The organism is Pseudomonas sp. NIBRBAC000502773 (assembly GCF_006517195.1).
In the GTDB taxonomy this organism is placed as follows: domain Bacteria; phylum Pseudomonadota; class Gammaproteobacteria; order Pseudomonadales; family Pseudomonadaceae; genus Aquipseudomonas; species Aquipseudomonas marginalis.
This window is the reverse complement of sequence record NZ_CP041189.1, coordinates 2104763-2220105: the sequence shown is the minus strand read 5'-3', so window position 1 is coordinate 2220105 and position 115343 is coordinate 2104763. Positions and strand designations below refer to the sequence as shown.

At 60.7% G+C, this 115343-nt stretch carries 95 protein-coding genes, 3 tRNA genes, 3 rRNA genes and 1 pseudogene (2 of these 102 running past the window's edge); 60 read left to right on the top strand and 42 right to left on the bottom strand.

Features of this window, described 5'->3' with window-relative positions; all coding sequences use genetic code 11:
* Nucleotides 1–246 carry the start of a queuosine precursor transporter gene (locus NIBR502773_RS10210; RefSeq protein ID WP_141155972.1) on the bottom strand. 633 nt of this gene lie to the left of the window's left edge, so the window shows 246 of its 879 coding nt (coding positions 1–246); the start codon lies at nucleotides 244–246; its stop codon lies beyond the left edge, outside the window.
* Nucleotides 233–838 carry a helix-turn-helix transcriptional regulator gene (locus NIBR502773_RS10205; RefSeq protein WP_083236361.1) on the bottom strand — a complete coding sequence of 202 codons (606 nt, stop codon included), beginning with the start codon at nucleotides 836–838 and terminating at the stop codon, nucleotides 233–235. Before NIBR502773_RS10205 ends, NIBR502773_RS10210 begins: the two co-directional genes overlap by 14 nt.
* Before the next feature lie 304 nt (nucleotides 839–1142).
* Between NIBR502773_RS10205 and glyA the strand changes: the two genes are divergently transcribed.
* A complete protein-coding gene (glyA, locus tag NIBR502773_RS10200; protein WP_141155971.1) occupies nucleotides 1143–2498 on the top strand; it encodes a serine hydroxymethyltransferase in 1356 nt (451 codons plus the stop codon).
* A 146-nt stretch (nucleotides 2499–2644) separates the two neighbouring features.
* Complete coding sequence (locus NIBR502773_RS10195) at nucleotides 2645–3727, top strand: pyridoxal phosphate-dependent aminotransferase (protein WP_141155970.1); 1083 nt, start codon at nucleotides 2645–2647, stop codon at nucleotides 3725–3727.
* Between the two features lie 49 nt (nucleotides 3728–3776).
* Here the strand turns inward: NIBR502773_RS10195 and NIBR502773_RS10190 are convergent, their stop codons facing one another.
* Both NIBR502773_RS10190 and NIBR502773_RS10185 read right to left on the bottom strand, forming a co-directional pair.
* A complete protein-coding gene (locus tag NIBR502773_RS10190; protein ID WP_115488660.1) occupies nucleotides 3777–4493 on the bottom strand; it encodes a hypothetical protein in 717 nt (238 codons plus the stop codon).
* 101 nt (nucleotides 4494–4594) lie between these two features.
* Nucleotides 4595–5845: an aspartate aminotransferase family protein gene (locus NIBR502773_RS10185; protein WP_141155969.1), complete on the bottom strand. Its 1251-nt coding sequence runs from the start codon at nucleotides 5843–5845 to the stop codon at nucleotides 4595–4597.
* A 223-nt stretch (nucleotides 5846–6068) separates the two neighbouring features.
* Between NIBR502773_RS10185 and NIBR502773_RS10180 the strand changes: the two genes are divergently transcribed.
* Entirely contained in the window at nucleotides 6069–7097 is a 1029-nt protein-coding gene (locus NIBR502773_RS10180) for an amino acid ABC transporter substrate-binding protein (RefSeq protein WP_141155968.1), read from the top strand.
* A gap of 10 nt (nucleotides 7098–7107) precedes the next feature.
* Here NIBR502773_RS10180 and NIBR502773_RS10175 read toward each other — a convergent pair whose 3' ends face one another.
* From NIBR502773_RS10175 to NIBR502773_RS10160, 4 genes are all read right to left on the bottom strand, one after another.
* The gene (locus tag NIBR502773_RS10175; protein ID WP_141155967.1) at nucleotides 7108–8109 is read right to left on the bottom strand and encodes a diguanylate cyclase; all 1002 of its coding nucleotides are present in this window, start codon (nucleotides 8107–8109) and stop codon (nucleotides 7108–7110) included.
* A 136-nt stretch (nucleotides 8110–8245) separates the two neighbouring features.
* Nucleotides 8246–10144 (bottom strand): alkaline phosphatase D family protein, encoded by a 1899-nt coding sequence (locus NIBR502773_RS10170; protein ID WP_141155966.1) that lies wholly within the window; start codon nucleotides 10142–10144, stop codon nucleotides 8246–8248.
* A 122-nt stretch (nucleotides 10145–10266) separates the two neighbouring features.
* Nucleotides 10267–10464 (bottom strand): hypothetical protein, encoded by a 198-nt coding sequence (locus NIBR502773_RS10165; protein ID WP_141155965.1) that lies wholly within the window; start codon nucleotides 10462–10464, stop codon nucleotides 10267–10269.
* A 134-nt stretch (nucleotides 10465–10598) separates the two neighbouring features.
* Entirely contained in the window at nucleotides 10599–11387 is a 789-nt protein-coding gene (locus NIBR502773_RS10160; RefSeq protein WP_141155964.1) for a VacJ family lipoprotein, read from the bottom strand.
* Nucleotides 11388–11551: 164 nt separating this feature from the next.
* Here NIBR502773_RS10160 and NIBR502773_RS10155 point away from each other — a divergent pair, with 164 nt between their 5' ends.
* Both NIBR502773_RS10155 and NIBR502773_RS10150 read left to right on the top strand, forming a co-directional pair.
* A complete protein-coding gene (locus tag NIBR502773_RS10155; protein ID WP_065926005.1) occupies nucleotides 11552–12262 on the top strand; it encodes a response regulator in 711 nt (236 codons plus the stop codon).
* The gene (locus NIBR502773_RS10150) at nucleotides 12259–13578 is read left to right on the top strand and encodes an ATP-binding protein (protein WP_141155963.1); all 1320 of its coding nucleotides are present in this window, start codon (nucleotides 12259–12261) and stop codon (nucleotides 13576–13578) included. Before NIBR502773_RS10155 ends, NIBR502773_RS10150 begins: the two co-directional genes overlap by 4 nt.
* A 22-nt stretch (nucleotides 13579–13600) precedes the next feature.
* Here NIBR502773_RS10150 and NIBR502773_RS10145 read toward each other — a convergent pair whose 3' ends face one another.
* From NIBR502773_RS10145 to NIBR502773_RS10135, 3 genes are all read right to left on the bottom strand, one after another.
* Nucleotides 13601–15844: an ATP-binding protein gene (locus NIBR502773_RS10145; protein ID WP_092359272.1), complete on the bottom strand. Its 2244-nt coding sequence runs from the start codon at nucleotides 15842–15844 to the stop codon at nucleotides 13601–13603.
* Nucleotides 15841–16455: a biliverdin-producing heme oxygenase gene (locus tag NIBR502773_RS10140; RefSeq protein ID WP_115488669.1), complete on the bottom strand. Its 615-nt coding sequence runs from the start codon at nucleotides 16453–16455 to the stop codon at nucleotides 15841–15843. Before NIBR502773_RS10140 ends, NIBR502773_RS10145 begins: the two co-directional genes overlap by 4 nt.
* Nucleotides 16456–16651: 196 nt before the next feature.
* Nucleotides 16652–17032 (bottom strand): response regulator, encoded by a 381-nt coding sequence (locus NIBR502773_RS10135; RefSeq protein ID WP_027607604.1) that lies wholly within the window; start codon nucleotides 17030–17032, stop codon nucleotides 16652–16654.
* A 198-nt stretch (nucleotides 17033–17230) separates the two neighbouring features.
* Between NIBR502773_RS10135 and NIBR502773_RS10130 the strand changes: the two genes are divergently transcribed.
* Both NIBR502773_RS10130 and NIBR502773_RS10125 read left to right on the top strand, forming a co-directional pair.
* The gene (locus NIBR502773_RS10130) at nucleotides 17231–17773 is read left to right on the top strand and encodes a demethoxyubiquinone hydroxylase family protein (RefSeq protein ID WP_257228243.1); all 543 of its coding nucleotides are present in this window, start codon (nucleotides 17231–17233) and stop codon (nucleotides 17771–17773) included.
* A gap of 42 nt (nucleotides 17774–17815) precedes the next feature.
* Nucleotides 17816–18190: a cytochrome c family protein gene (locus NIBR502773_RS10125; protein ID WP_141155962.1), complete on the top strand. Its 375-nt coding sequence runs from the start codon at nucleotides 17816–17818 to the stop codon at nucleotides 18188–18190.
* On the opposite strand, the gene NIBR502773_RS10120 is transcribed toward NIBR502773_RS10125, so the two are convergent.
* Genes NIBR502773_RS10120 through NIBR502773_RS10100 form a run of 5 tightly spaced genes read right to left on the bottom strand, consistent with a single transcriptional unit; the run spans nucleotide 18191 to nucleotide 22913 of the window.
* Nucleotides 18191–20212, bottom strand: a complete 2022-nt coding sequence (locus NIBR502773_RS10120) for an LTA synthase family protein (protein WP_141155961.1) — start codon at nucleotides 20210–20212, stop codon at nucleotides 18191–18193. It abuts the gene before it with no gap.
* Nucleotides 20212–20811 carry a hypothetical protein gene (locus tag NIBR502773_RS10115; RefSeq protein WP_141155960.1) on the bottom strand — a complete coding sequence of 200 codons (600 nt, stop codon included), beginning with the start codon at nucleotides 20809–20811 and terminating at the stop codon, nucleotides 20212–20214. The genes NIBR502773_RS10120 and NIBR502773_RS10115 overlap by 1 nt, the downstream gene beginning before the upstream one ends.
* Nucleotides 20811–22079, bottom strand: a complete 1269-nt coding sequence (locus NIBR502773_RS10110; protein ID WP_141155959.1) for an exo-alpha-sialidase — start codon at nucleotides 22077–22079, stop codon at nucleotides 20811–20813. The genes NIBR502773_RS10115 and NIBR502773_RS10110 overlap by 1 nt, the downstream gene beginning before the upstream one ends.
* A gap of 22 nt (nucleotides 22080–22101) precedes the next feature.
* On the bottom strand, nucleotides 22102–22647 hold the full coding sequence (locus NIBR502773_RS10105) for a cytochrome b/b6 domain-containing protein (RefSeq protein WP_141155958.1): 546 nt from the start codon (nucleotides 22645–22647) through the stop codon (nucleotides 22102–22104).
* Nucleotides 22647–22913, bottom strand: a complete 267-nt coding sequence (locus NIBR502773_RS10100) for a PepSY domain-containing protein (RefSeq protein WP_048722823.1) — start codon at nucleotides 22911–22913, stop codon at nucleotides 22647–22649. The genes NIBR502773_RS10105 and NIBR502773_RS10100 overlap by 1 nt, the downstream gene beginning before the upstream one ends.
* A 147-nt stretch (nucleotides 22914–23060) precedes the next feature.
* Here NIBR502773_RS10100 and NIBR502773_RS10095 point away from each other — a divergent pair, with 147 nt between their 5' ends.
* The 3 genes from NIBR502773_RS10095 (at nucleotide 23061) to NIBR502773_RS10085 (ending at nucleotide 25689) form a co-directional block, all read left to right on the top strand.
* Nucleotides 23061–23723, top strand: coding sequence for a response regulator (locus NIBR502773_RS10095; RefSeq protein WP_141155957.1), 663 nt, complete (start codon nucleotides 23061–23063; stop codon nucleotides 23721–23723).
* Nucleotides 23720–25072: a sensor histidine kinase gene (locus NIBR502773_RS10090; RefSeq protein WP_141155956.1), complete on the top strand. Its 1353-nt coding sequence runs from the start codon at nucleotides 23720–23722 to the stop codon at nucleotides 25070–25072. Before NIBR502773_RS10095 ends, NIBR502773_RS10090 begins: the two co-directional genes overlap by 4 nt.
* Nucleotides 25073–25146: 74 nt before the next feature.
* On the top strand, nucleotides 25147–25689 hold the full coding sequence (locus tag NIBR502773_RS10085) for a hypothetical protein (RefSeq protein ID WP_141155955.1): 543 nt from the start codon (nucleotides 25147–25149) through the stop codon (nucleotides 25687–25689).
* Nucleotides 25690–25934: 245 nt separating this feature from the next.
* On the opposite strand, the gene NIBR502773_RS10075 is transcribed toward NIBR502773_RS10085, so the two are convergent.
* The 4 genes from NIBR502773_RS10075 to NIBR502773_RS10060 form a co-directional block, all read right to left on the bottom strand.
* Nucleotides 25935–26180 (bottom strand): colicin E3-like toxin immunity protein, encoded by a 246-nt coding sequence (locus NIBR502773_RS10075; RefSeq protein WP_371856066.1) that lies wholly within the window; start codon nucleotides 26178–26180, stop codon nucleotides 25935–25937.
* 19 nt (nucleotides 26181–26199) lie between these two features.
* On the bottom strand, nucleotides 26200–27354 hold the full coding sequence (locus NIBR502773_RS10070; RefSeq protein WP_141155954.1) for an S-type pyocin domain-containing protein: 1155 nt from the start codon (nucleotides 27352–27354) through the stop codon (nucleotides 26200–26202).
* Between the two features lie 528 nt (nucleotides 27355–27882).
* Nucleotides 27883–28254, bottom strand: a complete 372-nt coding sequence (locus NIBR502773_RS10065; protein ID WP_027607590.1) for a PH domain-containing protein — start codon at nucleotides 28252–28254, stop codon at nucleotides 27883–27885.
* 24 nt (nucleotides 28255–28278) lie between these two features.
* Nucleotides 28279–28608, bottom strand: a complete 330-nt coding sequence (locus tag NIBR502773_RS10060) for a hypothetical protein (protein ID WP_141155953.1) — start codon at nucleotides 28606–28608, stop codon at nucleotides 28279–28281.
* 602 nt (nucleotides 28609–29210) lie between these two features.
* On the opposite strand from NIBR502773_RS10060, the gene NIBR502773_RS10055 reads away from it, so the two are divergent.
* The 5 genes from NIBR502773_RS10055 (at nucleotide 29211) to rrf (ending at nucleotide 34422) form a co-directional block, all read left to right on the top strand.
* Nucleotides 29211–30747: ribosomal RNA gene (locus NIBR502773_RS10055) — 16S ribosomal RNA — on the top strand.
* A gap of 83 nt (nucleotides 30748–30830) precedes the next feature.
* Nucleotides 30831–30907, top strand: a tRNA-Ile gene (locus NIBR502773_RS10050).
* A gap of 30 nt (nucleotides 30908–30937) precedes the next feature.
* Nucleotides 30938–31013, top strand: a tRNA-Ala gene (locus NIBR502773_RS10045).
* Nucleotides 31014–31262: 249 nt separating this feature from the next.
* A 23S ribosomal RNA gene (locus NIBR502773_RS10040) occupies nucleotides 31263–34154 on the top strand.
* Nucleotides 34155–34306: 152 nt separating this feature from the next.
* Nucleotides 34307–34422 (top strand): 5S ribosomal RNA (gene rrf, locus NIBR502773_RS10035).
* The 16S, 23S and 5S rRNA genes sit together here with 2 tRNA genes alongside, the layout of an rRNA operon.
* Nucleotides 34423–34759: 337 nt before the next feature.
* Here the strand turns inward: rrf and NIBR502773_RS10030 are convergent.
* A tRNA-Leu gene (locus tag NIBR502773_RS10030) sits at nucleotides 34760–34844 on the bottom strand.
* Between the two features lie 108 nt (nucleotides 34845–34952).
* On the opposite strand from NIBR502773_RS10030, the gene queA reads away from it, so the two are divergent.
* From queA to NIBR502773_RS10000, 6 genes are all read left to right on the top strand, one after another.
* Nucleotides 34953–36002: a tRNA preQ1(34) S-adenosylmethionine ribosyltransferase-isomerase QueA gene (gene queA / locus NIBR502773_RS10025; protein WP_141155952.1), complete on the top strand. Its 1050-nt coding sequence runs from the start codon at nucleotides 34953–34955 to the stop codon at nucleotides 36000–36002.
* A 5-nt stretch (nucleotides 36003–36007) separates the two neighbouring features.
* On the top strand, nucleotides 36008–37123 hold the full coding sequence (gene tgt / locus NIBR502773_RS10020; RefSeq protein ID WP_003175976.1) for a tRNA guanosine(34) transglycosylase Tgt: 1116 nt from the start codon (nucleotides 36008–36010) through the stop codon (nucleotides 37121–37123).
* Nucleotides 37124–37166: 43 nt separating this feature from the next.
* Complete coding sequence (gene yajC / locus NIBR502773_RS10015) at nucleotides 37167–37505, top strand: preprotein translocase subunit YajC (RefSeq protein ID WP_003175975.1); 339 nt, start codon at nucleotides 37167–37169, stop codon at nucleotides 37503–37505.
* Nucleotides 37506–37567: 62 nt separating this feature from the next.
* Nucleotides 37568–39436 carry a protein translocase subunit SecD gene (secD, locus tag NIBR502773_RS10010; protein WP_027605408.1) on the top strand — a complete coding sequence of 623 codons (1869 nt, stop codon included), beginning with the start codon at nucleotides 37568–37570 and terminating at the stop codon, nucleotides 39434–39436.
* Between the two features lie 9 nt (nucleotides 39437–39445).
* Nucleotides 39446–40360 (top strand): protein translocase subunit SecF, encoded by a 915-nt coding sequence (gene secF, locus NIBR502773_RS10005; protein ID WP_027605409.1) that lies wholly within the window; start codon nucleotides 39446–39448, stop codon nucleotides 40358–40360.
* 124 nt (nucleotides 40361–40484) lie between these two features.
* Nucleotides 40485–41027: a glycine zipper 2TM domain-containing protein gene (locus NIBR502773_RS10000; protein WP_015885750.1), complete on the top strand. Its 543-nt coding sequence runs from the start codon at nucleotides 40485–40487 to the stop codon at nucleotides 41025–41027.
* A gap of 108 nt (nucleotides 41028–41135) precedes the next feature.
* On the opposite strand, the gene suhB is transcribed toward NIBR502773_RS10000, so the two are convergent.
* Complete coding sequence (suhB, locus tag NIBR502773_RS09995; protein WP_003175971.1) at nucleotides 41136–41951, bottom strand: inositol-phosphate phosphatase; 816 nt, start codon at nucleotides 41949–41951, stop codon at nucleotides 41136–41138.
* A 145-nt stretch (nucleotides 41952–42096) separates the two neighbouring features.
* On the opposite strand from suhB, the gene trmJ reads away from it, so the two are divergent.
* From trmJ to NIBR502773_RS09890, 21 genes are all read left to right on the top strand, one after another.
* Nucleotides 42097–42867, top strand: coding sequence for a tRNA (cytosine(32)/uridine(32)-2'-O)-methyltransferase TrmJ (gene trmJ / locus NIBR502773_RS09990; protein WP_027605410.1), 771 nt, complete (start codon nucleotides 42097–42099; stop codon nucleotides 42865–42867).
* Nucleotides 42868–42869: 2 nt separating this feature from the next.
* On the top strand, nucleotides 42870–43652 hold the full coding sequence (cysE, locus tag NIBR502773_RS09985) for a serine O-acetyltransferase (RefSeq protein ID WP_065924871.1): 783 nt from the start codon (nucleotides 42870–42872) through the stop codon (nucleotides 43650–43652).
* Between the two features lie 304 nt (nucleotides 43653–43956).
* On the top strand, nucleotides 43957–44448 hold the full coding sequence (gene iscR, locus NIBR502773_RS09980; RefSeq protein WP_003194020.1) for a Fe-S cluster assembly transcriptional regulator IscR: 492 nt from the start codon (nucleotides 43957–43959) through the stop codon (nucleotides 44446–44448).
* 50 nt (nucleotides 44449–44498) lie between these two features.
* Nucleotides 44499–45713 (top strand): IscS subfamily cysteine desulfurase, encoded by a 1215-nt coding sequence (locus tag NIBR502773_RS09975; RefSeq protein ID WP_017530022.1) that lies wholly within the window; start codon nucleotides 44499–44501, stop codon nucleotides 45711–45713.
* A 99-nt stretch (nucleotides 45714–45812) separates the two neighbouring features.
* A complete protein-coding gene (iscU, locus tag NIBR502773_RS09970; protein ID WP_003175965.1) occupies nucleotides 45813–46199 on the top strand; it encodes a Fe-S cluster assembly scaffold IscU in 387 nt (128 codons plus the stop codon).
* A 28-nt stretch (nucleotides 46200–46227) separates the two neighbouring features.
* A complete protein-coding gene (iscA, locus tag NIBR502773_RS09965; RefSeq protein WP_024077295.1) occupies nucleotides 46228–46551 on the top strand; it encodes an iron-sulfur cluster assembly protein IscA in 324 nt (107 codons plus the stop codon).
* Between the two features lie 8 nt (nucleotides 46552–46559).
* Nucleotides 46560–47081 (top strand): co-chaperone HscB, encoded by a 522-nt coding sequence (gene hscB / locus NIBR502773_RS09960; protein ID WP_027605413.1) that lies wholly within the window; start codon nucleotides 46560–46562, stop codon nucleotides 47079–47081.
* A 53-nt stretch (nucleotides 47082–47134) separates the two neighbouring features.
* Entirely contained in the window at nucleotides 47135–48997 is a 1863-nt protein-coding gene (hscA, locus tag NIBR502773_RS09955; RefSeq protein ID WP_108574640.1) for a Fe-S protein assembly chaperone HscA, read from the top strand.
* 3 nt (nucleotides 48998–49000) lie between these two features.
* A complete protein-coding gene (gene fdx, locus NIBR502773_RS09950) occupies nucleotides 49001–49342 on the top strand; it encodes an ISC system 2Fe-2S type ferredoxin (RefSeq protein WP_027605415.1) in 342 nt (113 codons plus the stop codon).
* A gap of 14 nt (nucleotides 49343–49356) precedes the next feature.
* Nucleotides 49357–49557 carry a Fe-S cluster assembly protein IscX gene (gene iscX / locus NIBR502773_RS09945; protein ID WP_017846180.1) on the top strand — a complete coding sequence of 67 codons (201 nt, stop codon included), beginning with the start codon at nucleotides 49357–49359 and terminating at the stop codon, nucleotides 49555–49557.
* A 91-nt stretch (nucleotides 49558–49648) separates the two neighbouring features.
* Entirely contained in the window at nucleotides 49649–50074 is a 426-nt protein-coding gene (gene ndk / locus NIBR502773_RS09940; RefSeq protein ID WP_017846179.1) for a nucleoside-diphosphate kinase, read from the top strand.
* Nucleotides 50075–50103: 29 nt separating this feature from the next.
* A complete protein-coding gene (gene rlmN / locus NIBR502773_RS09935; protein WP_027605416.1) occupies nucleotides 50104–51252 on the top strand; it encodes a 23S rRNA (adenine(2503)-C(2))-methyltransferase RlmN in 1149 nt (382 codons plus the stop codon).
* Nucleotides 51253–51264: 12 nt separating this feature from the next.
* Nucleotides 51265–52023: a type IV pilus biogenesis/stability protein PilW gene (pilW, locus tag NIBR502773_RS09930; RefSeq protein ID WP_115487246.1), complete on the top strand. Its 759-nt coding sequence runs from the start codon at nucleotides 51265–51267 to the stop codon at nucleotides 52021–52023.
* Nucleotides 52023–53027 (top strand): RodZ family helix-turn-helix domain-containing protein, encoded by a 1005-nt coding sequence (locus NIBR502773_RS09925; protein WP_141155951.1) that lies wholly within the window; start codon nucleotides 52023–52025, stop codon nucleotides 53025–53027. The genes pilW and NIBR502773_RS09925 overlap by 1 nt, the downstream gene beginning before the upstream one ends.
* Nucleotides 53028–53029: 2 nt before the next feature.
* Nucleotides 53030–54139 (top strand): flavodoxin-dependent (E)-4-hydroxy-3-methylbut-2-enyl-diphosphate synthase, encoded by a 1110-nt coding sequence (ispG, locus tag NIBR502773_RS09920; protein WP_003175952.1) that lies wholly within the window; start codon nucleotides 53030–53032, stop codon nucleotides 54137–54139.
* A gap of 23 nt (nucleotides 54140–54162) precedes the next feature.
* Nucleotides 54163–55452 (top strand): histidine--tRNA ligase, encoded by a 1290-nt coding sequence (gene hisS / locus NIBR502773_RS09915; RefSeq protein ID WP_092489908.1) that lies wholly within the window; start codon nucleotides 54163–54165, stop codon nucleotides 55450–55452.
* Between the two features lie 41 nt (nucleotides 55453–55493).
* Nucleotides 55494–56135, top strand: coding sequence for a YfgM family protein (locus NIBR502773_RS09910; protein WP_027605420.1), 642 nt, complete (start codon nucleotides 55494–55496; stop codon nucleotides 56133–56135).
* Nucleotides 56128–57279: an outer membrane protein assembly factor BamB gene (bamB, locus tag NIBR502773_RS09905; RefSeq protein WP_027605421.1), complete on the top strand. Its 1152-nt coding sequence runs from the start codon at nucleotides 56128–56130 to the stop codon at nucleotides 57277–57279. The genes NIBR502773_RS09910 and bamB overlap by 8 nt, the downstream gene beginning before the upstream one ends.
* Before the next feature lie 139 nt (nucleotides 57280–57418).
* Nucleotides 57419–58888, top strand: coding sequence for a ribosome biogenesis GTPase Der (gene der, locus NIBR502773_RS09900; RefSeq protein ID WP_053135513.1), 1470 nt, complete (start codon nucleotides 57419–57421; stop codon nucleotides 58886–58888).
* Between the two features lie 135 nt (nucleotides 58889–59023).
* Nucleotides 59024–60172 carry a pyridoxal phosphate-dependent aminotransferase gene (locus NIBR502773_RS09895; RefSeq protein ID WP_141155950.1) on the top strand — a complete coding sequence of 383 codons (1149 nt, stop codon included), beginning with the start codon at nucleotides 59024–59026 and terminating at the stop codon, nucleotides 60170–60172.
* Nucleotides 60160–60951: an amidohydrolase gene (locus NIBR502773_RS09890; RefSeq protein ID WP_092358464.1), complete on the top strand. Its 792-nt coding sequence runs from the start codon at nucleotides 60160–60162 to the stop codon at nucleotides 60949–60951. The genes NIBR502773_RS09895 and NIBR502773_RS09890 overlap by 13 nt, the downstream gene beginning before the upstream one ends.
* Nucleotides 60952–61041: 90 nt before the next feature.
* Here NIBR502773_RS09890 and leuA read toward each other — a convergent pair whose 3' ends face one another.
* The 4 genes from leuA to NIBR502773_RS09865 all read right to left on the bottom strand — a co-directional run bounded on the left by leuA (nucleotide 61042) and on the right by NIBR502773_RS09865 (nucleotide 66151).
* On the bottom strand, nucleotides 61042–62721 hold the full coding sequence (leuA, locus tag NIBR502773_RS09885) for a 2-isopropylmalate synthase (RefSeq protein WP_027605424.1): 1680 nt from the start codon (nucleotides 62719–62721) through the stop codon (nucleotides 61042–61044).
* A gap of 324 nt (nucleotides 62722–63045) precedes the next feature.
* Nucleotides 63046–63867, bottom strand: a complete 822-nt coding sequence (locus NIBR502773_RS09875) for a M23 family metallopeptidase (protein ID WP_141155949.1) — start codon at nucleotides 63865–63867, stop codon at nucleotides 63046–63048.
* A gap of 3 nt (nucleotides 63868–63870) precedes the next feature.
* Nucleotides 63871–65250, bottom strand: coding sequence for an exodeoxyribonuclease VII large subunit (gene xseA / locus NIBR502773_RS09870; protein WP_141155948.1), 1380 nt, complete (start codon nucleotides 65248–65250; stop codon nucleotides 63871–63873).
* 10 nt (nucleotides 65251–65260) lie between these two features.
* A complete protein-coding gene (locus NIBR502773_RS09865; RefSeq protein WP_141155947.1) occupies nucleotides 65261–66151 on the bottom strand; it encodes a LysR family transcriptional regulator in 891 nt (296 codons plus the stop codon).
* Between the two features lie 99 nt (nucleotides 66152–66250).
* Here NIBR502773_RS09865 and NIBR502773_RS09860 point away from each other — a divergent pair, with 99 nt between their 5' ends.
* The 4 genes from NIBR502773_RS09860 (at nucleotide 66251) to guaA (ending at nucleotide 70891) form a co-directional block, all read left to right on the top strand.
* Entirely contained in the window at nucleotides 66251–67018 is a 768-nt protein-coding gene (locus tag NIBR502773_RS09860) for a sulfite exporter TauE/SafE family protein (RefSeq protein WP_141155946.1), read from the top strand.
* A gap of 91 nt (nucleotides 67019–67109) precedes the next feature.
* Nucleotides 67110–67658 carry a sugar ABC transporter ATPase gene (locus tag NIBR502773_RS09855; RefSeq protein ID WP_141155945.1) on the top strand — a complete coding sequence of 183 codons (549 nt, stop codon included), beginning with the start codon at nucleotides 67110–67112 and terminating at the stop codon, nucleotides 67656–67658.
* Nucleotides 67659–67762: 104 nt separating this feature from the next.
* On the top strand, nucleotides 67763–69232 hold the full coding sequence (gene guaB / locus NIBR502773_RS09850) for an IMP dehydrogenase (protein WP_010207937.1): 1470 nt from the start codon (nucleotides 67763–67765) through the stop codon (nucleotides 69230–69232).
* A gap of 81 nt (nucleotides 69233–69313) precedes the next feature.
* Complete coding sequence (gene guaA, locus NIBR502773_RS09845; protein ID WP_027605430.1) at nucleotides 69314–70891, top strand: glutamine-hydrolyzing GMP synthase; 1578 nt, start codon at nucleotides 69314–69316, stop codon at nucleotides 70889–70891.
* 156 nt (nucleotides 70892–71047) lie between these two features.
* Here the strand turns inward: guaA and NIBR502773_RS09840 are convergent, their stop codons facing one another.
* The 4 genes from NIBR502773_RS09840 to treR form a co-directional block, all read right to left on the bottom strand.
* Entirely contained in the window at nucleotides 71048–73345 is a 2298-nt protein-coding gene (locus NIBR502773_RS09840) for an autotransporter outer membrane beta-barrel domain-containing protein (protein ID WP_141155944.1), read from the bottom strand.
* A 269-nt stretch (nucleotides 73346–73614) separates the two neighbouring features.
* On the bottom strand, nucleotides 73615–74454 hold the full coding sequence (locus NIBR502773_RS09835; RefSeq protein WP_141157835.1) for an alpha/beta hydrolase: 840 nt from the start codon (nucleotides 74452–74454) through the stop codon (nucleotides 73615–73617).
* 155 nt (nucleotides 74455–74609) lie between these two features.
* The gene (locus NIBR502773_RS09830; protein ID WP_141155943.1) at nucleotides 74610–77669 is read right to left on the bottom strand and encodes a membrane-targeted effector domain-containing toxin; all 3060 of its coding nucleotides are present in this window, start codon (nucleotides 77667–77669) and stop codon (nucleotides 74610–74612) included.
* Nucleotides 77670–77734: 65 nt separating this feature from the next.
* Nucleotides 77735–78439: a trehalose operon repressor gene (gene treR / locus NIBR502773_RS09825; RefSeq protein WP_027605432.1), complete on the bottom strand. Its 705-nt coding sequence runs from the start codon at nucleotides 78437–78439 to the stop codon at nucleotides 77735–77737.
* A gap of 239 nt (nucleotides 78440–78678) precedes the next feature.
* On the opposite strand from treR, the gene treP reads away from it, so the two are divergent.
* The 5 genes from treP (at nucleotide 78679) to NIBR502773_RS09800 (ending at nucleotide 86001) form a co-directional block, all read left to right on the top strand.
* Complete coding sequence (treP, locus tag NIBR502773_RS09820; RefSeq protein WP_141155942.1) at nucleotides 78679–80121, top strand: PTS system trehalose-specific EIIBC component; 1443 nt, start codon at nucleotides 78679–78681, stop codon at nucleotides 80119–80121.
* Between the two features lie 70 nt (nucleotides 80122–80191).
* Nucleotides 80192–81838, top strand: a complete 1647-nt coding sequence (gene treC, locus NIBR502773_RS09815; RefSeq protein ID WP_141155941.1) for an alpha,alpha-phosphotrehalase — start codon at nucleotides 80192–80194, stop codon at nucleotides 81836–81838.
* A 74-nt stretch (nucleotides 81839–81912) separates the two neighbouring features.
* A complete protein-coding gene (locus NIBR502773_RS09810; protein ID WP_141155940.1) occupies nucleotides 81913–83133 on the top strand; it encodes a carbohydrate porin in 1221 nt (406 codons plus the stop codon).
* 61 nt (nucleotides 83134–83194) lie between these two features.
* Complete coding sequence (gene ptsP, locus NIBR502773_RS09805) at nucleotides 83195–85720, top strand: phosphoenolpyruvate--protein phosphotransferase (RefSeq protein WP_141155939.1); 2526 nt, start codon at nucleotides 83195–83197, stop codon at nucleotides 85718–85720.
* Between the two features lie 2 nt (nucleotides 85721–85722).
* Entirely contained in the window at nucleotides 85723–86001 is a 279-nt protein-coding gene (locus NIBR502773_RS09800; protein ID WP_027605437.1) for a PTS transporter subunit EIIB, read from the top strand.
* Between the two features lie 40 nt (nucleotides 86002–86041).
* Here the strand turns inward: NIBR502773_RS09800 and mltF are convergent, their stop codons facing one another.
* Nucleotides 86042–87502 carry a membrane-bound lytic murein transglycosylase MltF gene (mltF, locus tag NIBR502773_RS09795; RefSeq protein ID WP_027605438.1) on the bottom strand — a complete coding sequence of 487 codons (1461 nt, stop codon included), beginning with the start codon at nucleotides 87500–87502 and terminating at the stop codon, nucleotides 86042–86044.
* Nucleotides 87503–87788: 286 nt separating this feature from the next.
* Here mltF and purL point away from each other — a divergent pair.
* Nucleotides 87789–91684, top strand: a pseudogene (gene purL, locus NIBR502773_RS09790) (phosphoribosylformylglycinamidine synthase).
* A 4-nt stretch (nucleotides 91685–91688) separates the two neighbouring features.
* Entirely contained in the window at nucleotides 91689–92000 is a 312-nt protein-coding gene (locus NIBR502773_RS09785) for an NGG1p interacting factor NIF3 (RefSeq protein WP_141155938.1), read from the top strand.
* Between the two features lie 94 nt (nucleotides 92001–92094).
* On the opposite strand, the gene NIBR502773_RS09780 is transcribed toward NIBR502773_RS09785, so the two are convergent.
* On the bottom strand, nucleotides 92095–97812 hold the full coding sequence (locus NIBR502773_RS09780) for a membrane-targeted effector domain-containing toxin (protein WP_141155937.1): 5718 nt from the start codon (nucleotides 97810–97812) through the stop codon (nucleotides 92095–92097).
* Nucleotides 97813–98501: 689 nt separating this feature from the next.
* On the opposite strand from NIBR502773_RS09780, the gene NIBR502773_RS09775 reads away from it, so the two are divergent.
* The gene (locus tag NIBR502773_RS09775) at nucleotides 98502–98765 is read left to right on the top strand and encodes a DUF6124 family protein (protein WP_065939230.1); all 264 of its coding nucleotides are present in this window, start codon (nucleotides 98502–98504) and stop codon (nucleotides 98763–98765) included.
* Nucleotides 98766–98890: 125 nt separating this feature from the next.
* Here NIBR502773_RS09775 and nagE read toward each other — a convergent pair whose 3' ends face one another.
* From nagE to NIBR502773_RS09740, 7 genes are all read right to left on the bottom strand, one after another.
* Nucleotides 98891–100597: an N-acetylglucosamine-specific PTS transporter subunit IIBC gene (gene nagE / locus NIBR502773_RS09770; RefSeq protein WP_141155936.1), complete on the bottom strand. Its 1707-nt coding sequence runs from the start codon at nucleotides 100595–100597 to the stop codon at nucleotides 98891–98893.
* Between the two features lie 26 nt (nucleotides 100598–100623).
* Nucleotides 100624–103134, bottom strand: a complete 2511-nt coding sequence (gene ptsP, locus NIBR502773_RS09765; protein ID WP_141155935.1) for a phosphoenolpyruvate--protein phosphotransferase — start codon at nucleotides 103132–103134, stop codon at nucleotides 100624–100626.
* 29 nt (nucleotides 103135–103163) lie between these two features.
* Complete coding sequence (locus NIBR502773_RS09760; protein WP_065939227.1) at nucleotides 103164–104174, bottom strand: SIS domain-containing protein; 1011 nt, start codon at nucleotides 104172–104174, stop codon at nucleotides 103164–103166.
* A complete protein-coding gene (gene nagA, locus NIBR502773_RS09755; protein WP_027605446.1) occupies nucleotides 104167–105273 on the bottom strand; it encodes an N-acetylglucosamine-6-phosphate deacetylase in 1107 nt (368 codons plus the stop codon). Before nagA ends, NIBR502773_RS09760 begins: the two co-directional genes overlap by 8 nt.
* An 11-nt stretch (nucleotides 105274–105284) precedes the next feature.
* On the bottom strand, nucleotides 105285–106043 hold the full coding sequence (locus tag NIBR502773_RS09750; protein ID WP_027605447.1) for a GntR family transcriptional regulator: 759 nt from the start codon (nucleotides 106041–106043) through the stop codon (nucleotides 105285–105287).
* A gap of 262 nt (nucleotides 106044–106305) precedes the next feature.
* Nucleotides 106306–106809 (bottom strand): murein L,D-transpeptidase family protein, encoded by a 504-nt coding sequence (locus tag NIBR502773_RS09745; RefSeq protein ID WP_141155934.1) that lies wholly within the window; start codon nucleotides 106807–106809, stop codon nucleotides 106306–106308.
* 37 nt (nucleotides 106810–106846) lie between these two features.
* The gene (locus NIBR502773_RS09740) at nucleotides 106847–107398 is read right to left on the bottom strand and encodes an NUDIX hydrolase (protein WP_141155933.1); all 552 of its coding nucleotides are present in this window, start codon (nucleotides 107396–107398) and stop codon (nucleotides 106847–106849) included.
* Nucleotides 107399–107544: 146 nt separating this feature from the next.
* Here NIBR502773_RS09740 and NIBR502773_RS09735 point away from each other — a divergent pair, with 146 nt between their 5' ends.
* The 5 genes from NIBR502773_RS09735 to purT all read left to right on the top strand — a co-directional run bounded on the left by NIBR502773_RS09735 (nucleotide 107545) and on the right by purT (nucleotide 110802).
* Nucleotides 107545–108147 carry a CoA pyrophosphatase gene (locus NIBR502773_RS09735; RefSeq protein WP_015885706.1) on the top strand — a complete coding sequence of 201 codons (603 nt, stop codon included), beginning with the start codon at nucleotides 107545–107547 and terminating at the stop codon, nucleotides 108145–108147.
* Nucleotides 108148–108182: 35 nt separating this feature from the next.
* A complete protein-coding gene (locus NIBR502773_RS09730) occupies nucleotides 108183–108707 on the top strand; it encodes a gamma carbonic anhydrase family protein (protein WP_027605450.1) in 525 nt (174 codons plus the stop codon).
* The gene (locus NIBR502773_RS09725) at nucleotides 108704–108919 is read left to right on the top strand and encodes a DUF1289 domain-containing protein (protein WP_034115014.1); all 216 of its coding nucleotides are present in this window, start codon (nucleotides 108704–108706) and stop codon (nucleotides 108917–108919) included. Before NIBR502773_RS09730 ends, NIBR502773_RS09725 begins: the two co-directional genes overlap by 4 nt.
* Before the next feature lie 164 nt (nucleotides 108920–109083).
* Nucleotides 109084–109551 carry a VUT family protein gene (locus tag NIBR502773_RS09720; protein ID WP_065924836.1) on the top strand — a complete coding sequence of 156 codons (468 nt, stop codon included), beginning with the start codon at nucleotides 109084–109086 and terminating at the stop codon, nucleotides 109549–109551.
* 69 nt (nucleotides 109552–109620) lie between these two features.
* Entirely contained in the window at nucleotides 109621–110802 is a 1182-nt protein-coding gene (purT, locus tag NIBR502773_RS09715; protein WP_141155932.1) for a formate-dependent phosphoribosylglycinamide formyltransferase, read from the top strand.
* 66 nt (nucleotides 110803–110868) lie between these two features.
* On the opposite strand, the gene NIBR502773_RS09710 is transcribed toward purT, so the two are convergent.
* The 3 genes from NIBR502773_RS09710 to NIBR502773_RS09700 form a co-directional block, all read right to left on the bottom strand.
* Entirely contained in the window at nucleotides 110869–112179 is a 1311-nt protein-coding gene (locus tag NIBR502773_RS09710) for an MFS transporter (protein ID WP_141155931.1), read from the bottom strand.
* Nucleotides 112180–112466: 287 nt separating this feature from the next.
* Nucleotides 112467–113705: a transporter associated domain-containing protein gene (locus NIBR502773_RS09705; protein WP_141155930.1), complete on the bottom strand. Its 1239-nt coding sequence runs from the start codon at nucleotides 113703–113705 to the stop codon at nucleotides 112467–112469.
* 12 nt (nucleotides 113706–113717) lie between these two features.
* A complete protein-coding gene (locus NIBR502773_RS09700) occupies nucleotides 113718–114530 on the bottom strand; it encodes an inner membrane protein YpjD (RefSeq protein WP_065939219.1) in 813 nt (270 codons plus the stop codon).
* A gap of 234 nt (nucleotides 114531–114764) precedes the next feature.
* On the opposite strand from NIBR502773_RS09700, the gene ffh reads away from it, so the two are divergent.
* A protein-coding gene (gene ffh, locus NIBR502773_RS09695; RefSeq protein ID WP_003175900.1) for a signal recognition particle protein crosses the window boundary here: on the top strand, nucleotides 114765–115343 show its start. The gene runs 798 nt beyond the window's last position; only the first 579 of its 1377 coding nucleotides appear in the window; its start codon is at nucleotides 114765–114767; the stop codon falls past the right edge of the window.

Here is a 115343-nt window from a genome sequence, read left to right as displayed (position 1 = left end):
GTTTTCATTACGGTCATTGAGGTCGTACGCGGTCACCGAGCCGCCTTGGGAATAGAACTTCTTGTACAGGTTTTTAACTTCCATTTTATTTAAGTTGTCCATGATTTCGCTGTTGATGACTTCGCTCAACTTGACCCGGATGATCTTGCCCGTGGCGATGATCATGATCACGGCCAGGCTCTTGTCATTTTCGAAGCCAAGCAGTTTGTACTTGCTGTTTTCTATCTCGCTTTCATGCGTGGTCATTGAAGCGCTCCTCAATGATATCGCCCAGTACACACAGGCGTTCTGAGTTGGCGCAGGCCTCACGGCTGATCAACAGCGCCTGAGTGACCTTGTCGAACACCAGCTTTTCCTTGGTATCGCTCGATGAACCCTTCTGGATGATCAGCAGATCACCTGGCTCGTTCACTCCCGCGATGGGATGCTCCAGCTGCACGCCGATCAGGTTATGGGACGCGCCGAAGTAGTACGTGAGCGGGAAGAGGGTGGCCAGTTCGCCGATGCGCTTGTCCAGGTGCTGCATGACCTGGCTTTGCTTGAGCACAGGCACGGCTGCCGGGTTCATATTGCCCTGGGGCGAAACACTGCTCTCGATGATTTCCTTGGCTTCAAAATCGATGGTCTCGATTTCTTCGTAAGACACGCCGAAAAAATCGGAAATCTTGCGCAGGGTCGACTGTTGAACGTTGACGACCTTGCCTTCGAGGATGTTGTAGATCGTGGTGCGGGTCAGGCCGGCCGCGCTGCACAACGACAGTTGGGTCTCGCCGCGGCTCTTGATCAAGTACTTGATGTTGCTCTTCAAGTGCTCGGTTTTTTCTCGTCTGTGCATCACGTGCTCACCACTTCCCTTTAGTAAAAACCGTTGATCCTTGAAGACGCCACGCAGGCTGTTTCAGCACTGAAGTACCCATCCAGGGCGTTCAGGCTTTGCGGCGGGCGCAAGTGTTGCACGCGCGTGGCTTAACAATAAAGCCCAAGATGCTCGACCCTGTCAGGCGGAAAGGCAAATGGCCAGTTACTCGGCAAAGGGGGACAAAAGCGAACATTTAATTTGGAAAATGTTTAATTTCCTGTTTAATTGGGCGCCACGGTTCAGGACGAACCGCTACGCAGCGACCAAGGAAAGGACACTCCCCATGGCAGTCAATACCGTACACCTGCAGGATCAGGCTGACCTGTTGCGCCGAGGCATGGCGGATCTGCACGCCGAGGACATGGAGTTGGCGATGCTGCTGGACGCGGAAGTGGCGCGCCAGCACCGCACACTGTCACTGGTCGCGTCCTCCTGTGCGGTCGAACCCCGCACCCTGGTGGCCTCCGCGTCTGCATTGGTGAACATCACTGCCGAGGGCGCGCCTGGCCGACGCCATCGGGCGGGCTGCGAGAATGTCGATCTGGTCGAGTCCCTGGCTATCCGCAGGGCGCGTGAATTGTTCGATGCCCACTACGCCGGCGTGCAGTCGCACTCGGCTTCCAACGCCAATGCCCAAGTGCTGTCCGCCCTGCTTGAACCGGGGGATACCCTGCTGGGCATGGCCCACGATCACGGTGGGCACCTTACCCATGGCAGCCCCGCCGTATTTACCGGTGCCTACTACAAGGCCATTCGCTACGGCACCACCGCCGACGGACTGATCGATTACGCGCACGTGCGTAGTCTGGCGCTTGCCCATCGCCCACGCATCATCATCTGCGGTGCATCGGCTTATTCGCGGGTTGTGGATTTCGAGCGGTTTCGCGCCATAGCCGATGAAGCGGGTGCGATCCTGCTCGCCGACATTTCTCATATTGCCGGGCTGGTCGTGACGGGGCGGCACCCGAGTCCGATCAACGCCGCGCATGTCACCACCACCTGTACCCACAAGCAGCTGGGTGGGCCGCGCGGAGGCTTGATCCTGTCCGGCCGCGATGCCCATACCAAGGTGCCCGGCTTGAGAGCGACCTTCAGCCGTGTACTTGATCAAGCCGTGTTCCCACGCATGCAGGGCGCGCCGGCGGTCAATATGATCGCCGCCAAAGCCGCTGCGCTGGGCTACGCGATGACACCGGAGTTCGACGCATGCATGGGGCGGATTCGCGCCCTGGCCGATGAAGTGGCCAGCGCGTTTCAGGCCCATGACTATGAAGTGGTCGGCGGGCGCAGTGAAAACCATACCGTGCTGATTCGCTTGCGCGGCGGCGTTACCGGCGCTATCGCCGAGTCGGCGCTGGAAAGCTGCGGTGTCGTGGTGGATAAAAACCGCATACCGGGTGAGACGCGTTCGTCTGCCGTCGCCAGTGGCTTGTGTATCGGCACGGGCTCCATGGCGCAACGCGGTGTCGATGCCGAGGGCTGTCGGCACATCATCGATCTGGTGTGCCGGGTATTGGACAATGTCACCCCGCTGGGGGAGCACGCGTACCGCCTCGAACCGATTCTGCAGCAACAACTGCGTGCAGAACTCGAAGCTTTGTGTGCGAAATATCCCATCGCCGGCTACTGGGAACGCTGAAGCGCCCTGCTCGAAAAAAGCCCCGTCTTCGCACGTTGTACGGGGCTTTTTCATGGCGGCTCGGTTAAATCCTTCGTTCCTTGTCTCGTCATACCCTTCTATACGAGCTGTGCGAATTCCTCACCCGTCTACAAGGAGTAGTCACCATGGTCAGCGTTAGTCGTCGATCCCTTCTCGCTCTTGGCGCCGCCCTGCCTTTGCTCGGACGCCTGGATTGGGCGCTCGCCGCACCCGCGCCGATCAAGGCTGACAAGGTACTGCTCAACTACAACGAAAGCCCCTACGGGCCTTCGACGGCGGCCCGCGAAGCGATGCAGCGCGGCATCGCGACAGCCGGGCGGTATCCGTACAAACACATGTACGCCTTGGCCGGCCTGTTTGCCCAGCAGCACGGGATTGCCGAAGAGCAGGTGGCGGTATTCGCCGGCTCCATGGCCGCGCTGCGCTACGCGGTGTTGGCGTTCACCAGCGAAACCCGCGGCCTGGTGATGGCCACGCCGTCCTACGAAGTACCGCGCCAGGCCGCCGAGTCCCGTAAGGCGCCGGTGCGCGAAGTGGACCTTGGCGCCGACCACGGCCACGACGTTCCCGCCATGCTCGCCGCCGATCCCCAGGCGGGGATGCTCTATGTCTGCAATCCCAACAATCCGACGGGCACCCTCACCTCTACCGAGGCTATTCGCCAGGCGCTGGCGAACAAGCCCAAAGGCAGCGTATTGGTGGTGGACGAGGCCTACATCGACTTCGCCGACACCCCAAGCGTGGTGAGCTGGGTCAAAGACCATGACGACCTGTTGGTGTTGCGCACCTTCTCGAAAATCTATGGCATGGCCGGCGCCCGCCTGGGCCTGGCGATCGGCCACCCGGCGCTGCTGGAACGGCTGGCGGTATTCGGCGGTGACAATGTCCCGGCGGGTTCTTCCCTGCTCGGCGGCCTCGCCAGCCTGGAAGACGTAAAGCTGCTGCCACAACGCAAGGCGCTCAATGCCCAGCTGCGCGATGAAACAATCACCTGGCTCAAGGGCCGTGGCTTCACCTGCACGGCGTCCCAGGCCAACTGTTTCATGATCGACGTGAAGCAACCGGCCGAGCAGGTCATCGAGAAACTTGCCACGCACGGCGTACTGATCGGGCGGGTGTGGAAAAACTGGCCGCAGTGGGTGCGCGTGACGGTGGGGAACAAGCGGGAGATGGAGCGGTTTCGCGAGGTGTTTGCGGCGACGGTCTAGCGCCGATGTGGGAGGGGGCTTTCTTCCTCCCACATTCAGTTCAGGGATGTCACTGCTGCGCGATGCTGTAGCCCTCAAACGCCGTCTGCTGTTGCAGCGCAGTAATCACGCTCTTGCGGCTCAGCGGCTGCTCGACGCCGGCGTTATCCACAAAGCTTTCAACCTCCAACTCGGCTTCGTCGCCTTCGCCTACAAAGCTGAAGCCCAGGAACTCAAACGCCTCACGGTCGACGTTCAACCGCGAGCGTGGCGTGCGCAGCGGCAGGGTGACGCTGATGCCGTCCTTGCTGATCACAAACACTTCGGCTTCTTTCTTGGGGCGAGCGGCCTTGCCTTTGCCGGCGCTTGGGTTGCTGATGGCCTGGTGAGACTGGTTCAGCACTTTGAGGGCCAGCCCGTAGACCAGCTCCTGAAACTCAGGATCATCCTTGAAGCTCGACAGGATGCGGCTGATGGAGAACTTGCTGCTCAGGTCTTCAAGGGCGAGGTTGTCAGCGGCTTCGGCGTCCTTGAGCTGCTTGAGCTGGCCCATCAGGTCGTAGGCCTTGTCGTCGTCGAAGGCGTCGTGGGCCTGGCGGATGGCCACGCGCAGTTCGCGGATCTGGTCGCTTTCCTTGGAGGTGTGAAAGGCGTCCAGCACCATCTCGCTGATGATCTTGGCGGCTGGCACATGCTGTGAAAGATTGATGGCGTTTTCGTATTCAGCCTTGGCGTGCAAGGCGACTACGGATTCTTCGGCGGAGTGTTCGGTGTAAGAATCGGACATTGAAATTTCACTACTTCAGTAAACGGAAGACAAAAAAGCGTCGCGCATTTTCAGCGGGGAGGGGGATCAGGTCAAGGCTGCCGACCGGCGAATGCAGGGCGTCAAACCAACTGCTTCAGGCACGCCTGGAGAATATCCAGCCCTTCTTCCAACACCGCAGGCTCGATGGTCAGCGGTGCCAGCAAGCGCACGATGTGCCGCGACTTGCCGCTGGGCATCAACAACAGCCCGGCGTCTCGCGCCAGGCTCAGCAATTGGGTCAGTTGCCGGGGCGCGGGCGTGCCGTCGGCGTTGGCCAGTTCGATGCCACGCATGGCACCGACGCCGGTCAGGCGACCCAGGTACGGCGACAGGTGCTGCGAACGCCAGGCGGCATAGCGGCCAACGATCGCTGCTTCCTGTTGCGAGCCCCAGACCTGCAAGTGTTCGTCCGTCATCGCATCGAGGGTGGCCAATGCCGCCGCGCAAGCGATGGGGTTACCCGAGTAAGTACCACCGAGGCCGCCTTTGGGCAGGTTGTCCATCAAGGCCTTGCGCCCGACTACCGCACCCAGCGGCACGCCGCCGGCGATGCTTTTGCCCAGCAGGATCAGATCCGGTTCGATGCCCAGGCGTGAGAAGGCGAAACGCTGGCCGGTGCGCCCGAAGCCCGATTGGATCTCATCGGCAATCAGCAGGATATTGTGTTCATCGCAAAAGCGCCGCAGGGCGTGGGCAAACTCGATATCCAGCGCCAGGAAACCGCCTTCGCCCTGCACCGGCTCGATGATGAAACAGGCGACGTCACCGACGTCGATTTCCACGCTGAACAAGCGGTCCATGGCTTTCAGCGCTTCAGCGCAGCTCACGCCGTTATCGGCGCTGGGGTAGGGCAGGTGATACACCGGGCCGGGCAGGACGCCGACCTTTTGTTTGTAGGGCGCCACCTTGCCATTGAGGTTGAGGGTGGCCAGGGTGCGGCCGTGGAAGGCGCCGTCAAAGGCGATCACCGCCGTGCGGCCGGTGGCGCCGCGCACGATTTTCAAGGCGTTTTCTGCCGCTTCCGCACCGCTGTTGGTGAGCATGCCGCTGACGGGGTAGTCCACCGGGATAAACCCGGTCAGGCGATCCATCAGTTCGATGTAGGGCGTGTGCGGTGCAGCGTTGAACGCATAGTGGGTCAACTTCGTCGCCTGTTCACGAATCGCCGCCACCACGCCCGGGTGGCAATGGCCAAGGTTGAGCACGCCGATCCCGCCGACAAAGTCGATATAGCGTTTGCCCGTGGTGTCCCAGACCTCGGCGTTGCTGCCATGGCTGAGGCTGATGGGATGAACGATGGAAATCGACTGGCTGATGGTTTCGCGGCTCATGAATCTCGGACTCGGCAGTGGCGGGTGTATTTTTATCTAAGCCGTGGGCCACGCCCTGCCGCAAACGAAATAAAGTCGCCGGGTCATTCCAAATCGGAAGGAGCTGTTGCCAAAAGGTCGTTTGTGGCCACGCGGTAAACCCGTCGATACTCCCCCGGCAGCATCAGAAGCCGGCGCGGGCGGTGTGGCGCCGAATAACAAGAAACGACAGGGAGAGCCTCGCATGAACCGATTCAACATTACCTTGGCCATGATCAGTGCCGCCGCCGTGTTTGGCCTGGCCGGCACCGCGCACGCCGGTTCGACCCTGGACGCGATCCAGAAAAAAGGGTTTATCCAGTGCGGGGTCAGCGACGGGTTGCCAGGTTTTGGCGTGCCTGACAGCCAGGGCAAGATGACCGGCATCGATGTGGACGTGTGCCACGCCGTTGCGGCCGCCGTATTCGGTGACGCGTCCAAAGTGAAGTTCACCCAACTGACCGCCAAGGAGCGTTTCACTGCCCTGCAGTCCGGCGAAATTGACGTGATTTCGCGCAACACCACCTGGACCAGCTCCCGCGACTCGGGCATGGGCCTGGTGTTCACGGGGGTGACCTACTATGACGGCATCGGCTTTCTGGTGAACAACAAACTGGGGGTCACCGCCGCCAGACAACTGGACGGCGCAACCGTGTGCATCCAGGCCGGCACCACCACCGAACTCAACGTTTCCGACTATTTTCGTACCCATGGCATGAAGTTCACGCCGATCACCTTCGACACCGCCGACGAAAGCGCCAAGGGCCTTGAAGCCGGGCGTTGCGATGTGCTCACCACCGACCAGTCGGGGCTGTATGCCCAACGGATCAAGATGGCCCACCCGGATGAGTTCGTGGTGTTACCGGAGGTGATTTCCAAGGAGCCGCTGGGGCCACTGGTGCGCAAGGGCGATGACGAGTGGTTCAGCATCGTCAAGTGGACCCTGTTTGCGATGATCAACGCCGAGGAGATGGGCATCACCTCGCAGAACGTCGAAGAGCAGGCCAAGACCACGAAAAATCCGGATGTAGCGCGACTGCTGGGCGCCGACGGCGAGTACGGCAAGGACCTCAAGCTGCGCAAGGATTGGGTGGTGCAGATCGTCAAGCAGGTGGGTAACTACGGTGAAGTGTTCGAGCGCAACATCGGCCAAGGCAGTGTGTTGAAGATCAGGCGCGGGCTCAATGCCCTGTGGAGCAACGGCGGCATCCAGTACGCGCCACCGGTGCGCTGACAGGCTCGGCTTACGCCGACACGCCATCTTTCCCCGCCGCCTTGGCGCGATACAACGCCTGATCGGCACGCGCCATCAGGGCGGCGGGGGATTCATCCATATGGCGCTCGGCCACACCCAGGCTCAGGGTCACGGGCAGGTCGCCGCGCATCGGCCGCTTGCGCATCGTCTGGCAGATGGCCTCGGCCAACTGCGTGGCGGTTTCCAGCGAACTCTTGGGCAGGACCACCATGAACTCGTCGCCCCCCCAGCGGGCCAGCAGGTCGCCTTGGCGCAGGCAGCTTTCCAGGCATTCCACGACCTGCACCAGGGTCTGGTCGCCGACGCCGTGCCCGTGCCGGTCGTTGATGGGCTTGAAGTCATCGATATCCATCGCGATCAATGCCAGCGGCAGGCGAAAACGCTGGGCGCGGTCGCATTCTTCCAGCAGGACTTTTTCCAGGCGATAGCGGTTGGCAACAAGGGGCAGGGCATCCCGTTCGGCCAGGGAGCGGTTTTCGTCCAGCTGTAATTGCAACTGCTGGTTGACCCGTGACAACTCGCGCGTGCGCTCGGCCACCAGTGCCTCAAGGGATTGGTTACGTCGCTCCAGCTGTTCGACGGAGCACTTGCGTATATGAATATCGCGATGGGCGCCGACCATCCGCGCCACCGAGCCATCGGGGTTACGGGCAATCACGTAGCCCCGGTCTTCGATCCACAGGTAGCTGCCATCTTTTTTGCGGCAACGGTATTCGATTTGATAGTAGGGGGCGCGACGGTGGATGTAGTCATCGAACAGCGTCATCACGTGGGGGTAGTCTTCCGGGTGGATGACGGTCTCCCAGGTGAACACGCTGTTTTCCAGGGAATGGCGGGGGTAGCCCAGCATTTCGTACCAACCCGGGTTGCGGTAGACGAACCCGGTATTGGCGTTCCAGTCCCAGATCCCGTCGCTGACCAGCTCCAGCACGGTATGCAGCATGTCGGCATTGAGGTGGGAGAAATTGCCGTTGTCGGAGGTATCGTCCATCTGTGCGCTCCTTGCATGGGCTGGCGTCCAAGGCCAGTCATATTGATGCCGATACTCCGTGGCTGGAGCTACTGTACAACGGAGCTTGTGCGCTTTGAATAGGGCGGATGGACGGCTACAGGAGGGTGGCCATGGGCTATTGCTTCGGCGCGATCATCCTCGTACGCGCCTTCCCGTCGGCGTTGTGCTGGTAGATCGTGTCAGGCTGCCCCCGCTTGTTGAAAAACACTTGGCCGATGCCTGCCGAATTCCATAACCGTTCACCGGCCTCGGCATGCTCCGGGATATGCGGCACCACCTGCATGGTGCGGCGGCGAGTGAACCAGTTGAGGGGGGAACGTGGCGAGTACAGCCAGCGATTGAGGCGGTCGAACCATTCCAGCAAGCGCGGCGGGAATTCATTCTTGATGCCGCTGCTGGTGATCTGCCAGATCCTGGGGCCGGCGTTGCGATGGCGGATCAGCACTTCATAGACGAACGAATAGTGCACATCCCCCGAGAGGATCACGTAGTTACCCGGTGTGCGCGAGTGGCGAAAGATATTGAGGATCACCTGGGCCGCACCGCGATGGGCCATCCAGTTTTCTGCGTCCACCAGCAACGGGTGGCCGCACCAGCTGAAGATTTTCTGCACGGTCTCGATTAGCTTGACGCCGAAGATCGGCGCGGGGGAGACGATGATGGCCGAGGGATGGTCGAGCAGTTCCTGTTGCAGTTCGCTCAAGGCTTCCCAGTCCAGCAGGCCGGACGGTTGCTTGAGGGTGAATTCGCTGCGCCAGCGCCGGGTGCGGGTGTCGAGCACCACCAGGGCCGGGGTGGTGGGCAGTACGTAGTGCCACTGCTGGAACTTCAGTAGCGCCGCGAGCAAAGCATCCTGTGCCTGGGCGTCCAAATGATTGTTCTGCGCCTGGGTGGCCAGTGCCTGGGAGTGGCCCACCAGCTCATCAAAGGCGTCCGGGTTATTGCCCCAGCCCTGGCACAGCAGGTATGCCAGCAGGGCGTTACCGATGATGCGTCTGGAGAACGGATGGCCGTAGGCGGTTTCTTCCCATTGTGCGCTGAGGTTCCAGTCGTCGGTGATGTCGTGATCGTCAAAGATCATCAAGGTGGGCAGATGGGCTAATACCCGCGCCACGCCCGGCAAGCCATCGCGAAATTTATCCACCTGCACTTGTTCGCGGGCATAGCGCGCAGTTTCATCGGCGTTCAGTTGCGGTGGCTGTACGGTGATCAGGGACCAGGGGGTGGGCGACCACACCAGCAGGTACATTGCCATGACTTCGGCGAACGTCACCAGGTGATTGTCGGCGGTGCTGCTTGTGAAAATCGGCTTTTTCACGCCGCCAAAAAAACGTTCGCGCAGGGTCTCGTTGCTGTCCAGCGCGGGTAGCAGGTCCGCGCGGTGGTAGTAGCTGGCGTGATGCCCGTAGAGGCTGGCGCTGTCTTCTACCACCGCGCCTTCCAGGTACTCGTCGAACAGGCCCAGGCGCGCAATCAGCCCATGGATCGCCCGCAACATCGGCCCGGCCACATCGTCGGCGTACACCTGGTCGCCGCTCATCATCAGCAAGGCTGGGCGGTCGGCCGGGTTCGGCGCGTCGGCCAGCAGCCGATCGACACAGAGCAGGCCTTCGTCGGCGCTGTGGTGAGGTTTGCGGCAGGAGCCGTGTACCAACTGATGGATGTGGCTGTGCAGTACAAAACTTGGGCAGTGTGTGTCGGTGTACAGCAGGTGCGGTGCCCATTCGGTAATGCCGGCGTCGTCGACCAGCAGGTCATAGTGGATGACTACGTCCTGGGGCAGCGCCTCGTCCAACCGTACATCAATCAGATGGATGAACGCCTGGCGCCCCACCGGCACGATCTGGCACCGATCCTGGCCCAGCGGTATGTCCACGCACTGTTCGGCACAGTGCAGTTTCAGGGTCAGGGGCAATGCCCGGCTCCCCACCAGCCACAGCACCAGGCGCCGGGGTTCCAGGCGCCGCAGCAGAGGGCCGGCGAGTACGGCGGGCAAGGTGTCGGGATGTGGCATGCAGTAACAGGCTCCGGCCAGGGTTGAACCGGCAAGGTTAGCGCAACGGATGTCAGTGTTTTGTTAAGGCGGGACGGTATGCAAAAGGAAGAAGGGCAATACGCTGCCCTTCTTCCTGCGGTTCAGAGCAAGTTCCCTTTGCCCAGGGTATCCAGGCCGCCACTTCTGGGTCGGCTGCGCGATGAACCATCAGCCTCCTGACGCTCCAGTTGCGCCTGGGGTTCTTCAATACTGCGTTTCTTGCGGTGCAGGGCTGTGGCGTCCTGCGGCGCAGTGGGGGGAAGGGGAGGGAGCGGTGTGGCGTTGATAGAGCTGAGCATGGACGTGTCCTTCTATCCTATTAGTCGACTGTTACTTCACCCCTTGGAGCGAAGTGCAGCCAAACTTATAGAGCAGGGTGCTGGCGAGCTATAAACGCCCTGCTTCAAGATATGACGCCCTTTGGCAACTCGCCTCAGAAGTCATCGGTCGCGCTTTTCGAGCAACCCTCAGTCGCGGAAGAGGTCGCGCCTTCCTTGCCTTCCAGCACAAAAGCCGCGCGGTTTTGCGCCACCACGTTACGTAATGCACTGTAGTAGTCCGGCAATTTTTGCAGGCTGTCGGTGAGCGGCAACAGCGATGCCCGCGTGTCCACGGTGCCCCCCACCAGGCTGAGGGTGCCCAGGGTCTGCACGGTGTCACTGTCTCCCAACGGCGAGACCAGGAAACTCAAGACTTTGCCTGCCGCATCGCGGCTGTTGCCGGTACCCAGCAGTGGCAGTTCGACAATCGGCCCGTTGCCGATGCCCCACACGCCGAATGTCTGGCCGAAGTCGGCGCTATGGCGCGGAATGCCCACGCGGTCTGATACATCGATCAGTCCCACCACCCCTACTGTGGTATTCAGCGCAAAACGCCCAAGGGTATTGACCGAGCGCCTTGGGTTGCCTTGCAACAGGTCATTGATAAACACCTTCGGCTCGCTGAAGTTGCTCGCGAAGTTATGCACACCCTGCTGGAAAAAATCCGGCAGGTAGCGGTAGCCACGTGCTACCGGCGCCAGGGCGTAGTTATCCACCGCCCGGTTGAAGGCAAACACCCCGCGATTGAGCGGTTCGGCCGGGTCATACACCGGGTAATTCACCTGTGCGCAGCGGGTGGTGGTGCCCGAGGGGGCCGGGCTGGCGCAGCCCGTGAGGTAAGACACGGTCAACAACAGCACGACCTGACGAGCCAGGTGCCGGGGATAGGTCAGCGAGCGCATAAGCACGGTCTCCGCAAAAGGGAGGCCGATGCTGGCAGCCGTCCCTTGCGCAAAGATGTCTGGTTTATTGCGGCGCTGACGCTTTATTGCACGATTGAAATATATGACGGGCTGCGCCGAATGGTTTTAGATGGCGCATCGACAACACCCAGTGATGCCCGCCTGTGAGCAACCTTTTGATCGTGGACGATGACCTTGAAGTCCTCGCGCTGCTGAAGAAATTCTTTATGCAACATGGCTATGCGGTCGAGACCGTCGCCGGTGGCACCGAGCTGTGGGCCGCCATGGAGCGTCATCCCGCCGACCTGATCATTCTTGACCTGATGCTGCCGGGGGAGAACGGCTTGTTGCTGTGCCAGCGCCTGCGCCAGCAGTACGCAACACCGGTGATCATGCTCACCGCCATGGGCGAACTCAGTGACCGCGTGGTAGGCCTGGAAATGGGTGCCGACGATTACCTGAGCAAACCCTTCGACGCCCGTGAACTGCTGGCGCGGGTGCGTGCGGTATTGCGTCGGGCAGGCGAGGGGCGGCCGGTGCTGGGCGAGTCTGCCCGTCCCTTGATTCGCTTTGCGGGCTGGCAACTGGACGTTACGCGCCGTGAACTGCGCTCCCCCGACGAGGTGATGATCCCGCTGTCATCCGGCGAATTCGACCTGCTGCTGGTCTTTGTCGAACACCCCCAGCGCGTGCTGACCCGCGAACAACTGCTGAACCTGGCGCGGGGCCACAGCCATGACGCGTTCGACCGCAGCATCGATGTGCAGGTCAGCCGCCTGCGCCGCAAGCTGGAGTTCGATACCAAGCGCCCGGCCATGATCCGCACCGTGCGAAATGGCGGTTACCAATTCACGGCCAGCGTGAGCCGTTCATGAGTCGCCGCCCGCGTGACACGGTGGCCCGCTGGATCGCCCTGACCATCCTGGTGGCGATGCTGACTGCGTTGGCGTTCAACGCCCTGTTTGTGCAATTGGCGGGCGTGTGGGCACGGCCGCCGTTGACCGAAACCGGGCTGCTGGAAAAAATCGCCGTGGTGGTGCGCGTGGTTGAAGGTTCGCAACCGGCGCAACGCGCGCACCTTGCGCAGGTTGTAGGCGACGAATCCTTCAGTGTGACGTGGGCGGCGCAGCGGGAAGCCTTTGAGCTGCCCGTGCTCGCCGACCCGGATTTTCATTCGGGCGAACAGGCCTTCAAGAACCTGCTCCAGGGCCCGGTGCGTCCCATGGAAGCCTACGAACCTTCCGACTGGCCGGGCGGCAATGGCCACTATGTGCTGCTGATGCAACTGGCTGATCAGTCCTGGCTGATGTTCAGCGCCCGTGCCCGCAGTTGGGGGCTGGACGAGGGCGTGCGCAGCGTGATCGTGGTGCTGCTGGTGCTGATCTCGACTGCGCTGGTCACCCTGGTCGCGACCCGTCGCCTGGCTCGCCCCCTGCAACACTTCGCCCAGGGCGCGCGGCGCTTTGGCGCCGACTTCCGCGCGCCGCCCATCGAACCGGTCGGGCCCCACGAAATCCGCCAGGCGATCCTCGCGTTCAACGGCATGCAGGCGCAGTTGCGGCACTTTATCCAGGACCGCACGCAAATGCTCGCGGCCATCTCCCACGACCTGCGTGCGCCCCTGACCCGCCTGCGCCTGCGCGGTGAATTCATCGAAGATGCCGACCAGCAACGCCGGCTGTTCAATGATGTCGATGAAATGCAGGCCATGATCAACACGGCCCTGGCGTTCTTCCGCGACGACGCACGCCTGGAGCAGGCCACCCAGCTGGACCTGGCGGAACTGCTGCAAACCCTGATCGACGACTACCGCGACCAGGCGATTGAACTGGCTTTCAGCGGACCGCCGCGCCTGGTGTACTTTGGCCGGCCCCTGGGCCTCAAGCGGGTGATGACCAACCTGATGGACAATGCCATTCACTACGGTCGGGCGCCGGAAATCGAACTGCAGCAAGGGCCGGCTGAAGTGGTGATCCGCGTGCTGGATCGCGGCCCGGGGATTGCGGCGCAGTATCGCGAACAGGTGTTCCTGCCGTTCTATCGCCTTGAAAATTCACGCAACAAGAGCACCGGCGGCGTCGGACTTGGGCTGTCTACCGCGCGTGCGATTGTGCTGGAACACGGCGGCACACTCACCCTGTCGGAGCGCCAGGGTGGTGGGTTGGAGGCGGTGGTGGTGTTGCCGGTGTAACCGGCGCTCGCCATAGGGGCGGTCAGGTATGGGAGTCCTCAATCACCTTCGGCACCGTAAACCGGAACTCACTGCCACGCCCCACTTCACTTTCAGCCATGATCTTGCCGCCATGGGCCTGGACAATCCCCTGGGTGATATACAGCCCCAGGCCGGTACCGGTGGGATTGTTTTCCGACTGGGTCCAGTAGCGATCAAACACGTGGGGCAGTTGATCAGGCGCAATACCTTCGCCTGAGTCACGCACCGAAAACACGATCTCTTCACCGTTGGTCATCGCACTGATGCCGATATTGCCCTGGCGCGGAGTGAACTTGATGGCATTGCCGATCAGGTTCGACAGCACCTGGAACAGCCGCTCCGGGTCGCCGTTGATCTGCAGGCCAGGCTCGGCGTTGAACGACAGGTCGATGCCTTTTTCCATCGCCAACGGCGCGAGCAGGGAGTAGGCCTCTTCGAACATTTGGCTGACGTCCAGGGCCACGGGTTTGACCACGTAGCGCCCGGCCTCGATTTTCGAGGTGTCGAGCAAGTCTTCCAGCAAGACGTTCATGCGTCCGGCGGCCTGTTGCATGGTGTCGATGGCCGAGGAAATGCGTCGCGAGGTGTGCGGGCCGTCGGAGCTGAAGGCCTTTTGCATCATGCCGCAGAGCATGGAGATCACTGTCATCGGGTTGCGCAGGTCGTGGGACACCACCGCCACCAGGTCATCGCGGGCGCGCACGGCCTGTTGTTCGCGCAGCACCTGGCGGGCCAGGTCGTTTTCCAGGGCAGAGCGGCGCAGGTCGTTGGCGGCGAACAGGTCGCCATGGCTCCACTTGGTGGAAATACCGGCCATCTCCACCTTCCAGATTTCAAACGAGGTACGTGGGCGAAGGCGCAGGCCGGCGTCGGAGTTTTCCAGGTCGAGCGGCTTTTTCGGGTCACCACTCCAGTTGATGTTTTCTTTCACTTCCGGGCGGAACCACAGCACGCCGTTATCCACAGGCTTTGGCAGGCTCATGGCCAGGACACCGCTGGCCACCTGTTGGAACTCGGCGCCTGGCGGGTAGATCGACACCAGGTTATGGCTGGAGAACACCGGCTCGCCGCTGTCCTGCAGCCACTTGTGCAAGGCCCGGATCTGCGCCGGTTCCGGGCAGTTGCCGTAGCGGTGCAATTGCTTGTCTTCGATGATCGCCACGCCGCCGGACAAGGTCAGGTCCATCAGCACCTGGCCGCGCTGGGCCAGGCCGTCGAACACGTTTTCTTCGGAGGCCTTCATGGCTTTATCCAGCAACGCCAGGGCCTCGACTTTTTCTTCCCGCTGACGGCTCAGGTCCAGGGCTTCCATGGCGCTGATCTGCAATGACAGCACCTGGCCGATGGTCTGGCAGGTGATGCGCAAATCATTGGGTACCAGCAGCGGCTCGCGGTTGCCGCAACTGATCAGGCCCCAGAGCTTGTCGCCCTTCATCAGCGAAATGCTCATGGACGACAGCACGCCCATGTTTTGCATGTACTGGCAGTGAATCGGCGACACGCTGCGCAGGGTGGCAAAGCTCAAATCCAGCGGTTCGCCGGTATCCGGGCGCAGCTTGGGCAGCAATGGCACCGGCTCGTAGGCCGCATTCGGGATGATGCGCAGCCAGTTAGTGCGATACAGCTCGCGGGCCTGCTCCGGGATATCGGACGCGGGGAAGAACAGCCCGTTGAACAGCTCCATGGACGGTGCCGACGCTTCCGCGATCACCTGGCCATGGCCTTCTTCTTCGAAGCGGTAGATCAACACCCGGTCGTAACCGGTCATGGCCTGGATTTCAGTCACGCTGATTTCGTACAGCGCTTGCAGGGTTTTCGCTGATTGCAAACGTTGCAGCATCTTGCCCAAGTCACTGCTGCGGCCTTTCAGGGCCCGTGGCCGGAAGTCCTTGAGCCGCGGTTCGAATTCCAGCACCAGCACGTCCTGATGGCGGTGCAGCAGGCCTTCGAACTCGGCGCCGTTGAGGGTGACGTGCAAAGGCGGCGCATCAAAGAAGCTGTTGTGTTCGGCCATGGCCTGCACGGCCTGGGCATGCTCGGCACCGATCAGCGTGTGCAGTGGCTGGCCCAGCAACGACTCGGGGGCGCGGTTGAACAGGCTGGCGACGTTAGTGCTGACTTGAATGATGTTCAGGTCGGGCTCCGACAACGTCAGCAGCACACCGTGGGGTTGGATCGCCCCTGGAAAGCGGATGGGCTCGTCGGCACAGTTGGCAAGCAGTTCTTCAAAATCTTCGGGTTTCATAGCAGTACCTCCTGGCTGTCGAGCCATTGCTCAAAGCAGCTGAATGTCGAACGGGCCGCGTGCACCGCGCGCTGTTTGGCTGGCGCGTCCAGCGGCAGGCGACCCAGGTAGTCGAGAAAATCTTTCCAGCGCCGACCGGTTTCGGCACCGTAGACATCGAGGAATGCCCCTCCGTTATCGGCGTCCAGCGCCAGGCGTCGAGCCATTTCCCGACGCAGTACCTGGCCGCCCAGGGTCGCGCCTTCAAGCACATACAAGGCGCCGAGGCAGGCGGCGGGGGTGTCGAAAGCGGGCAATTGCCCACAGTGCGGCAAGGCGTTGATCGCGCAGGCGTCCAGGCCAAGGGCGTGAAGATCGTCGATCAGCGTCGGCGTTTTCATACGCAACGCCGGGTCGAAGCCTTCAGGGATAAACTCACAGCCGTACAGCGCGGCTTCAATCGGCCGGTAAAACCCGTAATACGCCTGGATCAGGCGCCGATACCAGTCGGCATCCAGCTCCTCGGAAAAAAACGGCAGGCGTTCTTCCAAGGCTACGTGCAATAGGCCGGTGCCTGCGCGCAACGCGTCCAGCAATGAGGGCGCACCACCATCATGGGCCTGTGAATGCATGCAATGAGCTCGAACTGTGGGCCTTCCGGCCATGAATGACGCGTTGTAAAAGGCGACAATTCTACACAACAGGTGAGCATCAGCTGAACGCACAAGACGAAAAGGCTGACCAGCGGATCAGAAAAGTCGCTCCCTGCTGATGCAAGTGACCACAAGGCAGGCTGTGAAGTTCGGCAAAAGTGATATCGCGAAGCTATCAATGCATGGATGAGCCCTGCTGAGTCAGCGCCGTTTGCACACACTCAAGTAAATGTTCGGTGCTCCACGGCTTGGGCAGAAACCGCACGGAGCCGCCCAATTGCTGTGCAAGTTTGGCATTGCCGGAGGTGAGCAGTACCGGCACCGACGGCCAGCGATGAGCCACTACCCGGCTCAAGTCATAGCCGTTGAGCAACCCCGGCATCTGCACATCGCTGACAATCAAGTCCACCGGATCATCGCCGCGCTCCAGGTAAATCATTCCTTCATCGGCTGAAGGAAAAGACGTCACAACCGCGCCGAAATCTTCCAGTACATCCACCATCAACGACCGAATGATCTCGTCGTCTTCCAATACCAAAATCGATGGCTGAGCCATGATCCTTACTCCACCATCAGGGTTCAGTAAGGTGGAGTGGAACGGGGTCGGATAGGTTCGATTGGATGCGTATGGGGCGATGGGTGGTCAGTTTCAAGGGTCTAGGTTGCGCATTTGCGCGGAGGTACGGCAGGATACCGGCGTTCTGCAATCAGGATCGGCCCGAATCCCGTGGGCCCTCGCACAAGGTCGTCAACCGTGAACGCTTCCGCAGCCCCCTTGATCGACCCGGACCTGGGCAATCGCATGATCAAAGTCGACCACGCCGGCGAGCATGGGGCGATCTGTATCTACAGCGGCCAGCTGTTTATGGCGCGATTGTTTGTACCCGGCATGGTGGGTGAGCTCGAGGAATTCCTGTCCCACGAACGTCGCCATCGCGCGGTGTTCCAGGCCGAGTTGCAACGACGGGGTTACCGACGCTGCCGCAGCTACTGGCTGTGCGGCCTTGGCGGACTGGTGCTGGGCCTGCTCACCGGGGTGTGCGGGCGCAAGGCTATTGTTGCCACCACCGTCGCGGTGGAAAGCGTGGTGCTCAAGCACCTGGCTCATCAGCTTCATGCGTTACGCGAAATCGACCCACTGGCCGTGGCGGCCATTGCATCCATCGTTGAAGAAGAGCAACACCACCACGACCACTCGGCTGCGCAGATCGATGTGCAGGATCCCTGGTTCCGTGTGCTGACGCCGGTGGTTACGGCGTGGACCGAAGCGGTGATCTGGATGGGCATGCGCTCCTGACAAACCGGCATAATCGCCGCCAACACCGATGTGGAGTCACCCATGAAGTACGTCCTGCTGACCCTTGCGCTGATCCTCGACACCGGCGCCGCCAATGCCGCCGGCGATGCCGAGGCCGGCGGCAAGCTCTTCACCAAGACCTGCGGCGGCTGCCACAGCGTCGGCGAAGGCGCTCGCGGTGGCTTTGGCCCGGAGCTCAACGGCATCATCGGCCGACCTGCCGGTACCACCACCGACTATCAATATTCGGACGCGATGAAAAACTCCGGTGTGGTCTGGACCCGCGACAAGCTCGCGGCCTACATCGAAGCGCCCAAAAAGGTGGTGAGTGGTACGCGCATGATTTTCTGGGGCATCAGCGACCCGGAAAAAATCGACAATATCCTGGCGTACCTTGAGACGTTCCAGCCCAAGTAATCACTCACGCACATTCCTGAACAGCATCAACCGCGCACTCTCGTGCAGCCCACGGGTCAGTGCCTGCAGGCGCTGGAATTCCTCGGGGTGCTGCGCGGCCACATCGTCACGCGGGGTGAGTGATGCCAGGTCATGCAAGGTGGGTGAGCTGCCGTCGTGCTGCATCTGCAGCAAAAAGTGCCGGGTCACGCCGCCGATGATCGGGAAGGTGCCTTCGCGCAATACCAGCGGCACCACGCGCTCGCCCTCGGGCGCCGGTTGCTGGATGTCCCGGCCCATCGCACCGTTGCGGAACGGTACGCCTGCCATGCCGGCCACGGTGGGCAGCAGGTCGGCCAGCCCCACCGCTTCTTCGATCACCCGAGGCGCAAGGCCGGGTGCGTGGATCAGCAGCGGCACGTTGTTACTTTCCAGGCCCAGCTGTTCGAAGGCCGGCGCCATGTGCGGGATCTGGCTGATGCGGGTGTTGTGGTCACCGAAGAACACAAAGATGCTGTTGTCGTAGTAGCCACCGGCCTTGGCGATGTCCATCAGCCGGCCGATGTTGTAGTCCAGCAGACGCACGGCGTTGTACTGCTCGACACTGCGGGACCCCGCGGCCTGGGCCTGTTCCAGCGTCACGTGGCTGAGCTGGAAGCCATCGTTGTGTTTGGGGATGGTGAAGGGGCGATGGTTGCCGGAGGTTTGCAGGTAGGCAAAGAACGGTTGGTCCTTGGGAAGCGTGCTCAGCAGATCGTCAGCTTCCTTGAACAGGTCCAGGTCGGAAATCCCCCACACGTCTACCCGTGGCGACTGCCAGTCGCTCTCCTCGAACAGTTGCACATCGTCGATGCTCTGGCGGATCAGAGCATTGATATTCGCCCAGCCGGCGTTGCCGCCGATCATGTAGAACTTCTGGTAGCCCTCGAATGCATTGATCAATGTGTGTTGCCGGGTGATCAGCGGGTTGCGCGTGGCGGTCTCCTGGCGGGTGACGTCGGGCACGCCGGTGATGCTGGCCCACACGGTTTTGGCGGTGCCGGTGACGGGGACGTAGAAGTGTTTGAAGAACCAGCTTTGCGTCGCCAGTTTGTCCAGGTTCGGCGTGGGGTTGAGCGGGTTGCCATAGGCACCCACGGCGCTGGTGCCGAGGGATTCGAGCATCACGAAAATCACGTTGGGCGGGCGCTCGCCGGCCAGTCGATAGGGCTGCACGCCTTGTTCGCGGATGAAGTCCAGGGACTGGGCATCGGGCTGGGTCACGCCCAGGTATTGGGCGACGTGCGGGTAATACTGGCGGACCTGGGCCTCATCGAACTGCGATTGACCGACCTTGAGCGTGTCATACAAAAACAGCACCGGGTTCAGGCCCACGGCGGCCAGTTGGCTGTTGCCGGCAAAGAAGGCATCGCTCCAGCGCAGGGGCACCGGGTTTTCCAGGTTGAGATGGGCGACACGGCCGAGCAGGGCCAGCAGCACCGCGACGACGCCCATCACACTCACCACTGCCAGTGCCGGTTTGCCGATAACGGCGGGCGCTCGATCCAGGGTCAACCGCTCCAGGCAGACCAACGCCCAGACCCAAAGCGCCACCGCCGCGAGCCAGCAGGCGGTTATCCACAGTACCGGGTAGGTTTCCCACACCATCTGCTGGGAAATCTGCGCATCCTGCAGGTAGCGCAGCACCGTCGCATTGATACGCACGCCGAGGTAGGCGTAGTGGCCGAAGTCGATGATGTACACCAGCCCCACCGCCGCCAGTGCGATGACCAGATAAGCGCGCGCCAGCCAGCGCAGGGCCGGCAGGGTGGTGAGGTTCCAGCGCGGCAACCACGCCAGCACGGCCAGCGGCAGCAGGAGCAACACCGCCAGGCGCAGGTCGAAACGCAGGCCGATCCCCAGGGTTTCCAACAGTGCCGGGGTGTTCAAGTCCAGGCCGGAAAAAACCAGCACAAACACCAGCCGCAACGCAGCCAGCAACACAAACACCAGCCCGATCGCGCCCAGGCCGTAGCGCAGGCGGCGTGATTGCAACGCACTCATCATTGACCCCGGTGCCATTTCAAAAGAGGGCGCCAGGCGGCGCTGATCAGCAGCCCCGCGCCGGCGATCAGGCAGTAACCGGTCAGCAACGGATCGACCAGATAGTCCCAATAGTTTTCCGACGCCTTGAGCCGTAACGCAAAAGCCAACGTGCCCATCGCCAACATCCACACCGCCAGCGTATTACGCAGCCACAGCATCAACAGTGCGGCCGCCGCCACCAGCACGATCATCGGTCGCGGGTTGAAGCCCCATCGGTACGGGTCGAAGTAAGTCAGGCCCAACGTGGCCGGGTACAGCGCCAGGCTCAGCAGGCCAAACAGCAGCAACATCTGCACCTGATGCCGACGAGCGAGCGGCTGCACTAAGCCCAGGCGGCTGAGCACGACCCACGCCAACAGCACCAATGTGCTGATCGCCAGGTCATCGGTAAAACTGCGCACATACGCCGCCAGCGGCAGCGCGTTGACCGGGATAAAACTGACCGCCACCAGCACCGGCAGCAGCCATGGCCGCCAGGGAGCGGTAAACCTGAGCGCGCTCAACAGCACAAACCCCAGCAGCACAAAACTCAAATGGGCCTGCCACACAGAAACCATCACAGACGCTCCGCCAGCCAGGCTTCGTTGAAGCTGACATGTTTGATAAAGGTGTTATTCCACGAGTACACCACGTGGTACATGCCGTCCGGGCTGCGGCTGAAGTACGGGTACTCGTATTCGAAATCGCAGCCCCGGGGTTTGCACACGCGGTAGTCGAGGTTGCTGAGAAAGCGCTGTTCCAGCGGCAGGCGTTTGGCGCCGCTGGAGGCGCGGAAGCCTTCGCCGATGATTGCTTTATAGGCCTCGGGGGAGAACGGTTGGCCGAGCGGGTCGGGTGACTCATCCAGTTGCACCACAGTGCGCCATTGGCTGAGCTGGGCGTCGGTGCCGTAGAGGCTGAGCTTGAAGCGGCCGTCCTGCAGGTCGTTCAGGGCCACGAGCAGCCCGTCATCCTCGGTACCCACCGCCGCCAACGATGAATTGGGATTTGCCGGTTCCAGGGGGTATGGCTCGCTCCAGGTTTGCCCCGCATCTTCGGTGCGGCTGGCCAGGACGCGGTGGTGGGTGTCGCCGGCGTAGCGCAACATCGCTACGGCACGCTTGCCATCCAGCGGCACGATGGTCGGTTGCAGGGAATTCTTGCCGCGGCTGATGCGGAATTTGTCGATCACCGCGCCGTCGGCACTCAAGTACAGGTACTCGGCAAACTTGCCCATGAACTCGTGGTACACCGGCAGGCCGATGGAGCCGTCGGTGTGGAACACCGGCGCGGCGCGTACCAGGGTACTGATGTTGAAAAACGGTGAGGTCACCAACTGCCGGGGCGCGGACCAACTGGCGCCGAGGTCATCCGAGACCATCAGGTTGATCGCACTGGTGGCCCAGCCGCCGACCGACACCGACACATAAAACATCCACAGGCGTTTATCCGGCCCGAGGGCGATGACCGGGTTGCCGAGTTTGCGGATATAGCGCTGGGTGCCGTCGCGGGTGCTTTCCCGCGTGGCCAGCACCTGCTCGGTGCCCCATTCGCCGCTGCGCGCATCGAAGCGTGCGGTGCGCACCTGCACATCGGCGGCGCCTTCACGGGAGCCGGCAAACCACACGGCGATCAAGTCGCCACCGGGCAGGGCGGTGACCGAGGAGGCGTGGACAAAGTCAGTGAGCTGCGAGGACACAAAACGGCTGGTGTATTGCGGGGCCGCCGCCACCTTCGAGGTGTTCGGCGTCACTTGGGCAAAGGGGGCCAGCACATGGGGCGGATGGCTTAGCCACGCGGCCACGAAGACGGCGAGCAGGCTGCAGATCAGTAAGGCGGAGCGCATAGAGGACCTGTCGAGAAAAGGATTACTGCGCACGTTCATCCGGCAGGCGCTTCCTGCGACCGGTGAGCATGGATAACGGCAGGTTGTCCCGCACCTGGATACTTTCAAACACCGCGGCCAGCACATGGATGCACACCAGGCCCAGCAGCACATTGGCGGCGGTCTCATGGATTTGCAGGGGCCAATCGGCGCCCCACAGGGCATCCACTTCCTGCATCAAAAAGCCGCTGATGCCGAGGGTCAGCAATGCCAGCAACATCGACAGCATCACCAGCGCACCGAGGGGCGAATGGCCCAGGCGATGCTGCGGGCGGCGGTTGAGCAGCGAGCGCAGATGGGTTTTCAAGCGTTTCGGGGTCGGCCAGAAGTCCGCCCAGCGTGCACTGCGCGGCCCGATGAACCCCCACACCGTTCGTACCAGCAGCCAGGCCATGGCGTAGTAGCCCAGCCAGACGTGCCAGTCGTCGCCCGCTTCGTTAAAGAAGTAATTGGCGACGAAGACCCCGGCGATCGACAGATGAAACAGCCTCACCAGCGGGTCCCACAGGCGCAGGGATTCGCCTGGCATCAGCCTTTGATCTCAGTCTTCACGGCCTTGCCGGTGACCGGGTCGTGGTAGATCTCGACCTTACGCTTGTCCTTGTCGAAGCCGTAGATCTCGTAGCAGTTGCCATCGGTGACCTTGAACTTGCTGATCTCGTAGCCTTCGGCCTTGAGCTTGTCCTGGAAGGCTTTTTCGTCTTGCCATTGCGAGCGTTCGGCGGTGGTGCATTGCGGACCGGCAACGGCCAGGGGGCTGGCGATAATCAGGGACAGCAGGAGAATTTTGCGCATGGAAAAGCTCTCAGCAGATGTGGGAGATTTAACAGTGCAAAACCAACCTTAGGGCAACCTTAGTTGGCAACGCGCCGTAACATCTTTGCCGGAATAGCCCCGCCCAGAACCCGGCATGATGCCGCCGATTCCTACAGAGATTTTGCTATGCGCATACTCCTTGTCGAAGATGATCGCGCCCTTGGCCAAGGGATTCGCGTGGCATTGGGCGCTGAGGGCTACACCCTGGATTGGTTGCAGGATGGCGTTGCGGCCCTGCATGCCCTGCGCACGGAAAGCTTCGACCTGTTGCTGCTCGACCTCGGCCTGCCGCGCCTCGATGGCCTGGACCTGTTGCAGCAACTGCGCGCCGAGCAGCACGACCTGCCGGTGCTGATCCTCACCGCCCGCGACGGCACCGCCGAGCGCATCGCCGGCCTGGATGCCGGTGCCGATGATTACCTGGTCAAGCCCTTCGATGTGGAAGAGCTCAAGGCCCGCGTGCGTGCCCTGCTGCGCCGCAGCCAGGGGCGCGCGCAACCGATGCTGGAACATGCCGGCGTCAGCCTCGACCCGGCCACCCAACAGGTGCGCTACCTGGACGCGGACATCATCGTGACGCCGATGGAGTACCAACTGCTGCACCAACTGATGGTGCGCCCCGGCAAAGTGGTGACCCGCGAGCGCCTGTCCCGCGCGTTATATGGCTGGCAGGACCGGGTCGAGAGCAACACCTTGGAAGTGCTGATCCACAACCTGCGTAAAAAGTTATCCACCGAGCTGATCCGCACCGTGCGCGGCGTTGGCTATGTACTGGCGCTCAAACCATGACCTCCGTGCGTGCTCGTATCCTCATCCCCGTCCTGGTGCTGATCCTGTTGGGCGACGCGCTGATCAGCTGGCTGGTGCTGCGCGATAGCCACCACGAAATCGAAGAAGTCTACGACGCCCAGCTCGCCCAAAGCGCGCGCCTGTTGCAAGGCGTGCTGCGCCAACGCGACCCCGGCGAGGCTGATTGGGACCGGCTGTACCAGGCCTTCGATCAGGCCATGAGCCGTGTCGGCGAAGACGGCGTCGCTCACCCTTATGAAACTCGGTTGACCTTCCAGGTGTGGCGCAGCGACGGCCAATTGCTCGTACGCTCCGCCGAAGCGCCGGTGTTGGTCGCACCGCCGGCTACCCTCGGGTCCCACGACATCATGGACAACGGCAACGACTGGTGCGCCTTTCTCCTCGCTGATCCGCAGCAAGGCCTGCTGATCTGGGTGGGCGAGCGCGACGACATTCGTCAGGACGTGATCCAGCGCATCATGCGCCACACTCTCTGGCCCACCTTGATCGGCGTGCCGCTGCTCACTGTATTGATCTGGCTGGTGATCGGCTGGGGCCTCAAGCCCTTGCGCGCCATGGCCTTGTCGATTCGCGGGCGTAACTCCGACACCTTGCAACCGCTGCACCTCAAGCCGCTGCCCAGCGACCTGGAACCGATGCAAACCGCGCTCAACCGGCTGTTGGTCCAGGTGGATGACCTATTGGAACGCGAGCGCCGTTTTATCGCCGACGCCGCCCACGAACTGCGCACACCCCTGGCGATCCTGCGCATCCACGCGCAGAACGCCCAAAGCGCCGGTACCGAGGCCCAGCGGCGCGAAGCCTTGGATTTCCTGGTCAATGGCGTCGATCGTGCCACCCGCATTGGCAGCCAACTGTTAACCATGGCGCGCATCGAACCGCAGTTGAACAACCCCAAGCGCAGCCGTGTACAACTCACCGAACTGGTGCGCGAAGAACTCGCCGAACTGACACCGCTGGCCATGGAGAAAGGCGTGGAGTTGGTGCTGGAAGGGGATGAAGACTGTTGGATCGAAACCGAACCGGTGGCGCTGGCCATCGCCCTGCAAAACCTGGTGACCAACGCCCTCAACTTCTCCCCGCCGGGCAGCGAAGTCAAAGTGGTCATTGGCGCCCATTGCCTGAGCGTGGAGGACCAGGGCCCGGGCATTGATGAGGCGGAAATGGGGCGTTTGTTCGAGCGGTTCTACAGCCGTGGCAATGCCAATGGCGCTGGGCTGGGGCTGGCGATTGTGGAGATGATCGTGGGCAAGATCGGCAGCCGGTTGGCGTTGTATAACCGGGAGCAGGGCGGGTTGTGCGCGCGGTTGGTGTTTAACGAGACCTGAGGCGATCATGGCGGAACATTCTGTTTAATCACAGGTCCAGTCATCATCGTTCACCCTGATAAGGACATCCTCCCGTGAAGCGAATCGCGCTGCTGTCCCTGGTCCTGGCGCTATGTGCCTGTCAATCCAACCAGCGAGACTCATCGCCCAGCCTGCTCAAGGACGGCATCCAGCTGCGTCAGAAAACCGTGGCCGTCGATGCGGACCACGCCAAAGTCATCATGAAAGCCTATGGCGGCACCGCTCCCGTCGAGTTCTCGATACGCCGCGAAGGCGACCCCGATGAACGCATGGAAACCCTGGGCACGGTGATGGATACAGGTGAAGGCCGCGTCTTCAACTGGATTGCAAAGCTCAACCAGACGGTGGCCAGCGCTGGGTTCAAGCGCTTCCCGCAGTTGGAGATCCAGGCAGAACCTGGCAAGAAGCTGACCGTTGCCAGTTCGTCCACCGACTCACGCCCTGGCATCTACGCCATTTGCGGGCCTCTGTTAAGTCGCTTCCAGCCTGAAAAGGGCAAGGTGTATCTGGTGGAGTTCCAGTTCAAACCCTCGGCGTGTGCGCAGCAGGTGTTTGATATTACGGATCCGGGGAAACGGGTTCTGATTGGGGAGTGAGGCGAAAGAGGGTTAGGTGGACGGCCGAACAAATGCGGATGCTGCGCCTGGAAGGACGTGAAGGTTTGATACTTCCAGCGCTATCCGCCAGGGTCTTCATCGGTCGTGCTGACTTCGCCGGAGTACCAATGCTCTGATCGAAAACGTTTCCTTTTTCGTCCTCGTGGATGATGAAGTGAAAGCCAACTCGTGGAGGCCTGCCTGAACGACAGTCTGCGCATGAAGACGAATTCTCTAAGTCTGTGTTATTCGTTTGCACCTTCGTAATCAAACGCGATGAAGTAGTCGCTTTCTGAAAGAGCAATTTCATGAGAGAAGTGTGTCTGTATCAGTGATAGCCATTCCCGCCGCAGTTCAAACATACCGTTATTGACGTCCTCGTCTATCGACAGTCCAAGTTTAGAAATCACGGAGTAGTCGTTTCCTAGGTCCGCTGAGTCCTCCGTTCCGCGTAGCCACTCTGTGGTTCTGTCGAACCATTCCAATCTCATTTTTAGTCCCATGTGTCCCTCATAGATATTTTTTGATGTTTCGTTTTTTCTTCGGCTCTTTTAGCTGCTCGCCGGTTATGTGACTGAACGCACCTAAATGGCTCCCATCACTTGCGAGATAAACTTCCAACTCTCCATGTTGGGAGTCCCATTCATAGATCTTCCTGCCTTTTTCCTCAATCCAACGCTCTCTCAGCCCGGCACCGCCCTGTCTGGGAGTCATGGGTTTTGCTTTTATCAGGTTTCCAAAGCCAGTTATTTGTTCAGTATTTGGAGCCTTGTGGTACTTGTGATCCCCAGCCTTAACACTAACCACCACATACAGCGGTCGAACCCCCGACTCCACCGGGAACACCAGAATAAAATCCCGATACTCCGGCGGATAAATCGGGTTAACCAGAATCTGCGCGGCCTTCTCCGTCGGTGGGTAAATCCAGATTACCGGCGCTGGCGGCGCAGCCTCCAGGGTCGGAATACCCAGCGTGTCACTTGGATCAACGGCGGGCGTCCAGATCAGCTCGACACCCTCACCCAAATCCGCCACGAACTGATCGCCACGGCTTTGGAACTGCACCACATCAATCATTTGCCAATCAGGATTATTGCCGGTGTAAAACCCATACCCCTTGAGCGTGCCGTCCTCGCGTTGCTCGATATGCAAGCGCATCTGCGAACGCGCCCTTTGCATCGAACGCAATTGTGCCTCGCTGTAGAGCGCGCTATCTCCCAACTCTGATGGCCAGGCCAACGCCACCAACCCCGTCAACAGGCCACCGGCGACGGATCCGACTGCAGTGGCTGCCGACTCAAAAAACGCCGAACGCAACGCCAACTGTCCTAGACCCGCCGGTAGTGCACTGCCGCCGATCTTGCGCAAGGCAACTGCGCGCCGACCGTCTACCTCACGCCCACCTAGCAGGCTTAAATTGCCGTACTCTTTGATCAGCTCCAACGGGACATAACCGGCGGGGTTGAAGTAATGGGTGATGCCGTCAGGCAATTGGCAGGGCTTGATGAAGACGCAGCCGGGAGGTTTGGCTGGCGTGGTTACCGGGGCATGGGGTGGCTCGAAAAAATCAACAAACGGCGAATACGGCGCACGCGACGGCTGTGGGGTCAGGATTCGCTGTTTGAGTAACTCTTCTTCGGTGGGGGGGTAAAAGCGTTCTGACATGGATGGCTCACTTCCTTGTGCTAGGGAGTGAGGCTACGAGGGGGGATCAGAAGCTGATATCGGCTTAATTCTTTGGCTAGTGTCGGAAAAGTAGACTGATGTTTGAGTCAGTCGCGCTGCTTCGATTATTTCGATTTTCGTTTGTTTCGTTCAGTGACTCAAATGTGGGAATTGTCGGTGAAGGCCGAGTTTTCAACTGGCATGACACTCACCATATCCATGTCGACGAGAAGCCAGGCAGCAGGTAGTGGTGGCGAGTGTGGCCAGGTAAGGCACGCGGCGATTTGCTCGCCGCATGGTTCAACGTTGCATCGGCGCGAAATCGAACGACCATAGGCCGCTGGCACGGTTTACTGTCACGTTCACTTCAGTGTCGGTGAAGCGTCAGCTGTTGACTGGGGGCTCCATTTATTTGATGAGGTTGCGTGTAGTCAGCGTCGGTTTACTTTTAGGTGATCGGGCTCGGTTCAACAGCTCGGATGACGATCAATAGGCGTCATCGGTGATGCTCTGAAGCATGCCTGCTGATCAGCTCAGCAAGTGCTTGGAGATCAAGCGGGAGATTTCAACAATCGAGGTTTTGCCGGTGAATTCAAATTTCACTTTTCCCAGCGACGAAAAGTAAATCTCCAGTTCCGAATCCAGGTCAAACGTCCCGGACGTTTCCACCGAGTACGCGACGATGTTCTTGTACGGCAGCGAGGTGAAGTCCTTCTTGCTGCCTGTTATGCCTTGTACGTTCACTGCGATGATGCGTTTGGTGGTGAATACCACGCCGTCGCGCATGGCTTTGTAGGCGTCGATGACTTCTTCTCCGTCCAGCAGCAGGGCCGCGACGCGTTCGGCGTATTCGTTGTTTTGCTTGAGTTTGAAGAAGCCTTTGTTGTTGAAGTCGATCATGTGAAGGTCCTTGTGGTGAGTCCGTTATTGAATGGCTTTAAGGTAGTCCTTCAGTGTCGCGAGCAGTGGCTTGAGTTCCTCCAGCGTGGAGGCTTGCTGTACGTCGGTAGACAACCGCTGCAGCTCACGTCCCAATACCGTATCGGCCCCACCCAAAGCGGCCAGCGCCTGCAGCACGCACTCATCTATCTTCAGCAGAATTCCCTGCAGATCCCCCTGTCGCACCAGCAACCCGAACACCTCCCGCTCATACCTATCCATCACCAGGTCGTCCCTCAACACCGGGCTGCCGCCGTCCTCCTCATGCACGAGCTTGAGTGCAAAGAGCGCAACAGCTTCCAGCGTCAATTCCATGGTCTCGGTTCCTCTGGGGTTGGGGGAGGGCGATGATCCCTGTTCTGGGCGTGAAAACAAAGACCCGATGCGTACCGGGCTCTCCTGCGGTATTAAAGAGTCGCCTGACTTCACGGGGACACCGCCGTGATCCTTGGCAGCCGCATCCCCTATTGGCCAAGTACACCTTCTATCTATATAGAAGCAACGAAGCCCTTCTTTATGAAGGAGAGCGTCGTTGCGTCGCGGTGTGGGTTCTCTGTTAAGGAGAAGATTTTCCAGAAGGGGGTTGACCAGGTAATTCAATACTGTATTATTCGCCTCCCGCTGACGAGAGATCGTAAGCGCAAGTGGTTGAAGTTGTTGAAGAAATCTTCGAAAGCTTCTGAAAATAATCACTTGACAGCAAATGAGGCTGCTGTAGAATGCGCGCCTCGGTTGAGACGAAAGCTCTTAACCAACCGCTCTTTAACAACTGAATCAAGCAATTCGTGTGGGTGCTTGTGGAGTCAGACTGATAGTCAACAAGATTATCAGCATCACAAGTTACTCCGCGAGAAATCAAAGAATAACCAACGATTGCTGAGCCAAGTTTAGGGTTTCTTAAAAACCCAAAGATGTTTGAACTGAAGAGTTTGATCATGGCTCAGATTGAACGCTGGCGGCAGGCCTAACACATGCAAGTCGAGCGGTAGAGAGAAGCTTGCTTCTCTTGAGAGCGGCGGACGGGTGAGTAATGCCTAGGAATCTGCCTGGTAGTGGGGGATAACGTTCGGAAACGGACGCTAATACCGCATACGTCCTACGGGAGAAAGCAGGGGACCTTCGGGCCTTGCGCTATCAGATGAGCCTAGGTCGGATTAGCTAGTTGGTGGGGTAATGGCTCACCAAGGCGACGATCCGTAACTGGTCTGAGAGGATGATCAGTCACACTGGAACTGAGACACGGTCCAGACTCCTACGGGAGGCAGCAGTGGGGAATATTGGACAATGGGCGAAAGCCTGATCCAGCCATGCCGCGTGTGTGAAGAAGGTCTTCGGATTGTAAAGCACTTTAAGTTGGGAGGAAGAGCCATTACCTAATACGTGATGGTTTTGACGTTACCGACAGAATAAGCACCGGCTAACTCTGTGCCAGCAGCCGCGGTAATACAGAGGGTGCAAGCGTTAATCGGAATTACTGGGCGTAAAGCGCGCGTAGGTGGTTTGTTAAGTTGGATGTGAAATCCCCGGGCTCAACCTGGGAACTGCATTCAAAACTGACTGACTAGAGTATGGTAGAGGGTGGTGGAATTTCCTGTGTAGCGGTGAAATGCGTAGATATAGGAAGGAACACCAGTGGCGAAGGCGACCACCTGGACTGATACTGACACTGAGGTGCGAAAGCGTGGGGAGCAAACAGGATTAGATACCCTGGTAGTCCACGCCGTAAACGATGTCAACTAGCCGTTGGGAGCCTTGAGCTCTTAGTGGCGCAGCTAACGCATTAAGTTGACCGCCTGGGGAGTACGGCCGCAAGGTTAAAACTCAAATGAATTGACGGGGGCCCGCACAAGCGGTGGAGCATGTGGTTTAATTCGAAGCAACGCGAAGAACCTTACCAGGCCTTGACATCCAATGAACTTTCTAGAGATAGATTGGTGCCTTCGGGAACATTGAGACAGGTGCTGCATGGCTGTCGTCAGCTCGTGTCGTGAGATGTTGGGTTAAGTCCCGTAACGAGCGCAACCCTTGTCCTTAGTTACCAGCACGTAATGGTGGGCACTCTAAGGAGACTGCCGGTGACAAACCGGAGGAAGGTGGGGATGACGTCAAGTCATCATGGCCCTTACGGCCTGGGCTACACACGTGCTACAATGGTCGGTACAGAGGGTTGCCAAGCCGCGAGGTGGAGCTAATCCCAGAAAACCGATCGTAGTCCGGATCGCAGTCTGCAACTCGACTGCGTGAAGTCGGAATCGCTAGTAATCGCGAATCAGAATGTCGCGGTGAATACGTTCCCGGGCCTTGTACACACCGCCCGTCACACCATGGGAGTGGGTTGCACCAGAAGTAGCTAGTCTAACCTTCGGGAGGACGGTTACCACGGTGTGATTCATGACTGGGGTGAAGTCGTAACAAGGTAGCCGTAGGGGAACCTGCGGCTGGATCACCTCCTTAATCGACGACATCAGCTGCTCCATAAGTTCCCACACGAATTGCTTGATTCATTGAAGAAGACGATAAAGAAGCAGCCCGAAATTGGGTCTGTAGCTCAGTTGGTTAGAGCGCACCCCTGATAAGGGTGAGGTCGGCAGTTCGAATCTGCCCAGACCCACCAATTTTGTGTGGGAAACGCCTGTAGAAATACGGGGCCATAGCTCAGCTGGGAGAGCGCCTGCCTTGCACGCAGGAGGTCAACGGTTCGATCCCGTTTGGCTCCACCACTACTGCTTCTGCGTTATGAAAGCTTAGAAATGAGCATTCCATCGGTATGATGGTGAATGTTGATTTCTAGTCTTTGATTAGATCGTTCTTTAAAAATTTGGGTATGTGATAGAAAGATAGACTGAACGTTACTTTCACTGGTAACGGATCAGGCTAAGGTAAAATTTGTGAGTGGCTCTTAATTGAGTATGATCGAATTTTCGGCGAATGTCGTCTTCACAGTATAACCAGATTGCTTGGGGTTATATGGTCAAGTGAAGAAGCGCATACGGTGGATGCCTTGGCAGTCAGAGGCGATGAAAGACGTGGTAGCCTGCGAAAAGCTTCGGGGAGTCGGCAAACAGACTTTGATCCGGAGATGTCTGAATGGGGGAACCCAGCCATCATAAGATGGTTATCTTGTACTGAATACATAGGTGCAAGAGGCGAACCAGGGGAACTGAAACATCTAAGTACCCTGAGGAAAAGAAATCAACCGAGATTCCCTTAGTAGTGGCGAGCGAACGGGGACTAGCCCTTAAGTGGCTTTGAGATTAGCGGAACGCTCTGGAAAGTGCGGCCATAGTGGGTGATAGCCCTGTACGCGAAAATCTCTTAGTCATGAAATCGAGTAGGACGGAGCACGAGAAACTTTGTCTGAATATGGGGGGACCATCCTCCAAGGCTAAATACTACTGACTGACCGATAGTGAACTAGTACCGTGAGGGAAAGGCGAAAAGAACCCCGGAGAGGGGAGTGAAATAGATCCTGAAACCGTATGCGTACAAGCAGTGGGAGCCCACTTTGTTGGGTGACTGCGTACCTTTTGTATAATGGGTCAGCGACTTATTTTCAGTGGCGAGCTTAACCGAATAGGGGAGGCGTAGCGAAAGCGAGTCTTAATAGGGCGTCTAGTCGCTGGGAATAGACCCGAAACCGGGCGATCTATCCATGGGCAGGTTGAAGGTTGGGTAACACTAACTGGAGGACCGAACCGACTACCGTTGAAAAGTTAGCGGATGACCTGTGGATCGGAGTGAAAGGCTAATCAAGCTCGGAGATAGCTGGTTCTCCTCGAAAGCTATTTAGGTAGCGCCTCATGTATCACTGTAGGGGGTAGAGCACTGTTTCGGCTAGGGGGTCATCCCGACTTACCAAACCGATGCAAACTCCGAATACCTACAAGTGCCGAGCATGGGAGACACACGGCGGGTGCTAACGTCCGTCGTGAAAAGGGAAACAACCCAGACCGTCAGCTAAGGTCCCAAAGTTATGGTTAAGTGGGAAACGATGTGGGAAGGCTTAGACAGCTAGGAGGTTGGCTTAGAAGCAGCCACCCTTTAAAGAAAGCGTAATAGCTCACTAGTCGAGTCGGCCTGCGCGGAAGATGTAACGGGGCTCAAACCATACACCGAAGCTACGGGTATCACGTAAGTGATGCGGTAGAGGAGCGTTCTGTAAGCCTGTGAAGGTGAGTTGAGAAGCTTGCTGGAGGTATCAGAAGTGCGAATGCTGACATGAGTAACGATAATGGGTGTGAAAAACACCCACGCCGAAAGACCAAGGTTTCCTGCGCAACGTTAATCGACGCAGGGTTAGTCGGTCCCTAAGGCGAGGCTGAAAAGCGTAGTCGATGGAAAACAGGTTAATATTCCTGTACTTCTGGTTATTGCGATGGAGGGACGGAGAAGGCTAGGCCAGCTTGGCGTTGGTTGTCCAAGTTTAAGGTGGTAGGCTGGAATCTTAGGTAAATCCGGGATTCTAAGGCCGAGAGCTGATGACGAGTTAACTTTTAGTTAACGAAGTGGTTGATGCCATGCTTCCAAGAAAAGCTTCTAAGCTTCAGGTAACCAGGAACCGTACCCCAAACCGACACAGGTGGTTGGGTAGAGAATACCAAGGCGCTTGAGAGAACTCGGGTGAAGGAACTAGGCAAAATGGCACCGTAACTTCGGGAGAAGGTGCGCCGGTGAGGGTGAAGGACTTGCTCCGTAAGCCCATGCCGGTCGAAGATACCAGGCCGCTGCGACTGTTTATTAAAAACACAGCACTCTGCAAACACGAAAGTGGACGTATAGGGTGTGACGCCTGCCCGGTGCCGGAAGGTTAATTGATGGGGTTAGCTAACGCGAAGCTCTTGATCGAAGCCCCGGTAAACGGCGGCCGTAACTATAACGGTCCTAAGGTAGCGAAATTCCTTGTCGGGTAAGTTCCGACCTGCACGAATGGCGTAACGATGGCGGCGCTGTCTCCACCCGAGACTCAGTGAAATTGAAATCGCTGTGAAGATGCAGTGTATCCGCGGCTAGACGGAAAGACCCCGTGAACCTTTACTATAGCTTTGCACTGGACTTTGAATTTGCTTGTGTAGGATAGGTGGGAGGCTTTGAAGCGTGGACGCCAGTCTGCGTGGAGCCAACCTTGAAATACCACCCTGGCAACTTTGAGGTTCTAACTCAGGTCCGTTATCCGGATCGAGGACAGTGTATGGTGGGTAGTTTGACTGGGGCGGTCTCCTCCTAAAGAGTAACGGAGGAGTACGAAGGTGCGCTCAGACCGGTCGGAAATCGGTCGTAGAGTATAAAGGCAAAAGCGCGCTTGACTGCGAGACAGACACGTCGAGCAGGTACGAAAGTAGGTCTTAGTGATCCGGTGGTTCTGTATGGAAGGGCCATCGCTCAACGGATAAAAGGTACTCCGGGGATAACAGGCTGATACCGCCCAAGAGTTCATATCGACGGCGGTGTTTGGCACCTCGATGTCGGCTCATCACATCCTGGGGCTGAAGCCGGTCCCAAGGGTATGGCTGTTCGCCATTTAAAGTGGTACGCGAGCTGGGTTTAGAACGTCGTGAGACAGTTCGGTCCCTATCTGCCGTGGACGTTTGAGATTTGAGAGGGGCTGCTCCTAGTACGAGAGGACCGGAGTGGACGAACCTCTGGTGTTCCGGTTGTCACGCCAGTGGCATTGCCGGGTAGCTATGTTCGGAATAGATAACCGCTGAAAGCATCTAAGCGGGAAACTAGCCTCAAGATGAGATCTCACTGGGACCTTGAGTCCCCTGAAGGGCCGTCGAAGACTACGACGTTGATAGGTTGGGTGTGTAAGCGCTGTGAGGCGTTGAGCTAACCAATACTAATTGCCCGTGAGGCTTGACCATATAACACCCAAGCAATTTGCGTCGAAAGGCCAGATTGCGGTGTGTGAAGACGCAATGAACCGAAAGTTCGAGATCTTACAAAACACCGACAGCTGTCACATACCCAATTTGCTGAAGCGAGGCCAGCTGGCCACGACTCAGTACCCGAATTTCTTGACGACCATAGAGCATTGGAACCACCTGATCCCATCCCGAACTCAGCAGTGAAACGATGCATCGCCGATGGTAGTGTGGGGTTTCCCCATGTGAGAGTAGGTCATCGTCAAGATTAAATTCCGAAACCCCATTTGCGAAAGCAGATGGGGTTTTGTTTTGGGCGGTCGAAAAGTGCGAAGAGGCGCCTCAGGAGGGGCTTCAGTGCTAAAGTCCACGCCCATTGCGTGAAACAGGATCTCCGCTCGAAGCGCTAGCAGTACTTTGGGTGGGTTCAGTGGTAATCAAGGGGCGTTTTAGCGCCCTTACAAGGCCTGTGAGTGGGCTCGCTGGACTTTATGATGGGAGGCGAGGGGGAAGTGCTATCTCGCTCTCTGGGAGCTGTCGCGGCCTCAGGGTGCTTTTCTGCAGACGAAAAAAAAGACCTTGAAATTCAAGGTCTTTCTTTAAGATGGTGCCCCGAGGGAGACTCGAACTCCCACTCCTTTCGAAAACGGATTTTGAATCCGCCGCGTCTACCAATTCCGCCATCAGGGCTCAATGGCGGCGAAGTATAGAGATGAGATTACCGTTGGTCAATCACGTTTCATGGTCTATTTTCACTATTTCCGCTAGACTTCCCGGCCCTGCTAGACGAACCCCATCATGCGCGTTGCTGACTTTACTTTTGAACTCCCGGATTCGCTGATTGCTCGCCACCCTTTGGCCGAGCGTCGCGCCAGTCGACTGCTGACCCTGGACGGGGCCAGCGGCACCCTCGCACACCGTCAATTCACTGATTTGCTTGAGCATTTGCATCCGGGCGATCTGATGGTGTTCAACAATACCCGGGTCATCCCGGCACGGCTGTTTGGCCAGAAAGCATCCGGCGGCAAGCTGGAAATTCTGGTGGAACGAGTGTTGGACAGCCATCGTGTGCTGGCCCATGTACGCTCCAGCAAGTCGCCGAAACCGGGTTCGAGCATCCTCATCGAGGGTGGCGGTGAAGCCGAGATGGTGGCGCGTCATGATGCGCTGTTCGAACTCCGGTTCGCCGAAGAGGTTTTACCGTTGCTGGAGCGCGTCGGTCATATGCCATTGCCTCCTTATATCGACCGCCCCGACGAAGACTCGGACCGTGAGCGCTATCAAACGGTCTATTCCCGGCGCCTCGGTGCAGTTGCCGCGCCGACTGCCGGGCTGCATTTTGACCAGCTGCTGCTGGATGCGATTGCCGCCAAGGGCGTCGAGACAGCCTATGTGACCCTGCACGTGGGGGCCGGCACATTTCAGCCGGTGCGTGTGGATAACATCGAAGACCACCATATGCACAGCGAATGGCTGGAAGTCAGCCAGGACGTCGTGGACGCGGTTAACGCTTGCAAGGCGCGCGGCGGGCGGGTGGTTGCGGTGGGCACCACCAGCGTGCGCTCCCTTGAGAGCGCGGCGCGTGATGGCGTGCTCAAACCGTTCAGTGGCGACACCGATATCTTTATTTACCCAGGCCGGCCGTTCCATGTGGTCGATTGCCTGGTTACCAACTTCCATTTGCCGGAATCCACGCTGTTGATGCTGGTGTCGGCCTTCGCGGGTTATCCCGAAACAATGGCGGCGTACAAAGCAGCCATCGACAATGGATACCGTTTTTTCAGCTACGGTGATGCGATGTTTATCACCCGTAATCCGGCGCCGCGCGGCCCAGAGGAACAACTATGAGTCGTATGTCGTTTGAATTGCTCGCTACCGACGGCAAAGCCCGTCGCGGTCGCCTGACGTTTCCGCGCGGTACGGTAGAGACCCCGGCATTCATGCCCGTGGGCACCTACGGCACCGTCAAAGGCATGCTGCCGCGTGACATCGTCGCCACCGGCGCCGAGATCATCCTCGGTAACACCTTCCACCTGTGGTTGCGCCCAGGCACGGAGGTGATCAAGAAGCATGGCGACCTGCATGATTTCATGAAGTGGCAAGGCCCGATCCTCACGGACTCGGGTGGTTTCCAGGTGTTCAGCCTGGGTGCCATGCGCAAGATCAAGGAGGAGGGCGTCACTTTTGCCTCTCCAGTGGACGGTTCCAAGGTATTCATGGGCCCGGAAGAGTCCATGCAGGTGCAACGCGACCTGGGCTCGGACATCGTGATGATTTTCGACGAGTGCACGCCGTACCCGGCCGATGAAGACGTCGCGCGGATTTCCATGGAGCTGTCCCTGCGTTGGGCCCAGCGTTCGAAGAATGCCCATGGCGACAACACCGCGGCGCTGTTCGGCATCGTCCAGGGCGGCATGCATGAAAGCCTGCGCAAACGCTCGCTGGAAGGCCTCGACAAGATCGGTTTTGACGGCCTGGCCATCGGCGGTCTGTCGGTGGGCGAACCCAAGCACGAGATGATCAAGGTACTGGACTACCTGCCAGGCCTGATGCCCGCTGACAAACCTCGTTACCTTATGGGCGTTGGCAAACCCGAAGATCTCGTAGAGGGTGTGCGCCGCGGTGTGGACATGTTCGATTGCGTGATGCCAACCCGTAATGCCCGCAATGGGCATCTGTTCATCGATACAGGCGTGCTCAAGATCCGTAACGCGTTCCATCGCCATGATGATTCGCCGCTGGATCCCACCTGTGATTGCTACACCTGCCAGAACTTCTCCCGTGCTTATCTGCACCATCTGGACAAATGCGGGGAAATGCTGGGTAGCATGTTGAATACCATCCACAATTTGCGTCACTACCAAGTCCTGATGGCTGGTTTGCGCGAGGCTATTCAACAGGGTACATTGGCCGCCTTCGTCGATGCCTTCTATGCCAAGCGCGGGCTCCCTGTGCCGCCCTTGGACTGAGTTTTCCGACCCTAAGATTCACTATTTGCAACTGGAGTGCTAAATGAGCTTTTTTATCTCTAACGCCATGGCTGACGCCGCTGCGCCTGCTGCTGCCGGCCCTATGGGCGGTGGTTTCGAGTGGATTTTCCTGGTCGGCTTCCTGGTCATCTTCTACCTGATGATCTGGCGTCCACAGGCCAAGCGTGCCAAAGAGCAGAAGAACCTGCTGGGCAGCCTGCAGAAAGGCGACGAAGTCGTGACCACCGGCGGTATCGCGGGCAAGATCACCAAGGTTTCCGATGCTTTCGTGGTTCTGGAAGTCTCCGACACCGTGGAAATGAAGTTCCAGAAGGGCGCCATCGCCGCCACGCTGCCAAAAGGCACGCTCAAAGCGATCTAAGTTCCAACCTTTACCAATCGACGGGGCGCGCAAGGCGCCCCGCGTTATAAGCGGGCGGCGTGATGCTGAACAAATACCCTCTGTGGAAATACGTACTGATCCTGGCGGTGCTGGCGATCGGTTTTATTTATTCCGCTCCCAATCTCTACCCTGATGACCCGGCGATCCAGATCACTGGCGCCAGCACTTCGCTGCAGGTCAACCAGGCTGACCTGGAGCGCGCGAGCAAGGCACTGGCCGACGCGGGTATCCAGGTTAAAGCGGCAACATTGGCAGCTGGTGCGAAGGGCGGGTTGTTGCGCCTGACCAAGCAAGAAGACCAATTGCCGGCAAAAGATGTCGTACGCAAGGCCATGGGTGACGACTACGTCGTTGCGCTGAACCTGGCACAGACCACCCCGCAGTGGTTGCGCAGCATTGGCGCGCACCCGATGAAGCTGGGTCTGGACTTGTCCGGCGGTGTGCACTTCCTGCTGGAAGTCGACATGGACAAAGCCCTCGACGCACGCCTGAAGGTCTATGAAGGCGACGTGAAGAGCCTGCTGCGCAAAGAGAAGCTGCGTTATCGCAGCCTGCCGCAGCTCAACGGTGCCATCCAGTTGGGCTTCTCTGACGAAGCTTCCCGTGAACAGGCCCGTGCGCTGATCCGCAAGAACTTCAATGATTTCGACATCGTACCGGCCGACCTGAATGGTCAGGCGGTACTGCGTCTGGCGATGAGCCCGGCCAAAATCGCGGAAATCCGCGAGTACTCCATCAAGCAGAACTTGACCACGGTACGTAACCGCGTCAACGAGCTGGGTGTGGCCGAGCCGATCGTTCAGCGTCAGGGCGCCAACCGCATCGTGGTTGAGCTGCCGGGTGTGCAGGACACCGCTGAAGCCAAACGTATCCTGGGTAAAACCGCCAACCTGGAGTTCCGTCTTGCGGCTGAGCCGGGTGCTTCCCGTGCAACTTCCGAAGAGTTCGAGTTCCGTGAAGGCAACCGTCCTCCGGCGCTGATCGAGCGTGGCTTGATCATCACCGGTGACCAGGTGACCGACGCCAAGGCCGGTTTCGGCGAGCACGGTACACCTGAAGTGAACATCCGTCTGGATGGCCACGGCGGCGAACTGATGAGCCGCGCCACGCGCAGCAACGTGGGTCGCAGCATGGCGGTGATCTTCATCGAGCAGCGCCCGGTGACCACCTACACCAAGCAAATGGTCAACGGCGTCGAGAAAGACGTACCGGTGCAGACCTTCAAGGAAGAGAAGAAGATCATCAGCCTGGCGACCATCCAGTCGCCGCTGGGTGCTCAATTCCGCATCACCGGCCTGAACGGCCAGGGCGAATCCTCGGAGCTGGCCCTGTTGCTGCGTGCCGGTGGCCTGGCTGCGCCGATGTACTTCGCTGAAGAACGTACCATCGGCCCGAGCCTGGGTGCCGACAACATCACCAAGGGTATCGACGCGGCTTTGTGGGGCATGCTGTTCGTGTCGCTGTTCATCATCGCCATCTACCGCTTCTTCGGCATCATTGCCACCGTGGCCCTGGCGGGCAACATGGTGATGCTGCTGGCCCTGATGTCGCTGCTGGGCGCTACGCTGACCCTGCCAGGTATCGCCGGTATCGTACTTACCATGGGTATGGCGGTAGACGCCAACGTGCTGATCTTCTCGCGGATTCGTGAAGAGATCGCCGCCGGCATGACCGTACAGCGTGCAATCAACGAAGGCTTCGGCCGGGCATTTACCGCGATTCTCGACTCCAACCTGACCACATTGCTGGTCGGCGGGATCCTCTTTGCCATGGGCACCGGCCCGGTCAAAGGTTTTGCGGTAACCATGTCCCTCGGTATCTTTACCTCGATGTTCACGGCCATCATGGTGACCCGCGCAATGGTCAACCTGATCTTTGGCGGGCGTGACTTCAAGAAGTTGTGGATTTAAGGGGCTGCCATGTTACGTACAATCAACTTCATGGGCGTTCGCAACATTGCGTTCGGCGTCACTGTGCTCCTTACCGTTCTGGCGTTGTTCAGCTGGTTCCATAAGGGCCTGAACTACGGTCTGGACTTCACCGGCGGTACGCTCATCGAGCTGACCTACGAGAAGCCTGCCGACGTCACCCTGGTGCGCAGTGAGCTGGTCAAGGCCGGCTATCACGAAGCCATCGTGCAGAGCTTCGGTGCGACCACCGACCTGCTGGTGCGCATGCCTGGCGAAGACCCGCAACTGGGTCACCAGGTAGCCGAGGCCTTGCAGAAGGTGGGTGGCGACAACCCGGCGTCGGTCAAGCGCGTCGAGTTCGTGGGCCCGCAAGTGGGTGAAGAGCTGCGCGACCAGGGCGGCCTCGGCATGCTGATGGCGCTGGTCGGCATCATGATCTACCTGGCTTTCCGCTTTCAGTGGAAGTTCGGTGTCGGCGCCATTGTGTCGCTGATCCACGACGTGATCGTCACCGTGGGTATCCTGGCGTACTTCCAGATCACCTTCGACCTGACCGTGCTGGCGGCCGTACTGGCGATCATTGGTTACTCCCTCAATGACACCATCGTGGTATTCGACCGGGTTCGTGAGAACTTCCGCGTACTGCGCAAGGCGTCGCTGATCGAGAACATCAATATCTCCACCACCCAGACCCTGTTGCGGACCATGGCGACGTCGATCTCCACCTTGCTGGCGATCGCGGCGCTGATGATCTTCGGCGGCGACAACCTGTGGGGCTTCTCCCTGGCGCTGTTCATCGGCGTCCTGGCGGGCACCTACTCGTCGATCTACATCGCCAACGTGGTGCTGATCTGGCTGAACCTCAACAGCGAAGACCTGATCCCTCCTGCCGCCACTGGCAAGGAGGTCGACGACCGTCCTTGATGGGCGCTTGTTGATCTGCTGTTACGAAAAGGGCACGAGTATTGAACTCGTGCCTTTTTTTTTGCTCCAAGGCTGGGTATAGCGCGGATCTTTCGGTCCGTTTGTGATGGTCAGGAGGTTCAACGTGAACAAGTCGTTACTGGTTGGTGCGGTATTGGGTGCTGTCGGTGTAACTGCCGGGGGTGCTGTTGCCACCTACAGCCTGGTAAAAAGCGGCCCTGAGTATGCGCAAGTGCTGGCGGTGCAGCCGGTGAAAACCCAGATTAAAACACCTCGCGAAGTCTGCAAGGACGTCGCAGTGACCCGGCAGAAGCCGGTGCAGGATCAACATCAGATCGTCGGTACGGTGGTGGGTGCACTGGCTGGTGGCCTGTTGGGTAACCAGGTCGGTGGCGGTAACGGCAAGAAGCTGGCCACTGTGGCAGGTGCGGTCGGTGGTGGTTACGCCGGTAACAAGGTTCAGGAAGGCATGCAGAACCGCGATACCTATACCACCACCCAGACTCGCTGTAACACCGTCAACGACATCAGCGACAAGGTCGTTGGCTATGACGTGCGTTACACCTTGGATGGCAAGGAAGGTTCGGTGCGCATGGATCGTGATCCGGGCGGCCAGATTCCAGTCGACAAGGAAGGGCGTCTCGTTCTGGGCCAGAACCAGCAGTAAGCCTTCTCCTGTATTTGATTTGTGGTGTTGTTGGTATTTAAGCTCGCGCCAAACAAATCCCAAGCATAAAAAAAGCACCCCGCAGGGTGCTTTTTTATGCTCGCTCGTTTAGCGCTTCAGCGAGGCCGGCAGGTGCGGCTGGATCGCCGTCAGTACGGCCTTGAAGCATTTGGTGTTGCCGGCAACGACGTGGCCTTTTTCCAGGAAGTCATGACCGCCGGTGAAGTCGCTCACCAGGCCGCCGGCCTCTTGGATCAGCAGGGCGCCTGCAGCCATGTCCCACTCGGACAGGCCTGACTCCCAGAACGCATCAAAACGACCGGCAGCCACATAGGCCAGGTCCAGGCTGGCCGCGCCAGCGCGACGGATGCCGGCAGTCTGGCCAACCAGGGCGCGGAACATACCCAGGTAGTTTTCCAGGTTGTCCATCTGGTCGTCACGGAACGGGAAGCCTGTACCCAGCAGGGCGCCGTCCAGGCTGGTGCGACCGCTGACGCGCAGGCGACGACCGTTCAGCTGGGCACCACGGCCACGGCTGGCGGTGAATTCTTCCTGGCGAACAGGGTCGAGTACTACAGCGTGCTCCAGGCGGCCACGGTATTTGCAGGCAATGCTGACGGCAAAGTGCGGGATGCCGCGCAGGAAGTTGGTGGTGCCATCCAGTGGGTCGATGATCCACAGGTAGTCTTCGCCTTCGCCGCTGCCTTTGTGCAGGCCGGTTTCCTCGCCGAGGATGCCGTGGGTAGGGTAGGCCTTGCGCAGCGCGTCGATGATCTTCTGTTCAGCGGCGCGATCCACCTCGGACACATAATCCTTGGCGTCTTTTTCGTCGACCTTGATGGTATCCAGGCGCTCGATGGAGCGGAAGATCAATTCACTGGCGCTGCGGGCGGCGCGCAGCGCGATATTCAGCATGGGCTGCATGGATGTGTCACCTAAGGTTGTTAAAGAAAGCCGAGCATTCTAGCAGAAACTTTCTTCAGGTGAAGGACGACGTTAGCTTTCATGGCATAACCTTAGGCTGTTCTGTAAGATTTGCTCCCCTTTCCCGTGTCCGAGAGCGCCTACCTTGCTGCAAAACATTCGTGTCGTCTTGGTCAATACCAGTCATCCCGGCAATATCGGCGGGGTGGCGCGAGCCATGAAAAACATGGGGCTGACGCGCCTGGTGCTGGTCGAGCCGCGCGTGTTCCCGCACCACGAGGCCGATGCCCGCGCATCCGGCGCCAATGACATCCTGGAAAAAGCCCAGGTGGTCGCCACTCTGGAAGACGCCTTGGTCGGCTGCAACCTGGTGCTTGGCACCAGCGCCCGTGACCGCCGCATCCCTTGGCCGCTGCTGGATCCGCGTGAGTGCGGTACCAAGGTGGTGGAAGAGGCGGCCGGCGGTGCTGAAATCGCCCTGGTATTCGGCCGTGAAGACTCCGGCCTCACCAATGAAGAGCTGCAACGATGTCATTATCACGTGCACATTCCATCAGACCCTGGGTTCAGTTCGCTGAACCTCGGGGCAGCGGTGCAGGTGTTGAGTTACGAAGTGCGCATGGCCTGGCTGGCCGCTGAAGGCCAGCCGAGCAAGGTAGAGAAGGATGAAGTGGCGTCGACCAAGAGTGGCGAACTGGCCACCATGGACGAGCTGGAGCGGTTCTATGAGCACCTGGAGCAAACCCTGGTGGCCATCGAATTCCTCGATCCGGAAAAGCCTCGGCACTTGATGGCGCGCCTGCGCCGCCTGTACGGGCGCAGCTCGGTCAGTCGAGCAGAAATGAATATATTGCGTGGCATCCTCACGGAAACCCAGAAAGCGGCCCGTGGCGAGCTTCTTAAGCGGAAGGATTAAAAATGTTCGAGCGTTTGCGAGAAGATATCCAGAGTGTTTTCCACCGTGATCCGGCGGCGCGCAACGCCTTTGAAGTGCTGACCTGCTACCCGGGCATGCACGCGATCTGGATTCATCGGCTGTCCGGTGCCTTGTGGAACATGGGCTGGAAATGGCTGGCGCGGCTGGTGTCGAACTTCGGCCGCTGGTTGACCGGGATCGAGATTCATCCGGGTGCCAAGGTGGGGCGTCGCTTCTTTATCGATCACGGTATGGGCATCGTCATTGGTGAGACTGCCGAGATCGGTGATGACGTGACCCTCTACCAGGGCGTGACATTGGGCGGCACCAGCTGGAACAAGGGTAAGCGCCACCCGACGCTGGAGGATGGCGTGGTGGTGGGCGCGGGTGCCAAGGTGCTTGGTCCGTTCACCGTAGGGGCTGGTGCCAAGGTCGGCTCCAACGCCGTGGTAACCAAGGCGGTGCCGGCCGGTGCAACAGTGGTGGGTATTCCGGGGCGGATCATCGTCAAGCCGGAAGTGGGCGATGAGCAGGAAGCCAAGCGCAAGGCTATGGCCGAGAAAATCGGTTTCGATGCCTACGGTGTCAGCGAAGACATGCCCGACCCGGTGGCGCGCGCCATCGGCCAGTTGCTTGATCACCTGCAAGCGGTGGATGGCAAGCTGGACGGTATGTGTGGCGCGCTGAAGGAATTGGGCAGCAGCTACTGTGCGAAAGACCTGCCTGAGCTGCGCGAAGAGGACTTCGCCGAGATCAAGAGTGAACCCGCCACCAAAGCTGGCTGAGATTTCACATTTGCTGCTAGGCCCGTGTGGGAGGGTTCTACACCCCGATGGCCATCTGTCAGTCACCCAATATATTGACTGATCCACCGCTATCGGGGGCAAGCCCCCCCCCCCACATTTGATCTTTATTCGTCTCGATATCGAACCATCGCCCCGCTGCCGCTGTTCGTCCCTGCCCCATCCTGCTATGATTCGCGCGCCCTTTTTACGGGTAATCCTGACTAAAGTACTAGGTCTTATAGTTGACTTAAATACTCGGGAATCGCATACTTGCTCCCATTCTGAAACACCTTGGTACTTGTCCATGAGACTGACTACAAAAGGCCGATACGCGGTGACCGCCATGCTTGACTTGGCCTTGCACGCGCAAACTGGGCCGGTGTCCCTGGCCGATATCTCCGAGCGCCAAGGCATTTCCCTGTCCTACCTTGAGCAGCTGTTCGCCAAGTTGCGCCGTAGCAATCTGGTCTCCAGTGTGCGTGGGCCGGGCGGCGGCTATCAGCTGTCCCGCGACATGCAGGGCATCCAGGTGGCCCAGGTGATCGACGCGGTCAACGAATCCGTCGACGCGACCAAGTGCCAGGGCCTGGGTGACTGCCACGCCGGCGATACCTGCCTGACGCACCACTTGTGGTGTGACTTGAGCCTGCAGATCCATGAGTTTTTGAGTGGTATCAGCTTGGCTGATCTTGTGACTCGCCGTGAGGTGCAAGAAGTAGCCCAGCGTCAGGACCAGCGCCGTTGCAACACCAAGGCGCCGCGTCTGGACAAGATCGAAGCGTCCGCCGTCGAGTGACAGCCGAAGAGCTAACGGCACGCCAGCCAGCCTGATTTAGGAGAAAGTCCATGAAATTGCCGATTTACCTTGATTACTCAGCGACCACCCCGGTTGATCCGCGTGTCGCGCAAAAGATGAGCGAGTGCCTGCTGGTCGACGGAAACTTCGGCAACCCGGCCTCCCGTTCCCACGTTTTCGGCTGGAAAGCCGAGGAAGCGGTCGAAAACGCTCGTCGCCAGGTTGCCGACCTGGTTGGCGCAGATCCGCGTGAAATCGTCTGGACCTCCGGTGCCACCGAGTCCGACAACCTGGCTATCAAGGGCGCGGCGCATTTCTACGCGACCAAAGGCAAGCACCTGATCACTACCAAGATTGAGCACAAGGCTGTCCTCGACACCATGCGCCAACTGGAGCGTGAAGGTTTCGAGGTCACTTACCTCGAGCCAACCACCGACGGTATCGTCACCCCGGCGATGATCGAAGCCGCGCTGCGTGAAGACACCATCCTGGTTTCCGTGATCCACGTGAACAACGAAATCGGCACCATCAACGACATCGCGGCCATCGGCGAGTTGACTCGTTCCAAAGGCATCCTGCTGCACGTCGACGCCGCTCAGTCCACCGGTAAGGTCGACATCGACCTGTCCAAGCTGAAAGTCGACCTGATGTCGTTTTCGGCCCACAAGACCTACGGCCCCAAAGGCATCGGCGCCCTGTACGTGAGCCGCAAGCCACGCGTGCGCATCGAAGCCACCATGCACGGCGGCGGTCACGAGCGCGGCATGCGTTCGGGCACCCTGGCGACCCACCAGATCGTCGGCATGGGCGAAGCCTTCCGCGTCGCCAAGGAAGACATGGCAGCCGAAAACGTACGTATCAAGGCCTTGAGCGATCGCTTCTACAAGCAGGTCGAGAACCTTGAAGAGCTGTACATCAACGGCAGCATGACTGCCCGTGTACCGCACAACCTGAATTTGAGCTTCAACTATGTCGAAGGCGAGTCGCTGATCATGGCGCTCAAGGACCTGGCGGTTTCGTCCGGTTCGGCCTGCACCTCGGCTTCGCTTGAGCCTTCGTACGTATTGCGCGCCCTGGGTCGCAACGACGAACTGGCACACAGCTCGATCCGCTTTACGTTCGGCCGCTTCACCACCGAAGAGCAAGTCGACTACGCCGCGCAGAAAGTCTGCGAAGCCGTCAACAAGCTGCGCGTCCTGTCGCCGCTGTGGGACATGTACAAAGACGGTGTCGATATTTCCAAGATCGAGTGGGCGGCACACTAACTATAGAAGCCGCCACCCCAGCTCTGTAGGAACGTGGCGGAAAACGCAGGCGTTTCTACAGGGTTCCAGAGCGGCCCTGATGAGTGAGGATTCAGTACCATGGCTTACAGCGAAAAGGTCATCGACCACTACGAAAACCCGCGCAACGTCGGCAAGATGAACGCGGAAGATCCTGATGTCGGCACCGGCATGGTCGGCGCTCCGGCGTGCGGCGATGTGATGCGCCTGCAGATCAAGGTCAACGACGCCGGCGTTATCGAAGACGCCAAGTTCAAGACTTACGGTTGCGGTTCGGCCATCGCCTCCAGCTCCCTGGCGACCGAATGGATGAAAGGCAAGACCCTGGATGAGGCTGTGACTATCAGCAATACCCAGCTGGCCGAAGAACTGGCCCTGCCGCCAGTGAAAATCCACTGCTCCGTGCTCGCTGAAGACGCCATCAAGGCGGCCGTTCGCGACTACAAGCAGAAGAAAGGCTTGATCTAAGCATTTGGCGACGAGTAAGGAGTCAACGATGGCTATCAGCATGACAGAAGCGGCTGCGCGGCACGTGCGACGCTCCCTGGATGGGCGCGGTAAAGGTGAGGGGATTCGTCTGGGTGTTCGCACCACGGGCTGCTCCGGCCTTGCCTATGTGCTGGAGTTCGTCGACGAGGTGGTCGATGAGGACCAAGTGTTCGAAAGTCACGGCGAGAAAGTGATTATCGACCCTAAAAGCCTGACCTACCTGGACGGCACCGAACTCGATTTCGTCAAGGAAGGGTTGAACGAAGGCTTCAAGTTCAACAACCCCAACGTACGCGGTGAATGTGGCTGCGGCGAAAGCTTCAACATCTGAGGCTATTCGTGGGTACTCCTTGTCATTTCGCTTTGTTCGAGCTGCAGCCGAGTTTTCGGCTGGACCTCGAGCAGCTTGCCACGCGCTACCGAGAATTGGCGCGTGGGGTGCATCCGGACCGTTTTGCTGACGCCTCCGAGCGTGAGCAACGCCTGGCGCTGGAGCAGTCGGCCAGCCTCAACGAAGCCTATCAGACGCTCAAGAGCCCTCCTAAACGCGCGCGTTACTTGCTCGCGATGAACGGTGGCGAGTTGCCGCTGGAAGTGACCGTGCACGACCCGGACTTCCTGATGCAGCAGATGCAATGGCGTGAAGAACTCGAAGACCTGCAGGACGAAGCCGATGTGGCGGGTGTCGCGGTCTTCAAGCGTCGTCTGAAAGTTGCCCAGGATGAGCTCAACGAAAGCTTCGCAGCCTGTTGGGACGATGCAGCGCAACGTGAACAGGCCGAGCGCCTGATGCGGCGCATGCAGTTCCTCGACAAGCTCACCTACGAAGTGCGCCAGCTGGAAGAGCGCCTCGACGATTAACCCAGTGTGCTGCCCGTGATGCGCGCCTGATAGACAGATAAGACCTGATTACCATGGCTCTACTGCAAATCGCCGAACCCGGCCAAAGCCCTCAACCGCACCAGCGTCGCCTGGCGGTGGGGATTGACCTGGGTACCACCAATTCCCTGGTTGCTGCCTTGCGCAGCGGCCTGTCCGAGCCGCTGCCCGACGCTGACGGCCAGGTGATCCTGCCGTCCGCCGTGCGCTATCACGCTGACCGCACCGAAGTCGGTGAGTCGGCCAGGTTGGCGGCGTCTACCGATCCTTTGAACACCGTGCTGTCGGTCAAGCGCTTGATGGGTCGCGGCCTGTCCGACGTCAAGCAATTGGGCGACCAGCTGCCGTACCGCTTTGTCGGTGGCGAATCCCATATGCCGTTCATCGACACCGTCCAGGGCCCGAAAAGCCCGGTGGAAGTGTCGGCGGATATCCTCAAGGTGCTGCGCCAGCGCGCGGAAACCACGCTGGGTGGCGAACTGGTCGGTGCGGTGATCACCGTCCCGGCGTATTTCGATGATGCACAGCGCCAGGCCACCAAGGACGCGGCGAAACTCGCCGGCCTGAACGTGTTGCGCCTGCTCAACGAGCCGACTGCTGCGGCCGTGGCCTATGGCCTGGACCAGCATGCCGAAGGCCTGGTCGCTATTTACGACCTGGGTGGTGGCACTTTTGATATTTCGATCCTGCGCCTGACTGGCGGCGTGTTCGAAGTACTGGCTACCGGTGGCGATACAGCGCTGGGTGGCGATGACTTCGACCACGCCATCGCGGGTTGGATCATCAGCAGCGCCGGCTTGTCCGCTGACCTGGATCCGGGCGAGCAGCGTAACTTGCTGCAAACGGCCTGTGCAGCCAAGGAGGCGCTGACTGACGCTGCTTCTGTTGATGTTTCCTACGGCAGTTGGTGCGCCAAGCTGACTCGCGAAGCCTTCGATTCGCTGATCGAACCGATGATCGCCCGCAGCCTGAAAGCCTGCCGTCGAGCCGTGCGTGACTCCGGTATCGAGCTGGAAGACGTCGGTGCCGTGGTCATGGTCGGCGGTTCAACCCGTGTGCCGCGGGTTCGCGAGGCCGTTGCCCAAGCCTTTGGTCGCCAACCGCTGACGGAAATCGACCCGGACCAGGTGGTCGCCATCGGTGCCGCCATCCAGGCTGATACCCTGGCCGGCAACAAGCGTGATGGCGGCGAATTGCTGTTGCTTGACGTCATCCCGCTGTCCCTGGGGCTGGAAACCATGGGTGGCCTGATGGAGAAGGTGATTCCGCGCAACACCACCATCCCCGTCGCGCGCGCCCAGGACTTCACCACCTACAAAGATGGCCAGACGGCCATGATGATTCATGTGCTGCAAGGTGAGCGCGAGCTGATCAGCGACTGCCGCTCCCTGGCCCGCTTTGAATTGCGCGGCATCCCGGCCATGGTCGCGGGTGCGGCGAAGATTCGCGTGACCTTCCAGGTCGACGCCGACGGCCTGCTCAGCGTCGCCGCGCGCGAACTGGCGTCCGGCGTTGAAGCCAGCATCCAGGTCAAGCCGTCCTATGGTCTGACTGACGGTGAAATCGCCAAGATGCTCAAGGATTCGTTCCAATACGCCGGCGACGACAAGGTCGCGCGCGTACTGCGCGAGCAACAAGTGGATGCCCAGCGCCTGCTCGAAGCGGTGCAGGGCGCCCTGGATGCCGACGGCGAGCGGCTGCTGGATGCCGAAGAGCGCATGGTCATCGACCTGCAGATGCAGGAACTGGCCGAACTGATGAAAGGCAACGATGGTTACGCCATCGAGCAACAGACCAAGCGCTTGTCGCAGGTCACTGACGCCTTTGCCGCCCGCCGCATGGATCAGACGGTGAAAGCCGCACTGGCCGGGCGCAACCTGAATGAAATCGAGGAATAATTAATGCCGCAGGTCATTTTTCTGCCACACGCCGAGCATTGCCCGGACGGTATGGTTGTTGAGGCTGAGACCGGCAAGTCCATCCTCGAAGTTGCCCATGACAACCACATCGAGATCGAAAGTGCCTGTGGTGGTGTGTGTGCCTGCACCACTTGCCACTGCATCATTCGCGAAGGCTTCAATAGCCTGGAAGAGGCCGATGAGTTGGAAGAGGATTTTCTTGATCGCGCCTGGGGCCTGGAAGCCACTTCTCGCCTAAGCTGTCAGGCCAGGGTCGGGACTGAAGACATTACCGTCGAAATTCCGAAATATTCGCTCAACCATGCGGCCGAAGCGCCGCACTGATTCAAGGAAGTGTCATGAGTCTTAAATGGGTTGATGTGCAAGAGATCGCTATCCTGTTGGCCGACGGCAACCCGGATATGGATCCCTATTCCCTGAATTTTGTTGCTTTGCGTGACATGGTCATGGCCTTGCCAGGCTTTGATGATGAGCGCGATCGCGGCGGCGAAAAGGTTCTGGAAGCTATCCAGACTGCCTGGAAAGAAGAACAGGACTGACGCCTCCCTTACGCAGTTAGGCAATACCCAAGAACCCGCGTATAATTCGCGGGTTTAATTTTTCGTAAATTACCGTTTCTGGAGTTACACCATGGCTGTTCAACGTACTTTCTCCATCATCAAGCCTGACGCTGTTGCAAAAAACGTCATCGGCGAGATCACCACTCGTTTCGAAAAAGCCGGCCTGAAGGTTGTAGCTTCGAAACTCAAGCAACTGTCCAAGGCTGAAGCTGAAGGCTTCTACGCTGAGCACAGCGCTCGTGGCTTCTTCGGCGACCTGGTTGCCTTCATGATCTCCGGTCCTGTTGTTGTTCAGGTTCTGGAAGGCGAAAACGCCATCGCTCTGAACCGTGAGCTGATGGGCGCTACCAACCCTAAAGAAGCCGCTGCCGGCACCATCCGTGCTGACTTCGCTGACTCCATCGACGCCAACGCTGTACACGGTTCGGACTCCGAAGCCGCTGCTGCTCGCGAAATCTCGTACTTCTTCGCAGCTACCGAAGTAACCACTCGCTAAGCATCGGCTTAAAGAGTGAGGGTGAATCCATGACGACATCGACTGTAAAAACCAACCTGCTGGGTCTGACTCAACAGGAAATGGAAAAATTCTTCGACTCAATCGGGGAGAAGCGTTTCCGTGCCGGTCAGGTAATGAAATGGATTCACCACTTTGGCGTCGACGATTTCGACGCCATGACGAACGTCAGCAAGGCCCTGCGCGACAAGCTCAAGGCTATTGCTGAAGTACGTGGCCCCGAAGTGGTCAGCGAGGACATCTCCAGCGACGGCACCCGTAAGTGGGTGGTGCGCGTAGCGTCCGGCAGCTGCGTCGAGACCGTGTACATTCCCCAGGGCAAGCGCGGCACCTTGTGCGTTTCGTCCCAGGCAGGCTGTGCCCTGGACTGCAGTTTCTGCTCCACCGGCAAGCAAGGCTTCAATAGCAACCTCACCGCCGCCGAAGTGATCGGCCAGGTGTGGATTGCCAACAAATCCTTTGGCAGCGTCCCGGCGACCGTCGACCGTGCCATCACCAACGTGGTGATGATGGGCATGGGTGAGCCGCTGCTGAACTTCGACAACGTCATCGCAGCCATGCACCTGATGATGGACGACCTGGGCTACGGCATCTCCAAGCGCCGTGTGACCCTGTCGACCTCCGGCGTGGTCCCGATGATCGATGAGCTGGCCAAGCACATTGACGTCTCCCTGGCGTTGTCGCTGCACGCACCCAATGACGCATTGCGTAACCAATTGGTGCCGATCAACAAGAAGTATCCGCTTAAGATGCTGCTCGAATCCTGCCAGCGTTATATGGCGACCTTGGGCGAGAAGCGTGTGCTGACCATTGAGTACACCATGCTCAAGGATGTTAACGACAAGGTCGAACACGCGGTTGAGATGATTGAACTGCTCAAGAACACCCCGTGCAAGATTAACCTGATTCCGTTTAACCCGTTTCCACATTCTGGTTACGAGCGGCCAAGCAACAACGCCATTCGCCGTTTCCAGGATCAACTGCACCAGGCCGGCTACAACGTCACCGTGCGCACCACCCGTGGTGAAGACATCGACGCCGCCTGTGGTCAATTGGTCGGGCAGGTGATGGACCGTACCCGCCGCAGCGAGCGCTATATCGCCGTGCGTGAATTGAACGCCGCCGACGATCTGCCGCAAATTGCTGTGAATCGAATCTGAGAGAGGATCTCTATGCCCTTGCGCCTTGCGCTGCTTTTGCTGGTTACCGGCCTCGCCGCCGGTTGTGTTTCATCGGGCCATGACAGCCCTTTGCAAACCGGCAAGGGCCGTGACGAGGCGCGGGTTGCCTATGTGCAACTGGGGTTGGGTTACCTGCGACAAGGCATGAGCGAGCAGGCCAAGGTGCCGTTGAAAAAAGCCCTTGAACTGGACAGCGACGATGCCGACGCCAACGCTGCGCTGGCCCTGGTGTTCCACGCCCAGGCCGAGCCTGAACTGGCTGACCGGTACTTCAACAAAGCCCTGGCCGCACGGCCTGCCGATCCGAAACTGCTGAACAATTACGGCAGTTTCCTGTTCAAGCAAAAGCGTTATGAGCAGGCCGCCCTTTATTTCCAGCAAGCCAGTACCGATACCCTCTATCCTGAGCGCGCACGGGTGTTCGAGAACCTTGGGGTAACCTCGATGCGCCTCGGCCAGCGCGACAGCGCACGCCAGCAGCTGGAAAAAGCCCTGCACTTGAACGGCCATCAGCCACGAGCGCTGCTCGAAATGGCTGAGTTGTCCTACGAAGACAGGCATTATGTGCCGGCACGTGACTATTACGAGCGTTTTAGCCTGCTCAGCGGGCAAAATGCACGTAGTCTATTGCTCGGCGTGCGCCTGGCGACGGTTCATGAAGAACACGACACGGCCGCACGTTTTGGCCAGCAACTCGAACGACTCTATCCCGGTACGCCGGAATATCAGCAATACCTGTCGGAGCAATGATGAAAGCGGCGCACCCGGAAGTTGTAGCAGCTAATCGCGTAAACCCAGGCGACACCTTGCGTCAGGCCCGCGAAAGCAATGGTTGGTCGCTGGCGGAAGTGGCCCTCAAGCTCAATTTGACCACCACCTCCCTGGGCAACCTTGAGGCCGGCGCATTCGACAAGCTGCCTGGGCATACCTTCGCCCGTGGCTATATCCGCGCCTACGCCAAGTTGCTGGGCATCGACCAGGCCGTGTTGGTCCAGGAGTTCGACCAGTTCACCGGCACCGACTCCCAGGGCAGCAACGTGCATGGCCTGGGGCGCATCGAAGAACCGGTGCGGGTTTCCCACACAATCCTGCGTATTGTCAGCCTGTTGCTGCTGATCGCCGTGATCGGCGGCGGTTTCGTCTGGTGGCAAGACCAGACGTCCCAGCGCAGTAAGGACCTGACCAGCAACGCCATGGAGCACGTCGAAGTCGAAAGCGCCGACGGCACCACCCAGATTCATCCGCTGGATGAGCCGGAAGACCAGGCCGTAGCCCAAGGCCAGGCTGCCCCCGAAACCCCGGCCGCCGCTGAGCCGTCCGAGCCGGAAAGCGCCTCGACCGCCGCCGTACCGGCCCCAGTGACACCGGCAGCGCCAGCTCACACGCCCGCGGCTCCGGTTGCCCAGGCTCATACACCGGCCGCTCCGGCCCCGGCGCCAGCGACTACTACGGCGCCAACCGCTCCGACAGCCCCGGCGATTTCACCACCCACCACCCCTGCGTTGATCGCCGGTGACGGGCGTGTACAAATTACCTTCGTCGCTGACTGCTGGACGCAAGTCACCGATGGCAACGGCAAAGTGCTGGCCAGTGGTCTCAAGCGTAAGGGCGATACGCTCGACCTGGGCGGCAAGCCTCCTTTGACGCTGCGTCTGGGCTTCGCCCGTGGCGCGCAAGTGGCCTACAACGGCCAGCCTGTAGACGTAGCGCCGTTCACCACTGGCGAGACCGCTCGCCTGAAGTTGGGACAATAGTCATGCACGGCGAATCTCCAATCAAACGTCGCGTATCGCGCAAGATCTGGGTCGGCTCGGTGCCGGTGGGTGGCGACGCCCCCATCGCGGTACAGAGCATGACCAACAGCGACACGAATGACGTTGCCGCTACCGTTGCCCAGATCAATCGCCTGGAAGCGGCCGGGGTAGACATCGTTCGGGTATCCGTCCCGGACATGGACGCTGCCGAGGCGTTCGGTCGCATCAAGCAGCTGGTCAAGGTGCCGCTGGTTGCCGACATTCACTTCGACTACAAGATCGCCCTGCGCGTGGCCGAGTTGGGTGTCGATTGCCTGCGTATCAACCCGGGCAACATCGGTCGTGAAGACCGTGTGCGCGCCGTGGTGGACGCTGCCCGTGATCGCGGGATCCCGATCCGCATCGGCGTCAACGCCGGTTCCCTGGAAAAAGACCTGCAAAAGAAGTACGGCGAGCCGACCCCGGCAGCGCTGGTCGAGTCTGCACTGCGTCACGTTGAGCATCTGGAGCGCCTGAACTTCCAGGACTTCAAGGTCAGCGTAAAGGCCTCCGACGTGTTCATGGCGGTGGAAGCCTACCGCCTGCTGGCCAAGGAAATCGTGCAGCCGCTGCACCTGGGGATCACCGAAGCCGGTGGTTTGCGCTCAGGCACAGTGAAATCTGCGGTGGGTCTCGGTATGCTGCTCGCCGAAGGGATTGGCGATACTATCCGCATCTCGTTGGCGGCAGACCCGGTAGAGGAAGTGAAAGTCGGCTACGACATTCTCAAATCCCTGCGTTTGCGTTCCCGCGGCATCAACTTCATTGCCTGCCCGAGTTGCTCGCGGCAGAACTTCGACGTGGTGAAAACCATGAACGACCTGGAGTTGCGCCTCGAAGACCTGCTGGTGCCGCTGGATGTTGCAGTGATCGGTTGTGTGGTCAACGGCCCGGGTGAAGCCAAGGAAGCCCATGTGGGCTTGACCGGCGGTACACCGAACCTGATTTACATCGACGGTAAGCCGTCGCAGAAGTTAACGAATGACAATCTGGTGGATGAGCTGGAAAAGCTGATCCGCGAGAAAGCGGCCGAAAAGGTCGCGGCTGACGCAGCGCTGATCGCTCGCGGCTGATTGGACGAATTTAAGGATTTGATGTGAGCAAGTCTCTGCAAGCCATTCGTGGCATGAACGACATCCTGCCGGAGCAAACGCCGCTGTGGCGCTACTTCGAGGGGACTGTCGCGCGCCTGCTGGATAACTACGGTTACAAGCAGATCCGCATGCCGATCGTCGAGTTCACCGAGCTGTTCAAGCGCTCCATCGGTGAAGTGACCGACATCGTCGAAAAAGAGATGTACACCTTTGAAGACCGTAACGGCGACTCCCTGACCTTGCGTCCGGAAGGTACCGCCGCGTGCGTGCGCGCCGTGCTTGAGCATGGCCTCACCGGTGCTGGCCAGCCACAGAAACTGTGGTACATCGGCCCGATGTTCCGTCACGAACGTCCACAGAAAGGCCGTTATCGCCAGTTTCATCAGATCGGCCTGGAAGTGTTCAACATCGACGGCCCGGACATCGACGCGGAGCTGATCGTGCTGACGTGGCGCCTATGGGGCCTGCTGGGCATCCGCGACGCGGTCAAGCTTGAGCTCAACAGCTTGGGCACCAGTGAATCCCGCGGCCGCTATAAAGTGGCCCTGGTCGAGTACCTGTCCGCCCATCTGGACAAGTTGGATGAAGACAGCCAGCGTCGTTTGAAGACCAACCCGTTGCGCGTCCTCGATACCAAGAACGCCGACACCCAGGCCGTGCTGGTCAATGCACCGAAAATGGCCGATTACCTGGACGACGAATCCCGCATTCATTTCGAAGGCCTCAAGGCTCGTCTGGACGCGGCCGGCATTCCGTTCGTGATCAATACCAAGCTGGTGCGTGGCCTCGATTACTACAGCAAGACCGTGTTCGAGTGGGTCACCGACAAGCTCGGCGCCCAGGGTACCGTGTGTGCGGGTGGCCGTTACGACGGCCTGGTCGAGCAGATGGGCGGCAAGCCGACCACCGGCGTGGGCTTCGCCATGGGGATCGAGCGGCTGATCCTGCTGCTGGAAACCCTGGAGAAGGTTCCGGAAGAAATCTCCCGTCAGGTGGACGTGTACCTGTGCGCCTTTGGCGAGGCCGCCGAACTGGCTGCCCTGGCCCTGAGCGAAAAAGTACGTGACCAGTTGCCCAACCTGCGCCTTCAGGTCAATGCCGGCGCAGGCAGCTTCAAGAGCCAGTTCAAGAAGGCTGACAAGAGCGGTGCGCTGTACGCACTGATCCTTGGCGATGACGAGCTGGCCCAGCAAGTGATAGGTTTCAAACCCCTGCGTGGCCAGGGCGAGCAACAGAACATTGCCTTTGATGCGCTCGCTGCGCACTTGGCCACCTGCGTCGTGCAGGGTTGAAGCTGTCGAACAGCCGAATTTAGCGATTAAGGAGTATTGGGGTGTCGAGTACTGATGATGAGCAGTTGGCCGAGTTCAAGGACTGGTGGCAGCGTAACGGCAAGCCCCTGGTTACTGGCGGTCTGCTGGCTTTAGTGGTGGTGTTCGGCTGGCAAGCCTGGACAAAGTATCAGGCCAACCAGTCCCAGGGCGCCTCGATCGTTTATCAGCAATTGCTGGAAACCACCCTGACGCCGGACGGCAAGCCCGACCCCGCGCAGGTTGCAGACCTGGCAGGCAAGCTGAAGAACGAATTCGGCGGCAGCACCTACGCCCAATATGGCAGCCTGTTCGTCGCGAAAGTCGCGGTCGATACCGGCAAGCTGGATGACGCCGCCGCAGAACTCAAGGCCATCGCCGACAAGCCGACCAACCCGACCCTGGGTGAAATCGCGCGTCAGCGCCTGGCCCAGGTATTGGCGGCACAGAACAAGGCTGACGAAGCACTCAAACTGCTCGACGGCGATGCGGACAAGGCATTTGTAGCCACTCGCGAAGAGCTCAAGGGCGACCTGTTGGTCCAATTGGGTCGTACCGACGAAGCCAATGCTGCGTACAAGAAAGCCAAGGCGGCGCTGTCTGATGAAGCGGCGGTCGGTGGCTTACAAATCAAGCTGGACGACTTGGCCAAAGGGGATGCATGACGTGATCCGTTGGAAACATGCAGCATTGCTGGCTCTGGCCGTTCTGGCCGCGGGTTGCAGCAGCAACAGTAAAAAAGAACTGCCTCCGGCCGAGCTGACCAGCTTCAAGGAAGAAGTCGTCCTGCAAAAGCAATGGAGCCGCTCCATCGGTGATGGCCAGGGCGAGACCTACAACATGTTGGTGCCGGCAATCGACGGTGACAACATTGTGGCCGCTGACGTAACCGGCGTGGTGATCTCCATGGATCGCATGAACGGCGACGTGAAGTGGAAGAAAGACCTCGAATTGCCTGTATCCGGCGCCGTAGGCGTGGGTTACGGCATGGTCATGCTCGGCACGCTCAAGGGCGAAGTCGTGGCGCTGGACTCCAGCACCGGTGAAGAGAAATGGCGCGCTCGCGTGACCAGTGAAGTCCTCGCACCGCCTGCCACCAACGGCGATATCGTCGTGGTGCAAACCCAGGATGACCGTGTGATCGGCCTGGACGCCAGCACCGGCGAACAGCGTTGGTTGTACGACAGCACCCCGGCGGTGCTGACCTTGCGCGGTACCAGTGGTCCGGTTGTGACCAACAATCTGGCCGTTGCAGGCCTATCGACCGGTAAAGTAGTCGCCCTGGATACCAGGAACGGCGTGCCGGCCTGGGAAACCCGTGTGGCCATCCCCCAAGGTCGTTCCGAGCTGGATCGCGTAGTGGACATCGACGGTGGCTTGCTGCTGTCGGGTGAAACCCTCTACGTCGCCACTTACCAGGGCCGCGTTGCCGCGCTGGACCTGCAGAGCGGCCGTGTCAACTGGCAGCGTGATGCTTCCAGTTATGCGGGTGTCGCCCAAGGGTTTGGCAGCGTCTACGTAAGCCTGGCGTCCGGCACCGTTGAAAGTGTCGACGAGCGTTCCACCACTGCACTGTGGAGCAATGACTCCCTGGCCCGTCGTCAACTGTCGGCCCCGGAAGTGTTCTCCAGCTATGTAGCGGTCGGCGACTTCGAAGGCTACCTGCACCTGCTGAGCCAGGTGGATGGTCGTTTTGTAGGTCGTGAGCGTATCGACAGCGACGGCCTGCGTGCCCGTCCGCTGGTGGTGGGCAACATGCTTTATGTGTATGGCAACAGCGGCAAGCTGGAAGCCCTGACCATCAAGTAAAGGTTTGACTATGCTTGGGGTAAAACCCAGGCGGCCCCGCTTCGGCGGGGCATGCGGCATTTGAATATGCTGCCCCGAGCACCAGCCGCTGCCTTGCAGCGGCTTTTGTATTTTCTGAAATAACGAAGTGGAGAGCCGCATGGTTCCCGTAATCGCCCTGGTGGGCCGACCTAACGTCGGCAAGTCCACCTTGTTCAACCGCCTGACCAGGACTCGTGACGCCATCGTCGGCGACTTGTCCGGTCTGACCCGTGATCGCCAATACGGTGAGGCAAAGTGGCAAGGGCGCTCCTACATTATTGTCGACACCGGTGGTATCTCCGGTGATGAGCATGGCATGGACGAAAAGATGGCCGAGCAGTCCCTGCTGGCCATTGAAGAAGCCGATGTCGTGTTGTTCCTGGTGGACGCCCGCGCGGGCTACACCGCTGCCGACCAGATGATTGGCGAGCACCTGCGCAAGCGCAACAAGCGTTCCTATCTGGTCGCCAACAAGATCGACAACATCGATCCTGAGGCGGCCCGTGCCGAATTCAGCCCGATGGGTCTTGGCGACGCGATCCCGGTCGCCGGTGCCCACGGTCGCGGCATCACCCAGATGCTGGAAATCGCCCTGCGCGACTTCCCTAAGGATGACGCCGAGGAAGAAGAAGGCGAAGAAGAGATCGTTGCCGAAGGCGAGGAAGCCAAGCGCATTCCGGGCCCAAGCGAAAAAGACGGTATCAAGATTGCGATCATCGGCCGCCCGAACGTGGGCAAGTCGACCCTGGTCAACCGCATGCTCGGTGAAGACCGGGTAATCGTCTACGACCAGCCCGGCACCACCCGCGACAGCATCTACATCCCGTTCGAGCGTAACGACGAGAAGTACACGCTGATCGACACCGCCGGTGTGCGCAAGCGCGGCAAGATCCACGAGGAAGTTGAAAAGTTCTCCGTGGTGAAAACCCTGCAGGCGATCAAAGACGCCAACGTGGTGATCTTCGTGATGGACGCCCGCGAAGGCGTGGTGGACCATGACCTCAACCTGCTGGGCTTCGCCCTCGAAGCCGGTCGGGCGCTGGTTATTGCGATCAACAAGTGGGACGGCATGACGCCGAGCGAGCGCGATTTCGTCAAGATCGAGCTGCAGCGCCGCCTGTTCTTCGTCGAGTTCGCCGATATCCACTTTATCTCGGCCCTGCACGGCACGGGTGTGGGCAACCTCTACGCCTCCGTACAGAACTCGTTCAAGTCCGCCGTGACCCGCTGGCCGACCAACCGTCTGACCCAGATCCTCGAAGACGCCGTTGGCGAGCACGCACCGCCGATGGTCAACAACCGCCGGATCAAACTGCGTTACGCCCACTTGGGTGGTGCCAACCCGCCGATTATCGTGATCCACGGTAACCAGATCGAGAAGGTGCCCAAGTCCTACGTGCGTTATCTGGAAAACACCTACCGCCGTGTCCTGAAACTGGTTGGTACGCCGATCCGTATCGAGTTCAAGGGTGGCGAGAACCCGTACGAAGGCAACAAGAACACATTGACTGACCGTCAGGTGAACAAAAAGCGTCGTTTGATGACTCACCACAAGAAGGCCGACAAGAAGCGTCGCGACAAGAAATAGCAGCCGCTTCACGTTGTAAGTTACAGGCTGCAAGAGAGGGCTCCTTTGGAGCCCTTTTTTGTGCCTGGCGGTTTGCCGCTTGACCTGCTTGCAGCTTGCAGCTTAAAACTTGCAGCTCACCCGAAGGGGGCTCCCATGATCACCAGCAAGCTGCCAAATGTCGGCACGACCATTTTCACCACCATGTCGCAACTCGCTGCCGAAACCGGCGCGCTCAACCTGTCCCAGGGGTTTCCCGACTTCAATGGGCCTCAGGCTTTGCTCGATGCCGTGGGTAAACATGTCGCCAGCGGGCACAACCAATATTCACCGATGACCGGCCTGCCGGCCTTGCGCCAGCAAGTGGCGACCAAGATCACCCGCAGCTATGGCGCCACGGTGAATGCCGACAGCGAAGTGACCATCACCCCTGGCGCCACCGCCGCGATCTTCTGCGCGATCCAGGCGGTGATTCGCACTGGCGATGAGGTCATTGTGTTCGACCCCTGCTACGACAGCTATGAGCCCTCGGTCGAACTGGCCGGTGGCCGCTGCGTGCATGTGCAACTGAGCCTGCAAGGCTTTGCATTGGACTTCGAGAAGATCAAGGCCGCGCTGTCGCCACGTACGCGCATGATCATCCTCAATACCCCGCACAACCCAACCGGCGCGCTGATCAGCCACGCCGAGCTGGACCAGTTGGCCGAACTGATCCGCGACCGCGATATCTACCTGGTCAGCGACGAGGTCTACGAACACCTGGTATTCGACGGCGTGCCCCACGTCAGCGTGCTGGCCCATGAAGAGCTGTACCCGCGTGCGTTCGTGGTCAGCTCCTTTGGCAAGACCTACCACGTCACCGGCTGGAAAACCGGCTACGTGGTCGCGCCACCGGCCCTGACGGCCGAACTGCGCAAGGTGCATCAATACGTCAATTTCTGTGGTGTGACCCCGTTGCAGTTCGCGTTGGCCGATTTCATGGCTGAACACCCGGAGCACGTCGATGAACTGCCGGGGTTCTACCAGGCCAAGCGCGACCTGTTCTGCGACCTGCTGGCACCGTCGCGTTTCAGTTTTAGCCGAGTGGCCGGCACCTACTTCCAGTTGGTCGATTACTCACAAATACGCCCGGACCTGGATGACGTCGCCATGTCCCTGTGGATGACCCGCGAGCATGGTGTGGCGACCATCCCGGTCTCGGTGTTCTACCAGAGCCCACCGCAAGACCAGCGCCTGGTGCGCCTGTGTTTTGCCAAACGCGAGGAGACGCTGCGTCAAGCGGCTGAAAAACTATGCGTGATCTGACGGCATTGCCTGACTTGAATATTGCCCTGGTCCAGACCACCCTGGCCTGGCACGACCGCCAGGCCAACCTCGAGCATTTCGAGGGGCTGCTGGAGCAGGCCCGCGGCGCCGACCTGATCGTACTGCCGGAAATGTTCACCACCGGTTTCTCCATGGCGTCGCAAACCCTTGCCGAGCCGGAAAACGGCCCGACCCATCAGTGGCTCCAGGCCCAGGCTGCGAAGTACAACGCCGTGATCACCGGCAGCGTGATTATCCAGGCCGCTGATGGCAGCCACCGCAACCGCCTGTTGTGGGCGCGGCCGGATGGCGAGGTGTTGCACTACGACAAGCGTCATCTGTTTCGTATGGCCGGTGAACACAATCACTACACCCCCGGCGAGCGCCAGGTGCAGTTCGAGTTGAAAGGCTGGCGTGTTCGGCCGCTGATTTGCTACGACCTGCGCTTCCCGGTGTGGAGTCGGGATGCCCACGACACTGACTTGCTGCTCTACACCGCCAATTGGCCGGGGGCGCGGCGCCAGCATTGGAACCGCTTGTTGCCGGCGCGGGCTATCGAGAACCTGTGCTACGTAGCGGCGGTGAATCGAGTGGGCACCGACGGCAAGGGCTTTGCCTACACCGGTGATAGCCAGGTGCTGGATTTCCAGGGCGAGAGCCTGTTGAGTGCGGGGGAGGCCGACGGTGTGTTCCAGGTGTGCCTGGGCGCGGCTGAACTGGCGGCGTATCGCACCAGGTTTCCGGCGAACCTGGATGCCGATAGCTTTCAGTTTGTCTGACAGGCCGTTATCGGGGGCAACCCAAATCTGAAACTCAATAAAAAAGGCCCCTGGGTGCTCACCCAGGGGCCTTCTGTATGACGGCGAAGGTTACGCCGCTTTCGCTTCCTGCTGGCTCAACGAGCGGTTCAGCGCACTGAACAGTGCCTTGAAGCTCGCCGTGGTGATGTTTTCATCAATACCCACGCCATGCACCGGGCGTTCACCGTTCACACGCAGTTCGATATAGGCCGCAGCCTTGGCGTTGGTGCCCGCGCCGATGGCATGTTCGTTGTAGTCCATGATCTCCACCCCAATCGGCAGGCCGGCCACCAGCGCTTCCAGTGCGCCGTTGCCCTTGCCTTTCCAGTGCAGGTTGGTTTCGCCTTGGCCCTTGCCCGAGACTTCCACTTCGACAAAGCTGTTGCCGTTTTCTTCCTGCAGGCGATGGCTGACCAGCGCGTACGGGGTGTTGGCCTGCAGGTATTCACGCTGCAGCAAGGCGTAGATCTGCGGTGCGGTCATCTCCAGGCCCACACGGTCGGTTTCGGCCTGGACAACCTGGCTGAACTCGATCTGCATGCGGCGTGGCAAGCTGATGTCGTATTCCTGCTCCAGCAGGTAGGCGATGCCGCCTTTGCCCGACTGGCTGTTCACCCGAATCACCGCCTCGTAGCTGCGACCGATATCGGCCGGATCGATCGGCAAGTACGGCACTTCCCACAGCGCATCCTCTTTCTGCTGGGAGAAGCCTTTGCGGATCGCGTCCTGGTGAGAACCGGAGAAAGCGGTGTGCACCAGATCGCCGACGTACGGATGACGGGGGTGAACCTGGATCTGGTTGCACTCCTCGACGACTTTGCGTACGCCGTCGATGTCGGAGAAGTCCAGCTGCGGGTCGAGGCCCTGGGTGTACATGTTCAAGGCCACGGTGACGAGGTCGACGTTACCGGTACGCTCGCCGTTACCGAACAGGCAACCCTCGACACGGTCGGCGCCAGCCATCAGGCCCAGCTCGGTGGCGGCTACGCCGGTGCCGCGGTCGTTGTGGGTGTGCAGGCTGATGATCACGCTGTCGCGACGGTTGATATGGCGACCGAACCACTCGATCTGGTCGGCATAGATGTTCGGCGTGGCGCACTCGACGGTGGCCGGCAGGTTGAGGATCATCTTGTGCTCAGGCGTCGGGTTCCAGACCTCGATCACCGCATCACAGACTTCCTTGGCAAACTCCAGCTCGGTAGCGCTGAAGGTCTCCGGCGAGTACTCGAAAGTCCACTGGGTTTCCGGCTGCTGGGCAGCGTACTTGACGAACAGCTTGGCCGCGTTGACCGCGATGGCCTTGATGCCGTCCTTGTCCTGGTTGAACACGATGCGGCGGAACGACGGCGAGGTGGCGTTGTACAGGTGCACGATGGCCTTTTTGGCGCCGCGCAGGGATTCGAAGGTGCGTGCGATCAAGTCTTCACGGCCCTGGGTCAGCACCTGGATGGTGGTGTCCTCGGGGATATGATTGTCTTCGATCAGTGTACGCACGAAGTCGAAGTCGGTTTGCGATGCGGCCGGGAACGAAGCCTCGATTTCCTTCACGCCGACCGCGACCAGGGTCTTCCAGAAGCGCAGCTTTTTCACCGCGTCCATCGGCTCGATCAGCGACTGGTTGCCATCACGCAGGTCGGAGCTGCACCAGATCGGCGCGGTGGTGATGGTTTTGGACGGCCAGGTGCGATCCGGGATGTCGATGGTCGGAAACGCGCGGTACTTCGAAGACGGGTCTTTGAGCATGCTCATCGGGAAATCCTTTGTTGTAGGGGCCGAGAAAAGGCGGCCTGCCGTAGAACTGTTTTTAGGGATAAAACGTAAAGACGAGGCAGATCGATTCAGCCTGGCAGTCGTGCGCTGACAAGGCACAGGCTGCGGTGCTGGCGGAGCTGAATGAGGGTGTGAGAGGTTTTCATAAGCTCAACCCTAACCGCCGGGGTGAAAGATGGCAAGCAGTCGCTAAAAATTGAGAGAAGTTCTTTTATCTGCGTAAGAAACGGGATTTTATGGTTGTGAATTGCGCCGGGGCTAGATTAAATTGCGCGACCGTAATCGTGCGCGCAATCGCTTCATTCACGGTTGGAACGCCCCGATGAAAATCGCCGGGTCGACCCGCGCATCGTTCAGGCTCACATTCCAGTGCATATGCGGTCCGGTGGCGCGGCCGGTTGCGCCGACCTTGCCCACCACCGTACCGCGCACCAGTTGATCGCCGACTTTTACATCGATCTTCGACATGTGGCAGAACATGCTGATAAAGCCCTGGCCGTGGTCGACAAACACGGTATTGCCGTTGAAGAAGTAGTTACCGACCAGAATCACCTTGCCGTTCGCCGGAGTCTTGATCGGCGTGCCTGCGGGTACGGCGAAATCCAGGCCCGAATGCGGGTTGCGTTCTTCACCGTTGAAGAAGCGACGCACACCGAACTTGCTCGACAGCGGCCCGTTCACCGGCTTATCCAGCACCAGATTGCTTGGCAGGTTGGGGCTGAAGCTGCGATAGGCCTTGATCTGTACCGCCAGTTCCGCCTCGATGCGCTTGAGTTGCGCTGGGGCCGGGTTGACCTGGCTTTTGTTCTTCAGGGTGATGCGCTGTTCCGGGTACTTCTTGTAACCAACGATAAACGGCAGGCTGCGCCCGCCGCTGCTGATACGCTCGTTGCCCGGTTTGACCGTCAGCGGGATGCCGACAATCGCCAGCCAGTTGTCCTGCTCCTTCACCACCAGCACGGGTTTGCCCTGGTACGTGGCTTTCAGCGCGGTAGCCGAAGGGCCGAGTTCAACCACCGCAACGCCGCCGGGCACCGGCTTGTTCAAGGTACGGCTGATATAGCTGTCGGCATGAGCGTTAACGGCGAGGCATAGCAGCAACAACACACTAAAGAAACGTGGCATCAATCAATCCAATAACGAAAGGGTGACGGGGGTCAGGTGGTTATCTTCCACCCGCACCTGCAATTGGCCTTCACCGAGGCGCGCGGTGAGGCGTTGGCCGGTGTGGGTCTGTGCGGCGTTGCGGATGGCCTGGCCACGCTCGTCGAGCAAAATGCTGTAGCCACGGCCCAAGGTTGCCAGCGGGCTGACCACCTGCAACGTCTGCACCTGGCTTTGCAGTTGCAGGCGACGCGCCTTGAGGCCTTCGCGCATGGCGCGGGGCAGGCGTTCGGCAAGGCTGTCCAGGCGCTGGCGCAGCAGGGCCAACTGGCGCCCCGGATGCTGGCCGGCGAGACGGGTTTCCAGGCGGATCAGGCGTTCGCGGCGGGTATTGAGGCTGCGCTCGAAGGCGCGGCGCAGGCGCATATCCAGATCATCCAGGCGCTGGGCCTGCTGGCGCAGACGTTCGCCGGGGTGCCGCAGGCGCCGGGCCATGCCTTCCAGGCGCAGACGGTCGTGGGCCAGGCGATTGCGCATCAGCATCACCAGGCGGCGGTGCAGGTTCTCCACCTGGCGCACCAGGTGGCTGGCGTCCGGCGCCAGCAGTTCAGCGGCGGCGGAGGGGGTGGGGGCGCGCACGTCCGCTACGAAGTCGCTGATCGACACATCGGTTTCATGGCCGACGGCACTGACGATTGGCGTCACGCAAGCATCCACCGCCCGCGCCACGGCTTCTTCGTTGAAGCACCAGAGGTCTTCCAGCGAACCGCCTCCACGCGCCAGGATCAACGCGTCAAAGCCGCGGGCGTCGGCGAGTTTCAACGCACGTACAATCTGCGGGATCGCTTCGCGGCCTTGCACGGCCGTCGGGATCAAGGTCAGTTCAACGTTCGGCGCTCGACGGCGGAACACGCTGATGATGTCGCGTATCACCGCACCGGTCGGCGAGCTGATAATGCCAATACGCCGAGGGTGCGCCGGCAGCGGCACCTTGCGTTCGGCACTGAACAGGCCCTCGGCGCTGAGTTTTTCCTTCAGGGCATCGAAGGCCAGGCGCAACGCACCATCACCGGCCGGCTCCACGGTATCGAGGATCAACTGGTAGTCGCCACGGCCCTCGAACAGCGAGACCTTGCCGCGCACCTTCACCGCCAGGCCATCCTTCAACGCCTGGCGAACCCGCGCAGCGTTATTGCGGAACAGTGCGCAGCGCACCTGGGCGCCGCTGTCCTTGAGCGTGAAGTACACATGGCCGGAGGCCGGGCGGGCGAGGTTGGAGATCTCGCCTTCGACCCAGATATTGGTGAATACGTCTTCCAGCAACACCCGCGCGCGGCCGTTGAGCTGGCTGACAGTCAGGACTTCGCGGTCCAGGCCCAAGCGGGCAAAGGGATCTTTAATCATGGGCGGCAGTTTATAGGCATTCGCGCAGGGTTTGACAGAACTGCTCCACCAACGCGCTCGGTGACTGCTGGCAGGCCAGGGCGACGGTGCTCAGGCAGTCCGGGTCGGCCAGGGGCAAAAAGTGCACGTTGGCGGGGGCGATGTCCTGCATGGACTTTGGCAGCAAGGCTATACCGAAACCGGCCTGGATCAACTGTAACTGGGTGGTCTTGCGTGACATCACTCGCGCGGCCTTGGGGAAAAATCCCGCACGCATGCACAGTTCGGCCGACAGATAACTCAGGCCGCCACGCTGGGGATGGGGGATCGAGATAAACGCCTGGTCTTTCAGTTGCTCCAGTTCGATGGGCGCCTGGCTGCGTGCCAGCGCATGACTCACAGGCACGGCCAGCAGCAGGGGTTCGCTGTATAAAGGCATGACCCGTACACCTTCGCGCTGGCGCAGCACGGGTAAACGCAGCACCCCGACTTCCAGGCGACCGTCGGCGATTTCTTCCAACTGCGCTTCGGAGGACAGTTTGCCGATATCCATCGACACCCCAGGGCCGCGCTCCAGCCAGGTGCTGATGCCTTGCAGTAAAGGCCCGCTCATCGGCACGGTGCTCGAATGGCTGAGGCGCAGCGTGCCCAATTCGCCATTGCCCACTTGGGTCGCCATCTCGCTGGCCTTGAGCAATTCGCTCAGCAGGTTGCGCGCCCGTGGATAGAAGGCTTCACCGGCGGCAGTCAGCCGCGGCTGGCGCGCGGTGCGTTCGAACAGCGGGGTTTGCAGTTGGTTTTCCAGCTCCTTGATCTGCCGGCTCAGGGCCGATTGCGCCACGAACAAACGTTCGGCGGCCGCACTGAAGCTGCCGCTGTCGGCGATTTCGACGAAGTAACGCAGTTGGCGGGTGGAGATCACACGTCATGCCTTTTCGAGATGGGTGGAGGGCTTTGAAGATATTAGTCGCATCCCTCACCGATGGCTAAAGTGATGGTCATCTTCAATAAGGAATTCCCCATGAGCCCGGTTGAGCTGATGAGTCAGTGGTCATTTGGTGGTGTGGATTGGCTGGTGATCGGCCTGGGCATCGTCGTGGCCTATATCGTATTTGGCATCGCTGGCTTCGGTACGGCGCTGGTGGCGGGGCCGATCCTACTTGTGTTTATGCCACTGTCGAAGATCATCCCGCTGTTGGTGCTGCTGGATTTCGTCGCTGCCTTCGGCGGCCTGCTGCAAACGCGGCGTGACGTGAACAAGGCTGAGTTGCTGCGCCTGCTGCCGTGCATGGCCATCGGTTGCACCCTGGGCGTGGTGTTTCTGCTCAACCTGCATTCGGAGCTGTTGCTGTTGTTGATGGGGCTGTTCATCAGCGCCTATGCGATCTACAGCCTGGCGGTGAAAGCGCGGCCAACGCAGTTGGCGGCAGGGTGGTCGATCCCCATGGGCACCGTAGGCGGGTTGTTCGGTGCGTTGTTCGGCAGTGGTGGCTTTTTATATGCAATCTACCTCAACAGCCGCTTGCCCAAGGACGCGGCGCGCGCCACCCAAAGCGCGTTGATCAGTTGCAGCACGGTGGTGCGCTTGAGCCTGTTCCTGATCGCCGGGGTGTATGCTGACTGGCCGCTGCTGATGTTGGCGCTGTGCCTGCTGCCGGCGATGGCTCTGGGGCTGTGGTGTGGGCGCAGGCTGACCATGCGCATGTCCCGTGAGGCCTTCGTCCGGCTGGTGACGTGGTTGGTGCTGGCCAGTGGCATTGCGTTGATTGGGCGGTACTTGAGCACTTGACCTGATTTCTTCAGGGATTAAGCTGCCGTCCTCCCGAGCCTCATCGCGGGCTTGTCCGCGATGAGGCCAGAAGCCACGCCGCAGGTCTCCCATGAATTCCCAAAGCATCCTTGTCCCGAAAATCTCCACCTTGCCCGTCCACGAACCCCGCGCCCGGGCGATCGTGCGGTGGCTGGTGCGCAAGAACATCATCAAGGAAGAACTGACCACCTGTGGCCGCACCGGCAACCGCATGGCCTATGCCCTGGCCGACGGCGCCCGCGCCGTGGTGCTGCACCCCGAGGCGCTGCCGTTCAACGAGCCGATCAATGGCCTGGAGATCATCTACAAGCGCTGCATCTATACCCCGGCCAAGGGCTTTCTCGAAGAAGCCGGCTGCCCGGAATGCCTCAAGGAAGTCGGCGAGGCGCTGTTCGAAAGCCTGGAAGACTGGATGCCCGGCCACACCGACAACTTCACCTGCCCGCTGTGTGGGCATGAAGATGACATCAACGGTTTCCTGTTCCTGCAGGCGTGCGGGTTTTCCAACCTGGGATTCATCTTCAACAACTGGGCGGAGGCGGGGTTCAAGCAGAGCTTTATCGACGAATTCGCCGATTGGCTGGACCAGAAGATCAGCTGGGTCAAAGTCGAGCTGTAGTCCTTCTATCACTATTCCCAAATATGTCAGAGTTTTACATTGAGACCTGGGGGGTGTCTGAGTATAATGGCGCGCTTCCATTTTCCCGCTCGGGAGCCCCCGCGATGCTGCGTATCAGCCAAGAAGCTCTGACATTCGACGACATTCTCCTAGTGCCCGGTTATTCCGAGGTGCTTCCTAACGAAGTCAGTCTCAAGACCCGCCTAACCCGTGGCATCGAGCTGAATATTCCCCTGGTTTCCGCTGCCATGGACACCGTCACCGAAGCCCGTTTGGCAATCGCCATGGCTCAGGAAGGCGGCATCGGCATCATCCACAAGAACATGACCATCGAGCAGCAAGCTGCCGAAGTGCGCAAGGTCAAGCGTTACGAAGCCGGTGTGGTGAAGGATCCGATCACCATCGAAGCCGACGCTACCGTACGTGACCTGTTCGACCTGACTCGCCTGCACAACATCTCCGGCGTTCCGGTACTGCACGATGGCGACCTGGTCGGTATCGTCACCTCCCGTGACGTGCGTTTCGAGAACCGTCTGGAAGTCACCGTCCGCGAAGTGATGACGCCTAAAGAGCGCCTCGTGACTGTCAAGGAAGGCGCCGACAAGAACGACGTGCGCGAACTGCTGCACAAGCACCGTATCGAGCGCGTGCTGATCGTCGACGACAAATTCGCCCTCAAGGGCATGATGACCGTCAACGACATCGAAAAAGCCAAGGCTTACCCGCTGGCCAGCAAGGATGACCAAGGTCGTCTGCGCGTCGGCGCTGCGGTCGGTACCGGCAAAGACACCGGTGATCGCGTTTCGGCCTTGGTGGCGGCCGGTGTTGACGTGGTAGTGGTCGACACTGCCCACGGTCACTCCAAAGGCGTGATCGACCGCGTGCGTTGGGTCAAGCAGAACTTCCCTGAGGTGCAGGTGATCGGCGGCAACATTGCCACCGGCGCGGCCGCCAAGGCCCTGGCCGAAGCCGGTGCCGATGCGGTCAAGGTCGGTATCGGCCCTGGCTCGATCTGCACCACGCGTATCGTTGCCGGTGTGGGCGTGCCGCAAATCAGCGCCATCGCCAACGTCGCCGCTGCCCTTGAAGGCACTGGCGTACCGTTGATCGCCGACGGCGGCATCCGTTTCTCCGGTGACTTGTCCAAGGCCATCGTTGCCGGTGCTTCCTGCGTGATGATGGGCTCGATGTTCGCCGGTACCGAAGAAGCACCGGGCGAGATCGAACTGTTCCAGGGCCGTTCCTACAAGGCTTACCGCGGCATGGGTTCGCTGGGCGCCATGTCCCAGGCGCAAGGCTCTTCCGACCGTTACTTCCAGGACTCTTCGGCAGGCGCCGAGAAGCTCGTACCGGAAGGCATCGAAGGCCGTGTGCCGTACAAGGGCACCCTGAGCGCCATCATCCATCAACTGATGGGCGGCCTGCGCTCCTCGATGGGCTACACCGGCAGCGCCGACATCGAAGAAATGCGCACCAAGCCAGAGTTCGTACGGATCACCGGCGCCGGCATGGCTGAATCCCATGTCCACGACGTGCAGATCACCAAGGAAGCGCCAAACTACCGCGTAGGTTGAGGCTTCCAGCAAAACGTTAAGTAACCGGGGCTGTTCTTTCAGCCCCGAGTTGTTTCTGATTCATTAGACGAGACTGACTTCATGGCCCTCGACATTCACGCCCACCGCATCCTGATCCTCGACTTCGGTTCCCAGTACACCCAGCTGATCGCCCGCCGCGTGCGTGAAATCGGCGTGTATTGCGAACTGCACCCGTTCGACATGGATGACGAAGCGATCCGCGAATTCGCACCGAAAGGCGTCATCCTCGCCGGTGGCCCCGAGTCCGTGCACGAAGCCAACAGCCCGCGTTGCCCGCAAGCCGTGTTCGACCTGGGTGTTCCTGTCTTTGGTATCTGCTACGGCATGCAGACCATGGCCGAGCAACTGGGCGGCAAGGTTGAAGGTTCCGAGCTGCGTGAATTCGGTTATGCCCGTGTCGACGTGGTCGGCAAGAGCCGCCTGCTGGACGGCATCGAAGACCACATCGACGCCGATGGCCTGTTCGGCCTCGACGTGTGGATGAGCCACGGTGACAAGGTCACCAGGATGCCGGAAGACTTCCACATCCTGGCCAGCACCCCGAGCTGCCCGATCGCTGGCATGTTCAGTGACGAGCGTCGCTACTACGGCGTGCAGTTCCACCCGGAAGTGACCCACACCAAGCAAGGCGGGCGCATCCTGTCGCGCTTCATCCTCGACATCTGCGAGTGTGAAGCCCTGTGGACCCCGTCGAAAATCGCTGAAGACGCCATCGCCAACGTACGCGCCCAGGTCGGCACCGACAACGTGCTGCTCGGCCTGTCCGGCGGCGTTGACTCCTCCGTGGTTGCTGCGCTGCTGCACAAGGCCATCGGCGACCAACTGACCTGCGTGTTCGTCGACAACGGCCTGCTGCGCCTGCACGAAGGCGAGCAGGTAATGGCCATGTTCGCCGAGAACATGGGCGTCAAGGTGATCCGCGCCAACGCCGAAGAGCAGTTCTTGAACAACCTGGCCGGCGAGTCCGACCCGGAGAAGAAGCGCAAGATCATCGGCCGCACTTTCATCGACGTGTTCGATGCCCAGTCCAACAAGCTGGACAACATCAAGTACCTCGCCCAGGGCACCATCTACCCCGACGTGATCGAGTCGGCCGGCGCCAAGAGCGGCAAGGCCCACGTGATCAAGTCCCACCACAATGTGGGTGGCCTGCCTGAGGAAATGAACCTCAAGCTGGTAGAACCGCTGCGCGAACTGTTCAAGGACGAAGTCCGTCGTCTGGGCCTGGAACTCGGCCTGCCGTACGACATGGTCTACCGCCACCCATTCCCAGGCCCGGGCCTGGGCGTGCGCATCCTCGGTGAAGTGAAGAAGGAATACGCCGACCTGCTGCGTCGTGCCGACCACATCTTCATCGAAGAACTGCGCAAGGCCGACTGGTACCACAAGGTCAGCCAGGCGTTCGTGGTGTTCCAGCCGGTTAAGTCCGTAGGCGTTGTAGGCGATGGCCGTCGTTACGCCTGGGTCGTGGCCCTGCGTGCGGTAGAAACCATCGACTTCATGACCGCCCGTTGGGCACACCTGCCGTACGAACTGCTGGAAACCGTCAGCGGCCGTATCATCAATGAGATCGAAGGTATTTCGCGCGTTACTTATGACGTGTCGAGCAAGCCGCCGGCGACGATTGAGTGGGAGTAAGGCTGATCCGCAACCACCTGATTCATAGGTAAAAAACCAGGTGGCTGCGATTTTTCCACGTCATCAATGGCTCGGTTCATGGTGCGTGGTGCGGGTCTCGTCTGAAACAACAAAGCCCGCATTGGCGGGCTTTGTTGTTTCAGACGAACACGTTAATCAGAAGTCGTAACGCACGTTCGCAGTGAAGGTGTCGGCGTCGAAACCGCTGCTGGTCAGGTAGTTGTACATCCCTCCCACGCTCCACGCGCCCACGCGGTAGTTCGCGCCCAGTCCCAGCTCGTAGCTGTCGCGCGCGGGTGTCGCACCGGTGGTGGTGAACGGGGTGCCGCCGAGCACGAAGGTGGAGGTGGTACCGGCCTTGTCGCCGATGAAATCGTGCCAGGCCATCAGCTTGGCTTCCGGTTCCAGGCTGCCCACGCCTACGTCAAAGGCGGCCGCCAGGCGAGCGCCCAGGCCCATTTCGCCGATTTCATAACGCTGGCTGCCGACGTTGAGGGCGGCTGAGCTGCCTTTTTCACGGTACGAATCAATCGATACGTTGGCATAGCGCGCACCGACCTGTGGTTCCAGCAGCCACTGCTTGTCGAGCTGGAACGTGTAGCCTGCCAGTGCGTTGACGCCGAAGATCTCACTGTCGTAGTCGGCCTTGGCGCGGGTGCCGGCGATGTAGCGTTTGGACTCGTTGTCGTTCCAGCCATACATCAGCGAGGTGTCGACGAAGAAGTTGTCACGGGCCCAGTTGCCATACAGGGTCAGTGCATGGCCGCTGACGTCGGTTTTGTTGCCCAGGTCGGATTTGACGTCGCTGGTCAGGTAGCTGTAAGCCAAGCCCACGGTGGTATCGGTGTTGAGTTTGCCGTCGGCACCCACGGCGATGCCGTTGGTGTTGGCGTCGTAGCCGTCGACACCGTGGCGGCTGTCCTGGTTGGCATCGCTGGACAGCGCTTGCAGCCATACGCCTTGTTCTGCCAGGACGTCACCGGAGGACAGACCGCTACGTGCTTTGCTGGCGCGGCGGTTGATGGCACTTGCGACCAGGTTCTGGCTGTTGGTGGCGGCGTTGACCGCCCCACGGCTGACGTCCGGGGCCAGGGTTTCGGCAAGCTTGGCCAGCTCTTCACTGGTGGCGGCGTTGGCGAAACGCTGGAATACCGGGTCGCTTTCGTCCATCTGGCCCAGGGCCGTGTTCTTGAGCGGCGTGATGGCGTTCACCGCATTGCGCGAACCACGGGCACCCAGCAGGTCTTGTGTGATCACCTCATCACTGCGGGTGGCAACCAGTGCTTTCACGTCCTGGCCTTCGATGCCGAAGTTCCTCACTTCAAGCAGCGCTGAGGAGGAAACCACGGACAGGTTCTGCGGGTCTTCCCAAGTGCCGGAGTTGATGAGGGTGTAGCGGGTGCCCTGGGCCGACGTGCGGAAGTCGTCGGAGCGAGCCTGCAGTTCGACCTGGCTGCCTGGAGAGAAGAAGGTATTGCCGGTGACTTTCAGGATCGGCGTGTTGGGCTGCGTGTTGTTATCCAGCAGCAGGCGCAGGCGCGCAGTGTCGCTGTCCATGTCGAGGTCGCCCACAATCGTGGTCTGCGGGCGAAGCAGAGTCAGGCGGCCACCGTCGATATCGACGTAACCGGCGCGGATGGTCGAGCCATCGAACATCGCGTCCCCTCGCACCAGCACACCACTCAGGCCCAGCAGGTCACCCTTGACCTGACCACCCTGCCAGTAGAAATACGAAGGGGAGGCATTGTCGTCCGCCAGAATGGCTGCGGTGCCGCCTTCGATGAGGCCACCTGTCTGCCTGATGGAGAGCATGTCGAAACCGCCGGAGGTGTCGAGGCTGCGAAAGCGGATACCGACCCCGTCAGCGGAGATAGTCCCGCTGTTGTTGATATCACTCTTGAAGGGAGCGCCTGCCATCTGACCGGTAAAGCGTGCTTTCTCGATGTCGATACCCACAGAGTCGATGCCACGCGCGGTGATAGTGCCCGAGTTATTGATGCGCGCCTGGGTCGAGGTGATCAGCATGCCTTCGACATTTGTGCCAGTCACAGTGATGTTGCCGTTGTTGTTCACTTCACCAGCGATCTTTGCCAGATACAGGTCCAGCCCGACGGCGGCGTTGCCGCTCACCGTAATGTCGCCATTATTTACCAAGTCGCCACCGACGTTGGAATTGAGGGTCATGGCGATACCGGACGGGAAGTCGGTGGGGGTCGCAGCCGTCAGGTTGATTTTGCCCTGGTTGACCAAGTTGCCCGCCAGGGTCACATTCATCAGATTTACGCCTGCGTTTTGCGACGTCCCGGTGAAGGTGGCGTTATTGAAAACCTCATCGGAGCTGCTGTATGCCCCTGTGCTCAGGTCGTAGTTAAGGTCGGGTGCGGGTGCAGCATGGGCCGTGGCAGCCGCGACGGACAGCGCCAACAACGAGCGGCGCAGGTGGGAAATGTTCAAGGCAGTATCCTTACAGGGCAGAAACTGACAGGGAATAACGCACGCGTCAGCGTCAGTTTTTAGGCATCCCTGCCAGCTTGTCAGTGAGTGCTGATTCAAGCGCGCTCGAATTTACATGATCCCTGTAGGACAATTCATCATAAAAATAATTAATGCCGAACAAAAAGCTAAAAGATGCGACGTCCCAGTTGTTTTTTGAAGTTTTACGGGAACATTCAGCAATAATCGGAACGTTAGAGTCGCTATTACAGTCGCGTGCGGGTCAGGTACTAAGGGGAAGGGGATTCGGATGTTTTTAAACGGACCTTCCCGCCCTCAATCTGAGGATTCTCATGTGCCAACGGAGTTTTGACCCATTGGCTCCAAGTCGCTTCCCACCCACTGTCGTGGTTTGCTCCTGGTACAGGAACGTATTGGGAGAGGGGGGAGTCAAGCGCCTGTTGGTACTTATCAGCTAGCTTACCGGGAATGATCAGGTCAGCTTCTCCGATGAAATGACGCTGGGGTAATAAGGCGAGTCGATTACGATAGTCCAGCGGATCCAGTGAACCGTCGAGCGGCGACAGCCCTTTCATCGTCGCCCACAGGCGTGGACTGAGATTGCCAGCAAGGGTCTGCACCTGGGTAACATCATTGCGCTGCGCCGCTAACAATAATGCGAGAGCGGCACCACCTGAATACCCCACCAGTTCGAACTCACTATTGCCATATCGCTGTTTTAGTTGGTCCAACGCCTGGCTGAGGCGGGTGACCACTTCCTGGGAAAATCGTCGGTTGGTCCAGAGTGCTGGCTGACAGGCTGCGGTCATGACGAACTGGCAGGGGCGTGCCAGGTACGCATTCGGTGTCGGATCATCGACTGCCAGCCGTGGCACTAACAGATTGTGCGGGCTCGGATCCAGGCTGGGTTGAGTGGCGGTCGCCCAGGAATGGCCATCGCCTTCCAGGTAAACACGCAGGCGAGTCATCTTTTCTGCCGTGCGCGGTGCAAGTATGAAGAGGGGGAAGGCGTGTCCCGGCAGGACTTCCAATTGTCGTCCATGCTCTTCAGCCAGTTGTTGCAGTGCCTCGCGCGGTGATTGGCAGGCGATGAGAAGCGCACTGACCATCACCATCCAGGCTTTATAGAGGCAGGCCAATGTCCGACGACAGGGAAAGTGTTTATTCATAGGAAAGGCAAAGTCTGAGTCTGATGGCGGGGGCATCGACACCCTCCGCTAGAGTGAGTAAAAAACCTGGCCTCGGCCAGGTTTTTTATTACCTGTCAGGCAGGAAGCCGACTTTGCAGACTCATGCCCATATTGGTGAGGGCGCTGGACAGCTGTTCCAGCGTGGGGAACCGTATGTCATGCACGCCTGCCCAGGCCGGGCGGTCGATGTAAAAGCTGCCGTCGGCCAGCCGATTGATGGGGGTCGCAACGATGCCCCTGTCTCTGCTGTGGTGCCGCAGGGTGTAGTTGCCCTGGTTTTCGTCGATCAGGTACATGCCCTTGCGAAACAGCAGCCTCTGCTGTTGCTCCAATGTCCTGTGCACCGGCGGCGCTTCCACTTGTACGCGTAGGTCGGCATGCAAGGTGTCGAAGCTGTCACCGATGCTTTCATGACTGGGGGCGCTGTCGCGATCAATGGCGATGCCGGGGTCGATACGCACCTCGTTGCCTTGCCCCGGAAAGACCTCTTCTATACGCAGACCGATACCTCCTTCCAGTTCACTGAGACCGGCGAATCCATTGAAGGTGTTGATGTTTCTGGCGCCGGTCAGTACCAGCCATTTACCGCCGCCGTTCAGCGCTCTGTCGGCTTGAACAAGGATGTGGGCGAGGTAATTGCTCATCACCTGCTCTGAAAGATCGGCGATAGGGGTGGGGTATTTGTAATGGGCTGCGCAGTCGATAGCCTGCACGCGTATGCCATTGGCCCTGGCGGTCTTGACCAGTTCCAGTTCGTTGAACTGCCCGGATGGATCGGTGCCCAGCTTGCCAAGGTAGCTTTCCAGGTCCTCCGGCATCTCGCCGGTCTGGAAGTAGTGGTTCAGATCATCCTGGGCGAAGTCGTTGAGCAGGCGCCGCACATACAAGGTTTTCACGCCCTTGCGCGCGAAGAGCGGCATGTTGTTGATCACCAGGCGGGTGCTGGTGATGCGGTCAAGGGTTTCGCCGATGACGTAGCCCGGTAGGTCTTCGGGCAGGCGTTCGAGGACTTCTTCGAAGGCCGTTGTCGGTTCAAAGGCGGGGATGTCCGGACGAGGTGGCAGGCGGGTCCAGGACAGTTCCTTGTAGAAGTCTTGTGCTGATTGCAGCAGTTTGCGCTGCGTTTCGCCGAAGTAGTAGGTGAAGCGGTCAATGCGGCCGAAGCGGCTGTGAACATGGGTTTCATTGAGGCCCATTGCCCAGCGTTTCACTTCCGGGCGGGTGGATGGCGGGGTATCGAAGGGGCTGGTCACCCTGCGCAGTGAGTGGGGTGGCGTGGTCATCGCTTGTGGCGGTGGCGGGACCTGCGAGGGGGTCGGCCTCCGGGCGCTTTTGCTGGAGTTTCCCCCGCCGCCTTTCAAACCGTTGCTGTGGGGCACAGGTTCCCATTCGTTGAGTTCGTTCAGGCGCACCGGCAGCGCGCCGGAAAAGCCATGGGGGTTGTTCGGGTCGACAATCGCCCAATGTCCACGACCGTTGGGGTCGGCTTCGTAGCGCACGTAATAGGCTTGATCGTTCATCAGGATGGCTTGCTGAGGCATGCCGTCGGAGGTCCGCAGGCGATAGACCTGCTGGAATTTTCCGGGGGCGGTATCCAGGTGCTCTCCTTCCAGTATCAGGTTGGCCTGGTAGGTGGCAGGTACCGCAGGCTCAGGCACCGACGGTGCGCTGGTGGGCGCTGTGGGCGGCGTCAGCTCAATGGGCTCCGTTGCGAGGGTGTCGGCTGCTTCGGCGATATCGGGCATGACCCCGTCGGCTTTCAACAGTGCCAGGTTAAACAGCGTATCGATGGCACTGAATACCGCGCCCAGCTCCCCGGCGTGGCGTTCGGCCGGGGTCTTGCCGTTGATGGCCTGGTCGATGTTCAGGCCAAGATTTGCCGCACTGGCCCCCACCACCACCAACGCTACCGGCCAGCCGACCACGGCCATCGGGCCGAAGGTTTTGCCAAAGGCGTTCAGGTAGCCGATCCAGAGTTTCTTGCGCAGGTCGCCATTGCTGCGCAGGGAAAAATCCGCGTCATTGCGCATGCGCGTCTGACTCGATTGCGCCAGCCAGGTAAAGGCATCGTCCTCGATGGTCTGGTCGGCTTGATTGATCAGGCGGTGGTCCCAGGTGCCCCAGTCGACAAACAACTGGTCGAGTTGGTGGGACAGGCCCTTGTCCACCCAGTCCGGCGGCAGGGTACCCGCCAGGGCTTGGGCGGTGCGATAGATCAGCACGGGGGTGAGCAGCATCTGTTTCCACGTCACGGCATCGGTGTCGTCCTGCTGCACCTGGGCCGACAGTGGAAAGTGAGCCATGAAGCGTGCGCGATTATCCGGGTGGCTGGTCTGGTTCAGCAGCCAGAAATGCAGGTCAGCTGCGGTCTCGAAACAGTGGAAGGCCTGGGACTCACCCGGAACGTAGAGAATTTGCCGGCCATCGCCGTCGACGATGCGCAGGATATCCGTGGCGGTATGTCCACCAATATCCAGCGCCGCCACACGCAGTCCGCCGACTGAAGGGGCCTTGGCTTGCAGGTTGGACAGGGTTGGAGGCCAGCACAGATTGCTGGCCAGGGCTCGAATCACCGTCTGCAACTGCGACTTGCTGAGATGCCCGGCCTGTTGTGCTTGCAGGGCCTCGGCCAGGCAGTTGACCTTGGCCAGGGTGCGAAAATCTTCGAAGTGAGCGCGCCAGAATGCATCCATGCGCGTGGTGTAGCGATCGCTGAAATTGATCGCCCAGAAGTCCTTGAGCACCGCGCTGGCGGACAGCGGCACTTCGTTATGCTGATCGAATAGCCGCGCCTCGGCACCCTCGCGATAAAAGCCACCATCCCCGTCGAGCAGGTCGGCATTGTCCTGGTCATGGACCTCGAAGCGGTGAATGACCAACTGCGTCAGCGTCATCGACGCCTGGGGTTTTTCGTTGTGGCTCCAGCCCGTAAACGTCGCCGGATCACCGATACCGCCGTTGAAGCGGTGCCAGTACACGTGATCAGGATCCAGGTTCGCCAGACCGTGTTTTGCGAGAATCTCGCGGGCGGCCTCGATGGCCATCCTCTGCATGTTCGGGCACGCATCCAGCACGATGGGCGCCAGGGCCCTGAGTTGTTGCTGAGCGGCGGGGGAGGTGTCGGCAAGCGGCATGCTGCTCTCCTTAAGGGGGAAGAGCCGAGCATGCCAAGCCGTTTAGACGGGCGTTGGGTAGATAGTTAGCGCCTGGCGATATCGGAGAAGTAAAACTTATCCAACGTATGCCGCGACTCGGTGTACTCGAACTGTCGCCCGTCCTGCAAAAACGTCTGGTTGCTCACCACGATCACATGGCTCTGACCTTCGAGGTCCAGGTGGGTCTGGTCGTCCTTGCTGCGGGGCAGGGCTTCGATGGTGCGCTGGGCGTAGCTGATCTGCAGTTGCAGGGTCTGCTCGATGAAGGCGTAGATCGACTGTTCGGCAATCGCCTGGTCCAGGCCGGGGATCAGGTCGGCGACGAAGTGGTTGATGTCGAGGATCACCCGTTTGCCGCCGATGCGCCGTACCCGTTTGATGCGTGTGATGAGGCTGCCGGGTTCGGCCTCGATGTGTTGCAACAGCGGGCCTTCCAGGGGGAGCTGGGTGAATTCGACCACTTCGGTGCGTACGTCATCGCCCAGGTCGGCGTGGGTTTCGTGGAAGCTGACGATGCCGCCGAGTTGGAACTCAATCGGGTTGGGCGAGAGCACGAAGGTGCCCTTGCCGTGGATCTTTTGCGCAAACCCACGTTCCTGCAGTTGCTCGATGGCGCGACGCACGGTGCCTCGGCTGGCCTGGTAGCTGTCCATCAATTCGGTTTCGGAGGGCAGGCGCGTGCCGCGTTGCAGGCGTTCGGTGGTGATGCTGGCAAGCAGATCGGTATAGATCTGGTTGTATTTGCTCATGGGTAGGGCTCTGTGCCGCGTTGGCGTTCAAGGCAGGAACCTTAGAGGCAGAGCGGCGGTTTGTCCATTAGACCCAAGGATTTCTGCGGCTTGCAGCGCAGCGGTGTCCTACAGGGAGTAAACAAAATCAAACTCGTACAGACGAGTTGTTGCTTTAACTCGTCTGTACGAGTACTTTTGCCTTCGGCGTGCTGCCAATGACTGCCCCCCAAATAAAAAAATCAAAGTGGAAACCAAGCATGAGCCACGACTATTCCAACATTGCCCGCGAGATCCTCGAGCACCTCGGGGGCAGCGACAACCTTGAGCAAGCTGCCCACTGCGTGACCCGCCTGCGCCTGGCGCTCAAGGACCCGAGCCTGGTCAACGGCAGCGCGTTGAATCAGGTCGATCTGGTCAAGGGCTCGTTCTTCACCGGCGGTTTGTTCCAGGTGGTGATCGGCCCCGGCGAAGTGGAAAAGGTCTACGCCGCCCTGCGCGAACAGACCGGCCTCGCCGCCGCCACCATCGCCGATGTGAAGAAGAAGGGCGCCGACAAGACCAACGCCATGCAGCGCCTGGTGCGGGTGTTCTCCGATGTGTTCATGCCGATCCTGCCTGCGCTGATCATCGCCGGCCTGCTGATGGGCGTGAACAACCTGATGGGCGCCAAGGGCATGTTCATCGAGGGCCAGACGCTGCTGGAGGCGTATCCGAACCTGGATGGCCTGTGGAGCCTGATCAACCTGATGGCCAACACCTCGTTCGTGTTCCTGCCGGCGTTGGTGGGCTGGTCGGCGGCCAAGCGCTTTGGCGGCAGTGAAATCCTCGGCATAGTGCTCGGCCTGATGCTGGTGCATCCCGATCTGCTCAATGCCTGGAACTACGGCAAGGCGGTCGCCGGGCTCGACGGCCAGAGCCTGCCGTACTTCGATATTTTCGGTTGGTTCAAGATCGAGAAAGTCGGCTACCAGGGGCAGATCCTGCCGATCCTGATGGCGGCGTATGTGATGAGCGTCATCGAGAAATGGCTGCGCGCTCGCGTGCCCAACGCCATTCAATTGCTGGTCGTGCCGATCACCACCATCGTCGTCACCGGCGTGCTGGCGTTGGCGATCATCGGCCCGGTGACCCGTCACCTCGGCATCCTGATCACCGAAGGCGTGGTCACCCTGTTTGACCTGGCGCCGATGGTCGGCGGAGCGATTTTCGGCCTGCTATACGCGCCGCTGGTGATCACCGGCATGCACCACATGTTCCTCGCCGTGGACCTGCAATTGATCTCCACCCAGGGCGGAACCTTTATCTGGCCGATGATCGTGATGTCCAACCTGGCCCAGGGCAGCGCCGCGCTCGCGGTGTTCTACACCACCCGCAATGCGCGGGATAAAAGCATGGCTTCGACCTCGGCGATTTCCGCCTACTTCGGCATCACGGAACCGGCAATGTTCGGGGTGAACCTGCGCTTCAAGTTTCCGTTTTATGCGGCCCTGGTGGGCTCGGCGCTGGGCAGCATTTTCCTGTCGCTGAACAAGGTGCAGGCCTCGGCAATCGGGGTGGGTGGCTTGCCTGGGTTTATTTCGATCGTGCCGAGTGCCATTCCGATGTTTGTGATTGGGATGGTGGTCGCGATGGTGGTGCCGTTTGTTCTGACCTGTGCGTTGAGCATGAAGATTGTTCGGCCGGGTTATCGCGTCGCCTGATCGGCCGCTATCGGGGGCAAGCCCCCTCCCACATTTGACCGCGCTCACAATTCTACTGAAGGAACCCACCATGCAAGACTGGCAACACTCGGTGATCTACCAGATCTACCCCAAGAGCTTCCACAGCCACGCGGGTAACGCCACCGGTGACCTGCTGGGCATCGTGGACAAACTCGACTACCTCCAATGGCTGGGCGTGGATTGCCTGTGGATCACCCCGTTCCTGCGCTCGCCGCAACGGGACAACGGCTACGACATCAGCGACTACTACGCCATCGACCCCAGCTACGGGACCATGGCCGACTGCGACCTGTTGATCAGCGAAGCGGCCAAGCGTGGCATCAAGCTGATGCTCGACATTGTGGTCAACCACACCTCCATCGAGCATGAGTGGTTCCAGCAGGCGCGCAGCAGCCTCGACAACCCCTACCGCGACTTCTACATCTGGCGCGACCAGCCGAACAACTGGGAATCCAAGTTCGGCGGGTCGGCCTGGGAATACGAGGCGCAAACCGGCCAGTACTTCCTGCACCTGTTCGACCACACCCAGGCCGACCTCAATTGGGACAACCCCCAGGTGCGTGCCGAGGTGTTCAAGCTGATGCGCTTCTGGCGTGACAAGGGCGTGGGCGGTTTCCGCCTGGACGTGATCAACCTGATCTCCAAGCCCGCCGATTTCCCCGAAGACAACAGCGACGGCCGCCGCTTCTACACCGACGGCCCGAACGTGCATGAATACCTGCAGGAGATGCACCGCGAAGTCTTTGAAGGCCATGACCTGATCAACGTCGGCGAGATGTCGTCCACCAGCCTTGAGCATTGCATTCGCTACTCGCGGCCAGAGTCGAAAGAGCTGTCGATGACCTTCAACTTTCATCACCTGAAAGTCGATTACCCGAACCTGCAGAAGTGGGTGAGGGCCGACTTCGACTTCCTGCAACTCAAGCAGATCCTCTCCGACTGGCAACTGGGCATGCAGGCCGGTGGCGGCTGGAATGCGCTGTTCTGGTGTAACCACGATCAACCCCGGGTGGTCTCGCGGTTTGGTGACGACGGTGAGCATCGTGTGGTCTCGGCCAAGATGCTCGCCACCGCGCTGCACTTCCTCCAGGGCACGCCGTTCGTGTACCAGGGCGAAGAACTGGGCATGACCAATCCGGGCTTCGACAGCATCGATCAGTACCGCGATGTGGAGACCCTGAACATCTTCCGCCTCAAGCGCGATGCCGGTGAATCCGAAGCGGCGAGCATGGCGGCGATCATGCAGAAGTCCCGCGACAACGGCCGTACGCCGATGCAGTGGAACGCGCAGCCGAATGCGGGTTTCAGCACCGGCGAGCCCTGGATCGGCCTCCCGGCGAATGCCGCGCAGATCAACGTTGAACACCAGCTCGACGATCCCGACTCCGTGCTGCATCACTACCGCGCACTGATCGCTCTGCGCCGCCACGAACCGCTGATTCAAGAGGGGGTTTACCGCCAACTGCTGCAAGACCATTTGCAGGTCTGGGCGTACCTGCGCGAAGGCCACGGTGAGCGCCTGCTGGTGCTGAACAACTTCTACGGCCAGCCCTGTGAGATCCAACTGCCTGGCGACGTGATCGGCGCCGCGACCGAGCAACGCCTGCTGATCAGCAACTATCACGACTGCCCGCAACGCACGGCCACGGTGACTTTGCGCCCGTACGAATCCTTTGTGCTGCACCTGAAGGACTGAACCTGGAACTCCCGTAGCTGCTACGGGGAGCGCAGGGTGCTTCAAAAAACATAATAAAAATATCGGAGTGCTTCATGAAAACAACAATAAAGCTGGGCCTCGTTGCATCCTGCCTGAGCCTGCCATTCGGCGCGCAGGCCCTGGAATTTGCCGGTTACTTGCGCAGCGGCGCGGGGACGTCGACAGGCAGTGGCAAGCAGCAGTGTTTCCAGTTGCCGGGTGCGCAAACCAAATACCGGCTGGGCAACGAATGCGAGCAGTACGCCGAGCTGGAACTGCGTCAGGACCTGCTGACCCTCGACGACGGCTCGGTGCTCAGCGTCGACGCCATGGCATCGCTGTACAACCAATACGACCGCGCTCTTAAATTCCAGGGCGAAGACAACGGCTCGGCGCGCATGCCGCAGATGTATGCGCAGTGGTCGAACCTGCCTGCCCTCAATGGCGGTTCGCTGTGGGCCGGTCGGCGTTACTACAAACGCAACGACATCCATATTTCCGACTTCTACTACTGGAACCAGAGCGCAACCGGCGGCGGTATCGAGGACGTGCTGATCGGCGACCTCAAGTACAGCTACGCCATTTCGCGCAAGGACAACCTGTACCAGAAGGAATACGCCACCCGTCACGACTTCAACGTCGCGGGCTTCAAGACCAACCCCGGCGGCGAGCTGGAGCTGGGCTTGAGCCATATCGAAAAGGCCGGTGGGCGTGCCACCCACAGCGGCTGGGCACTCACCGCGCAGCATGTGCAAAAGCCCTTCCTGGGTGGCAAGAACAAATTCGCTTTGCAGTACGGCGAAGGCCCCGGCACCGGCCTGGGCTACACCGGCAATACCTTCCTGGATAACAGCAGCAAAAGTTATCGCGCTGTGGAGTTCTTCGACTGGCAAGTGACCCCGCGTTTTGGAGGGCAGATCGAGGCGGTGTACCAGAAGGATATTCGCCCCGGCAGCCAGGACCAGACCTGGATGTCCATCGGCGTGCGCCCTGCGTATGCGATCAGCGAACAATTCAAGTTGGTCACCGAGCTTGGGCATGATCAGGTCGATGCCACCGGCGGCACGCGCAAGCTGAGCAAATTTACCTTCGCCCCGACCTGGTCGCCCAACGGCCCGGATTTCTGGGCGCGGCCGGAGGTGCGTTTGTACTACACCTATGCGACCTGGAACGAAGCGGCCAAGCGTGCAGCGAATGAACTGGCGGCGGGCTCGGCGTTGTCCGACACCGGCGCCTATGGCACCGCGCGGCATGGGTCGAATGTGGGCGTGCAGGTTGAATACTGGTGGAAATAAGTCATCCATGGGATAGGCATCCACCCAAGGATTTTTACAGAACAAAACAGCAGGTGACGTCATGACCGCAACTCAACCCCTGGAACTGCTGGCGCCCTTGTCCGGCGTGCTGCTGGCACTGGACAAGGTGCCTGACCCGGTGTTCGCCAGCCGCATGATCGGCGACGGCCTGTGCATCGATCCCACCTCGCAGACCCTGTGTGCGCCCCTGGCCGGGGTGATCAGCAATATCCAGGACAGTGGGCATGCGGTCAGCGTCACCGACGACAACGGCGTGCAGGTGCTGATGCATATCGGCCTGGACACCGTGAGCCTGGCGGGCAAGGGCTTCACCCGCCTGGTCGAGGAAGGCCAGCGGGTGGAGGCCGGGCAAGCCTTGATCGAATTCGATGCCGACTATGTGGCACTCCACGCACGCAGTTTGCTGACCTTGATGCTGGTGGTCAGCGGCGAGCCGTTCACGCCGTTGGCAAGCGGCCTGGTGGAATTGGGCCAACCGGTGTTGCAGGTAGCGCCCGGCAACCGGGTAGAGGAGGCCGATGAGGAGGAGGGCGATGCACGCTTCTCAAAACCGTTGACCTTGCCCAACACCAACGGTTTGCACGCGCGCCCGGCCGCCGTATTGGCACAAGCTGCGAAAGGTTTTAACGCGAGCATTTACCTGCACAAGCAAACCCAGAGTGCCAACGCCAAGTCGCTGGTGGCGATCATGGCGCTGCAAACCGTGCAGGGCGATACCTTGCAAGTGAGTGCGGCCGGTGACGACGCCGAGGCGGCGATCCAGGCGCTGGTCGCGCTGTTGCTTGAAGGTTGCGGCGAGTCCATCGCGGCACCGGCTGCACAGCTTGAAGCGCCGGTGCCGGTATCGTCGGCGACGCTGCTGCGAGGCGTTTGCGCATCGCCGGGATCGGCGTTTGGCCAGGTGGTCCAGGTTGCTGAGCCCGAGCTGAAGGTGACTGAACAGGGGGCGGGAGAAACCTTCGAACGTGCTGCTTTGGCGCGTGGCCTGTTGGCTGCAACCGAAGCGCTGCAAGCCCTGCAAACCCAGGCGGCAGGCAGTGCCCAGGCTGAGATTTTCCGCGCCCATCAGGAATTGCTCGAAGACCCGACGCTGCTGGAACAAGCCCACGGTCTGCTGGCCGAAGGCAAGAGCGCCGCGTTCGCTTGGAACAGCGCCACGGTCGCCACTGCCCAGCTGTTCCAGAACCTGGGCAACGCCCTGTTGGCCGAACGTGCGGCGGACCTGGCGGATGTCGGCCGGCGTGTGCTGAAGCTGATCCTCGGTATTCAAGACCGCGCCTGGGACCTGCCCGACCGCGCGATCCTGGTCGCCGAGCAACTGACGCCTTCGCAAACCGCCAGCCTCGACACCCAAAAGGTACTGGGGTTTGTCACCGTCGGCGGCGGGGCGACCAGCCATGTCGCGATCCTGGCGCGGGCCCTGGGCCTGCCTGCCATGTGCGGGGTCGGGCCTGAAGTGCTGGCGCTGGCCAACGGCAAACAGGTCCTGCTCGACGCCGACAAGGGCGAGTTGCACCTGGACCCCAACCTGGCCGAGATCGAACAGCTGGAAGCTGCGCGTAAGCAGCACGTGCTGCGACGTCAGCGTGACGTGGCGCAGGCGTCAGTGCCGGCGATTACCCGCGACGGCCATCACGTCGAGGTGAGCGCCAACGTCGCTTCGTTGCAGGAAGTGGAGCAATCCCTGGCCCTGGGGGGCGAAGGCGTCGGCCTGCTGCGCTCGGAGTTTTTGTACCTGGATCGCAATCGCGCCCCAAGCGTGGATGAGCAGGCCGCCACCTACAGCGCCATCGCCCGTGCCCTGGGCACCGAGCGCAATCTGGTGGTACGCACCCTGGACGTCGGCGGCGATAAACCCCTGGCTTACGTGCCGATGGACAGTGAAACCAACCCGTTCCTGGGCCTGCGCGGTATACGCCTGTGCCTGGAGCGCCCGGAGCTGTTGCGTGAACAGTTGCGCGCGATCCTCGCCAGTGCCGGGCTGGCACGCCTGCATGTCATGTTGCCGATGGTCAGCCTGCTGTCGGAGCTGCACCTGGCCCGCCAGATTATGGAGGAAGAAGCCCAGGCCCTTGGGCTCAGCGCGTTGCCCAAACTGGGCATCATGATCGAGGTGCCGTCGGCGGCCCTGATGGCCGATGTGTTTGCGCCCCATGTGGATTTCTTCTCCATCGGCACCAACGACCTGACCCAATACACCCTGGCCATGGACCGTGATCACCCGCGCCTGGCCAGCCAGGCCGACAGCTTTCACCCGGCGGTATTGCGCCTGATCGCCACCACCGTCACGGCCGCCCATGCCCATGGCAAGTGGGTGGGCGTATGCGGCGCACTGGCGTCCGAAGCCCTGGCGGTGCCGGTGTTGATCGGGCTGGGGGTGGATGAGTTGTCGGTCAGTGTGCCGCTGATCCCCACCATCAAGGCCACCGTGCGCGGGCTGGACCTGGCCGGCTGCCAGACCATCGCCCGTCAGGTACTGGGCCTGGAAGAGGCCGCCCAGGTACGCGAGGCCTTGCGCCTGTACCACGCGGCCACCGTTGAAACCTCACCTGTCATGGAGCACTGAGCATGTTCGAGAAATTGCAGCGGGCGTTCTGGAAAGCCCTGACCCCGGATTTGATTGCCGAGACGGTGGCGGTGCCGACACAGGGGCTGTTGTCGGCCGAGGTGCTGAGTGCGCTGGGCGGTGCGAATAACCTCAGGTCGCAGCAGCGTGTGGCGCTGACGCGGGTGCGGGTGCAATTGCAGGATGCGGGGCGGTTGGATGAGGCGGCGTTGAAAGCGGCGGGTGTGGCGGGCGTGATGGTGTTGGCGGGAGGAGTGGTCCACCTGATCACCGGCCTCTGATCCATGTAGAGATCAAAAGGTGGTGTCTGAAATGTTGCGGTCAGAGTTGCGGGGTGTCCTCCGGCGGCTTGGTTTTATCCACACCCGGCACATGCAGATTACCTTCCACCACCTGGTTACCCTCCAACTGCGGCTGGGTCACCCAGGTCAGGATGTCGTAGTAGCGCCGGATGTTCGCCACGAAGTGCACCGGCTCGCCGCCCCGGGCGTAGCCGTAGCGGGTCTTGCTGTACCACTGCTTCTGCGACAGGCGCGGCAGCATCTTCTTCACGTCCAGCCACTTGTTCGGGTTCAGGCCTTCCTTCTTCGCCAGGATGCGCGCGTCGTCCAGATGGCCGGTGCCGACGTTATAAGCAGCGAGGGCGAACCAGGTGCGGTCGGGCTCGGCGATCTTGTCGTCCAGCTCGTCCTTGATCTTGGCCAGGTACTTGGCGCCGCCCATGATGCTTTGCCTGGCATCCAGGCGATTGGACACGCCCATCGCCTGGGCAGTGTTCTGGGTCAGCATCATCAGGCCGCGCACGCCGGTCTTTGAGGTGACCGCCGGTTGCCACAGCGATTCCTGATAGCCGATAGCCGCAAGCAGGCGCCAATCGACTTTTTCTTCCTTGGCGTAGGCGCGAAAGTGTTTCTCGTATTTGGGCAGCCGCTGCTGCAAATGCTGGGCGAAGGTGTAGGCGCCGACATAGCCGAGTACATCGACGTGCCCGTAATAGCGGTCTTTAAGGCGTTGCAGGGTGCCGTTCTTTTCCACCTTGTCCAGGTAGCTGTTGATCTCGTTGAGCAGGCTGTTGTCGTCGCCGGCGGCCACGGCCCAGCTCTGGTTGCTGGCATTGCCGAGGTCGAACGCCACCCGTACGTTGGGGAAGTACACCTGGTTCATCGCCACTTCGTTGGAGTCCACCAGGGTCAGGTCGATTTGCCCCTCGTCCACCATGCGCAGCAGGTCGACCACCTCGACGGCATCGGATTCTTCGTATTCGATGGCCGGGTTCTGCTTCTTAAGCGCCGCCAGTTGTTCGGCGTGGGTACTGCCCTTGAGCACCATGATCTTCTTGCCCACCAGGTCCGCCGCGTTCGTCGGGCGTGACTGGCCGTTGCGGTAGATGATCTGCGGGGTGACTTCCAGGTAAGGATGGGAGAAACGCACCTGTTGCTGGCGCTGCTCGCTGCTGACCAGGCCGGCGGCGGCGAGCACCGGGCCGTTGGGTTTGCCCAACTGGCCGAACAGGTCGTCAAGGTTGTCGGCGGTCTCGATTTCCAGCTTCACGCCCAGGTCATCGGCAAAACGCTTGACCAGTTCGTATTCGAAACCGGTTTCACCGTTGCGGTCCTGGAAGTAAGTCGCCGGGCTGTTTCGGGTAATCACCCGCAATACGCCATCCTCCTTGATTCGCTCGAGCGTGCTGGGTTTATCAACACAGGCGCTGAGCATCAGGAAGAGTCCGGTGACGATGAGCCATCTGGCGCATCGCGGGCGCAAAGCAGTTGGGGAGAACATCTGCGCAGTATACGCAAACGGCCCACGGCGCCATATCTCGACAGCGGCGGACTTGTCTGCTAGCGCCGCCAAAACTGTGCTGCAACCCGCAGAAACGTGGCTTGGCGCCCGATTGTGACGGTTAAAATAACTGCGCGGAATGCCTTGGATAACGCCCCGATAGCGTGCAAACCGTGCCAACTGACGTTCGGCAGCCGCCAGCGGTGCCGTTTCGGGTGCCGTTGGCGATGGTTTACGCTAGAATGCACGGCCTCAAAGCACACCCCTTCCCGAGGCTGTCCCGAAGATGTTGATCCTGCGCGGCGCTCCTGCCCTTTCTGCCTTTCGCCACAGCAAACTCCTTGAACAACTGAGCCAGAAGGTTCCAGCGGTTACAGGCCTGTATGCTGAATTTGCTCACTTCGCCGACGTTACCGGCGTCTTGACCGCCGACGAACAGCAAGTGCTCGCACGCCTTCTGAAGTACGGCCCAAGCGTTCCCGTTCAAGAGCCGACCGGCCGCTTGTTCCTGGTTCTGCCACGGTTCGGCACCATCTCGCCCTGGTCGAGCAAGGCCAGCGATATCGCCCGCAACTGCGGCCTGGAGAAGATCCAGCGCCTGGAGCGTGGTATCGCGTTCTACGTCGAAGGTGGGTTCAGCGACGCCGAGGCCGAGCTGATCGCCAGCAGCCTGCACGACCGCATGACCCAGATCATCGTCAGCCAGCTGGAACAGGCTGCCGGCCTGTTCAGCCACGCCGAGCCCAAGCCGTTGACCGCGATTGACGTGCTGGGCGGTGGCCGCGCTGCGCTGGAGAAGGCCAACACCGAGCTGGGCCTGGCCCTGGCCGAAGACGAGATCGACTACCTGGTCAACGCCTTCACCGGTCTCAAGCGCAACCCCCACGACATCGAACTGATGATGTTCGCCCAGGCCAACTCCGAGCACTGCCGTCACAAGATCTTCAACGCCAGTTGGGACATCGACGGCGAGAGCCAGGAAAAAAGCCTGTTCGGCATGATCAAGAACACCTACGTGATGCACAGCGAAGGTGTTCTGTCGGCTTATAAGGACAACGCCTCGGTGATCGTCGGTTCGGTCGCCGGCCGTTTCTTCCCGGACCCTGAAACCCGCCAGTACGGCGCGGTGCAGGAGCCGGTGCACATCCTGATGAAGGTCGAGACCCACAACCACCCGACCGCGATTGCCCCGTTCCCGGGCGCTGCCACCGGTTCCGGCGGTGAGATCCGCGACGAAGGTGCCACCGGCCGTGGCGCCAAGCCAAAGGCCGGCCTGACCGGTTTCACCGTGTCCAACCTGCAGATCCCGGGCTTCGAACAGCCATGGGAAGTGCCGTACGGCAAGCCTGAGCGCATCGTGACGGCGCTGGACATCATGATCGAAGGCCCGCTGGGCGGCGCCGCGTTCAACAACGAGTTCGGCCGTCCGGCGCTGACCGGTTATTTCCGTACCTTCGAACAGTCCATCACCACCCCCGTGGCGATGAAGTGCGCGGCTACCACAAGCCAATCATGCTGGCCGGCGGCATGGGCAACATCCGTGAAGAACACGTCAAGAAAGGCGAGATCCTGGTCGGCTCCAAGCTGATCGTGCTCGGCGGCCCGGCGATGCTGATCGGCCTGGGCGGCGGCGCTGCTTCCTCCATGGCCACCGGCACCAGCTCGGCAGACCTCGACTTCGCCTCCGTACAGCGCGAAAACCCTGAGATGGAACGCCGCTGCCAGGAAGTCATCGACCGTTGCTGGCAGTTGGGTGACAAGAACCCCATCAGCTTTATCCACGACGTCGGCGCCGGCGGTTTGTCCAACGCCTTCCCGGAGCTGGTCAACGATGGCGACCGCGGTGGCCGCTTCGAACTGCGCAACATTCCAAACGACGAGCCGGGCATGGCCCCGCACGAAATCTGGAGCAACGAATCCCAGGAACGTTACGTACTGGCGGTCGGCCCTGAAGACTTCGCGCGCTTCCAGGCCATCTGCGAACGCGAGCGTTGCCCGTTTGCCGTGGTCGGCGAAGCCACTGCCGAGCCGCAACTGACGGTCACCGACAGCCACTTCGGCAACAGCCCGGTGGACATGCCCCTCGAAGTGCTGCTGGGCAAGGCCCCGCGCATGCACCGTTCGGCGGTTCGTGAAACCGAGCTGGGCGATGATTTCGACCCAAGCACGCTGGACCTGACTGACAGCATTGAACGCGTGCTGCACCACCCGGCCGTGGCGAGCAAAAGCTTCCTGATCACCATCGGCGACCGCACCATCACCGGCCTGGTGGCCCGTGACCAAATGGTCGGCCCATGGCAGGTGCCGGTGGCCGACGTTGCCGTCACCGCCACCAGCTTCGACGTCTACACCGGCGAAGCCATGGCCATGGGCGAGCGTACGCCACTGGCCCTGCTGGACGCCCCGGCGTCGGGCCGCATGGCCATTGGTGAAACCCTCACCAACATCGCCGCGTCGCGCATCGGCAAGCTGTCCGACATCAAATTGTCGGCCAACTGGATGTCCGCTGCCGGTCACCCCGGTGAAGATGCGCGTCTGTACGACACCGTGAAAGCGGTCGGCATGGAGCTGTGCCCGGAGCTGGGCATCACCATTCCGGTGGGCAAGGACTCCATGTCCATGGCCACCCGTTGGAACGATGAAGGCGTGGACAAGAGCGTCACCTCGCCGCTGTCGCTGATCGTCACCGGCTTTGCGCCGGTCACCGACATCCGCCAGACCCTGACCCCGCAACTGCGCATGGACAAGGGCACCACCGACCTGATCCTGATCGACCTCGGCCGTGGCCAGAACCGCATGGGCGCCTCGATCCTCGCGCAAACCCACGGCAAGCTTGGCAAACAGGCGCCGGACGTGGATGACGCCGAAGACCTGAAAGCCTTCTTCGCCGTGATCCAGGGCCTCAACGCCGACGGCCACCTGCTGGCCTACCACGACCGTTCCGACGGTGGCCTGCTGACCAGCGTGGTCGAGATGGCCTTTGCCGGTCACTGCGGCCTGAACATCGTGCTCGACAGCGTTGCCGAGGATGCGTCCGAAATCAACGGCATCCTCTTCAACGAAGAGTTGGGTGCGGTGATCCAGGTTCGCCAGGACGCAACCCCGGACGTACTCGCACAGTTCAGCGCCGCTGGCCTGGACGACTGCGTCGCGGTGATCGGCCAGCCGATCAACAACGGTGAAATCAATATCTCCTTCAACGGCGACACCGTGTTTGCCGGCCAGCGCCGCTTGCTGCAACGCCAGTGGGCCGAGACCAGCTACCAGATCCAACGCCTGCGTGACAACGCCGACTGCGCCGAGCAGGAATTCGACGTGATCCTGGAAGAAGACAACCCGGGCCTGAGCACCAAGCTCAGCTTCGACGTCAACCAGGACATCGCCGCGCCGTACATCAAGAAAGGCATCCGCCCACAAGTTGCCGTGCTGCGTGAGCAGGGCGTCAACGGCCAGGTGGAAATGGCGGCCGCGTTCGACCGCGCCGGCTTTAATGCGATCGACGTGCACATGAGCGACATCCTCGCCGGTCGCGTTGACCTCAACGAGTTCAAAGGCCTGGTGGCCTGCGGCGGTTTCTCCTACGGCGACGTACTGGGTGCCGGCGAAGGCTGGGCCAAATCGGCCCTGTTCAACAGCCGTGCCCGCGACGCGTTCCAGGGCTTCTTCGAGCGCAACGACAGCTTCACCCTGGGTGTGTGCAACGGTTGCCAGATGATGTCCAACCTCCACGAGCTGATCCCGGGCAGCGAGTTCTGGCCGCACTTCGTGCGTAACCGCTCGGAGCAGTTCGAAGCCCGTGTCGCCATGGTGCAGGTGCAGGAATCCAACTCGATCTTCCTGCAAGGCATGGCCGGTTCGCGCATGCCGATCGCCATCGCCCACGGTGAAGGCCATGCCGAGTTCGAAAGCGAAGAGGCGTTGCTCGAAGCCGACTTGTCCGGTTGCGTGGCCATGCGTTTCGTCGACAACCACGGCAAGGTCACCGAAAGCTACCCGGCCAACCCGAACGGCTCGCCGCGTGGGATCACCGGCCTCACCAGCCGCGACGGTCGCGTGACCATCATGATGCCGCACCCGGAGCGCGTGTTCCGCGCCGTGCAGAACTCCTGGCGCCCGGAAGAGTGGAACGAAGACGGTGCGTGGATGCGCATGTTCCGCAACGCCCGCGTGTGGGTGAACTAAGGCGGTGTACAAGCTTGCCTTCTTTGTGCCCGACAGCCATGTGGAGACGGTGAAAGCCGCCGTCTTCGCTGCTGGCGGTGGGCGCATCGGCGACTACGACCGCTGCGCCTGGCAAGTGCTGGGCCAGGGCCAGTTTCGCGCGTTGGACGGCAGCCAGCCGTTTATCGGGCAGGTTGGCCAGGTTGAAGTGGTTGAAGAATGGAAGGTCGAGCTGGTGGTGGCCGATGAGTTGATCAACGCGGTGGTCGCCGCGTTGAAACTCAGTCACCCCTATGAGACACCGGCTTATGAAGTGTGGCCGTTGGCGGATTTCTGATCCGCCCGCTGTAGAAACAAGAAACCCGCTGGGCCGGTTTGGCCAGCGGGTTTTTTGTGGGTGGTCATGAACCCGGTGTCAAAGCCTCAATGGCTCAGGGTGCGGGGGTCAACCCGACTTCTGCCTTCAATGCACTGATCAACATGTTTTCGTAGCTGAACCGCTTGCCCTGCATCGGCTCCCAGCGGTCGACATAAAACAGGCCATTGTGGTCGACCTTGATCGGCGTCGACACGATTTCCCCGGTGCGCGAACGATGCAGCAGGATGTTCTGCGAGGGCGACGGGCGTTCGATCAGGAACAGGCCGGGCCGGTTCAGGCGTGTCCTGTCCACCGCTGCGAAAGGCGTCGGGGCTTTGGTGCCGGCAACCCCTGCGTCGAGAATGAAGTCGCTGCGCAAGGCCCTGGTGTAAGGGCTGATGCCTTCGGAGACGGTCTCCCAGGCCCCCGCTCGAATGTTTTGCGCCAGCGCCGGGGCGGTGTCCCGCACATGCAGGCTGACCGCGCCCTGGAGTTCCGCGAGGCCAGGCACGCTCAGGTGGGTGTTGGTGTGCGCGCTGCCCACGAAGGCCACCCACTTGTGGGGCCCGTGTGCGGCCTGGTCGGCGTCGATGACCTTGGAGGCGAAGTAACTGAACAGCTGGTTGCGTGAGACGTCCGCGTCCCCCAACCCCTTGATGTGGTAACTGGCGGTGCAGTCCAGGGCGCGGATGCGCATGCCGTGTCTTGCCGCGATCTGGATCACTTCGGTGTAGGTATCGCTGCCTTTGTAGCCCGGCATATGGCCCCGATCCAGCTGGGAGAGGTAGCGCTTGAGGTTGTCCGGCAGCCGTTGGGTCTGCAGAAAAATATCCAGCTCGTGCTGGTGCAAATCGGTCAGCAGATGCTCCACGTACAGCGTCTTGAACTCCAGTTCCTTGAGCTTTCCCATGTAATCGCGCAGCAGGCGTTTGCTCGATTGCGCATTGTGCCCTTCACCGATCACCAGCCCCGAAAACTCGCTGTGACGGATTTTCTCCAGCAATGCCTCGGGGGTGTTCGGCAGGCCCAGTACGGATGGCTCGGGCCGGGCTGGCGGCACGTGGCTGGCCAGGTACGTGTCGGCATCCGCACTCAGGCGCGCGCGGGTATCCACAAATGCCCTGAAGGCTTCCTGATGCTCCGGGTTCTGCGGGAAGTAGCGCGTGTCCAGGCCATGCCGTGTGCTGGTCTGTCGGACGATGCTCTCCCGGAGCGGGACGGCAATGTCGTACTCGCTGTAATGCGCTGCGGCCACAGGCACAGCGCTGGGCGATGTTGCCGGTTCGGGGGCTTTGTACGGGGTGCGCATGGTCAATTGGTAATCGCCTCTGGCCAGCGCTTCACCCGCCAAGGGGGTGTCGATCCACACGCCCACGGGTTGGTCCGTACCCACATCCACCACGCGCAGGGCGACCGCGTCCTGCAGGTCCGCCAGGCCAGGCGTTTGCTCGAAAGTACGCAGCCGGGAATGATCCACCAGGGCCACCCAGCGTTCATCCTGCTCGTCGAGGGCATCGGTCTGAATGGCTTTGTGGGAGTAATAGTTTCTGATGCTGTTGCCGCGTGGCGTCGTCGGTGGGGTGTCGCCCATTTGCAGGGCGTCGTCCAGCAAGTACGAGGTTGAGGCATCCAGGGCCTTGATCTTCACGCCCTTTTCCTGAGCCTTGCGTACCAGGGCGACGTAGGAGTACTCGGCGTTCTCGGCCAAGCCAAAGGCTTTGTCGACGGTCTTCAGGTGCCGCTCGATGTGCTGCCAGGATTTTCCGCTGTTGAGCTTCTCCAGTTTTGGACGAAATACATCACCGGGCAGGTACTCGATATAAAGGTGTTTGAAACCCTTGCTGATCAACGCGTCCATGTGTGTGACCAGCAGCTGTTTACTGGCAATGGAGCCGGGCACCGCGCCAATGACCAGGTTCTTGTTACCGCTGAAGGCATCGCTGGCGATCAGTTGTGCAAACGACGTGCTGGCGTCCAGGGCCGGAAGCTCGGCGCGGGCCGGCAACGGGTCAAGGGTCTTGAAAAAGTCCTGGGCGTCGGTGGCCAGGCGTTCGGCCTGTTGCAGGTAAGCGGTACGAAGGGATTTGAGTTCAATGGCGGCGCTTCCCAGGATCACGTCTTGCGAGCCGAAATCCCACTCCGACCGCAGCAGTATCCCGGTGCGCACATCCGGGTCGAGCACCAGTTCCAGTTTGTTGGCGTACTTTGCCGGCATCTCATAAGGCTTGAGCGGCTCTGGTGTGTCGGGCAATTTTTCATACTTGGGCGCGCCACCGGTGACGCCGGTGCGGCGCCAGACGCCTTGTGCATCGGGCGCGGCCACGCGAGTCGTGGAGATCAGTTTGCCGGTAGGCGGATCGAGTCGGTACAGCAAATAACGTCCGATCGGGTCCGGGGTGTTTTTTGCCCAAAGCAACTCGCCGTCGAACAGCACCGCCTGCATGTCTGCCGGCGCAAGTACCGGGGGTTGCAGGGGATGCACCAGCTTCAGGGTCTCGCTGGTCGCGGTGGCGCTCTGGGCGGCCTCGCGCAGGGCCGGTCTTGCCAGCTGTTTAAGGGAAACCAATGCCGGACGCAGGTCGGTGAACGCCGCGCCGGCGCTGTTCAGCACATAACCGATCAGGTGTTCCACGGCGGCACTTGTATCGCCTTGTTGATAGGCGTTCAGGGCCAGCATGCCGTCCTTGAACGCCAGCAGCATGCCCAGGCTCAGGCTGACGATGGGAAACGGTGCGGTAGCAATGGCGGTGACCCATTCCACGCAGGTCCAGAGGATGCCCGTGATCACCTGGGTGCGATTGGCCGTGGTGCCTTCAACGTCGTCGATCCTGCGCTGCTGCTTCATGTCGTACAGGGCCCGACGCAGATCCAGCAGGGGCGGCTGTGCACGGGTTGCGTCATAGCGTGCCGGGCTGGTGTCGGTTTTGTTCAGGTCCTCGGGCAACTGCGCCTTGGCGGTTTCCAGAAAGGTACGCACTTTAACCTGGGATTGGGCACCGACCCGTAGGGTGAAATAGGCGACCATGCCGGGCACCTTTTTCAGCAGGTAGTTGAACTGCCTGGCCTCGCGAAAGCTGATGCCATCCGGTGCGTTGGGGGTATAGAGCAGCGTCGGAAAATCAGCATGGCTGAAGAGGAAAGTGCCCATCACCCATTCGCCATTGATCATCAGGCGATGAATGGCGTAGGTGCCGCGTGTCTCGGTGGCCGTTTCCCCCATGCTGGCGATACTGCGCTCCAGCCAGTCCCAATCGACCCCGGCGATGTGGCCCTCGAGCCGGCACTCCAGGGCGGCGTTCTGCATCTGGCGCTGGGTGATACTCAGCGTTGCATTGCGCCGCAGGTCATAGTCCGCGCTGCCGACATTCAGCAATCGGCTCCGCACTTCGCTGATATAGCGCGCGCCGACCCAGGTGCCGGTGACCGAGCGGGCGACTTTCTCGGCGGTCAATGCGCTCAGGTCAATCCCCTTGGGGCCTTTGAATTGGGCGGCGCGGGAGAACTTCTCGTCGAGGAACCCCACACCGTCGGCATAACCGTCGCGGTACAGCTGGGTGTAGGTCAGGGGCGGCGGGGTCAATGAACCGAGCAGCGCCGGCGGTGAAAATGCCCAGACGGTGTCGGGGTCGACATCGTTCTGAGGACGTCCCAGCAGCAGGTTCAGGCGTTTTTTTGCCTGGTCATGCAGGTAGTCAGCGAAGCTGGGAAACTGCGCGTCAGACAGCGGAAAATCCTCGTAGGTGAGCAGCGCGCCTTCACTGTCCTCGGCCAGTTTCAACAGCTTGCGGCGGTTGTCGGCGTGGGTGGAGCGGTACCAGTTCGGGGTGCTGAATTCGTAGTCGTCGACGCGGGTCGCCAGCACATGGGCGGACATCGCCTTGAGGCAGTCGGCGTGGCTGCCGACGTTGCCAAAGCTGATCGCTGTGTACTCGCGGTCTTGAAATTTGAAGCTCAAGCCGCTCAGCACCCGCTTCATCGCTGCGCGAAAACGCAGGGCGACCCGCTTGATCAGATAGTCGGTGAGGGTGCCAGGCGGGTGTTTTGCACCGTTGTCCAGGCTCCAGCCGAGGATGTGCTGCTGGCACGCAACCTCAGTGTCGAAGGCCTGGAATTGCTGCTCCCGCGGTGCCTCGGGCGTGCATAGCAACAGGCGGATGAGCGCGCCGCTGGCGTCGGTTTGGCGCAATACCCATATGTCCTGCAACTGGGCCTCGTGCAGCGACAGGGTGGCGGCGCTCAGGCGCGTGTCGGTGCCCTGGCGCAGATTCTGCACCAACTGAAAGTCCTCTTCACTGAGATGACCCTGGAGCATGGCGGTATAGGCCAGCGCGTTGATCCGCTGGTCGAGCATCTGTTCGATCGCGCGGCTGAGCGCAGGCTTGGCATGCATCTGCTGTTGCAGCTCATCGAACTCGATACGCGGCTGCAGGGTAGTCAATACCTGTGCCAGCCAGGCGGGGGTCAGGTCCTGATAGGCCGGCGGCAGCGGTGCCTCGTGGTAGGTCAGCGTGGTTTTGTTCAGGAAGTCCGAACCCGGCTCGGTATCACCGGCCTGCAGCCCGCGCAGGGCCAGGTCAACCAGGTTGCGGTCGTGTTCGTATTCACCGATGGGATCGACGTAGCGCCGGGTGTTGACCAGCAGGTGTTCCGGCGCCAGGTCATGGATATCCAGTTCATCGCTCAAGCGTTCAAGCAGTCGATAGCGGGCCAGGGCCTCAGGGGTAGCGACCGGGCCCAGCACGTCGAGCAGATCCTGGCGGGCCGCGTTATAGCTCGCCAAGTGGGCGGCGAGCGCGGCCCGGCGCGGCTCGCTGGCGCTGCGATACCAGTCTGGTGCGCTGTGGCGCAGGTGGCGCTCCAGCAGGCGTCGGCTGCGCCATTGCAGGCGTGCTTCTAAGTCCGGCAAGGCCGCCGCGATGGCCTGGTCCAGGGCGTCGATCAGCACAGCGGCCTCGTGGGCCGGATTGTCTACCAGGTTCAAGGCGCGCTCGATGTCCTCGGTGCGCTTGTCGACCAGGGCAGCGTAGGTGTGTTCGAACAGCGGTTTGTCGGTGATCGGCGTCAGTTCCAACGGCCAGATGGCGCCGGGCGTTACATCGCGATAACGCACGGGCAACAATGCCATGAAGTCGCGTCGCTGCCCGGCATCCTCCAGGCCCTGGAACAAGTGCGTATTGAGTTGCGTCAGCGAGCCGAATGCCTCGATCCCGCGCGAAGGCGTGAACAGCATCACTTCCCCTACCGGCACAGCGCTCAGGTCGGTGACCACGGGGCTGGACGTTTCGGTCAGCACAAAGGCGCCGGCCAGCTCCACCGTCCGGTCCTGATAACGAAAGCTCAGCGCATACAGGCCTGGGCGCAACGTAGCGCCCAGCGGTACACGCGCAAGCATGGCCTGTTGCTGCGGATGCAGCAGGCGGTCCTGGGCACTGACCGTCGTTTCATTGGCCAGGGCGGTGTAGCCGGCTTCAAAGGTCATGAAGGATTTGCGCGGCTTGCCGTCGATTTGCTCGTTGCGATCGAGTGCCAGCAGATAGGTATTCAAGCTGGACTTGAGTGCTTCGACTCGGGCGAGCAGATCGCCCTGGGTGATGTCCTGATAGAGCGCGCGGCTCTTGGCCAGGAACTGCTGGCGGTAACGCTTCAGGATGCCGTTGGTTTTTTCCAGGTAGGCCAGTTCGGTAGACGGTGTGTGTTCGGGCACTAGCGGCTTTTCGATCTGGAGCAGGTGGTGCCCGATCTGATTGAGGTGGCCTTTGATACCTTCAAAGGTCTGGGGGGATGTGCTCACAGGTACGCTCTCCATGCGGGGGTAAGAACCCTCAGCATGCGCAGGCGTGCAGTCCGCCGGGCGGTAGATAAATCGCGCCGTCAGGTGCTGGCGCTTCACTGTGATTTGCATGGGAATCTACACAACTTTGGATCAACGCTGAACGCCCCGCAGATAGGGCTGTTGTGGCGAGCGGGCTTGTCCCGCGTTGGGCTGCGTAGCAGCCCCATTAAAAAGAATGCGGTGTATCAGACACTCTGTAGCGGCTGGTTTTGGGGCTGCTCCGCAGCCCAACGCGGGACAAGCCCGCTCGCCACAGGGAGATTTTTCAGGGTCTGAAAAGTTGTGTAGATACCCTTGCTGTGATTTGCTCAGCGCTCTGGGCCAGAGAGGCAGCCTGGACGCTGAGTGGCTCGGAGATTTCCCACAATCTGTTCAGGTTGTCCCTCGGAACTCCCCTCACTAACCTTCGCCAGTCGCTGCTTATTCAGCGACCGGGACTGCAAGCCCGCCGAAACCTCACCAGTTAGTCACAAGCGCCTTTATAATTGCGGCGCTTTTTCATGGTCATCCTATGGTGGCTGTGTGCGGGAGACCTTCGGGTCTACCGAGATTTACTGGTGATTCTCGGTCTTGCAGGCCTGCACACAGCTGCCACCCATCAACTGCAAGTGATGCTGGTAGCTCTTACTTCACACCAGAGGTTTACCATGATCAAAGACAGTCCAAATCCCCCATCCGCCTCTCAACCCACCGACCAACTCTTCACCGTACGTCCCCATCTGAACAGCGAAACCTTGCTTGCCAATGCATCCCAGGACCTGGCGTCCGTGCAGGCGCTGGCGGCCCATCTGGCGTTTGACATCGACGGCTCGCAGCGTGATGCGGTGCTGGGGATTCACCGGATGGTGGAGGGGATCCAGTTGATGGTGGATCGAGTGCTGGATTTATCCGAGGTGCCTGCGCAGCAGTAATTCGGCGCCGATGAGGCCCATTCGCGAGCAAGCCCGCTCCCACATTTGATCGGTGCCCGACTTGGCAATACGATCAAATGTGGGAGCGGGCTTGCTCGCGATTGGCCAGTACTGTCACCGCAGTTCTATACCCCGGCGCCTACCTCACGACCACCAACCAGGCGCTCCAGTGCTTCTCCCAACCCCGATGCCTTGTCACCCATCAACAGGTGCCAGACCCCGCTATCCAACTGGCGCACACCTTGGCAACCCAACGCCGTCAGTTGAGCTTCGGACATCATCGAATCATCACCCAACTCCACCCTCAGCCGGGTCATCGCCACCGCTTCCAGCTGGCGCACATTGCCTCGACCGCCCAGTGCGGCCAGCCATTGTTCGGCCTCCTGCACATTCACCGCAGCCGGCTTATCCACAGGCGCAGCCATTACGGGAGCGGGGGCCACAAACCCTGGCATCGCCAACCGAATCTCATCGGCAATGCTGTCCGCCAGCGGCCCGACCACCACCTGCAAACTGCCGCCATTGCCAGGCCGCACCACGGCCATGGCGCCCAGGGCTTTCAACTCGGCATCCACGGCTTTGTTGCGGTCGACCATGTCCAACCGCAGGCGCGTGGTGCAGGCGCCCACACTGAGCAAATTGGCCGCACCGCCCAAGGCCCGGATATAAGCCGTGGCGCGCTGGTTATCAGTCATCGCTTCAGCCTGTGCCACCTGGATATCCTCACGACCCGGGGTTTTCAGGTTGAAGCGGCGGATGCAGTAGCTGAACACGCTGTAGTAGATCGCCGCGTATGCCAGGCCCACCGGGATCACCAGCCAGCCATTGGTGGATTTGCCCCAGCCCAGCACCATGTCGATAAACCCACCGGAGAAGGTAAAGCCCAGGTGGATATTCAGCATATTGGTCACCGCCATCGACAGGCCGGTGAGCAGTGCATGGATCAGGTACAGGAACGGCGCGAGGAACATGAAGGCGAATTCAATCGGCTCGGTCACCCCGGTGAGGAACGACGTCAAGGCCATGGACAGGAAGATCCCGCCCATCACCTTGCGCCGCTCCGGCAAGGCGTTGCGGTACATCGCCAGGCAGGCGGCGGGCAGGCCGAACAGCATCACCGGGAACATGCCGGTCATGAACTGGCCACCTTTGGGGTCGCCGGCAAAATAGCGGGTCAGGTCGCCGGTCACCACTGCACCCGTCACCGGGTCGGTGAAGGTACCGAACACAAACCACGCCATATTGTTGAGGATATGATGCAGGCCGGTGACGATCAGCAGGCGGTTGAACACGCCAAATACGAACGCGCCGAAGCTGCCGCTCTCCATCAGCAACACGCCGAAGCTGTTGATACCGTGCTGGATCGGCGGCCAGATCAGGCCGAAGATCACCCCCAGCGCCACCGCCGAGAACCCGGTGACAATCGGCACAAACCGCCGCCCGCCGAAGAACGCCAGGTATTCCGGCAGCTTGATGTCCTTGAAGCGGTTATACAGCGCACCGGCCATCAGGCCGCTGGCGATACCGGCGAGCATGCCCATGTTGATGCTGCTGTCCATCACCTTGAGGGTGGAGACCATCACCAGGTAGCCAATCGCACCGGCAAGTCCCGCGGTGCCGTTATTGTCACGGGCAAAGCCCACGGCGATGCCGATGGCGAAGATCAGCGCCAGGTTGGCGAAAATCGCCTGCCCGGCATCGTGCATCACCGCGATGTTCAACAGGTCGGTGTCACCCAATCGTAGCAGCAGGCCGGCAATCGGCAGGATGGCGATGGGCAGCATCAGCGCGCGGCCCAGGCGTTGCAGGCCTTCGATGAATAATTGGTGCATGGCGGGTCTCCTTTTTCTTGTTGTTGTCAGCTCAGCGGCCAGTGGTGTTGACAGGCTTGGCGAACCGCCCTGGCGCTGCTCAGGTCAAGCAGGCCAAGGCTCAGTTGCCGGCATTGCGCCGCGTCCAGGTGGCGGACGCGATCCTTGATTTCTGCGATTTGCGGCGGGCTGACGGACAGTTCGCTGACCCCCAGGCCGACCAGCACCGGCGTGGCCAGTGGGTCGGACGCCAGGGCGCCGCACACGCCGACCCAACGTTTGTGTTTCGCCGCACCGGCGCAGGTCTGGGCGATCAGCCGCAACAGTGCCGGGTGCAGCGCATCGACCCGCGCGGCGAGGCCGGCGTGGTCGCGGTCCATGGCCAGGGTGTACTGGGACAGGTCATTGGTGCCGATGGACAGGAAGTCCGCGTGCTCGGCCAATTGTTCGGCCATCAGCGCCGCAGCGGGCACTTCGATCATCACCCCCAGTTCGGGGCGTTGGCTCAGTTCCAGCTCTGCACACAACTCATCCAGGCGCTGGCGAATCTGCAGCAGTTCGTCGACTTCGCTGACCATCGGCAACAGGATGCGGCAGCGTTGCAAGGGGCTGACTTGCAGGAGGGCGCGCAATTGCTGATCGAGCAGTTCAGGGCGCACCTGGGCCATGCGAATACCGCGCAGGCCCAGCACCGGGTTGGCTTCGACGGGCAGCGGCAGGTAATCGAGCTGCTTGTCGCCACCGACGTCGATGGTGCGGATGATCACCGACTTGTCGCCCATGGCATCCAGCACGGCTTGATAGGCGTGGCATTGTTCCTGTTCATCCGGCGCGGTGCGGCGGTCGACGAAGAGGAATTCGGTGCGCAGCAGGCCGACGCCGTCAGCGCCGTTTTCAAAGGCCACCTGGGCCTCGGCGCTGGAGGCGACATTGGCGGCCACTTCGATGTTCACGCCATCGCGGGTTTGCGCCGGTTGTTGGGCCTGGGCCTGTTGCTGCCGGCGACGCAGTGTCTGCGCGTCGCGGATCCGGTGGACTTCGGCATGACGCGCCGCGCTGGGGGCCAGTTCCAGGCGGCCGTTGCCGGCGTCGAGCACCACGCGCTGGCCGTGCGGCACATCGAGCACCTCAGCGCCCAACGCGACGACACATGGCAAGCCTTTGCCCCGCGCCAGGATGGCGACATGGGACGTGGCGCCCCCCTCGGCCATGCAGATCCCGGCAGCCTGTTGTGCGCTCAGTTGCAGCAAATCCGAAGGAGTCAGTTCATGGGCGCTGACAATCGCTCCCGCAGGCAATTCGAAATGCCAGGCTTCACCCAACAGTGCGCGCAGGACCCGTTGCTGCAGGTCGCGTAGGTCGTTGGCGCGTTCGGCGAACAGCGGCTTGCCCAGGGCCAGCAATACCGCGCACTGCGCCTGGATAGCATCGCGCCAGGCATGGGTAGCGGCGCTGCCGTGTTCGATAGCTTCGGTGGCGGCGTCCAGCAGGGCGGGGTCTTCGAGCAGGGCCAGGTGGGCGGCGAAGATCTCTTCTTCTTCGACGGCCTTGCGTTGGCGCGCCTGGTCCAGGGTGCTGCGGATTTCACCGCGCACCTGCTCCAGGGCTGCGTCCAGGCGTTGCAGTTGTTCGTCAGTGACGTGATGGCCGGGGTCCGACGGCAACTCGATACCCGCCAGCCGAAACAACGGCCCGCAGACCAGTCCCGGTGCCGCGCACACGCCCTGCAACACATCAACTTCCGTGGTTGCCCGGCGCGGCATGGCGACGACCGGTGCGTGGTGTTCTGCCTTGACGGCGGCGGACAAGGCCGCGACCAGCGCCTGCAGCGCGGCCTCGGCGTCCTTGCCGCGACAGGTCACGCGCACCTCGTCGCCTTCGCCAATGCCCAGCCCCATGAGGCCGATCAGGCTGTCGCAGGCGGCCGACCTGGCGCCGAAGTGCACCAGCGCCTGGCTGCTGAAACCCTGGGCGGTCTTGCGAATCAACGCCGCCGGCCGTGCGTGCAGGCCGCCACGGTGAGTCACGCGCACGCTGGCGCTGGCTTCGGCGACGGCGTTATCCACCGCCGTTTGCTGCGCTGCGTTCCCACGCGGCACAACCTGCACCAGGGGATCGCCCAGCCTGACGGATTTCGCGGCCAGCGGGCGCAGTTCAAAGTGTTCGCCATTGGTGAGAATGATCAGGCTGACCAGGCTTTTGCACTGGCGGGCGATACGGTCCAGGTCAAAGCGCACCAGCGCCTGGCCATTGCTGACCCGTGTGCCATCCTTGACCAGCAGGGCAAACCCTTCGCCGTTCAATTCGACCGTGTCGATGCCGATGTGCAGCAACACTTCGGCGCCGTTGTCGGCGCGTATCGTCAAGGCGTGGCCGGTGCGGGCGACATGGATGACCACACCATCGCACGGCGCATGCAGGCAATCGTTGAGCGGGTCGATAGCCATGCCGTCGCCCAGGGCGCCGCTGGCGAACACGTCGTCAGGCACATTGCCCAGGGCCAGTAACGGCCCGCTGAGGGGGGCGTTGAGGGTCAGTTCATTATTGTTGTTGGGCATGGGCACTGTACTCATCAGGAAAGCGCGACTCAGTGAGTGCGGGTAACTTTGCTCAGGTGGCGCGGCTGGTCCGGGTCCAGGCCTCGGGCGACGGACAGGCCGGCCGCCATGACATAGAAACTCTGGATCGCCAGGATCGGGTCCAGGCTCGGGTGTTCGGCGCGGCTCAGGGTCAGGTCGCGTTCGGCGATATCGTCCGGTGCTGCGAGCAGCACGCGGGCACCGCGTTGGCGCATATCGGCGGCCAGGCTCAACAAGCCGGCTTGCTCGGCACCCCGTGGCGCGAACACCAACAGCGGGTAGTCCGCACCGATCAAGGCCATCGGCCCGTGACGGACCTCGGCACTGCTGAAGGCTTCGGCCTGGATCGCCGAGGTTTCCTTGAGCTTGAGCGCCGCTTCCTGGGCAATGGCAAAACCGGCACCACGGCCGATCACCATCAGTTGCTGGCAGCCGCGCAGCGCCTCAATGGCGGGTGTCCAGTCCTGCCCGGCGGCTTCGCGCAGGCCTTCGGGCAGGGCCTGGCAGGCCTGCAGCAAGTCGGGCTCCTGGTTCCAGTGGCCGATCAACAGCGCGCTGGCGCTGAGGGTGGCGATAAAGCTCTTGGTCGCGGCCACGCTGAGTTCCGGCCCGGCGCACAGGGGCACATGGAATTCGCAGGCGGCTTCCAGCGGCGAGTCTTCGGCGTTGACCAGCGAGATGCTCAAGGCGCCGCGCTTGCGCAGCAGGCGCAGGCTGTTGACCAGGTCCGGGCTTTGCCCCGACTGGGAGAAACCGAACGCTACCTGGCCGCTGACTTTCATGGGTGCTTGCAACAAGGTCACCACCGACATCGGCAACGACGCCACCGGAATGCCGACATGCTGCATGGCCAGGTAGGCGAAATAGCTGGCGGCGTGGTCCGAGCTGCCCCGCGCAATGGTCATCGCCACTTGCGGCGGCTGGCGGCGCAGGCGGCCGGCGACTTCTTCCAGCAGCGGGCCCAGGCGTTGCAATTGCGCCGCGACGGCGTCACCGGAGGCCAAGGCCTCTTCAAGCATTTTTGAAGACAATGGTTTCTCCTTCGACCATGACGTCGGTGAGGTGCAGGGAGCGGTCCAGGCGCACGCAGTCGGCAAAGCTGCCGGGTTGCAGGCGACCGCGTTGTTCCAGGCCCAGGTAGTCCGCCGGAAATTGCGACAAGCGTTGTGAGGCTTCGCTGATGGGCAGGCCGATCTTCACCAGGTTGCGCAGCGCCTGATCCATGGTCAGGGTGCTGCCGGCCAGGGTGCCGTCGGCCAGGCGTACGCCGCCCAGGCATTTAGTCACGGTGTGGCTGCCCAGCTTGTACTCGCCATCGGGCATGCCGGCGGCGGCGGTGGAGTCGGTGACGCAGTACAGGCACGGGATCGCGCGCAGGGCCACGCGCATGGCGCCGGGGTGCACGTGGAGCAGATCCGGGATCAGCTCGGCGTACTTGGCGTGGGCCAGTGCCGCGCCGACGATGCCGGGTTCGCGGTGATGCAACGGGCTCATGGCGTTGTACAAATGGGTGAAGCTGGTGGCACCGGCGGCGAGGGCGGCGACGCCTTCTTCATAGCTGCCCAGGGTGTGGCCGATCTGCATGCGCACGCCGCGTTCGCTGAGGGCGCGGATCAGGGCGTCGTGGCCGGCGATTTCCGGGGCGATGGTGATCACCCGGATCGGCGCCAGGCGCAGGTAGGCTTCGACTTCAGCCATCAATGCGGTGTGGGCGAAGTTGGGCTGCGCGCCGAGTTTTCCCGGGTTGATGTAGGGGCCTTCCAGGTGCACGCCGAGTACCCGGGCGCTGCCCGTAGGACGCTGCTCGCAGAAGCGGCCGAGTTGGCCGAGCACGCTGGAGATTTCGTCCACCGGCGCGGTCATGGTGGTGGCCAACAGCGACGTCGTACCAAAACGCACATGGGTGCGGGTGATGGTCTCGAAAGCGTCGGCGCCTTCCATGATGTCTTTACCGCCGCCGCCGTGGACGTGCAGGTCGATAAAACCCGGCAGCAGGTAGGGCAAGTCGTTTTCAGCCGGGTCGCAAGGCTCGCCTTCAATGGCGATGACCTTGCCGTGCTGGTGCACCAGGCGGCCGCGCATCCAGCCGTGGGGCGTGAGGATATTGTCTTCGGACATGGGCAGTTTCTCTAAGGCCGCAATTCGGCGGCAAAGTCATAACGGCGAAGCTCTGCGACAAAGTCGTAGTAGTCGTTGCGGCAGTAGGTGTCGGTGATTTCGATCGGCGTGTTGTCGGCGGTGTAGCCGACCCGGGTCATCAGCAGCATGGCGGTGCCGGGGGCGATGCCCACCAGCCTGGCGAACTCGTCCGAGGCGTTGATTGCCTGGATGTGTTGCAGGGCACGAACGATGGGTTTGCCGATGCCTTCCAGGTATTCGTACAGCGAATGGCCGATGGCTTGCGGCTGCGGCAGTACCGAGGCGGGCATGGCGGTCATCTCGATGGCCATCACGGTGTCATCGGCCTTACGCAGGCGTTTGAGACGCGCCACCTTGTCGGTCGGCGACAGGCACAGGCGGATCAGTTCTTCATGGGTCGGCGGGGTGATCTCGCGCTCCAGCCATTGGGAGCTGGGCACAAAGCCCTTGAGACGCAACATCTCGCTGAACCCCGACAAGCGCGACAGCGGCTGTTCCAGGCGTGGCGTGATAAAGGTGCCGGAGCCCTGGCTGCGGCGGATCAGGCCTTGGGCGAACAACACTTCCAGCGCTTTACGGGCGGTCACCCGCGAAATGCTCAGCTGTTCGCTGAGGGCGCGCTCCGAGGGCAGGGCCTGTTCGGATTTCCACTGGCCGGCATGGATCGCCGCTTCCAGGTTGCGGGCCAATTGCAGGTACAGCGGCGTGGATTGTTTGTCGTCGGGACGCAGCGTCAGGATGGGGTTCATCTATGAGGTTTCCGATGCGGTTATTGGAGTGTTGTCGCCCGGTATTGGCCGGAAGCTAATACCACTTAAATACCATGTCAATGCTGCCAAAACGGTGCGAGTACCGGTTTCAGGGCGCCTTAATGGTGCCTGGTATCAAGTGGTATTAGAGAGGTCTTTATCGCGCGCAGAAGTGCGCAGCCCGCGCGGTGAACTGGTATTCACCGGCAGGCGTGGGAGGGGGAGGGAAATATTTTTAATTAAATTACGAACGGTCGAAGATTTACGGGCGGATCTCGATCAGTGTGCCGTCCTTGACCAGGTTCCAGACTTCGCGCATGTCGACGTTGCGCATGCCAATGCAGCCGTCGGTCCAGTCCAGGGTGTGAAACCACTGCTCCGGGTACTCTTCGGTGTCGGGCGTGCCGTGGATCATGATCATGCTGCCGGGCTTCACCCCTTCGCGGCGGGCGCGGGCGGCATCGCTGATATTCGGGTAGGAGATGTGCATGGACAGGTAGTAGCGGTCGCTGGTCTTGCGCCAGTCGATCCAGTACAGGCCTTCCGGGGTGCGGCGGTCGCCCTCGATCAGCTTGTGGCCCTTGGGGTTCTTGCCCAGGGAAATACGATAGGTCTTGAGGGGCTTGCCGTCGTTGATCAACTGCAATTGGTGGGCGGACTTGAGCACCAGGACTTTTTCGACCGTCTTGTTGCCCAGGGTTTCCACGGTAGAGGCCGGCGAAAGCGTGGCGAACGACAGGCAGATCAGAGCAAGCAACCAACGCATTAAAACGGTATCCCTGTGGCGACGAGCTGCCGAATGGTTATTGGGCGGGCTTTGAAGAAAGAGGTGGCACGGCTTCGCTGCGCACCGGGAACGACTGCTGGCGGCGGTCGGCGAAAAAGTATTCTAGGGTACGCCCGACCGTGCGGAAAGCCAGCTCGGACCAAGGGATGTCCGCCTCGTCGAACAGCTGCACTTCGAGGCTTTCGGGGCCTGCGGCGAAGTCCAGGTCGACCAGTTCGGCACGGTAGAAGATATGCACCTGGCTGATGTGCGGCACATCGATCAGGGTGTAAATGCTCAGGTTGCGCACCCGGGCGCAGGCCTCTTCCAGGGTTTCGCGCATGGCGGCCTGTTCCACGGTCTCGCCGTTTTCCATGAAACCTGCGGGCAGGGTCCAGTAACCCAGGCGCGGCTCGATGGCGCGGCGGCACAGCAGCACTTTATCGCCCCATACCGGCAGGGTGCCGGCGACGATATTGGGGTTTTGATAGTGAATGGTCGAGCAGTGATCACACACGAAACGCAGGCGAGCGTCGCCTTCGGGAATGCGCTGGGTAACCGGTTTACCGCACTGGCTGCAGAAATTCATGCTGGGGTTCCTGGAAAGTGCGTCTATCTTGGCTTGGCTGGCAGGGGCCTGCAAGTTGTCGTTTAGCGACATGCTCCGGGTTTTGGGGTTGGGCGCCCGGCGGCTTTGGTGCATGATGCAAGGTAGCCAACAGACCGAGATGACTCATGCTGGACGAGCTACTTCGCCGGGTAAGCAATCACACCCCCCACACGCTGGAAACCGATGGGCGTTTCCCCGAGGCCGCGGTGCTGGTGCCGATTACCCGCAGTGACGAACCTGAGCTGATCCTGACCCTGCGCGCCAGCGGCCTGTCGACCCATGGTGGCGAAGTGGCCTTTCCCGGCGGGCGCCGCGACCCCGAAGACCCGGACCTGATCTTCACCGCCCTGCGTGAAGCCGAAGAAGAAATCGGCCTGCCCCCCGGCCTGGTGGAAGTCATCGGCCCGCTGAGCCCGCTGATCTCCCTGCACGGCATCCGGGTCACGCCCTATGTGGGGGTGATCCCCGACTACGTCGAGTACCTGGCCAACGATGCCGAGATTGCCGCCGTCTTCAGCGTGCCTTTGGATTTTTTCCGACAGGACCCGCGCGAACATACCCACCGCATCGATTACCAGGGCCGCAGTTGGTACGTGCCCAGTTATCGCTTCGGCGAATACAAGATCTGGGGCCTGACGGCAATCATGATCGTCGAGTTGATCAACCTGCTTTATGACGACGCCCAGATCAGCCTGCACCAGCCGCCCAAGAGCTTCATCAATACCTAAGCCGTCGTTTGAACGGCCAGCCGTGAGGGAAAACCATGAAATACCGCCTGGGCGACGCCCGCGTCGAGACCCATCCACACAGCTGGGTGGCGCCGAATGCCACGCTGGTGGGCAAGGTCAAGCTGGAGGAGGGCGCCAATGTCTGGTTCAACGCAGTGCTGCGTGGCGACAACGAGCTGATCCTGATCGGCAAGAACAGCAACGTCCAGGACGGCAGCGTGATGCACACCGACATGGGCTACCCGCTGACCCTGGGCACCGGCGTGACCATCGGCCATAACGCCATGCTGCACGGCTGCACGGTCGACGATTACAGCCTGATCGGTATCAATGCGGTGATCCTCAACGGCGCCAAGATCGGCAAGCACTGCATCATCGGCGCCAACTCGCTGATCGGCGAAGGCAAGGAAATTCCCGATGGCTCCCTGGTGATGGGCTCGCCGGGCAAAGTGGTGCGTGAATTGACCGACGCACAGAAGCGGATGCTGGAAGCCAGCGCTGCGCACTATGTGCATAACGCCCAGCGTTACGCGCGGGATCTGGCAGAGCAGGAAGAATGAGTGCAGTTGAACGACCTGTTGCCTCGCCCTGCGTGAGTATTTGTGCGCTGGATGATGACGATATCTGCACCGGCTGCCAGCGCACAGTGGATGAGATTACGCGTTGGAGCCGCATGGACAACGCCGAGCGCCGGGTGGTGTTGGGCTTGTGTCATGAGCGGGCTTTGGCGAATGGGTTGGTGTTTATGGCTTCTGGTAAATCCGGCGCCTGATGGATCGCCATCGGGGGCAAGCCCCCTCCCACATTTTGACCGCATTCCTACAGATTAAACGCGGTTAAGTGTGGGAGGGGGCTTGCCCCCGATGAGGTCCACCCAGACGACATATTTCCAAATGTGAAGTACCCTGTGCCCCTTGTTCACAGGTCCTTCGCCTCATGCTCTTCCTGATCGCCTACATCAGCAGCGTCGTGCTGATCAACTTCGCCTTCTCCACCGCCCCGCACCTGGATGTCATCTGGTCAGCCTGGGGTGGCCTAGTGTTTATCCTGCGCGACATGGTGCAAACCCGCTTCGGCCACGGGGCGATCATCGCCATGCTGGCGGCGCTGGTGTTGTCGTATATCACTTCGGACCCGTCCATCGCCCTGGCCAGCGCCACGGCATTCGCGGTGTCGGAATGCATCGACTGGCTGGTGTTCAGCATCACCAAGCGCCCGCTCCACGACCGCCTGTGGATAAGTTCGGCGCTGAGCATTCCCCTTGATACCTTTATCTTCTTCGGCCTGATCGGTGCGCTCACCCCTGCCGTGGTGGGCACCGCCTTGGCGTCGAAGTTCGCCGGGGTCACGGCGGTGTGGCTGATCATGGCCTGGCGCATCCGCAAGCGGGCCGTCGCCAACTGAGGCCAATTTTTACAGTTCATGTAAAATGCCGGCCTTTCTCCCCATGATCCGCTCCCCTGAGGACCTGAGATGACCCGAATCGGAACTCCATTGTCGCCAACCGCGACCCGCGTTTTGCTGTGTGGCTGCGGTGAGCTGGGCAAGGAAGTGGTGATTGAACTGCAACGCCTGGGCGTTGAAGTGATTGCCGTGGATCGCTACGCCAACGCGCCGGCCATGCAGGTTGCCCATCGCAGCCATGTGATCAATATGCTCGACGGCGCCGCCCTGCGTGCGGTGATCGAAGCGGAAAAACCGCACTTCATCGTGCCGGAAATCGAAGCCATCGCCACCGCGACCCTGGTGGAGCTGGAGGCCGAAGGCTTCACCGTGATCCCGACCGCCCGCGCCACGTCGCTGACCATGAACCGTGAGGGCATCCGTCGCCTGGCCGCCGAAGAGCTGGACCTGCCGACCTCGCCGTACCACTTCGCCGACACTTTCGAAGACTACAGCAAGGCCGTCCAGGACCTGGGCTTCCCCTGCGTGGTCAAGCCGGTGATGAGCTCGTCGGGCAAGGGCCAGAGCCTGCTGCGCAGCGTCGACGACGTGCAGAAAGCCTGGGACTACGCCCAGGAAGGCGGCCGTGCCGGTAAAGGCCGGGTGATCATCGAAGGCTTTATCGACTTCGACTACGAAATCACCCTGCTGACCGTCCGTCACATCGGCGGCACCACCTTCTGCGCGCCGGTCGGCCACCGTCAGGAGAAGGGCGACTACCAGGAATCCTGGCAGCCGCAAGCCATGAGCCCGGTTGCCCTGGCCGAGTCCGAGCGCGTGGCCAAGGCGGTGACCGAGGCGTTGGGCGGTCGTGGTTTGTTTGGTGTGGAGCTGTTCATCAAAGGCGATCAGGTGTGGTTCAGCGAAGTGTCGCCTCGCCCCCATGACACCGGCCTGGTGACCCTGATTTCCCAGGACCTGTCGCAGTTTGCCCTGCATGCGCGCGCCATCCTCGGCCTGCCGATCCCGTTGATCCGTCAGTTCGGGCCTTCGGCTTCGGCGGTGATTCTGGTGGAAGGGCAGTCGACCCAGACCGCATTCGCCAACCTCGGCGCGGCCTTGAGCGAGCCGGACACGGCGTTGCGTCTGTTTGGCAAGCCAGAAGTGAATGGCCAGCGCCGCATGGGCGTGGCGTTGGCGCGGGATGAGTCGATTGAAGCGGCTCGTGCCAAGGCGACCCGTGCTGCCCAAGCGGTTGTGGTAGAGCTCTAAAAGCATCGGGGACAAGCCCCCTCCCACACTCGAATGTAGGAGGGCGCTTGCCCCGATAGCTGTTTATCAGGCAACCCTGTTCAAATCATTATTCCGCGTCTCTTTCAGGCACAGCACCGCAATCAAGCTGAGCAACGCCGCCGCCGACACATACCCACCGACATAACTCAGCCCACCCATCGCCACCAGCTTGGTCGCGAAGAACGGTGCGGCCGAAGCGCCCACGATCCCACCCAGGTTATACGCCGCCGAAGCCCCGGTATAACGCACGCGGGTTGGGAACAATTCCGGCAACAGCGCGCCCATCGGCGCGAAGGTCACGCCCATCAGGAACAGCTCCAGGGCCAAAAACAGCGCTACGGCCCAGGTAGAGCCGTGGGTCAGCAATGGCTCCATGGTGAAGCCCGACAGAATCGCCAGGACCGCGCCGACGATCAGCACCGGCTTGCGCCCGTAGCGATCACTGGCCAAGGCCGCCAACGGTGTGGCCAGGCCCATGAACAGCACTGCAAAGCACAGCAACCCCAGGAACGTCTCGCGGCTGTAGCCCAGCGTCGAAACGCCGTAGCTCAGGGAAAAGGCCGTGGTGATGTAGAACAGCGCGTAGCACACCACCATCGAGGCGGCACCCAGCAGGACCGGCAACCAATGCTGGCTGAACAGCTCCACCAGCGGCACTTTCACCGGGGCTTCCTTCGCCACGGCATTGGCGAACACCGGGGTTTCATGCAGCTTCAGGCGCGCATACAGGCCGACCATCACCAAAGCTGCGCTGAGGATGAACGGGATGCGCCAGCCCCAACTGCGGAACTGCTCGTCATTCAGGCTCATCGCCAGGATCAGGAACAAACCGTTGGCCGCCAGGAATCCGATCGATGGGCCCAGTTGCGGGAACATGCCGAACCAGGCGCGCTTGCCTTTCGGCGCGTTCTCGGTGGCCAGCAACGCTGCACCGCCCCATTCCCCGCCAAGCCCCAGGCCTTGGCCGAAGCGCAGCACACACAACAGGATAGGTGCCCAGGCACCGATGCTGTCATAACCGGGCAGCAAGCCAATCAGCGTGGTGCACACGCCCATCAGCAGCAGCGAGGCCACCAGGGTCGACTTGCGGCCGATGCGGTCGCCGAAGTGGCCGAACAGCGCCGAGCCCAGCGGGCGGGCGATAAAGGCGATACCGAAGGTCAGGAACGACGCCAGCATCTGCGCGGTACCAGAAGTCTGCGGAAAGAACACCGGCCCGATCACCAGCGCGGCAGCCGTGGCATAGATATAGAAGTCGTAGAACTCGATGGCGGTGCCGACGATGCTCGCGGTAGCGACACGTGCGGTCGAGTTGGTCGGGGCGGCGGTCGCGGCCTCGTTATAGGTGGTGCTCATGGCGGTATCCCTGACGGTCATTGCGCGTTTGGACGCGGATTATTATTGGGTCGAACACCCTTGGATCAGGGTTGTGCGCGGGGCGGCTCGGGATGGGAGCGAACACCGGTCGGACATGGTAAAGCGGTGCCTGGACGCGCTGAGTGCGGGTAGCACGCGGTCGGGCGGGGGCTTGGGTAAGCCGCAGGGATTATAGGAAGGGGTTTGGAATTACAACAAGTGACTGGCGTGCCGCAAATCAAAATGTGGGCGGGGCTTGCCCCTTCCCACACGGGATTATCAGAAAGCTATGCGGCCACAGGCATGTGGCTGGTATGCCAGATCAGCACCTTGCTGACGCGGTTGTCCTCGGTCTCGAGGATTTCCAGGCGGTAGCGGCCGATCTTCAGGCACACCGCGCAATCCGGAATGGTTTCCAGGGCTTCGGTGACCAGGCCGTTGAGGGTCTTGGGGCCATCGCTGGGCAGGTGCCAGCCCAGGCTCTTGTTCAATTCGCGGATCGAAGCGGCACCGTCGATGATATAGCGGCCATCAGGCTGCGCGTCGATATGCGGGTTGTCCGCACTTTGCTCGTTTTCGAATTCGCCGACGATTTCTTCGAGAATATCTTCCAGGGTGACGATACCCAGGACTTCGCCGTATTCATCCACCACCATGCCCAGGCGGCGCTGCTGTTTGTGGAAGTTCAGCAATTGCAGTTGCAGGGGCGTGCTTTCCGGGACGAAGTAGGGTTCGTAGGAGGCCGCGAGCAAGGCTTCCTTGGTCAGGCTGGCGTCCGGCAGCAGATGCTGGATCAGCCGGGTGTTCAGTACGGCTTCGACCTGGTTGATGTCACTGTGGAACACCGGCAGGCGAGTGCGCGGGGAGGTGCGCAGTTGCTCGATAATTTCTTCGATCGAGTCATCCAGGTTGATACCGTCCACTTCGCTGCGGGGCACCAGGATGTCATTGACGGTGATGTTGTCCAGGGCGTGGATGCCCGGCATGCCTGGGGTACGGCTGTCGTCGGCCTCGGGCTGCGCTTCATCGTCGTGGTCGGGCAGTGGCTCGTCGCTGTTTTTCACCACGCCGGGCTTGCGGGCAAACGGGCGCAGCAGCAACAGGCTGATACCATTGAGCAGCCAGGCGACGGGATAGAGGATTTTCAATGGCACGCCCAGCAGCGTGTTGCCGAAGCCCAGCACCGCGTGCGGATGCCGGGTTGCCAGGGCGCGGGGCAGGTAGTCGGCCAGGATCAGCAGGACGGCGCAGGAGATCAGCCAGCCGAGCCACGGGCCGTTCTGTGCCCAGGCATAAATCGCCAGCAGGGTGCTGAGGATGACCACGGCCGCACGGCACAGGCTGTTGCACAGGATCAGGCTGTGGCGCGGGAAACTCAAGCGGGCGGCAGCCTTGTCGCCCTGGCGTGTACCGGGTCGCAAGGCCAGCAGGTGCTGTTGTGCGGCTTCGATGGCGGTAAACAGCGCCGCCCATAACACCAGCAGGGCGATTACCGCGAGCATCGGCCCCAGGGGCAAGTTGTCCATTTTGGCTGCCCGTCAGATATGCAGGATGTATTCGCGAACCAGCTTGCTGCCGAAATAGGCCAGCATCAGCAGGCAGAAACCGGCCAGGGTCCAGCGAATCGCCTTGTGTCCGCGCCAGCCAAGGCGGTTGCGGCCCCACAGCAATACGCTGAAAACCACCCAGGCCAGGCACGCCAGCAGGGTCTTGTGCACCAGGTGCTGGGCAAACAGGTTTTCGACGAACAGCCAACCGGAAATCAGCGACAGCGACAGCAGCGTCCAGCCGGCCCACAGGAAACCGAACAGCAGGCTTTCCATGGTTTGCAGCGGCGGGAAGTTCTTGATCAGTCCGGAAGGGTGCTTGTGCTTGAGCTGGTGGTCCTGCAACAGCAGGAGCAAGGCCTGGAACACCGCGATGGTGAACATGCCGTAGGCCAGGATCGACAGCAGGATATGGGCGAGGATGCCTGGCTCTTCATCGATCACCTGCACCGTGCCGGTGGGGGCGAACTGCGCGAGCAGCACCGTCAGCACGCCCAATGGGAAGAGCAGGACCAGCAGGTTCTCGACAGGAATCCGATAACAGGCCATCAGCGTCAGCGCAATCACCGCCGCGGCGATCAGGCTGGCGGCGCTGAAGAAGTCCAGGCCCAGGCCAACCGGCGTCATCAGGTGGGTGAACAGGCTCGCGGCATGGGCCAGCAGGGCGAGGACGCCCAGGCCGACCAGCAGGCGTTTGTCCGCCTTGGCGCCTTGGGCCAGACGAGAGCCCTGATAGAGGGTCGCAGCGGCATACAAGATGGCGGCGGCGAGGCTGGGTAGCAAACTGGGTGACAAGGGGAGCATAAATCCTGATAGACAAGCCCGAAAGGCGCTGAGTTTGGCATACACCTGCGTTCCACGAAAGACTCCAGGGCCAGACAGCGGGTGTGCATGGGCGCAGTCTTCGCTATAATCCGCGACCTGCCCACGCCGCAGGCTCGCCGAACGCTGTGTTTAATAGCGATTTACCACAGCCTGGGCCGCCATTACCTCGGTCTACCAATGCATTTCGATGAATAGGGCCTGAAAGGATCGCGCATGTTTGAAAACCTGACTGACCGTCTCTCGCAGACGCTGCGCCATGTAACCGGCAAGGCCAAGCTGACCGAGGACAATATTAAAGACACCCTGCGCGAAGTGCGCATGGCGTTGCTGGAAGCCGACGTCGCCTTGCCTGTGGTCAAGGACTTCGTCAACTCGGTCAAGGAGCGCGCGGTCGGCACTGAAGTGTCCCGCAGCCTGACCCCGGGCCAGGCCTTTGTGAAAATCGTCCAGGCCGAGCTCGAAAGCCTGATGGGCGCGGCCAACGAAGATTTGAACCTCAGTGCCGTGCCACCGGCCGTCGTGCTGATGGCCGGTCTGCAAGGTGCGGGCAAGACCACCACCGCCGGCAAGCTGGCGCGCTTCCTTAAAGAGCGCAAGAAGAAGTCCGTGATGGTGGTATCGGCCGACGTGTACCGTCCGGCGGCCATCAAGCAGCTGGAAATGCTCGCGGGCGAAGTGGGCGTGACCTTCTTCCCGTCCGACCTGAGCCAGAAGCCGGTCGACATCGCCAACGCTGCTATTAAAGAAGCAAGGCTCAAGTTCATCGACGTGGTCATCGTCGATACCGCCGGT

What these genes read in the sequence shown, in the direction of transcription:
- glyA (WP_141155971.1), top strand. Translation starts at nt 1,143, where the DNA reads ATGGCAGTCAATACCGTACACCTGCAGGATCAGGCTGACCTGTTGCGC.
- NIBR502773_RS10195 (WP_141155970.1), top strand. Translation starts at nt 2,645, where the DNA reads ATGGTCAGCGTTAGTCGTCGATCCCTTCTCGCTCTTGGCGCCGCCCTG.
- NIBR502773_RS10190 (WP_115488660.1), bottom strand. Translation starts at nt 4,493, where the DNA reads ATGTCCGATTCTTACACCGAACACTCCGCCGAAGAATCCGTAGTCGCC.
- NIBR502773_RS10185 (WP_141155969.1), bottom strand. Translation starts at nt 5,845, where the DNA reads ATGAGCCGCGAAACCATCAGCCAGTCGATTTCCATCGTTCATCCCATC.
- NIBR502773_RS10180 (WP_141155968.1), top strand. Translation starts at nt 6,069, where the DNA reads ATGAACCGATTCAACATTACCTTGGCCATGATCAGTGCCGCCGCCGTG.
- NIBR502773_RS10175 (WP_141155967.1), bottom strand. Translation starts at nt 8,109, where the DNA reads ATGGACGATACCTCCGACAACGGCAATTTCTCCCACCTCAATGCCGAC.
- NIBR502773_RS10170 (WP_141155966.1), bottom strand. Translation starts at nt 10,144, where the DNA reads ATGCCACATCCCGACACCTTGCCCGCCGTACTCGCCGGCCCTCTGCTG.
- NIBR502773_RS10165 (WP_141155965.1), bottom strand. Translation starts at nt 10,464, where the DNA reads ATGCTCAGCTCTATCAACGCCACACCGCTCCCTCCCCTTCCCCCCACT.
- NIBR502773_RS10160 (WP_141155964.1), bottom strand. Translation starts at nt 11,387, where the DNA reads ATGCGCTCGCTGACCTATCCCCGGCACCTGGCTCGTCAGGTCGTGCTG.
- NIBR502773_RS10150 (WP_141155963.1), top strand. Translation starts at nt 12,259, where the DNA reads ATGAGTCGCCGCCCGCGTGACACGGTGGCCCGCTGGATCGCCCTGACC.
- NIBR502773_RS10145 (WP_092359272.1), bottom strand. Translation starts at nt 15,844, where the DNA reads ATGAAACCCGAAGATTTTGAAGAACTGCTTGCCAACTGTGCCGACGAG.
- NIBR502773_RS10140 (WP_115488669.1), bottom strand. Translation starts at nt 16,455, where the DNA reads ATGCATTCACAGGCCCATGATGGTGGTGCGCCCTCATTGCTGGACGCG.
- NIBR502773_RS10135 (WP_027607604.1), bottom strand. Translation starts at nt 17,032, where the DNA reads ATGGCTCAGCCATCGATTTTGGTATTGGAAGACGACGAGATCATTCGG.
- NIBR502773_RS10125 (WP_141155962.1), top strand. Translation starts at nt 17,816, where the DNA reads ATGAAGTACGTCCTGCTGACCCTTGCGCTGATCCTCGACACCGGCGCC.
- NIBR502773_RS10120 (WP_141155961.1), bottom strand. Translation starts at nt 20,212, where the DNA reads ATGAGTGCGTTGCAATCACGCCGCCTGCGCTACGGCCTGGGCGCGATC.
- NIBR502773_RS10115 (WP_141155960.1), bottom strand. Translation starts at nt 20,811, where the DNA reads ATGGTTTCTGTGTGGCAGGCCCATTTGAGTTTTGTGCTGCTGGGGTTT.
- NIBR502773_RS10110 (WP_141155959.1), bottom strand. Translation starts at nt 22,079, where the DNA reads ATGCGCTCCGCCTTACTGATCTGCAGCCTGCTCGCCGTCTTCGTGGCC.
- NIBR502773_RS10105 (WP_141155958.1), bottom strand. Translation starts at nt 22,647, where the DNA reads ATGCCAGGCGAATCCCTGCGCCTGTGGGACCCGCTGGTGAGGCTGTTT.
- NIBR502773_RS10100 (WP_048722823.1), bottom strand. Translation starts at nt 22,913, where the DNA reads ATGCGCAAAATTCTCCTGCTGTCCCTGATTATCGCCAGCCCCCTGGCC.
- NIBR502773_RS10095 (WP_141155957.1), top strand. Translation starts at nt 23,061, where the DNA reads ATGCGCATACTCCTTGTCGAAGATGATCGCGCCCTTGGCCAAGGGATT.
- NIBR502773_RS10090 (WP_141155956.1), top strand. Translation starts at nt 23,720, where the DNA reads ATGACCTCCGTGCGTGCTCGTATCCTCATCCCCGTCCTGGTGCTGATC.
- NIBR502773_RS10075 (WP_371856066.1), bottom strand. Translation starts at nt 26,180, where the DNA reads ATGAGATTGGAATGGTTCGACAGAACCACAGAGTGGCTACGCGGAACG.
- NIBR502773_RS10070 (WP_141155954.1), bottom strand. Translation starts at nt 27,354, where the DNA reads ATGTCAGAACGCTTTTACCCCCCCACCGAAGAAGAGTTACTCAAACAG.
- NIBR502773_RS10065 (WP_027607590.1), bottom strand. Translation starts at nt 28,254, where the DNA reads ATGATCGACTTCAACAACAAAGGCTTCTTCAAACTCAAGCAAAACAAC.
- NIBR502773_RS10060 (WP_141155953.1), bottom strand. Translation starts at nt 28,608, where the DNA reads ATGGAATTGACGCTGGAAGCTGTTGCGCTCTTTGCACTCAAGCTCGTG.
- queA (WP_141155952.1), top strand. Translation starts at nt 34,953, where the DNA reads ATGCGCGTTGCTGACTTTACTTTTGAACTCCCGGATTCGCTGATTGCT.
- tgt (WP_003175976.1), top strand. Translation starts at nt 36,008, where the DNA reads ATGTCGTTTGAATTGCTCGCTACCGACGGCAAAGCCCGTCGCGGTCGC.
- yajC (WP_003175975.1), top strand. Translation starts at nt 37,167, where the DNA reads ATGAGCTTTTTTATCTCTAACGCCATGGCTGACGCCGCTGCGCCTGCT.
- secD (WP_027605408.1), top strand. Translation starts at nt 37,568, where the DNA reads ATGCTGAACAAATACCCTCTGTGGAAATACGTACTGATCCTGGCGGTG.
- secF (WP_027605409.1), top strand. Translation starts at nt 39,446, where the DNA reads ATGTTACGTACAATCAACTTCATGGGCGTTCGCAACATTGCGTTCGGC.
- suhB (WP_003175971.1), bottom strand. Translation starts at nt 41,951, where the DNA reads ATGCAGCCCATGCTGAATATCGCGCTGCGCGCCGCCCGCAGCGCCAGT.
- cysE (WP_065924871.1), top strand. Translation starts at nt 42,870, where the DNA reads ATGTTCGAGCGTTTGCGAGAAGATATCCAGAGTGTTTTCCACCGTGAT.
- iscR (WP_003194020.1), top strand. Translation starts at nt 43,957, where the DNA reads ATGAGACTGACTACAAAAGGCCGATACGCGGTGACCGCCATGCTTGAC.
- NIBR502773_RS09975 (WP_017530022.1), top strand. Translation starts at nt 44,499, where the DNA reads ATGAAATTGCCGATTTACCTTGATTACTCAGCGACCACCCCGGTTGAT.
- iscU (WP_003175965.1), top strand. Translation starts at nt 45,813, where the DNA reads ATGGCTTACAGCGAAAAGGTCATCGACCACTACGAAAACCCGCGCAAC.
- iscA (WP_024077295.1), top strand. Translation starts at nt 46,228, where the DNA reads ATGGCTATCAGCATGACAGAAGCGGCTGCGCGGCACGTGCGACGCTCC.
- hscA (WP_108574640.1), top strand. Translation starts at nt 47,135, where the DNA reads ATGGCTCTACTGCAAATCGCCGAACCCGGCCAAAGCCCTCAACCGCAC.
- fdx (WP_027605415.1), top strand. Translation starts at nt 49,001, where the DNA reads ATGCCGCAGGTCATTTTTCTGCCACACGCCGAGCATTGCCCGGACGGT.
- iscX (WP_017846180.1), top strand. Translation starts at nt 49,357, where the DNA reads ATGAGTCTTAAATGGGTTGATGTGCAAGAGATCGCTATCCTGTTGGCC.
- ndk (WP_017846179.1), top strand. Translation starts at nt 49,649, where the DNA reads ATGGCTGTTCAACGTACTTTCTCCATCATCAAGCCTGACGCTGTTGCA.
- rlmN (WP_027605416.1), top strand. Translation starts at nt 50,104, where the DNA reads ATGACGACATCGACTGTAAAAACCAACCTGCTGGGTCTGACTCAACAG.
- pilW (WP_115487246.1), top strand. Translation starts at nt 51,265, where the DNA reads ATGCCCTTGCGCCTTGCGCTGCTTTTGCTGGTTACCGGCCTCGCCGCC.
- NIBR502773_RS09925 (WP_141155951.1), top strand. Translation starts at nt 52,023, where the DNA reads ATGAAAGCGGCGCACCCGGAAGTTGTAGCAGCTAATCGCGTAAACCCA.
- ispG (WP_003175952.1), top strand. Translation starts at nt 53,030, where the DNA reads ATGCACGGCGAATCTCCAATCAAACGTCGCGTATCGCGCAAGATCTGG.
- bamB (WP_027605421.1), top strand. Translation starts at nt 56,128, where the DNA reads ATGCATGACGTGATCCGTTGGAAACATGCAGCATTGCTGGCTCTGGCC.
- der (WP_053135513.1), top strand. Translation starts at nt 57,419, where the DNA reads ATGGTTCCCGTAATCGCCCTGGTGGGCCGACCTAACGTCGGCAAGTCC.
- NIBR502773_RS09895 (WP_141155950.1), top strand. Translation starts at nt 59,024, where the DNA reads ATGATCACCAGCAAGCTGCCAAATGTCGGCACGACCATTTTCACCACC.
- NIBR502773_RS09890 (WP_092358464.1), top strand. Translation starts at nt 60,160, where the DNA reads ATGCGTGATCTGACGGCATTGCCTGACTTGAATATTGCCCTGGTCCAG.
- leuA (WP_027605424.1), bottom strand. Translation starts at nt 62,721, where the DNA reads ATGAGCATGCTCAAAGACCCGTCTTCGAAGTACCGCGCGTTTCCGACC.
- NIBR502773_RS09875 (WP_141155949.1), bottom strand. Translation starts at nt 63,867, where the DNA reads ATGCCACGTTTCTTTAGTGTGTTGTTGCTGCTATGCCTCGCCGTTAAC.
- xseA (WP_141155948.1), bottom strand. Translation starts at nt 65,250, where the DNA reads ATGATTAAAGATCCCTTTGCCCGCTTGGGCCTGGACCGCGAAGTCCTG.
- NIBR502773_RS09860 (WP_141155946.1), top strand. Translation starts at nt 66,251, where the DNA reads ATGAGCCCGGTTGAGCTGATGAGTCAGTGGTCATTTGGTGGTGTGGAT.
- NIBR502773_RS09855 (WP_141155945.1), top strand. Translation starts at nt 67,110, where the DNA reads ATGAATTCCCAAAGCATCCTTGTCCCGAAAATCTCCACCTTGCCCGTC.
- guaB (WP_010207937.1), top strand. Translation starts at nt 67,763, where the DNA reads ATGCTGCGTATCAGCCAAGAAGCTCTGACATTCGACGACATTCTCCTA.
- guaA (WP_027605430.1), top strand. Translation starts at nt 69,314, where the DNA reads ATGGCCCTCGACATTCACGCCCACCGCATCCTGATCCTCGACTTCGGT.
- NIBR502773_RS09835 (WP_141157835.1), bottom strand. Translation starts at nt 74,454, where the DNA reads ATGGTCAGTGCGCTTCTCATCGCCTGCCAATCACCGCGCGAGGCACTG.
- NIBR502773_RS09830 (WP_141155943.1), bottom strand. Translation starts at nt 77,669, where the DNA reads ATGCCGCTTGCCGACACCTCCCCCGCCGCTCAGCAACAACTCAGGGCC.
- treR (WP_027605432.1), bottom strand. Translation starts at nt 78,439, where the DNA reads ATGAGCAAATACAACCAGATCTATACCGATCTGCTTGCCAGCATCACC.
- treP (WP_141155942.1), top strand. Translation starts at nt 78,679, where the DNA reads ATGAGCCACGACTATTCCAACATTGCCCGCGAGATCCTCGAGCACCTC.
- treC (WP_141155941.1), top strand. Translation starts at nt 80,192, where the DNA reads ATGCAAGACTGGCAACACTCGGTGATCTACCAGATCTACCCCAAGAGC.
- NIBR502773_RS09810 (WP_141155940.1), top strand. Translation starts at nt 81,913, where the DNA reads ATGAAAACAACAATAAAGCTGGGCCTCGTTGCATCCTGCCTGAGCCTG.
- ptsP (WP_141155939.1), top strand. Translation starts at nt 83,195, where the DNA reads ATGACCGCAACTCAACCCCTGGAACTGCTGGCGCCCTTGTCCGGCGTG.
- NIBR502773_RS09800 (WP_027605437.1), top strand. Translation starts at nt 85,723, where the DNA reads ATGTTCGAGAAATTGCAGCGGGCGTTCTGGAAAGCCCTGACCCCGGAT.
- mltF (WP_027605438.1), bottom strand. Translation starts at nt 87,502, where the DNA reads ATGTTCTCCCCAACTGCTTTGCGCCCGCGATGCGCCAGATGGCTCATC.
- NIBR502773_RS09775 (WP_065939230.1), top strand. Translation starts at nt 98,502, where the DNA reads ATGATCAAAGACAGTCCAAATCCCCCATCCGCCTCTCAACCCACCGAC.
- nagE (WP_141155936.1), bottom strand. Translation starts at nt 100,597, where the DNA reads ATGCACCAATTATTCATCGAAGGCCTGCAACGCCTGGGCCGCGCGCTG.
- ptsP (WP_141155935.1), bottom strand. Translation starts at nt 103,134, where the DNA reads ATGCCCAACAACAATAATGAACTGACCCTCAACGCCCCCCTCAGCGGG.
- NIBR502773_RS09760 (WP_065939227.1), bottom strand. Translation starts at nt 104,174, where the DNA reads ATGCTTGAAGAGGCCTTGGCCTCCGGTGACGCCGTCGCGGCGCAATTG.
- nagA (WP_027605446.1), bottom strand. Translation starts at nt 105,273, where the DNA reads ATGTCCGAAGACAATATCCTCACGCCCCACGGCTGGATGCGCGGCCGC.
- NIBR502773_RS09750 (WP_027605447.1), bottom strand. Translation starts at nt 106,043, where the DNA reads ATGAACCCCATCCTGACGCTGCGTCCCGACGACAAACAATCCACGCCG.
- NIBR502773_RS09745 (WP_141155934.1), bottom strand. Translation starts at nt 106,809, where the DNA reads ATGCGTTGGTTGCTTGCTCTGATCTGCCTGTCGTTCGCCACGCTTTCG.
- NIBR502773_RS09740 (WP_141155933.1), bottom strand. Translation starts at nt 107,398, where the DNA reads ATGAATTTCTGCAGCCAGTGCGGTAAACCGGTTACCCAGCGCATTCCC.
- NIBR502773_RS09735 (WP_015885706.1), top strand. Translation starts at nt 107,545, where the DNA reads ATGCTGGACGAGCTACTTCGCCGGGTAAGCAATCACACCCCCCACACG.
- NIBR502773_RS09730 (WP_027605450.1), top strand. Translation starts at nt 108,183, where the DNA reads ATGAAATACCGCCTGGGCGACGCCCGCGTCGAGACCCATCCACACAGC.
- NIBR502773_RS09725 (WP_034115014.1), top strand. Translation starts at nt 108,704, where the DNA reads ATGAGTGCAGTTGAACGACCTGTTGCCTCGCCCTGCGTGAGTATTTGT.
- NIBR502773_RS09720 (WP_065924836.1), top strand. Translation starts at nt 109,084, where the DNA reads ATGCTCTTCCTGATCGCCTACATCAGCAGCGTCGTGCTGATCAACTTC.
- purT (WP_141155932.1), top strand. Translation starts at nt 109,621, where the DNA reads ATGACCCGAATCGGAACTCCATTGTCGCCAACCGCGACCCGCGTTTTG.
- NIBR502773_RS09710 (WP_141155931.1), bottom strand. Translation starts at nt 112,179, where the DNA reads ATGAGCACCACCTATAACGAGGCCGCGACCGCCGCCCCGACCAACTCG.
- NIBR502773_RS09705 (WP_141155930.1), bottom strand. Translation starts at nt 113,705, where the DNA reads ATGGACAACTTGCCCCTGGGGCCGATGCTCGCGGTAATCGCCCTGCTG.
- NIBR502773_RS09700 (WP_065939219.1), bottom strand. Translation starts at nt 114,530, where the DNA reads ATGCTCCCCTTGTCACCCAGTTTGCTACCCAGCCTCGCCGCCGCCATC.